This is a genomic window from Salinarimonas ramus (assembly GCF_014645695.1).
Taxonomy (GTDB): domain Bacteria; phylum Pseudomonadota; class Alphaproteobacteria; order Rhizobiales; family Beijerinckiaceae; genus Salinarimonas; species Salinarimonas ramus.
This window is the reverse complement of sequence record NZ_BMMF01000005.1, coordinates 58,476-166,699: the sequence shown is the minus strand read 5'-3', so window position 1 is coordinate 166,699 and position 108,224 is coordinate 58,476. Positions and strand designations below refer to the sequence as shown.

The following is a 108,224-nucleotide window of genomic DNA, read 5'->3' as shown; positions in this document are numbered from 1 at the left end:
AGGTCGGGCGCCCGGGCACCGGGCTCCATCCGCTGCGCGGGCAGAACAACGTCCAGGGCGCCTCCGATGCGGGGCTGATCCCCATGGTCCTGCCGGACTATGCCCGTGTGGGAGACGAGGCCGTGCGCGCCCGCTTCGAGGCGGCCTGGGGCTTCCCGGTCTCCGCCCAGCCGGGGCTCACGGTCACCGAGATCATCGACGCGATCCACGCGGGCGACATCCGCGGCCTCTACGTCATGGGCGAGAACCCGGCCATGTCGGACCCGGACGTGGTGCATGCCCGCGAGGCGCTGGCCGCGCTCGAGCACCTCGTCGTGCAGGACATCTTCCTCACCGAGACGGCGATGTACGCCGACGTGGTGCTCCCCGCCTCCGCCTGGCCGGAGAAGACGGGCACGGTGACGAACACCAACCGCCAGGTCCAGATGGGCCGCCCGGCGCTGCCGCCACCGGGAGAGGCGCGCGAGGATCTCGCCATCCTCGTCGATCTCGGCCGGCGCCTGGGCCTGCCGTGGGACTACGCGCATGCGCGCGACGTCTTCGCCGAGATGGCGCGGGTGATGCCCTCGCTCGCCAACATCACCTGGGAGCGGCTGGAGCGCGAGGACGCGGTCACCTATCCCTGCCCGGCGCCGGACGCGCCCGGCCAGGCGGTCGTCTTCGGCGACGCCTTCCCGCGCGCGGGCGGCAAGGCGCTCTTCGTGCCCGCCGGCCTGCGCGATCCCGCCGAGACGCCCGACGCCGACTTTCCGATGGTGCTCACCACCGGCCGCCAGCTGGAGCATTGGCACACCGGCGCCATGACGCGCCGGGCCGGCATCCTCGACGCGCTCGAGCCCGCACCGACGGCGAGCCTCAACCCGCGCACCCTCGCGCGGCTGGGGCTCGGCGCCGGTGAGAGCGTGCGCGTCGAGACCCGCCGCGGCGCCATCGTGCTCGACGCCCGTGCCGATGCGGCCCTGCAGGAGGACATGGTGTTCGTGCCCTTCGCCTACGTGGAGGCGGCGGCGAACGTGCTGACGAATTCCGCCATCGATCCCGACGGCAAGATCCCGGAATTCAAATATTGCGCGGCGCGGGTGGTGCGCGCCTGAGCGGCGCGCACGTCCTCAGGCGTCCGTCACGCCCGCGTCGTCCTGCGCCTTGAGGATGTCGGGGCGGGGCATCGAGACGATGTTGTAGCCGCTGTCCACGTGGTGGATCTCGCCCGTGACGCCGCCGGAGAGGTCGGACAGGAGGTAGAGGGCCGAGCCGCCGATCTCGTCGAGGGTCACCGTGCGGCGCAAGGGCGCGTTCGCGGCCTGGTGCGCGTACATGAGGCGCGCGTCGGCGATGCCGGCGCCCGCCAGCGTGCGCACCGGCCCGGGCGAGAGCGCGTTGACGCGGATGCCGTCCGGCCCGAGATCGTTGGCGAGATAGCGCACGGAGGCTTCCAGCGCCGCCTTGGCCAGCCCCATCACGTTGTAGTTGGGCATCACGCGGGTCGAGCCGCCGTAGGTGAGCGTGAGGAGCGCCCCCCCGGGGCTCATGCGCTTAGCGGCGCGCTGGGCGATCTCGGTGAAGGAGAAGGCGGAGATCACCATGGTGCGGGTGAAGTTCTCCCGCGTCGTGGCGTCGATGTAGCGCCCCTTCAGCTCGGCCTTGGCCGAGAAGCCGATGGCGTGGACGACGAAGTCGATCTTGCCGCCCCAGGCCTCGTCGAGGCGCGCGAAGGCGGCGTCCACGGAGGCGAGGTCCTCGACGTCGCAGGGGATCGAGAGGTCCGAGCCCACCGATTGCGCGAGCGGCGTCACCCGCCGGCCCAGCGCCTCGCCCTGATGGGTGAAGGCGAGCTCGGCTCCGTGCGCGGCCAGCGTGCGGGCGATGCCCCAGGCGATGGAATGGTCGTTGGCGACACCCATGATCAGGCCCCGCTTGCCCTTCATCAGCCCGGTCATGGTGTCGGTCTCCTGCTCGTCGTTCTGGTCGTTGCTCGAAGGATCGTCGGGGCGTGTGAGGGCAGCGTCGGGCTCTTCACCCACCGCCCCACAGCTCCAACACCTCTCCACGAGGGAGAGGTGTTGGAGCTGTGGGGCGTGCAGGACATGGCGCGTCGTCGACGGCGATCGCCGACGGCGCGCGACATCACGCCTCCAGCCGCTTCATCACGATGGTCGCGTTGGTGCCGCCGAAGCCGAAGGAGTTCGAGAGCACGCAGCCGAGCGAGACGCCGTCGCGGCGCTCGCGGACGATGGGCATGTCGGCGAAGGAGGGGTCGAGCTCCTCGATGTTCGCCGAGGCGCAGATGAAGTCGTTGTTCATCATCATCAGCGAGTAGATCGCCTCCTGCACGCCGGTGGCGCCGAGCGAATGGCCCGTGAGCGACTTCGTCGCGGCGATCGGCGGGCACTTCTCGCCCGCGCCGAAGACCTCGCGCAGCGCCTCGATCTCCTTCTCGTCGCCCACCGGCGTCGAGGTGGCGTGCGGGTTGACGTAGTCGACGGGCACCTTCACGCTCGACAGCGCCTGGCGCATGCAGCGCACCGCGCCCTCGCCCGAGGGCGCGACCATGTCGTAGCCGTCCGAGGTGGCGCCGTAGCCGACGATCTCGCCGTAGATCTTGGCGCCGCGCGCCTTGGCCCGCTCGTATTCCTCGAGCACGAGCACGCCCGCGCCGCCGGCGATGACGAACCCGTCGCGATTGACGTCGTAGGCGCGCGAGGCGACCGCCGGGCGGTCGTTGTACTTGGAGGACATGGCGCCCATGGCGTCGAACAGGTTCGACATCGTCCAGTCGAGATCCTCGCAGCCGCCGGCGAAGATCACGTCCTGCCGGCCCATGGCGATGGTCTCGTAGGCGTTGCCGATGCAATGGTTCGACGTCGCGCAGGCGGACGAGATCGAGTAGTTCACGCCCTTGATCTTGAACCAGGTCGCGAGCGTCGCGGAGGCCGTGGAGGACATCGCCTTGGGTACCGCGAAGGGGCCGATGCGCTTGGGCCCCTTGTCCTGGGTGATCGCCGCGGCCTCGACGATGGTGCGCGTCGAGGGGCCGCCGGAGCCCATGATGATGCCGGTGCGGTCGTTGGAGACCTCGTGCGGCTCGAGCCCGGAATCGGCGATCGCCTCGTCCATGGCGACGTGGTTCCAGCCGGTGCCGCGGGCGTGGAAGCGCATGGCGCGGCGGTCGACCTTCTCCTCGGGCACCACCCGGGGAGCGCCGTGGACATGGCAGCGAAAGTTGCGCTCGGCATAATCCTCGGCGAAGACGATGCCCGACCGGCCGAGGCGCAGGCTCTCCAGCACCTCGGCGCAATCGTCCCCGATCGAGGAGACGATACCCATCCCGGTGACGACGACGCGCCTCATTCGCTCCATCCTCCCTCGTGCGGCCCGCTCTGTCTCTCTCGCCCGCGATGTCGCGGCGAGGGCGGGCTCAACTCCCGCGATCCGGCTTGGAACAGGCCGACTCGCGAGGTCCTCAGCTTCCTGCGGCCTCGGCCTGGAACAGGCCGACCCGCAGGTCCTTGGCCTCGTAGATGCGACGTCCGTCCGCCTCCAGCCAGCCGTCGGCGATGCCGAGGACGAGCTTCGAGCGGAAGACGCGCTTGAGATCGACGCCGTAGACCACCTTGCTCACGCTCGGCAAGACCTGGTCGGAGAACTTCACCTCGCCCACGCCGAGCGCGCGGCCGCGGCCGTGAGCGCCGAGCCAGCCGAGATAGAAGCCGGTCAATTGCCAGAGCGCGTCGACGCCCAGGCAGCCGGGCATCACGGGATCGCCCTGAAAATGGCAGGAGAAGAACCAGAGGTCCGGGCGCACGTCGAGCTCGGCGCGGATGTGACCCTTGCCGTACGCCCCGCCGTCCTCGGCGACCGCCGTGATGCGGTCGAACATCAGCATGGGCGGCAGGGGGAGCTGGGCGTTGCCGGGGCCGAACAGCTCGCCGCGTCCGCAGGCGAGCAGCTCCTCGTAGGAATATTCGGGCTTCTTGGCGAGCGTCTGGCTCATGTCGTGCGGCCGGTCCTTCGGTGTGTCTCTCGACGGTTCGCCCGGCGCACGCGCGATGCTCCGGGCCACGGGAGCGTTCTGGTAGCACACGTTTCGGACGACGCGAAAGCGCGGATCGGGACGCCGCTGCCGGATCGCCGCCGAGCACGACCCTGGAGCGCCACCGCAGATTTTCGTTCCTAACGTTTCATACGCGTGCGCGTCGTGTCGTCCCGGCGCGTCGCTTCCGTGCTTCACCGGGTTGCGGCGAGGCCCCGCAACCCGTACATAGGAGAGAACGACCGCCCCTGCCGGGCGTTCCGGTGCTCATCGAACGAGGCGTCACGGCTCCGCCATGGATCACAGCGCTCCTTCCGCCCTCTCCACCGCCAGCCAGGCGGGGCGCAACGGCTGCCCGCTCTCGAACCTGCGCGACAAGCTGCGTCGGGTCGGGCTGCGGCCCACGCGCCAGCGCGTGTCCCTCGGCTGGCTCCTGTTCGGCAAGGGCGACCGCCACATCACGGCGGAGCTGCTCTACGACGAGGCCATGCGCGCCCGCGTGCCGGTCTCGCTCGCGACGGTCTACAACACGTTGCATCAGTTCACCGAGGCCGGCCTGCTGCGCCAGCTCGCGGTGGACGGTTCCAAGGCCTATTTCGACACGAACCCCACCGAGCACCACCATTTCTTCGTCGAGGGCGACGAGGAGCTGATGGACGTGCCGGCCGAGGGCGTCACCGTCTCCGACCTGCCCGAGCCGCCGGACGGCTACGAGATCGCCCGCGTCGACGTCGTCGTGCGCCTGCGGCGAAAGGATGCACGCGCCCGCGGCTGAGCGCCGGCGCGACGCGTTCCTCCCCACGATCTCGCGTGCTGCGACCCGGCTCGGTCTCGAGCCGGGTTTTTCGTGTCTGCGCCGCTCACGCGCCTCGCGCGGCGATGGCGTCGGCCAGTGCGACCGTGCGCTTCGCCATCTCGGCATGGAGCCGCTCCACCATCCGGCCGTCCAGCGAGATGGCGCCGCGCCCGGCATTCTCCGGCGCCTGGAAGGCCGCGATGATCGCCCGTGCGCGGGCGACCTCGTCCGCGTCCGGCGCGAAGAGGCGGTTGGCCGGCTCGATCTGCTTGGGGTGGATCAGCGTCTTGCCGTCGAAGCCCATGTCGCGCCCCTGCGCGCATTCCGCCTCGAAGGCGTCCGCGTCGTCGAGCCCGTTGAAGACCCCGTCGAGGATGTCGAGCCCCTCCGCCCGCGCCGCCGCCAGCGCCTGCATCAGCCAGGGGAGCATGGCCGCGCGCCCGGGCAGGAGCCGCGCGCGGGTCTCCTTGGCGAGGTCGTTCGTGCCCATGACGAAGCAGGCGAGCCGGTCGAGCGGATCGCGGGCGGCCGCCGCGATGGCGGCGATGTGGAGGAGGGCCGCCGGCGTCTCGATCATCGCCCAGACGCGGGTCGTGTGCGGGGCGCCCATGGCGTCGAGCCGCGCGCCGACGCGCCCGAGATCCTCCGGCGCGGAGACCTTGGGCACGAGCACCGCCGCGGGCCGGCAGGCGGCCGCCGCCTTCAGGTCCTCCTCGCCCCAGGGCGTGTCGAGGGCGTTGATGCGCACGACGACCTCGCGCGGGCCGAAGCCGCCGGCATGGACCGCCTCGAAGATCTGCGCCCGCGCGGTCTCCTTCGCGTCCGGCGCCACCGCGTCCTCGAGGTCGAGGAGGACGACGTCCGCGTCGAGGCTCTTCGCCTTCTCGAGCGCGCGCGCGTTCGAGCCCGGCATGTAGAGGGCGCTGCGGCGGGGGCGGATCGGAGCCATGAAGGGTCTCTCGGCTGGTGGGCGACGGGTCCGGCGGCGATCCTACCGCCAGCGCCGCCGCACGCCACCCCGCGAAAAGGATGAGCCGAGAGCCCTTCCTCGCCCGCCCGCTAGGCGGCGGCGAGGATCGCGGCCGCCTGGTAGCGCTCGACGATGGCGCCCATGTCGCTCGCGATGCGCAGGCCCGCCTGCGACTTGGACGCCCACGCGATCTCGCCGTCGACGCGGGTGCCGTCCTCCCAGGCGATGCGGGCGCGCAGGCCCGGTGCGAAGATCGGGCGCCGGCCGCCCGGATCGGGATCGAGGGAGAGCTTCAGGCCCGTCCGGCAGACGTCGACGAGATTGCCCCGGTGCTCCGCTCCGTCGACGACGAGCACGATACGGTCGCGCGCTGGGATGCGCGTCTCCCGCCGCCGGTCCTCGACGTCCTGCGCCACGCCGCCGACGAACTCCTCCACCGCCCGCGCCATCTCGGAGGCGACCTCGGCGACGCGGTCGGAGACCGCGCGCACGCGATCGGCCTCCTCGCGGGTGTCGTCGATGGCGTGGGTGACGACCTCGAGGCTCTTCGCCACGCCGGCCGAGCCCTCGCCGGCGCGTGCGAGCGCCCCGGCGATGCCGCGGGTCGATTCGTCCTGGGTCGCCACCGCGCCGGCGAGCGACTCCGCCAGCGACGAGATCTCGCCGATCGTCGTGGCGATGGTCTCGATGGCGCCCACGGTCTCCCCGGTGGCGTCCTGGATGCCGGCGATCTGGGCGGCGATCTCCTCGGTGGCGCGGGCGGTCTGCTCGGCGAGCGTCTTCACCTCCGCCGCGACGACGGCGAACCCGCGGCCCGCTTCGCCGGCGCGCGCCGCCTCGATGGTCGCGTTCAGCGCCAGCAGGTTCGTCTGCTCCGCCACGTCGCGGATGAGCGCGACCACCTCGCCGATCGTCTCGGCGCCGCGCGCGAGCGTATCGACGGTGGCGGTGGCGTGGCGGGCGTTGGCCTGGGCGTGCGCCACGCGCTCGCTCGTCGCCCGCGCCTGCCCCGCGATCTCGCGGATCGAGCCCGCCAGCGCCTCGCTGGAGGCGCCCACCGAGCGTACGCTCTCGTCCGCCTGCGAGGAGGCGATGCCCGCGGCGCGGGCCTGGTCGGCGGCGCCGGCGCTCACCTCCGTGAGGCGCGTCGCCGTCTGCGACATCGCCCCGGTTTCAGCGGCGAGCGCGCTCTCCACCCGCGCGGCGGTGTCGCGGAAGCGCTGGACGAGGCCCTCGATGCGGTCCTGGCGCATCAGCTCCTTCTCGCGATCGGTGCGCGCCTGCGTCTCGAGGCGTGCACGGTCGACGGCGTTCTCGCGGAAGACGGCGAGCGCGCGGGCCATGTCGCCGACCTCGTCGGAGCCCTTCAGCGGCTCGAGGTCGAACTCGGTGGAGCCGCCGGCGAGCACCTTCATCGCCAGCGTCGCCTGGATGATCCTTCGCACGACACGGACCTGGAAGTAGCGCACGGCGAGGCCCGTCGCGACGAGGCCCACGAGGGTGAAGGCGAGGATGACGAGAAGCTTCGTCTGCGCCGCGGCGCGCAGCTCCCGCGCCATGGCGAGGTTCGCCGAGCCGGCGGCGACGACGACGTCGACCGCCGAGCCGAGCGCCTCCGAGGAGCGGGCGAAATAGGTTTCGAAGTCGATCGAGTAGGCGCCGCTCTCCGCTGCGGCGTAGAGCTCCTCGCGCAGGGCGACGTAGTCCTCGAAATAGACGCGGCCCATACGCTCGAGCGCGGCCTCGACCTCGGGCGCCAGCGCGGTGCGCGAGGCGAGGCTCTCCGTCAGGCCCCAGGACTGGAGCACGCGCCCGTGCGATTCGAGCATCTCGGGCAGGTTGCGCGCGTCGACGGGCGTGCCGAGCGCGGTGGCGATGGCGAAATAGGTCCGCTCGCGCCCGCCGTATTCGCGGATGATCCAGGCGCGCTGGGCGAGGAGGTCGTTCGCCGCGATGGCGGCCGGCGTCTGGCTCGACGGAGGCCGCACGAGATCGCCCAGCCCGTTCATGGCCGCGATCGTCGCCTTGAGCCGGTCGATCGTGCCCACGTCGGTGTTGCGGCGCTCCTCGGCGGGGAGCGCCAGATCGGGATCGACACGCCCGCGGATCTCGTCGAGCGCGCCGCGCAGGCGATCGAGCTCGGCCACGAGCGCGGGCTCGCCCGGCAGATCGACGGCGGCGAGATGCGTGTCGAAGGCGGCGAAGAGCGCGTCCGATTTCTCGCGCTGCGCGTCGAGCATGGCGCGGAAGCGTTCGGGAAAGGGCCCGGGAAGCGCGAGGCCCACCTGCGAGAGCGAGCGTTCGAGCGAAATCTCGATGGTCGCCTTGCTCAGGTAGGACAAGGCCGTGATGGCGTCGCCCTTCTGGATCGAGGCGCTCAGGCGCCGCCATTCGGCGCTCACGGTGATCGCGGCGGCGACGACGACGGCCGCGGCGACGGCGCAGGTGAAGAGGAGGCTGGTACGACGAATGGACATGAAGCACACCGCTCGGCTGGTACGGCTCGGGGGCGGCCGATGGGCGGACGTGCGGATCTTGAATGGAGTTGCGTTACTCGCGCGTTAAGAGCACGGGCATTTCGGTCGTGAATCTGACGAAATACAGTAAAGCCGTGTCAATTCATGGCGGGCGTCGATCAACACGCAAGTCTAGTGGATTGGATCGACCGAAGAGCGGCTCCGAGGCCGTCCGCGGCGCCGATCAGAGCAGCGTGTCGATCAGCGTCGCGACGAGGGGCTCGTCGGCTGGCGGCATGGGGTAGTCGCGCAGCGCCCGCGGCGCCACCCATTTCAGCGCCGCGTGCTCGCGCGCCTGGGCGAAGCCCTGCCAGCGGCGGCAGATGTAGAGCGGCATCAGGAGGTGGAAGTCCTCGTAGGCGTGGCTCGCGAAGGTGAGCGGCGCGAGGCACGGCTCCTGGGTGACGATGCCGAGCTCCTCCTCGAGCTCGCGGATGAGCGCCGCCTCCGGCCGCTCCCCGGGCTCGAGCTTGCCGCCGGGGAATTCCCACAGGCCGGCCAGCGCCTTGCCCTCGGGGCGCTGCGCGATCAGCACGCGATTGTCCGCGTCCACGAGGGCGACGGCGACGACGAGGAGGATCTTCACGGCGGGCTCCGGCTTCATGCGCGAGAGCGTCATAGCCGAGCGGGCGCAAGCTGTCAGCGCGTGCGACACGGCGCCCCGTTGCCGCCCTGCGCGCTTTCCGCGCCTCGCCGATGCGCTAGTTCCCCGGGACGGCGCAAGATGCGCCCGCAGCGCGAACCAGACGCGCGCTCGCGACTTGCACGACGCGAGGCCGTGCCCGGCCGCCTGGCGGAAAGGAGCCCGCGTGAGCAACGCAGCCGTCGCGCACGTCAACGCCATCGGGCGGTCGAGGCCGCCGCACGAGGTCCACGACGCCTTCCTGGCCTTCGCCGAGACGACCCTTTCGGCGCCGCGCGACCGTGCGCTGATCCGGCGCATGGCGGCGCGCTCGGGGATCGGGGCGCGGTACTCGACGCTGGCGCCGGCCGAGCCCGGCGGCTCCGCCGTCGACGTCGAGGGCTTCTACGCCCGCGGCCGCTTCCCCGGCACCGGCGCGCGCATGCGCCGCTACGCCGAGGCCGCGCCGGCCCTCGCCGAGGCGGCCGTGCGCGATCTCGGGCCCGATCTCGACCCGGCCGGCGTCACGCATCTCGTGCTCGCCTCCTGCACCGGCTTCTGCGCGCCGGGCGTGGACCAGCGTCTCGTCGCGCGGCTGGGGCTCGATCCCGACATCGAGCGGATCGTGCTCGGCTTCATGGGCTGCGCCGCCGCGGTCAACGGGCTGAAGACCGCCCGGCACATCGTGCGGTCGGACCCGCGGGCGCGGGTGCTCGTCGTGTGCGTGGAATTGTGCACGCTGCATCTGCAGGAGGCGGACGACCTTTCCATGCTGCTCTCCGCCATGCTCTTCGGAGACGGCGCGGCGGCGGCGCTCGTCAGCGCCGAGCCCACGGGCTTCGCGCTCGATCGCTTCCGCGCCGTGACGATACCCGGCACGGCGGACCGCATCACCTGGGACGTCGCCGACACGGGCTTCCTCATGCATCTCTCCGGCGCCGTTCCCGCGGCCATCGAGAGCGCGCTCGCCGCGGAGCGGCATCGAAACCACGCGGACGGCGTTCTCGGCGGCATGCCGGTGGAGGAGATCGCGCTCTTCGCCGTGCATCCCGGCGGGCGCACGGTGCTCGACGCCGTCGAGACCGGGCTCGCGCTCGACGACGACGCGCTCGCCCCGTCCCGCGCGGTCCTGCGCGAGGGCGGCAACATGTCCTCGCCCTCCATCCTCTTCGTGCTCGCGGACATGCTCGATTCGCCCGGCCGCCCCGGCGAGGCGGGGATCGGCATGGCCTTCGGGCCGGGCATGGTGGCGGAGACCTTCCGCTTCGCGAGGGCGGCCGCGTGAGCGTGCGCTTCGACGCCTCGCGTCGCGCGCCGGGTCCCGAGATGATGGACGACCCCGCCGTCGATTCCGCCATCCTGCGCGCCTGCTACGAAGATCTCGCCGGCGTGACGACGCTCACGCTGGGGCGCCGCCCGGTCCTCGACTTCGTGGCGCGCGCCGCCCGCGCCGTGCCCGGCCGGCGGCTCGTCGTGCGCGATCTCGGCTGCGGCGACGGGGACATGCTGCGCGCGCTCCACGCGCACGCACGCCGCCGCGGGCTCGATCTGGCGCTCGAAGGCGTCGATCGCTCGCCCGTCGCCATCGACGCCGCGCGAGCCGCGACCCCGCCCGAGGTCGGCATCGCCTTCCATGTCGGCGACGCCCTCGCCGAGGGCGGGCCGCGGCCGGACCTGATCGTCACGTCCCTCGTCGCGCATCATCTCGCGGACGAGGAGGTCGTGGCGCTCTTGCGCGGCATGGAGAGGCGGGCGCGCCTGGGCTTCCTCGTCAACGACCTGCGCCGAAGCCGGCTCGCCTTCCACGGCTTTCGCGCGATGGCGACGCTGCTTGGCCGCCATCCCTTCGTGCGCCACGACGGCCCGCTCTCCATCGCCCGCGGCTTCGTCGAGGCCGATTGGCGGCGTTACGCGAAAGCCGCCGGGCTCGCCGACGTGCTCACGGTCGAGCGGCGTTTCCCCTTCCGCCTCGTGGTCGAGCGGCTGCGCACGGAGCTCGTGCCGTGAATGCAAGCGCGACCGGATGCGACGTCCTCGTCGTCGGCGGCGGCCTCGCCGGCGGGGCGTGCGCGCTGCGCCTCGCCGAGGCCGGCGCCGACGTGCTCCTCGTGGAGCGCGAGGCGGGCGCGCACGACAAGGTCTGCGGCGAGTTCCTCTCGGGCGAGGCGGCGTCGATGCTCGACGATCTCGGGGTCGGCGCGCTCCTCGCCGACGCCCCTCGAATCGCGCGCCTCGAGCTCGCCCACGGGCGCGCCGCCGCGCGGGCGGACCTTCCCTTCCTCGCCCGCGGGCTCTCGCGGCAGCGCCTCGACGAGGCGCTCCTCGCGCGCGCGGGCGAGCGCGGCGCGCGGATCGTCCGCGGGCTCGCGGTGCGGGCGCTGGAGCGGGAGCCGGAGGGCGGGCTCATGGCTCGGCTCTCGGACGGGTCGCGGGTGCGGGCGCGACGCGTCGTCCTCGCCACGGGCAAGCACGACCTGCGCGGTCACCGCCGCCCGCCGCCGGAGCGCGATCTCGTGGGCCTGAAGGCGCATCTCGCGCTCGCGCCCCAGGCGGCGGCGTCGCTGGCCGACCTCGTTCATCTCACGCTCTTCGCCGGCGGCTATGCCGGGCTGCAGCGCGTGGAGGGCGGGCGCGCCAATCTCTGCCTCGTCGCGCCGGCCCAGCGCGTGCGCGCGGCGGGCGGGTTCGAGACGCTGGTGGCGGAGATCGCGCGCGAGACGCCCTCCCTCTCAGCGCGGCTCGCGGGCGCGCGCCTGGCGAGCTCGGCGCCGGTGGCGATCGCGCGCATTCCCTACGGCTTCGTGCATCGGCCGGGCGACGCGGAGCATCACGACCTCCTGCGGGTGGGCGATCAGGCGGGCGTCGTCCCCTCCTTCTGCGGGGACGGCATGGCGATGGCGCTCTACGGCGGGCTTTCCGCCGCGCAGGCGCTCGCGGAAGGCGCGCCGGCGCAGGTCCATCACGCCCGCCTCGCGCAGGCGATCGGCCCGGCGATCGCGCGGGCGCGCACGCTCGAGCAGGTGGGTGCGGGCGCGCTGGGGCGAAGCCTCGTCGTCGCGGCGGCGCGCCTCGTGCCCGGCCTCGCCGCGCGGGCCGCGGCCGCGACACGCGTGCCCGAGCCCGCCTGGCGCGCGCTCGTCAGAACGCGTCCATGACCTGGATGACCGCCGGCGTCATCAAGACGGCGAAGAGGATCGGCAGGAAGAAGATGATCATCGGCACGGTGAGCTTCGGCGGCAGGGCGGCGGCCTTCTTCTCCGCCTCGTTCATACGCTGGTCGCGGCTCTCCTGCGCGAGGACGCGCAGCGCCTGGCCCACAGGCGTGCCGTAGCGTTCCGCCTGCAGGAGCGCCGTGACCACGTCCTTCACCGGCTCGAGGCCCGTGCGTCGGGCGAGGTTCTCGTAGGCGGTCCGGCGATCGTTCAGGTATGCCATCTCCGCGCTCGCCAGCGCCAGCTCCTCCGCGAGGGGGATGGAGTTCGCGCCGACCTCCATGCTCACGCGCTTGAAGGACTGCTCGATGGACATGCCGGATTCGACGCAGATCAGCATCAGGTCGAGGGCGTCGGGCCAGGCGCGGCGGATGGAGAGCTGGCGCTTGGAGCGCTGGTTGCGCAGGTAGATCTCCGGCGCCTTGATGCCGATGTAGGCCGCCGTCATCACGGCCGCGACGCGCAGCGTCGGCTGGAGACCGTGATCGTTGACGATGAAGAAGTACAGGAGCGCGAAGAGCAGGAAGGCGATCGGCGTGACGAGGCGGAAGAACAGGAACGTGTATTCCGCCCTCTGCCCACGATAGCCGGCTTGCGCGAGCTGCGCCTTCGCCGTCTCGGTGCCCAGCCAATCGGAGAGCTTGAAACGCTCGACGATGTCCTTGAGCCGCGTCTCCGGGCGCTGACGCAAGGTGGCGCGCTGGCGCTCGCTGTTCATGCGGTCGCGCTCGCGGGCGCGGATGCGGTCGCGCTCGACGGCGACGGCCTTGAGGCGCTTGTCGAGCGTGTCCGCCGGCAGGAGCGGCATCGCCAGCGAATAGACCGTCGCGGCCGCGGCGACGCCCGCCAGCAGCATGGGGAGGAGGTTGGGGTGCGACATGAGCTCCAGCATGGCCGCCTCAGACGTCGAAATTGATCATCTTGCGCATGACGAGCACGCCGATCGTCATCCACACGGCGCACACACCGAGCACGATATTTCCGATGAGCGTCGTCCAGAGCAGGGAGATGTAGTCGGGGCTGGTGAAGTAGGTGATCAGCGCCACGCCGAAGGGCAGCGCGCCGATGATCGCCGCCGAGGTCTTCGCCTCCATGCTCATGGCCTTGACCTTGTCGCCCATCTTCTTGCGTTCGCGCAGGACGCGGGAGAGGTTGCCGAGCGCCTCGGAGAGATTGCCGCCGGCCTTGGACTGGATGCCGATGACGATGGCGAAGAAGTTCGCCTCGGGCACCGCGATGCGGTGGGCGAGCTTCTGCACCGCGTCCGAGAGCGGCACGCCGATGGCCTGGCTCTCCATGACGAGCCGGAATTCGGTGCGCAGCGGCTCGCGGGCGTTGAAGGCGATCTCGCGCAGGCAGTCGCCGAGCGGCAGGCCCGAGCGGATGCCGCGCACGATGATGTCGATGGCGTTGGGCAATTCGGCCACGAAGCCGGCGATGCGCCGGCGCGAGAGATGGCCCAGCACCCAGCGCGGCAGGCCGAAGGCGCCGGCGAAGGCGGCGAGCAGCGCCACTACGAGCGAGCCGGAGAAGACCAACGCGAGGATCGCGACCACGACCCCGGCGCCCGCGCTCGCGAGCCAGAAGCGCGACGGGGTCCAGTCGAGACCCGCCTGCGCGAGGCGCTGCTCGAGCGTGAGCTTCTGCGGCTTGCCGAGGCCGCGTGCCTCGAGCTCCTTGAGGCTCTGGGCGATCTGGTCGCGCCGGTTGGCGGTATTGACGCGCTCGAGCCGGGCCTCCGGCGAGCGCGTGACGAGGTTCTGCTGGCGCTTCTCCGCGCGCCGCTCCCCCGACAGGATCGGGTAGAGGAAGACCCAGGCGACGCCGCCGACGCTCGCCGTCGCGAGCGCGGCGACCGCGAGCGTGGTCAGGTCCATGGCGCGCGCCTCCCCCTCATTCGCCGTCCTCGACCTCGAGCTTGTCCAAGGCGGCGGCCAGCGCCGGCTCGCAGCCGTAATAGCGGGCGCGCTCCCAGAATTGCGGGCGGCCGATGCCGGTGGAGCGGTGGCGCCCGATCAGGCGGCCGTTCGCGTCCTCGCCGACGATGTCGTAGAGCACGATGTCCTGCGTGATGATCACGTCGCCTTCCATGCCCACCACCTCGGTGATGTGCGTGATTCGGCGCGAGCCGTCGCGCAGGCGCGCGGCCTGTATGATCACGTCGATGGAGGACACGATCATCTCGCGGATCGTGCGCGAGGGCAGGGCGAAGCCGCCCATGGTGATCATGGATTCGATACGCGACAGGCACTCGCGCGGCGAGTTGGCGTGGAGCGTGCCCATCGAGCCGTCGTGGCCCGTGTTCATCGCCTGCAGGAGGTCGAAGGCCTCCGGTCCGCGCACCTCGCCCACGATGATGCGCTCGGGGCGCATGCGCAGGCAGTTGCGCACGAGATCGCGCATGGTGATCTGGCCCTGCCCCTCGAGGTTGGGCGGGCGCGTCTCCAGGCGCACCACGTGCGGCTGCTGGAGCTGCAGCTCCGCGGCGTCTTCGCAGGTGATGATGCGTTCGTCGTGCTCGATGTAGTTCGTCAGGCAGTTGAGCAGCGTCGTCTTGCCCGAGCCCGTGCCGCCGGAGATCACCACGTTGGCGCGCACCCGGCCGATGATCTTGAGGATGTCGGCGCCCGGCGGCGAGATCGCCCCGAACCGCGTGAGCTGGTCGAGGGTGAGCTTGTCCTTCTTGAACTTACGGATGGTGAGCGTCGGCCCTTCGAGCGAGAGCGGCGGGGCGATGACGTTGACGCGCGAGCCGTCGGGCAGGCGCGCGTCGCAGATCGGGCTCGACTCGTCGACGCGGCGGCCGACCTGGCTGACGATCCGCTGGCAGATGTTCATCAACTGCTGATTGTCACGAAAGCGGACGTTCGTCAGCTGGATCTTGCCGCTCACCTCGATGTAGGTCTTGTTCGCGCCGTTGACCATGATGTCGGCGATGTCGTCGCGGGCGAGAAGCGGCTCCAGCGGGCCGTAGCCGAGCACGTCGTTGCAGATGTCCTCGAGCAGCTCCTCCTGCTCGGCGATGGACAGGACGACGTTCTTGAGCGCGATGATCTCGTTGACGATGTCGCGGATCTCCTCGCGCGCCGATTCGGCGTCGAGGCGCGAGAGCTGGGACAGGTCGATGGCCTCGATGAGGGCCCCGAAGACCATGCTCTTCGTCTGGTAGTACTTGTCGGACTTCTGCCGCTCCTCGACGACGACGGGCTTCTCCGGCGTCGCGCGGGGCTCGAGCGAGGCCGCCGGCACGTAGGCGCCGTCGGAGAAGACCGGGACCGCGCCGATCTGGGGGGGCGCGGCGCCCGTCGGAGCCGGAGCCGGCGCCGTGTCCGGCACGGAGGACGCGGGCAGGGGAGCGGGCGCCGGCATCGCGGGGCGCGGTGCCGCCTGGCTCTGGGCTCCCGTCGTCGATCTCTTCCCGAACATGCCTGCGGTCTCTCCGGTTCGCCGCGCGTCAGGACGCCTTGCGGCGGACGAGCTTGGACAGGATCGGGTCGAGGAGGCCGCCGCGCGCGCGCCGCTCCGCGGGCCGGCCCGCGATGTCCTGCGCGAGCGCGTCGAACGCTTCCGCCGCCTTCGAGCCCGGCTGAATCTCGGCGACCATCTGCCCGTTGTTCGCCGCCGTCCCGAAGAGCTGCGCGTCGAAGGGCAGCGTCGCCGAGAGGTCGACGCCGATGGCCTTGGCGAAGTCGGCCGTGGCGATCTCGGGGCGCTTGGCCACGCTCGCCTGGTTGATGACGACCCGCGGCGGCTTGTCGTTGGGGCGGTTCTGCCGAAGCAGGTCGACGAGGTTCTTGGCGTTGCGCAGCGACGCGAGCTCCGGCCCCGCCACCACGACGACGTCGTCCGACGACACGAGGACGCGGCGCGACCAGGCCGTCCAGACGTGCGGCACGTCGAGGACGATGGCCGGCGTCGAGGCGCGCAGGATGTCGATGAGCTGGTCGAACGCCGTCTCCGTGAGGTCGCAGGTGCGATCGAGCACGGCCGGGGCGGTGAGCAGGCTCAGCTTGTCCGAGCACTTGGAGAGGAGCCGCTCGACCACGTTGGAATCCAGCCGGTCGGGGGCGAAAATCGCGTCGGCGATGCCCTGCGGCGGGTCCTGGTTGAAGTCGAGGCCCGCCGTGCCGAAGGCGATGTCGAGGTCGACGATCACGGTGGCGAGCGCCAGCTTGCGCGAGAGCGACCAGCCGAGATTGTGCGCCACCGTCGATGCGCCGACGCCGCCCTTGGCGCCGACCACCGCGACGGTGCGCCCCACCGGTGGTGCGCCCGGCGCCGCGTAGAGGCCCGAGATCGCACGCACGAGATCGATGGGCTCGACCGGGGCGATGAGGTACTCGCTGACGCCGCGACGGATCAGCTCGCGATAGAACACGACGTCGTTGACGTGGCCCACGACCACGACTTTCGTGCCCGCGTCGCAGACCTCGGAGAGCGCGTCGAGCTGCCCGAGGAAGTCCGGCAGCGAGGTGAGCCGCGTCTCGAGCAGCACGACGTTGGGCGTGGGTGCCTGCGAATAGGCGGCGACGGCGGCCGGCGCGCCGCCGGTCTGCACGCGCACGTGCGCCTTCGCCATGCGCCGATCGGCGGACGCCGCCTCCAGCGCCGCGGCGAATTCCGCCGTGTCGCAGAAGGCCTGCATCGTGATCCGCGGCACGGGCGGGATCATGTCGTCGCGCATCGGGCTCTCGGTCATGGCGTCTCGTTCCCTCTCGCGGCCACGATCAATCGTCGAAGCTCGTCGCCGGCGACTCCGCCTCGCGCACGGCCTCGATGTCGGGCGTGCGCGCGTTCACGTCGATCGACCCGCGCGTGCGACCGCGCACCAGGTCGACCGGGTCGGCGACCTGCGCCGCGACGTTGGTCTGCATGGCGCAGCCGAAATTCCAGTGCTGCTCGTTGCGGATGTTGACCGCCGCGTCGCTGACCCCGAGATCCTGCGGCCAGAGCCCGCAGCGGCTCTGCACCCGCGCCTGGAGCGAGCGGTAGGAGAGCCGGATCGCGGCGGCGACGTTGCGGTCGCCGGGCGTGTAGGTCGAGATCGAGAGGTAGGTCGCCGGCACGCCCGAATCGTGCAGCGTCGCGCGCACGGCGTCGAGGGTGCGGCGCGTGCCCACCTCGTCCCCGCCCTGGGGCACCTGCACGTGCAGCGCACCCGACGCGCCCTCGCGATAGCCGGCGGCGAAGGCGGCGACGTCCGCGCGCTGGCGCGGATCGAGGCCGACGCCGCGAACCAGCACGTCGAGAACCTCGGGGGATTGCTGGAGCGCGATGGGGTGGCGCTCGCGGTAATCGTGCGGGTAGCCGGTCGAGCCGGTCTCGACGACGCGGTCGGCGCAGGCGCCCAGCGCGGCGGCGAGCGCACCGGCGCAGGCGAGCCGCGCGAGGCGCGTCGTGCGGGCCGAGGCTCTGCCGGCCGAAGCTCTCGAGGTCGGGGCCATCTTATCGTCGTCCTCTCTGGAGGCGTCCTCTCGCGGGGCTCGGCCCCGTCAGTCCGCGATGAAGCCGAAAGTGCCCCGCAGGCCGATCGGGTCGACCGGCTCCGCGGTGCCGTAGATGCGATTGAGCCGCCCGAGCAGGACCGCCTGCGGATCGAAGGCGTCGACGAAGCCGTCGTCGGGCCGCGCCACCTCCGTCGGCTCCATGGCCTGCGCGATGAAGGGGGTGACCAGGATCATCAGCTCGGTGTCGCGCCGCTCGTAGGCCTGGGAGCGGAACAGCGTGCCGAGGATCGGCAGGTTGAGCAGGCCCGGCATGCCCGCGACGCGCCGGTCGGCGCGCGACGAGATGAGGCCCGCCGTCATGATCGTCGAGCCGGAGGCCATCTCCAGGCTCGTCGCCGATTCGCGGGTCTTGAAGCCGAAGCGCGCGCCAGAGCCCGTCTCCACCTCGACGCTCGGGTCGAGCTCCCGCACGCGGGTCGCCACGCGAAGCGAGATCCGGCCGCTCGAGAGGACGACGGGCGTGAAGGCGAGGTTCACGCCGTAGTCGAGGAGCTCCGTCCCGCAGCGTAGCTCGCCGGCGTCGTCGTTGCAGACCCGCACGGCGATCTCGCCGCCGGCGTTGAACTCGGCCGATTCGCCCGAGATCGCAACCAGCGTCGGCTCCGCGAGAACGCGCAGGAGGCCCGCGCTCTCGAAGGCCTGGAGCGTCGCCTGGACCGTGAACCCGCCGCCGCTGAGGCCGGCCGTCACCGTTCCCCCGGCGCCGGAGCTCGCGAGGCTCAGTCCCTCGGTGATGGCGGCGGGCGTCGGCGCCCAGCCGGCGGTCGTGTCGATGCCGAAGCGCTTGAGGACGGCGCGCTCGACCTCCACCACGGTGACGCGCAGCATCACCTGGTCCTCGCCGCCCAGCGTGAGCGAGTTGACGACGGCGCCGGTGGCGTCGCCGCTGGCGCCGACGAAGGCGTTGGCGATGTCGACCGCGCGCTGCGCCTCGAGCGCGGAATCGACCTCGCCCGTGAGGAGGATCGAATCGCCCGCGGCCTGCACGTCGATGCGGGCGTTGGGGATGGAGTTGCGCAGGGTCTGGCGCAGGGCGTCGAGATCGCGGCCGACGTCCACGTCGAGGGAGGCGATCTGGCGGCCTTCCGCGTCGAAGGCGAAGACCGAGGTCGCGCCGGGCTCCTGGCCGATGAGGAAGATCTTGCGCGCGGAGCGCACGACGGCGTTGGCGACGGCGGGGTTCGCGACGAACACCTCGCGGGCGTCCGCCGGCAATTCGACGATCACGGACTTGCCCACCGCCACCGCGACGCGGCGAGAGAGGGCGCCTTCGCCGGGCGCGATGCGCACGATCGGGGCCGTGGCGGGCTGGGAGGCGACGACGGCACCGCCGCCGCCGCGCCAGTCGGCGGCCTCGGTGGCGGGAGCGCCCGCCATCAGGGCGGCGGCGAGCGCGAGGGCGGAGACGAGCCCGGTGCGCGGGCGGAGCGTCGCGGGGAAGGTGGGGGCGCGGGTCATCCTGCCGATCTCCTCAGGGCACGGGGGTCGGCACGGACACGCCGAAGCGCACGATGTTGAGCGAGCCGAGCTGCTCCTCGGGCTCCTCCTCGAGCGTCGCGGGCGCCGCGTCGGCGAGGCTGCGCAGGGCGAGCGAGAGCTGCCCGGTGCGCTGGGCGAGCGTGATCGCTTCCGCCTGGCGGGGGCTGAGCTCGAGGGTGGCGTGCTCGCCGTCGACGAAGGAATTGCCCTCGTCGTCGACCTGGACGTTCTTGCCGATGGCGAGGACGCGCACGTTGCGCAGGATCGTCTCCGACACCATCACGTCGCCGGCGCCCTGAGCGGCCGCCGACTCGTCGCGGAAGGTGCGGATGATGTCGACCCGGTCCTCGGGCAGGATGAAACCGCCCGCCGAGCTCGACCCGCGCGAATCGATGGAGATGGAGACCGCCCGCATGCCCGCGGGCAGGATCGCCGACATGAAGCCGCCGTCCTCGGAGCGGATCAGCCGCTCGCGCCGGATCGGCTCGCCGGAGAGCATGCCCTGGCGGGCGATGGCGCCGGTGGCGATCTCCATGCCGTCGGCGCGGGTGATCATGCCCTGGGGGACGGCGTCGGCCGGCCAGTCCTGCCAACGCAGGTCCGATTCCGCCAGCGTCTGGCCCATGGGAATGGGCGCGGCGGCGACGAGGACCGCCGTCGTCTCGATGGCGGCGGGCGCCGTGACGATCTGCACCTCCGGGGGAGGCGGCGGGTCGCCGCTCATCAGCAGCATCGCGCCGGCGCCGGCTGCCAATGCGAGACCGAGGACTGCCAATTGTGCTCGCTTCATGGTTCGACGTCCCGAACGCACCGAGGAATCCGTTGCGTCGGATGTGACCAGTGAATCGTCAAATTATGGTTAAGGGAACTTTTCGACGGCGTCGCATCCGCGGCTCGACCTCGGTCAGGCCGGCATGACGAGGCGCCACACCTGGCTCTGCGGCAGGACGAGGAAGGCGCCGGCGGCGATGGCGATGCCGTAGGGGACGCCCACCGTCTTGTCCTGCAGCCGCGTGAGCCACAGCCAATTGCCGACCACGACCGGCACGGGCATCGAGCGCAGGGCGACGATGCCGAGCGTCAGCACGCCGCCCGCGATCGCCGTGGCGAAGAGGAAAGCGCCGACATCGGCCATCCCGAACCAGATCGCGGCCGCCGCGACGAGCTTGGCGTCGCCGCCTCCGATCCAGCGCAGCGCGAACATCGTGAACGTCACGAAGAGGACGCCGAGCCCGACGAGCAGATGGATGCCGATCGTCGCGAGGTCCAGGCCGGCGAGGAGCCCGAACGGCAGGAAGGCCGCGATCAGCCCGAGACTGAGGCGGTTGGGAATGCGCATCGTCCGCGCGTCGCTGATCGCGGCGGCGGCGAGGAGGCCGACGAAGGCGGCGAGAAGGGCGGTGGCGATGCCGGTCATGCGCGGTCTCCGTCGCGAGCCGGTCCGGTGGAGCCGGCCCTGGTCGGCACCCGATCGGCGCCGGTTGTCATTGGATCGTGGTGATGCCGTTCGTGGCGTTCAGCTGGTTCGCGATCGCCTGGAAGGCGATGCCGAACGGGTCCTCGATGAGCGCGAAAGAGGCGAGCAGCAGGATCGCCATCATCGCCGCGATCAGGCCGTACTCGATCGCGGTGGCTCCGCTATCGTCCGTGAGGAAGAGCTTTATCGTCGGGCTGAGGGACATCTGTGCTCTCCTCTGGCAAGTCGGGCGGCACCGGCCTCCGGGTGGCAGAGCCGCCCGGAAGCCGATGAGCGTCGTGGATCAGCCGCCACCGCCGCCACCGGCGCCAGTGATCGGCGTAGCGTCACCCGCTGCATTCAGCTGGTCGGCGACTCTCTGGAATGCGCGACCCATCGGTTCGTCGATGAGGCCGAACACGGCCAGCAGCAGGACGGCCATCACGGCGGCGATGAGGCCGTACTCGATCGCGGTGGCGCCCGACTCGTCCTTGACGAAGCGCTTGAAGAGGTTGGTCATGGTGTGCTCCTGTTCGACTTTGCTTCGACGCGCGCCCCCGGCTCTCTCGCTTCTGGTGCCGAGCGGCGATGTGGTCACCCTACAGCGGCACATCTTGCCAGCCGGTTAAGCGGACCAAGCATTCCCGAAGATCCGAGCTAGTTTCAGCCGATGGTTAATCTTTTCTGATCCCTGGATTTCCCAAGGAGACCGTGAGAAACACTGTATCGTTTTTGGATCGAAGCAGAATTCGATGGTGAACGACGCTTCATATTCGTGCACTGCCGACCCGGATGCTGTCGCGATCCGGATCACTTGCGAGGCGGGCTCCAGCGCGCCGTCGGTGGGACGACGGTCCTCTTCGTTTCGCGACAAGTCGAACCCGCCGAATTTAGGCATTCTTCACCATTTTCGGCTGTCCTGTGACCGAGCCGAGCCCCGGCCGCCGGTCTCGAGCCGGTGTCTCGCGACGGCAATTCGAGAAGAGACCTCGACCATGCGCATCCGCCCCGGCCGCGTCGCCGCCCCGATCATCGCCGTCACGGCGGCTCTCGGTTTCGCCTTCGCGCCCGCACCGGAGCTTCGCTCGCAGGAGGACGGCGCGGCGCCGCGGGTGGTCACGCAGGAGCCGAGCGCGCGCGTTCCGTCGCAGGCGCCGATGCCGGATCCGACGCCCGAGCCGGCGGTGGGGATCGCGGCGCCCTCGCCCCGTATCGTCGCCGTGAACAGCCCCGCGCCCGGTGGCCCCGTCGTCGATCCGGCGGCGGTCGCGGACGAACCGATGCCGGTCGCGCCCGGAGCTCCGGCCGCCGGCGGAGAGGCGCTCACGGTCTTCCTCGATCACGCCAAGGTCATCCGCCTGCCCGAGCGCACGCAGACGGTCATCGTCGGCAATCCGTTCATCGCCGACGTCACGGTGCAGCGCAACGGGATCCTGATCGTCACCGGCAAGAGCTACGGCGCGACGAACCTCATCGCGCTGGACGGCCAGGGATTGCTGCTCGCGGAGAGCATGGTCAGCGTCCAGGCGCCCGATTCAGACGGCGTCGTCGTCGTCCAGCGCGGCCTCGCCCGCGAGAGCTACGCCTGCACGCCCAATTGCCAGCCTTCGCTGCGGCTCGGCGATTCGCCGGAATATTTCGGCGCCGTCGGCAGCCAGGCGACCCAGCGCTCGGGCTTCGCCGTCTCCAACTGAGCGCGGCTCACGCCTCGCCGATGGCGGGCTCGTCGGTCATCCCGGCGAGCACCTCCGCGACATGGCGCACCTTCACCGCGCGCCCGTCGCGCTGCAGCTTGCCCGCCATGTTCATCAGGCAGCCGAGATCGCCCGCGAGCAGCGTCGGCGCGTTCGTCTCGACGATGGTCTTGGCCTTCTCCTCCACGATCTTGCCGGAGATCTCGCCGTACTTCACGGCGAACGTCCCGCCGAAGCCGCAGCACACGTCGGAATCGGTCATCTCGACGAGCTCGAGCCCCTCGACACTGGCGAGCAGCCGGCGCGGCTGGGCGCGGATGCCGAGCTCGCGCAGGCCCGCGCAGCTGTCGTGATAGGTCACCGCCCCGTCGAAGCGCGCCTCGACCTCGGTGACGCTCATGACGTCGGTGAGGAAGGAGACGAGCTCGAAGGTCTTCTGCGCCAGCGCATGTGCCTTGGGCGCCATGTTCGGGTCGTCGGCGAAGAGTTCGGGATAATGCGCCTTGATCTGCCCGGCGCAGGAGCCGGACGGCGCCACCACGTAGTCGAAGCGCGCGAACTCGCGGATCGTCTGCTCCGCCAGCGCCCGCGCCGTGGCGCGATCGCCGGAATTGAAGGCCGGCTGGCCGCAGCAGGTCTGCGAGGGCACCTCGACTACGCAGCCCGCATCCTCGAGCAGCTTCACCGCGGCGAAGCCGACGGAGGGGCGCATCAGGTCGACGAGGCAGGTGACGAACAGGCCGACGCGCGGCGCGCGCGCGGGGCGGGTGGGCTCTTGCGGCATCGTTCTTCCTTTTCGGGCGCGCGCATTGTCCCGCCCGGCGCTCCCGCGTCAAGCGAGACCCACCGCCGCGTCCGCTCAGCCCCGCTTCGCGAGCGCCGCCTCCCTGAGCCCGGTGAGCGTCGCCGTGGGCGTGATCGTCTCCGGATCGACGAGGAGGTGGAGGATGGCCGGCTTGCCCGAGGCGAGGGCGCGCTCGAGCGCCGGCGCGAAGTCCTCGGTACGCGCCACCGTCTCGCCGTGGCCGCCGAAGGCGCGGGCATAGGCCGCGAAATCCGGGTTCTTCAGGGCGGTGGCCGTCACGCGGCCGGGATATTCGCGCTCCTGATGCATGCGGATCGTGCCGTACATGCCGTTGTCGACGACGATCACGACGATCGGCAGGTCGTGCTGCACGGCGGTGGCGAATTCCTGGCCGTTCATCAGGAAGCAGCCGTCGCCGGCGAAGGCCACGACGGTCTTCTCTGGCTGGAGGCGCTTGGCGCCGATGGCGGCGGGCACGCCGTAGCCCATGGAGCCGGACGTCGGCGCGAGCTGCGTGCCGTAGGCGCCGAACCGCCAGAACCGGTGGATCCAGGTGGCGTAATTGCCGGCGCCGTTGCACATGATCGCGTCCCGCGGCAGAGCCTTCGCGAGATGCGCCATGACGGCGCCCATCTGCAGCTCGCCGGGATGGCGGATCGCCTCCGGGTCGGACCAGGCCTCGTAGGACGCGTGCGCCTCCTCCGCCGCACCGGCCCAGGAGATCGTGGTCGGCGGCTGGACGCCTTCCAGCGCCGCGGTGAAGGCGGCGGGCGCGGCGTTGATCGCGAGGTGCGGGCGGTAGACGCGGCCGAGCTCGTCGGAATCCGGGTGGACGTGGACGAGATCGACGCCCGGGTCGGGGATGCCGAACAGCTCGTAGGACTGGCTCGGGATCTCCGAGAGCCGCCCGCCCACGGCCAGGACGAGGTCCGCCTCGCGGATGCGCGCGAGGAGCTTCGGGTTGACGCCGAGCCCGAGATCGCCGGCGTAGCAGCGGTGATCGTGGGGAAACAGCATCTGCCGGCGGAAGGAGCAGGCGACCGGCAGGTCGAAGCGCTCGGCGAAGCGCACGAAGCGCTGCACCGCGGCCGGGCTCCAGCGTGCGCCGCCGAGGAGCGCGATCGGCCGCTTCGCAGCCCAGAGCAGCTTCTGCAGCTCCGCCATCTGGGTGAGGCCGGGATGCGTCTCCACCGGCACGAACGGCCGCGCGTCGGGAACGCTCGCGACCTCGGTCAGCACGTCCTCCGGCAGCGCGATCACCACGGGCCCGGGGCGCCCCGACGTCGCGATGTGGTAGGCGCGCGAGACGATCTCCGGGATGCGGGCGGGATCGTCGATCTCCGTCGCCCATTTGGCGATGGTGCCGAAGACGGCGCGGTAGTCGAGCTCCTGGAAGGCCTCGCGCTCCTTCATCTCGCGGGCGACCTGCCCGACGAAGAGGATCATCGGCGTCGAATCCTGGCGCGCGATGTGGAGGCCCGGCGAGGCGTTGGTGGCGCCGGGCCCGCGCGTGACGAAGCAGATGCCGGGCATGCCGGTGAGCTTGCCCACCGCCTCCGCCATCATCGCCGCCCCGCCCTCCTGGCGGCAGACGGTGATGGCGATCTTCGCGTCGTGCATCGCGTCGAGCGCGGCGAGGTAGCTCTCGCCGGGCACGCAGAAGACCTGGGACGTGCCGTGAAGGGCGATCTGGTCGACGAGGATCTGCCCGCCGGTGCGCGTGGGTTGGGTCATGGGACGGCTCCGAAGATTCTCGGCAGTATGAGCGGGCGCGGGCGCGAGGGGAACGGGCGGCGTGCGGATCGGGGATGGGGTGCGATGCGCCATCTCGTCCTTCCCTGCCGGGGAAGGAGACTGGTCGCGCTCTCACCCGGCCCCGCCCCAATCCGGATCGGCGAGGACGTCGTTCGTGTGGGCACCCAGCCCCGGCGAGGCGCGGTTCGCCACCTGGGGCTCGCCGTCGATGACGATGGGCGAGCGCACGGAGGGTACGGTTCCGCCGGCGACGTCCTCGGCGGGGAGGTCGAGGCGCATGGCGCGGGCGATCACCTGCGGATCGGCGAAGACGTCGGCGATCGTGTTGATCGGCCCGGCCGGCACGCCGGCGCGCTCGCAGGCTGCCAGGAGGTCGGCGCGGGTCATCCGCGCGGTCAGGCCCGACAGCAGCGCGACGAGCACGGTTCGGTTCGCCACGCGGTCGCGGTTCGTCAGGAAGCGCGGATCCTCGCCCAGCGCGGGATCGCCGAGCAGCGTGCACAGCCGCCGGTACTGCCCGTCATTGCCGGTGGCGATGATGGCGTGGCCGTCGCTCACGGGGAAGACCTGGTAGGGCACGATGTTGGGATGCGCGTTGCCCATGCGTGTCGGCGCGTTGCCCGAGACGAGGTAGTTCAGCGCCTGGTTCGCCAGCACGCTCACCTGCGTGTCGAGAAGGGCCATGTCGACGTGCCCGCCCTCGCCCGTGGTGTCGCGCCGGCGCAGGGCGGCGAGGATGCCGATCGTGGAATAGACGCCCGTGAAGATGTCGGCGAAGGCGACGCCGATCTTCTGCGGCTCGCCGTCGGGGGCGCCGGTCAGCTCCATGATCCCGCCCATGCCCTGGATCATGAAGTCGTACCCCGCCCGCGAGGCGTAGGGCCCGTCCTGGCCGAAGCCCGTGATCGAGCACACGACGAGGCGCGGGTTCGCCGCGCGCAGGCTCGTCGCGTCGAGGCCGTATTTGACGAGGCCGCCGACCTTGAAGTTCTCGATGACGACGTCCGCGTGCCGCGCGAGCCGCCGCACGGTCTCCTGTCCCTCGGGCGTCGTGAAGTCGATGGCGACGGAGCGCTTGCCTCGGTTCGCGGCGTGGAAATAGGCGGCCGCGTGCGGCGCGCCGTCCGCGCCCTCGACGAAGGGCGGGCCCCAGGCGCGCGTGTCGTCGCCCTCGCCGGGACGCTCCACCTTGACGACGTCCGCGCCGAGATCGGCGAGAAGCTGCCCCGTCCACGGCCCCGCGAGGATACGCGCGAGCTCGAGGACCTTGATGCCGGAAAGGGGTTTCATGGTGACGCTCCTCCTCGCGCGAGGAGCGTCGTGCTCACCCGGGATCGATGGTGATCGTGACCGCGCCGAAGCCGAGCGCGACGAGCAAGGTGATCGCCATGGTGAGGACCCAGGCGACCACGTTCCAAAGCACGATCGTTCGCCAGGACGTACTCGCGTGAACCGCATCGATGATGCGATCTCGTGCGGCGATGATCTCCGCCTTGCGCGTCCATTCCTCTATCTCGGGGCGCGCATGCTCGATGGCGCGCTCGCCGTAATCCTCCAGGCGCATAAGAGCATGCTCGCGGTAGCGCGCGCGAACGCTCGGCGTCAGGATGGCATGATAGCTGCTGAGCTGCTCGGCGGTCGCACGCTGCGAGATGATGAGCTCGCGCTTGTCTCGCTTGTAGAAGGCGTAGGCCAGAAGACCGACGAGATCCTCGTTCGGATGTACGCCGTCCCCTTCCACCAGCCTCTCGAACGCGGTGGAGTAGGTCGGCTCCAGTCGCTCCAGCGCTTTCATCGTGTCGCGGATGCGCGGATCGCCGCCAGGACGACATTGCGGTCGATCCGCGTGCGGACCACGCCGTCCGGCCCGAGGATCTCGCGCATGAGCGGGCGGCCTGCACGGGTGAGCGGCTGCTCCGAACGAGGCTGGCGGCGCGGAGCGTCCCGGCTCTCGACCTCGATCTTGCGATGCGCGATCCGCACGCCGTCGTCCATTGCGTCGCCTCCCTGGCTACGCAGCAGAAATTAGTATCGGTCGACGGTTGACACAAGATGTATTTTCGCGTTCTGTTCGACAACCTGCGCGCGTCCATCTCATGTGCCTCAGCGTCTCACCGCCAGCGGCATCGCCGCGAACGCCACCTGCCCGGCGAGGCCCAGCTGCGCCGGGAGGGTCGCGTAGGCGGCCCAGTGCTGTCCCGGCGTGCGGCCGAGCAGATGCACGGACAGCGTGAGCTCGGCCACCATCAGGAGCGCGAAGGCGAGGGCGCCCATGGCGGCCCGCATCCCGAGCGCCGACGGCACCGCGAGGCGCCGCACGGTCCACCGCGCCGCGAGCCAGGCGACGGCGAGGATCACCGGAAGCTCGACCAGTACCGCGCCCACGTGCCCGAGAGCGGGCGCGAGGAACAGGCTCCGCACCACGCCGAGCGCGAAGCCGGCGGCGAAGACGAGGGCGAAATAGGCGCAGCCCGCGAGAAGCGCGCGTCCCATCCCGCTCTCCCTCGCCCTCGCCCTTGCCCTCTCCTCAGAAGAACGCCTGCAGCCCCGTCTGCGCGCGCCCGAGGATGAGCGCGTGGACGTCGTGGGTGCCCTCGTAGGTGTTCACAGTCTCGAGGTTCGCGGCGTGGCGCATCACGTGGTACTCCTCCATGATGCCGTTGCCGCCGTGCATGTCGCGGGCGACGCGGGCGATGTCGAGCGCCTTGCCGCAATTGTTGCGCTTGACGAGCGAGATCATCTCCGGGGCGACGCGGCCCTCGTCGAACAGGCGCCCGACGCGCAAGCTCCCCTGGAGGCCGAGCGCGATCTCGGTCTGCATGTCGGCGAGCTTCTTCTGGACGAGCTGCGTCTGCGCCAGCGGGCGGCCGAACTGGACGCGCTCCAGCGTGTAGGAGCGGGCGCGGTGCCAGCAATCCTCGGCGGCGCCCATCACGCCCCAGGAGATGCCGTAGCGGGCGCGGTTGAGGCAGCCGAAGGGACCCTTCAGGCCCGAGACGTTGGGGAGCAGCGCGTCCTCGCCGACCTCGACGCCGTCCATGACGATCTCGCCCGTGATCGAGGCGCGCAGGCTCAGCTTGCCGCCGATCTTCGGCGCGGAGAGGCCCTTCATGCCCTTCTCGAGCACGAAGCCGCGGATCTTGCCGTCGTGCGCCTCAGACTTCGCCCAGACGACGAAGACGTCGGCGATGGGCGAGTTCGAGATCCACATCTTGGCGCCGTTGATGACGTAGCCGTTCGCGGTCTTCTTCGCGACCGTCTTCATGCCGGCGGGATCGGAGCCCGCATCCGGCTCGGTCAGGCCGAAGCAGCCGACCCACTCGCCGGAGGCGAGCTTGGGCAGGTACTTCTTGCGCTGGCTCTCGTCGCCGTAGGCGTAGATCGGATACATGACCAGCGAGGACTGCACGCTCATCATCGAGCGGTAGCCGGAATCGACCCGCTCGATCTCGCGCGCCACGAGGCCGTAGGCGACGTAGCTCGCGCCGGCGCACCCGTAATCCTCGGGAAGCGTGACGCCCAGGAGCCCGGTCTCGCCCATCTTCTCGAAGATCGCGCGGTCGGTCTTCTCCTCGCGATAGGCCTCGATCACGCGCGGGGCGAGCTCCGCCTCGGCGAAGGCGCGTGCCGCGTCGCGGATCATGCGCTCCTCGTCGGTGAGCTGCTCCTCGATGAGGAAGGGATCCTCCCAGGAGAAGGCTCCCGGGTTCGGGGCGTCCTTGGAAGCGGTGGCGGGGGAATTGGCGAGAGCGGTCATGCGTGTCGTCCTCTTCGTACTGCGCCGCGCCCGCTCCTTCCCTGTAGGGGAAGGTGGCGCCGCGCGAAGCGCGGTGACGGATGGGGCACGCCGAAGGCGTGCTCGGCGAAGCCGAGGGCGGTCGGCACGCCCACCGGAGCCCCACGGACCCCATCCCTCGCTCGCTGCGCGAGCGTTCCCCTCCCGTCAAGGATGGGATTACGCGTCGATGTCGAACTTCACGCCCTGCGCGAGCGGGAGCGTGGTGCCGAAATTCACGGTGTTGGTCGCGCGGCGCATATAGGCCTTCCAGGCGTCGGAGCCCGCCTCGCGGCCGCCGCCGGTCTCCTTCTCGCCGCCGAAGGCGCCGCCGATCTCGGCGCCCGAGGGGCCGATATTGACGTTGGCGATGCCGCAATCGGAGCCCGCGTCCGAGAGGAAGCGCTCCGCCTCGCGCATGTCGAGGGTGAAGATCGACGACGAGAGGCCGGCACCCACGCCGTTGTGGAGCGCGATCGCCTCGTCGAGATCGCGGTAGCGGGTGACATAGAGGATCGGCGCGAAGGTCTCGTGCAGCATCGGGCCGGCCTGGGACGGCATCTCGACGAGGGCCGGGCGGGCGTAGACGCCCTCGCCCGGCATCGGCGCGCGCCCGCCGCCATGGACGGTGCCGCCGGCGGCCTTCGCCTCCTCCAGCGCGCGGTCCATCATGGCGAGGGCGTCCGCGTCGACGAGCGGGCCGACCAGCGTGCCGTCCTTGCGCGGATCGCCGATCGCGACGGAGGCGTAGACCTTGGCGAGCTTCGGCACGAGGGCGTCGTAGACGCTCTCGTGGACGATGAGGCGACGCAGCGTCGTGCAGCGCTGGCCGGCGGTGCCCATGGCCGAGAAGGCGACGGCGCGAAGCGTCAGGTCGAGATCGGCGGAAGGCGCGACGATGGCCGCGTTGTTGCCGCCGAGCTCGAGGATCGCCCGCGCGAAGCGCTTTGCGAGCCGGGGGCCGACCTCGCGGCCCATCCGCGTGGAGCCCGTCGCCGAGACGATCGGCACGCGCGGATCGTCGACGAGCGCCTCGCCGACGGCGCGTCCGCCGATCAGCACGGAATGCAGGCCCTCCGGCGCGTCCTCGCCGAAGCGAGCGATGGCGCGCTTCAGGATGGCGTCCACCGCGAGCGCGGTGAGCGGGGTCTTCTCCGAGGGCTTCCACACGACGGGGTCGCCGCAGACGAAGGCGAGCGCCGCATTCCAGGACCAGACCGCGACGGGGAAGTTGAAGGCGGAGATCACGCCGCACACGCCCAGCGGATGCCAGGTCTCCGCCATGCGGTGATGCCGGCGCTCGGTGGCGATGGTGAGCCCGTAGAGCTGGCGGGAGAGGCCGACCGCGAAATCGCAGATGTCGATCATCTCCTGGACCTCGCCGAGGCCCTCCGAGACGATCTTGCCGGCTTCCAGCGTCACGAGGAGGCCGAGATCCTCCTTGGCGGCGCGCAGCTCCTCGCCGAGCAGCCGCACGAGCTCGCCGCGGCGGGGTGCGGGCACCTCGCGCCAGCGCAGGAAGGCTTCGTGCGCGCGCCCGATGATCTCGCGCGTCTCATCCGGGGTCGTCTCCGCGAGGGCGGCGATCGTCTCGCCGGTGATGGGCGAGCGCGCGGAGAGGCCGGCACCCGTCGTCGCGCCGTCGGCGAAGGCCGAATGGGCAACGCCGAGCCGCTCCAGGATCGCGAGGGCGTCGGGGCGGGCGGGCGCGAGATCCATTCCTGTCTCCTCGTCATCGAAACGGGCCGGAGGATCGGCCTTTTCGGTCGCGCGCGCAACCGATATGTTCTCACCACTTCATGAGGAGATCGCATGATCGAGGCCGCCGGAACCCGTCCCCTCCTGCCCTCGCTGGGCGCGCTCGCCGCCTTCGAGGCGGCCGCGCGGCACGGCTCCTTCACCCGTGCGGCGGAGGAGCTGGCGCTGACACAGGGTGCGGTGAGCCGACAGGTCGCAGGGCTCGAGGCGCAGATCGGGGTCAAGCTCTTCGAGCGCGTGCGTCAGCGCGTGGCGCTCACGCCCGCCGGCGCCGCCTACGCCGCGGAGGTGCGCGGGGCGCTGCGCACCCTCACCGGGGCGACGCTCAACGTCATGGCCTTCCGCGGCGCGGGCGGCGTCCTGAACCTCGCGATCCTGCCCACCTTCGGCACGCGCTGGCTGATCCCGCGCCTGCCGCGCTTCACCGAGGCGCATCCCAACGTCACGATCAACTTCGCCACCCGCGTGCGGCCCTTCGACTTCGCGCGGGAGGGGCACGACGCCGCGATCCATTTCGGCGGCCCGAGCTGGCCCGGCGCGAAGCTGCATCGGCTCATGGGCGAGGAGATCGTGCCCGTCGCCTCCCCGGCGATCGTCGCGCGCCATCGCCTGGCCGAGCCCGCGGACGTGCTCGGCGTGCCGCTCCTCCAGCAGGCGACGCGTCCGCGCGCCTGGGAGCAATGGCTGACAGAGGCGGGCCTCGACCCGGCGCGGGCGACGCCGGGGCCGCGCTTCGAGCAATTCGCCATGGTGGCGCAGGCGGCGATGGCGGGGCTCGGCCTCGCCATCGTGCCGCGCTTCCTGGTGGAGGAGGAATTGCGTTCGGGCGCGCTCGTCATGCCCTTCGACCGGCCCTCGCGCTCGGAGGAGGCCTATTGGCTCGTCTATCCCGAGGAGAAGGCGGCGCTGCCGGCGGTGAGCGCCTTTCGCGACTGGCTGCTGGCCGAGACGGCGGGGAGCGCGCTCAGCCCTCCGGCAGGAGATCCGGCCGGCGCGCCTTCGTGAGCGCCCGGGCCTGCTCGCGGCGCCAGCGCGCGATGCGCCCGTGATCGCCCGACAGCAGAACGTCGGGAATGGCGCGGCCCTCCCAGTCCCGCGGGCGGGTGTAGTGCGGGTATTCGAGGAGCCCGTTCTCGAAGCTCTCCTCCTCGCCCGAAGACGCCGCGCCCATGACGCCGGGAAGCAGCCTCACCACCGCGTCGAGCAGAACCATGGCGGCGATCTCCCCGCCGGAGAGGACGTAGTCGCCGATGGAGACCTCGCGGAGGCCACGCCCCTCGATCACCCGCTCGTCGACGCCCTCGAAACGCCCGCACACGACGATTGCGCCCGGGCCGCCTGCCAGCTCGCGGACGAGGCCCTGCGTCAGCGGCTCGCCGCGCGGGCTCATCAGGAGCCGCGGTCGGGGGTCGTCCGGCGGCGAGGCGGCGTCGATCGCCTCCGAGAGGACGTCGGCGCGGATCACCATGCCGGGGCCGCCGCCGGCGGGGGTGTCGTCGACGGCTCTGTGCCGGCCTCGGCCGAATTCGCGGATGTCGCGGGGCTCGAGCGACCAGGTGCCGCGCGCGAGCGCCTCGCCGCAGAGCGATACGCCGAGCGGACCCGGGAACATCGCGGGATGGAGCGTCAGCACGCTCGCGCGCCAGGGCGCATCGTCTGGACGGGACGCGCTCACGCGCCGTCCTCCGGATCGGCGTCGTGCGCGGGCGGCTCGTCTCCGTCGTCGGGCTCGGGCCGCGGGGGCGCGAGGAAGTCCTCCGGCGGCGCGATGGTGACGATCCCGGCGGCGACGTCCACCGCCGGCACGAACGCCTTGGTGAAGGGCAGGTAGACGCTCGTGCGCGAGCCGGGCGGGGCGATCTCGAGGAGATCGCCCGCCCCGTAATCGGGCACGGCGACGATGCGGCCGAAATCGGTGCCCGCCGCATCGCGGACGGCGAGGCCGATCAGGTCCTCGACGAGCCATTCGTCGGGGTCCACGGCCGCGCCCAGCGCCTCGCGGGGGGCGTAGAGCGCGAGACGGGTGAGCGCCTCGGCGGCGTTGCGGTCGCTCACACCCTCGATGCGGGCCACGAGCATGTCCGGCGCGGACCCGGGGGCGCGCCGGACGTCGGTGACGACGATCCGGCGCCCGTCCGCCGCGACGAGGGGGCCGAGCCGGCCGAGCGTCAGCGGGTCCTGCGTGAAGGACTTCACGCGGACCTCGCCGCGCACGCCGTGGGCGCGGCCGAACTCGCCGACGCGTACGCCGTCGGGCGTCGGCACGGCGCGCGCCGGCGGCGCGGGAACGCGACCCGGCTGTGCGTCGGATCGCGGCGGACGCGGTCCGCCGCGACGCGGCCCCTCGCTGCGACGCCCGCCGCGCACGGTCGATTACGCCTCGGTGCCGGCGGCCTCGGCCGCGTCGGCCTCGCGCTGGGCGCGCTCCGCGGCACGCTCCTGCGACTTCTTGCCGGGCTTGGCCTTTTCGGGGTTGTTGCGCTCGGGGCGCTTGGCGAGGCCGGCCTGATCGAGGAAGCGCAGCACGCGGTCGGTGGGCTGGGCGCCCTTCTCGAGCCAGGACTTCGCCTTCTCGACGTCGATCACGACGCGATCGGCGGCGTCCTTGGGCTTCATCGGGTCGTAGGAGCCGATGCGGTCGATGAAGCGGCCGTCGCGCGGCGAGCGGGCGTCGGCGACGACGATACGGTAGTAGGGGCGCTTCTTCGCGCCGCCGCGGGTGAGGCGGATCTTGAGGGCCATGGTCTTGGTCTCCGGTCTGGTTGGTCTTGGATGGTCGGTGGTTTTCTCGAGGACGGGCCGCTCAGCGGCCCGCGAGCTCTGCGGGGCCCGGGTGACGCCAGACGTCGACCATGGAGCCCCGAAGATCGATCTGCCGCCCCTCCGGCACGGCGCCGAGGCGCTCGGCGAGGCGGCGGGACGGGAGGTTGTCGGGATCGATGTAGCTGACGAGGGTCGTCAGCCCGATCGTGCGATAGGCGAAATCGCGCGCCGCACGGGCGGCCTCCGTGGCGAGGCCGCGTCCGTGGGCCGCGGGCGCGAAGGCGTAGCCGAGCTCCGGCTCCGGCCAGCCCTCGGGCCGCGAGACGCCGCACCAGCCGAGATAGGCGTCGCTCGCCTTGTCGGCGACGCAGAACTGGCCGTAGCCGCGCAGCTGCCAGGCGCCGACCTGCATGGCCATGAGCCGCCACGCGTCGTCGCGCCCGCGGGGGCCGCCGACGTAATGCGCGGCCTGCTCGTCGGCGTAGAAGGCCGCCAGCGCGTCGAGGTCGTCCTCGCGAAAGCCGCGCAGCACGAGCCGCGCGGTCTCGATCCGCGGGACGATCACGGGCGCCGCGCTCGCGAGAACGCCGTCCATCTCGGGAAGCGCGCTCACTTCTTCTTGCCCCCGAACGGGAAGCCGCCGCCGAGGCCCGGCAGGTTGCCCGGCAGGTTCCCCGGCTTGCCGAGCCCCGGCAGGCCCGGCGCGCCGGGCTTCGCGCCGGGACCGCCGAGGCCGGGGGGCATCGGCGGCAAGCCGCCACCCATGCCGCCACCCATGCCGCCCGCCTGGCCCATCTTCTTCTGCATCTCGGCGATCATCTCGGGCGTCGGCTCGGGCATGCCGCCCATGCCGCCCATCGGGCCGCCGCCGATGCCGAACATGTTGCCGAGCGCGCCGGCGATGCCGCCCTTCTTGTTCTTGCCCATCATCTTCATGACGTCCGCCATCTGGCGGTGCATCTTGAGGAGCTTGTTGACGTCCTCGACCTTGGTGCCCGAGCCCGCCGCGATGCGCTTCTTGCGCGAGGCCTTGAGGAGATCGGGGTTGCGCCGCTCGGCCTTCGTCATCGAGGAGATGATGGCGCGCTGGCGACCGATGACCTTGTCGTCGATCTTGGCGCCTTCGAGCTGCTTCTTCATGGCGCCCATGCCGGGCATCATGCCCATGAGCCCGCCGACGCCGCCGATCTTCTCCATCTGGCCGAGCTGCTCGGAGAGGTCGTCGAGATCGAACTTCCCCTTGCGCATCTTCTCGGCCATGCGCATGGCCTTGTCCTGGTCGATCGTCTCCGCCGCCTTCTCGACGAGGGAGACGATGTCGCCCATGCCGAGGATGCGGTTGGCGACCCGGCTCGGGTGGAATTCCTCGAGCGCGTCGACCTTCTCGCCGGTGCCGATGAGCTTGATCGGCTTGCCGGTGACGGCGCGCATGGAGAGCGCCGCGCCGCCGCGGGAATCACCGTCCATGCGGGTGAGCACGATGCCGGTGAGCCCCATTCGCCCGTCGAAGGCGCGGGCGGTGTTCACCGCGTCCTGGCCGGTGAGCGCGTCCGCGACGAGGAGCACCTCGTGCGCCTCCACCGCCTTGCCGACGTCGGCGGCTTCCGCCATCAGCTGCTCGTCGACGGTGACGCGGCCGGCGGTGTCGAGCATGACGACGTCGTAGCCGCCGAGCCGGGCGGCCTGCATGGCGCGCTTGGCGATCTGCACGGCGGACTGGCCGGCGACGATGGGGAGCGTGTCCACCGAGACCTGCTTGCCCAGGATGGCGAGCTGCTCCATCGCGGCGGGGCGGCGCGTGTCGAGGGAGGCCATCAGGACCTTCTTCTTCTCGCGCTCGGAGAGCCTCTTTGCGATCTTCGCCGTCGTCGTCGTCTTGCCCGAGCCCTGGAGGCCGACCATCAGGATCGGCACCGGCGGCAGCGCCCGCACGTCGATGGTCTCGGCCTCGGCGCCGAGCATCTCGACCAGCGCGTCGTTGACGATCTTGACGACCATCTGGCCCGGCGTGACCGACTTGACCACCTCGGCGCCCACCGCCCGCTCGCGCACCTTGTCGGTGAAGGAGCGCACGACCTCGAGGGCGACGTCCGCCTCGAGCAGCGCGCGGCGCACCTCGCGCAGCGCCTCGGAGACGTCCGCCTCGGTGAGCGCGCCGCGGCGGGTGAGGCCGGAGAGGATGCCGGAGAGGCGGTCGGAGAGGCCTTCGAACATGATCAGTCGAGCCCTTTGGCGATGAGGGGCGTGTCGTCCGCGTCGATCGCGGCGTCGAATTGGGCGATCGCCGCCGCGAACTCGTCGCGGCAGCCCGGATTGCAGAAGCCGACGACGCGGCCGCGATAGCGCGTGAGCGAATCCGCCGCGATCGGCTTTCCCGACCACGGGCAGGTCTCGTTCACGGCCTGCGCGATGTCGAGGGTCTCGCCCTCGCGCGTCGTCTCGCTCATGCTCGCCCCGGCTCGATATGGGGATCGTGCCCCCGCCTCGCCAACGTCCTTCGTCGCCAACGGTCTTCGTCTCAGGGCGCAACGCGGATCGCGCCCGAGGGCGCGACGCGCTGTCGGGCGTTGACCTCCGGCCTCGTGGGACCGGTCGGCGGATCGAGCGTTCGTCTGCGACGAAGTGCTGGAGCCGTGCGCGTACAGGGGGATGGGCGGTGAGTCAAGGATTTGCGGGCGGGGTGATCAGGCGCACCTGGGGGAAGTAGCGGCGGAAGGGGCCGTCAGAGCGGGTCCCCGGGAGCCCTGCCCCGCGTCAGCCGCATGATCTCGTCCGTGCTCATGCCAGGCCCCGCGTGCCCGCGCAGGCTCTCGAGCGGAACGCGCCGCGAGGCGTCCATCTTCCTGATGACGACGCTTCCGTCCTCGGTTCTCGCGAACTCCACCTCGCTCCCGGGCTCTAGCCCGAGGAGGCGACGCACGTCTTCGGGGATGGTGCCGGCGCCCTTCGCCGTGACGCGGCTCGTGACCTTGCTCATGACGTCGACCTTCTCGGCGCTGCGCTCGAGCTGGAATATGGCGTGTTCCGACGTCTTCTGCAGCCGTCGCGGCAGGCTTTCGATCGTGCCTGCCGCTATGGTCGGGCGGGATCACTCCGCCGGGGCCACCGCCGGGCGTTTCTCCCCGAGGCGCGCCCAGGCGGGGCGCTCGAACAGGAAGGAGAGCGGCGTGTGGCGCACGATCCGCTCGAGCACGAGGGGGGCGATCACGGCGCTCAGCGTCACGATCGCGGACACCGTGCCGATGTCCTCGACGATGCCGAGCCTCAGCAGGATCTCGCGGGTCGCCGCCATCGGCACGAAGAAGGCGAGATAGACCGCGATCGAGTGCTGCCCCGCATAGGCGAAGGGCCTGCCCGCGATCGTGCCCGCGACGAGGGCCGACACCGTCACGATGGCGACCGCACCGGCGATACCCAGCGCGAGGCTCACCACCGGCAGGGCGGCGAGCGTCGTCGTCTGGCCGAGGAGCGTCACCTCGTTCAAGGCGAGCGCGCCGTTCACCACGGCCCAGGCCGCGAGGAAGGCGAGCGCCGCGCCCTTGCGGGCGAGCGCCGCCTCGGCCAGGCGGAAGATCATCGGCGCGAGATGCCAGCCGGCGAGGAAGTAGACGAGGCGTCCGCAGAACTCGTCGAGCAGGAACCAGCCCGTATGGATCGGCGCGATCTCGAGGGCGGCCGCGACCGCGAGCACGAGGACCGGGTTCACCTTGCGCACGAGCTTGGCGACGATCGAGAAGACCGCCAGCATGTAGACGAACCACAGCGTCGAGAACGGCTCGACGAGCGAGAAGGCGAGGTGCTCGACGAAGCCCGCGAGCGTGCCGTCGCCGATCGAGCCCGACTTCATCACCGATTGGATGAGGAGCCAGAGCAGGTAGAAATAGACGAAGTGCAGGATGCGCTTGTCGCCGTAGGTGCGCCAGTCGCGGTCGACCACGCGGGCGAGGAAGAGCCCCGAGATCAGGAAGAAGTCCGGCATGCGGAAAGGCGCCGCGAAGGCGACCACCGTGTGCATCCAGCCCTCGCCGCCCATGTGGTTGCCCACACCCAGCGTCGAATGCATCATCACCACGAACACGATGCAGATGCCCTTGGCGGCGTCGACCCATTCGACCCGCTCGGGCACCGCCGTCGTCCCGTTCCGGTGCATGGTCATCACCATTGCCGATCTCTCCGTCGTCTCGTCCGCGCCGCGAGCGTGCCGTCGTGAGACGGGTGCGCGGCATTCGCGACGAATTGCGCAGAACTCGGGCCAGACGGCCGTCGCGATGGCGAGGTTCGCGCGCGCAGGGTTAAGGCCGGCCCTCCAAGGCACCGCCGTCCTGCGCGGATGGTTGACGTTGCGGCAACAGAATCGTCCGCCTCAGCGCGCCACGAGCACGCGTCGGCAGGCGTCGGGGAGGTCGGCGAGCGTCTTCTCCCGCCGGCCGCCACCGGAGGAGGGCGCGGGGTTCAGCACCTCGTCGGAGAACCACCAGTCGAGCGTCGCGTCGCAGCCGTCGCCGGGCGGGACGGCGGCCTGCGGCTCGCAGCCGGCCTGGCCGGGCGGGCAGGTGATGCGCACGTGCATGTGGTAATCGTGCCCCCACATGGGGCGCACCTTGGAGAGCCAGGAGCGGTCGCCCGTCGTGTCGCGGCACAGAGCGCGCTTGATCGCGGCGTTGACGAAGATGCGCTCCACCCGCGGCTCGCGCGCGGCGAGCGCCACGAGGCGGGCGTGCGCCGGCGTCCAGATTTCCGGGTCGACGTCGCGGCGATCGGGCCGCACGACGGAGGTCGCCATCATCGTCTCGCGCTCGGCGGGCGAGACGCCGCGCTCCGGCATCGGGGTCAGCCAGACGTCGGCGTCGAGCCCGATCTGATGCGAGGCGTGGCCCCAGATCATCGGGCCGCCGCGGGGCTGGGAGAGATCGCCGACGAGGAGCCCCGGCCAGCCCACCGCCTGCGGCGTCGCGGCGGCGAGGCGCTCGAGCAGGGCGACGAGATCCGGATGGCCCCAGTTGCGATTGCGCGAGAGGCGCATGACCCGCCAGCCCGGCCCGTCGACGGGAAGCGCCATCGCGCCCGCGAGGCACCCGCCCGCATACGAGCCGAGCGCCCGTGCTTCCAGCGGTGCCGGCTCGGCGGCGCGGCCGAACAGCTCCTTCGCGGGGAGCGCCGGATCGTCGGGGTTCGCCAGCGCCGGGAGCGGGCGCGGGTCGAGGCTGCCCGGCGTCTGCGCCATCGCGGCCGGGGAGGCGAGGGCGAAAGCGGTGGCGGCGGCCGCGAGGAGGCGGCGGAGGGTGCGTGCGTGTCTCATGGGGAGAGGATCGGGCCGCATGGTTGACGAAACCTTGCGGCCCGGCTCGTTCCGCTCGATCGGACGCCGAGCGGCTCAGTCGCCGACGGCCAGGCCTTCGCGGCGCGGGTCCGCCCCGCCGAGGAGCCCCGCCGGGGTGACGACGATGGCGTGGATGCCGGACGTCATCTCCGCGATGCGCGTCTCGTGGCCGCGTGCGGCGAGCGCGTCCGCCCAGGAGGCGGCCTCGGTGCCCTCCTCGAGCTCGGTGGGTCCGTTGCGCGACAGGAAGCCCGGGAAGGCCGCCGCCTCCTGCGGGTCCATGCCCCAGTCGAGGATCGCGACGAGGGACTTCGCCACGTAGCCGATGATGCGGCTGCCGCCCGGCGAGCCGGTGACGACGTAGAGGCGCCCGAAGGCGTCGAGCACGATCGTCGGCGCCATGGACGAGCGCGGCCGCTTGCCGGCCTCCACGCGGTTCGCCACGGCGCGCCCGTCGACCTCGGGGCGGAAGGAGAAGTCGGTGAGCTGATTGTTGAGGAGGAAGCCACCGGCGGTCATCAACCGTGCGCCGAAGGCGCTTTCTATTGTCGAAGTCATCGAGACGGCGTTGCCGTCCGCGTCCACGATGGAGACGTGGCTCGTGCCGGTCGACCGGTCGATGGAAGGCGCGAGGCGCCCCTCGCGCTGGAAGGGCGGCTCGCCGGGCTCGGCCTGGCCGAGCGAGCCGTCGTCCGCGATGAGCCCGGCGCGCTCGTCGAGGTAGCTCTCGTCGAGGAGGCCGCGCACCGGCACGGAGACGAAGTCCGCGTCAGCGACGAAGTGGTTGCGGTCGGCGAAGGCGAGGCGGCTCGCCTCGGAGACGACGTGCGCCGCCTCCGGGCCGGGACCCATGGCGGCGAGGTCGAAGCCCTCCAGAAGCCCCATGATCTGCCCCACCGCGATGGCGCCGGACGAGGGCGGGCCCATGCCGCAGACCTCGTAGACGCGGTAGTCGACGCAGACCGGCTCGCGGGCGATCACGCGATACTCGGCGAGATCGGCGAGCGTCATGTCGCCGGGATTGCTCGGGTGGCTCGTCACCGTGTCGACGATGTCGCGCGCCACCGCGCCCTCGTAGAAGGCCGAGACGCCGTCCGCCGCCATGGCGCGCAGGGTCTCGGCGAGCGCGGGATTGGCGAGCATGGTGCCCACGGGGACCGGCGTGCCGCCCTCCTGGTAGTAAAGGGCCCGCGCGCGCGGGTCGTCGCGCAGAGCCGGGTCCTCGTCGAGGAGCGCGTGCAGGCGCTCCGAGACCGGGAAGCCGTCCTGCGCGAGCGCGATGGGGATCGTGAACAGGCTCTCCCAGGGCAGCCGGCCGAAGCGGGCGTGCGCCTCCGCCAAGAGCGCCGGTACGCCCGGCACGCCGACCGAGAGCCCGCCGACGACGGCCTCCATGAAGGGCCGCGGCTCGCCGTCCGCGCCGAGGAAGCGCTCCGGCGTCGCGGCGGCGGGCGCGGTCTCGCGGCCTTCCAGCGTGATCATGTCGGCCCGGTCCGCGTCCCAATGGACGAGGAAGGCGCCGCCGCCGATGCCGGAGCTCTGCGGCTCGACGATGTTGAGCACGAGCTGCGTCGTGATCATGGCGTCGACCGCGCTGCCGCCCGCGCGCAGGATGGCGAGGCCGGCTTGCGCCGCGATGGGGTTCGCCGCCGCCACCATCTGCCGCTCGGCGCGCGCGAGGTCGCGCGCCTGCGTGCCGGTGCCGGCCTCCGGCGCCGGCGGGAGCTCGGTCGCGAGATCGACGGCCTGCGCCCGGGCGGCGGGGGCGAGGACGAACGCGTGGGCGCCGGCCGCGGTGGCGAAAGCCGCCAGGAACCGGACCACGAGGGGCGTGTGCCGCATGGGGGCGTCTCCTTCCGATCGGGGATGTTCTGCGATCCGGCACCCATGGTAGCAGCCGCGCCGCGCTTGCGAAGCGCCGATGCCTGCCCTTCGACGTGCCCGCCGGTTCGCGCGACGGGCGAGCGCCGACGCCGTCAGCGTTTCGTCAGTTGGAGGTCCGTATTCCTACCCATGCCGTGCGCACAGCGCGCGCAGCCGCCACGACGAGGAGATCGAACCATGCAGAACGCCGACATCCGGACCCCCGCCCTGGAGAGCACCGCCTCGAACGCCCGCGAGAGCGGCGCGCCGCGCCTCGACGCACGGACCGCGCGCGAGTGGCTGCGCCAGGAGGTGGAGGTCCGCGTGCCGCGGCTGTGGCTCGTGGCCGGCGCCGCCGTCGTCGCCGCGCTCGGGCTCGTCGCCCTCGATTGACGGGAGGCGCGCCTCAGCGCGCGTCGCTGCGCCCGGCGCCGAGGATCGCGCCGGGCTCGCCGTCGGCGCGCTTCTGAAGCAGCACGACGTGGAAGTCCCCGCGCCCGGCGAGGCCGTGGCGGAAGCTCTCCGCGTCTCCTGTCCAGTCCCCGACCTTGGTCATGGCGCGCACGACGTTGGCGTAGGTGGCGTGGCGCCCGGAATTCTCGCCGCGCCCGATGGCCACTTCCTCCTCGCGATCGATGGCGAGGAGCCAGACCTCGGCCGGCGCGTCCTCGCCGGCGGCGACGCGGATCTCCGCCTCGCCGGCGGCGACCTCCACCGAGACCGCGACGGGCAGACGCGTGCCGGAGGTGCGGTCGAGGGCGTCGGACACCTCCTCCGACTTCGAGCCGATGCAGGCGATGGTGCCGTTCACCACCATCTGCGGCGTGAACACCATGCGGTCCCCGCGCGCCTGCGCATAGCCGCGCTGGCGCGCCGTGTGGGCGGGGTTCGCCAGCGTGTCGGTCCAGCCGAGATAGTCCCAGTAATCGACGGGCAGGGTCAGCGCGAGGAGATCGGGATCCTTCGCCAGCTCGACGAGCTTGGCGTCAGCGGGCGGGCACGACGCGCAGCCCTGGCTCGTGAACAGCTCGACGACGGCCCGCGGCGTCGCGTCCGCGGCGAGGCCGCGTGCGTGGAGCGCGCTCGTCACGAGGGCGCCGATCGCGAGCGCGAGGAGGACGTTGGCGGTTCTCATGGGCCCGTTAAAGCACGAACGGTGTAAACGGCGAATTCACGTTGCCTTGAGCCCCGGGCGAGCGCCGCCGCCCCGTCTCACCGCCGTTTCGGCACCGGGCGCCAGCGGCGGTGCTGCCAGAGCCATTGCTCGGGATGCTCGCGCACCCAGCTCTCGACCACGTCGGTCATGGCCTGCATGGCGCCCTGTACGTCGATCTCGCCCTTCGCGTCCCGCGGCAGGTCGAGCGGCGGGGTCAGCTCCAGGCGAAAGCGGCCCTTGGGCAGGCGCACCACCCGCACGCCGTGGACGGGGCACTCGAAGCGCTTGGCGAACTTGGCGAGGACGGGGTTCGCCTTGGCCGGCATGCCCATGAAGGTGACGTCGACGCCGCGGGTGAAGTGCTGGTCGACGAGCATGCCGAGATGCCCGCCGCGATCGAGCACGCCCGCCATGGCGAAGGCCGCGCCCTGGCGCGCCGCCTCGAGCCCGCCCATCGTCTGCGAGCGCACCTCCATCACGGCCCGCGCCACGGCGGCCGTGTTCGGCGCGCGGAACACGGCTGTGGCGGAGAGCCCGTAGCGATGCGCGCAGATCGCCGGCAGCTCCCAATTGGCGAGATGGGCGGAGAAGATGATGCCGGGACGCCCGTCGTCGCGCAGCGCCTCGAAATAGGGGATGCCCTCCACCTCGATGCGCCCCGCGCCGGGGTTCTCGGGGTCGAAGTCGAAGATCGTGTCGAGATGCGCGTATTCCGCCGCCGTGCGCCCGAGATTGTCCCAGGCGCCGCGCACGATGGCCCGATGCTCGGCCGCCGACTTCTCCGGGAAGGCCGCGGCGACGTTCGCCATCGCCGTGCGGTGCGCCGGCACGAGCGGCCCGAGCGTGCGCGTGAGCGCGGCGCCCACGCGCCCCGCGCGATCGGGCCCGAGCGCGCGCGCGAGCGCGAAGACCGAGCGCACCGCCGCGACGCTCAGGCCTTCGAGAGCATGCCCGGCGAGCCGGGCCAGACGAAGACGGAAACCGGACACCGGGACCTTCGGGTTCAGCGAGAGCGCGCTCGTGTGACCGATCGCGGACGCGGGGTCAAGCGGGGTGGGATGGCACGGGTCTCCCAGACCGAACCGCCACCGCCGTCCGGGAGCGGTATTCGGATATAGACTGCACCCGGTCTGGCTCGGCCGCAGGACTCAGGCCGCGGTACGGCGCGTCTCGTCGAGCATCTTCCGAACGCCGGTCGGATCCCGCTCTATAATCATGAGGTACGCGCGAACGCCTCCGAGCGGACGAGAGCGCCCCTGCTCCCAATCCCTGATCTGATTGACGGTGAAGCCGAAGGTGGACGCGAAGGCATCCTGCGACAATCCGGCCTTGGCGCGGATCGCCTTCACGTCGAGAGCGGCGGGTTCGTGCACGTGCGCCGGCTCGATCTCACCGCGCACGATCGCCTTGACCTCCTGTGCGGCAGCAATCAGACGCTTACCTGCTTTGCTCATTTCCGCTTCTCCCCGATGTGTCGGCCACGTCCCATGGAGTAGGTTCGGTAATCATCGGCGATGTCGGCGAGAAGCCGTGCGAGCTCGTTTCGCTCGGCCTTCGTAAGGTCGATCTTCTCGCCTTTGGAATACATGTCCAGCAAGAATACAGGCACATCCTCTGCTGCGAAGTACGTGATGACGCGGTATCCTCCGCGCTTGCCTCGATGCGGTGGTGCATAGCGGAACTTGCGAGCACCGCCGGTGCCGGGGATCGTTGCGCCGAGCATCGGATCCTCGGAAACGAGCGTCGCAATCGCGATGCGCTCCTCCTCGGAAAGGCCGACGTCTTCGGCGGCGCGCCTGAAGGCGTTGGTCTCGACAACCGTATGCATCGTGCCGCCGATCGAACAATGAACGTAAACTACGTATCTTACGTATGCGCGTCAAGCGTCTGAACGACAGGCGCGCCTCACAACGTCACCACCACCTTCCCGAACACCTTCCTCCCCTCCAGCCGCTCCAGCCCCTGGGCGAAATCGGCGAGGGGGAAGGTCGAGTCGATCACGGGGGTCATGCCGGCCGCCATCTTCTCCAGTGATTGCGCGATGTTGCGCATGGAGCAGCCGAAGGAGCCGAAGATGCGGTATTGCTGCTGGAAGAGCTGCATCAGGTTCATCTGCGTCGTCACGCCCGAGGTCGAGCCGCAGGTGACGAGGCGCCCGCCGCGCTTGAGGCAGAGCAGCGACCCGTTCCAGGTGTCCGCGCCCACGTGCTCGAAGACGACGTCGACGCCCTTGCGCTTGGTGAGTCGGCGGACCTCGCCCTCGAAGCGCTCCTCGCGATAGTTGATGACGTGGTCGGCGCCGAGCGCGCGCGCCTTCTCGCCCTTCTCGTCGTCGCCCACCGTCGTGTAGACCGTGCAGCCGATGGCCTTGGCCATCTTGATCGCGGCGGTGCCGATCCCCGAGCCGCCGGCATGGACGAGGATCGTCTCGCCGGGCTCGAGCTTGGCGTTGTCGAAGAGCATGTGCTGGACGGTGCCGAAGCCGATCGCCGCGCAGGCGGCGTCGGTGAAGGGGACGCCGGCGGGCACCTTCACGAGCAGCCGCTCGGGGCGGTTCATCAGCTCGCGGGCCATGCCGTCGACGTGGAAGCCCATGATGCCCCGGACGTTCTCGCACAGATTGTCGCGCCCCTCCCGGCAGGCGCGGCATTCCCGGCAGGTCTCCGCGCCGTAGGGCACGACGGCGTCGCCGAGGGAAAAGCGCGTCACGCCCGGGCCGATGGCGACGACCTCCCCTGCGGCCTCCACGCCCGCCACCTGCGGCAGCTTGCGCTTGGCGAAGGCCATGCCGCGATAGCCCCACACGTCGAGGAAGTTGAGCGCGACGGCGCGCACCCGCACCTGGACTTCCCCGGCAGCGGGGGCGGGCGGATCGTCGAGGGTCTCGAGCCTGAGGTCGCGGTCGCCGTGGAGACGCAGAGCGCGCATGGGATCTCCCTTGCCGTGTGCCGTCGGACGAGCGGTCGAGACGGGCAGGTCGGCGGCTTAGCGGGTGGGGGCGGGGATGACAAGCGGGGGTCGGTGCCGGCGCAATTCTCACGCCAGCCCCTCCCGGATGTCGTCGAGCGACATCGGCGGAAGGGGCTCGCTCTGCAAGGCTCGAACTGCTCGGCTCATCGCCAGACGTTCCGCCGGCTGCATCGCGCGGCGGGTCCGGTCGGGCTCCGGCGGCATCTCCTGCGCCAGGTGCGCACGCGCGTCTATCCCGGCTTCGTTTCGCGGAACGGCGAGATCGTCGTCCATGTCGCCACAGGCCATTTGCATCGCTCCTCGGCGGGACGCGCGAGGATAGCGCATCCCGCCGAGCGCATCACGACCTCACTGCATCGTCGGGATCACGAACTCCGCGCCCTCCTTCACGCCCGAGGGCCAGCGGGCGGTGACGGTCTTGGTCTTGGTGTAGAACAGGATCGCGTGGGGGCCGTGCTGGTTCAGGTCGCCGAAGCCGGAGCGCTTCCAGCCGCCGAACGTGTGGTAGGCGAGCGGCACGGGGATCGGCACGTTGATGCCCACCATGCCCACCTGCACCTTGGCGGCGAAGTCGCGCGCCGCGTCGCCGTCGCGGGTGAAGATGGCCACCCCGTTGCCGTACTGGTGGTCGTTGGCGAGGCGCAGCCCCTCCTCGTAATCCTTGGCACGCACCACGGAGAGGACCGGGCCGAAGATCTCCTCCTTGTAGATGCGCATGTCCGGCGTCACGTCGTCGAACAGGCAGCCGCCCATGTAGAAGCCGTTCTCGTAGCCCTGGAGCGAGAAGTTCCGGCCGTCGACGACGAGCTTTGCGCCTTCCTGGACGCCGATGTCGACGTACTTCTTCACCTTCTCGAGGTGGGCGCGCGTCACCATCGGCCCGAAATCGGCGGAGGGGTCCGTGGAGGGGCCGACCTTGAGGCTCTCGACCCGCGGGACGAGCTTCTCCATCAGCCGGTCGGCGGTGCCCTTGCCCACCGGCACGGCGACGGAGACCGCCATGCAGCGCTCGCCGGCCGAGCCGTAGCCGGCACCCACCAGCGCGTCGACCGTCTGGTCCATGTCCGCGTCGGGCATGATGATCATGTGGTTCTTGGCGCCGCCGAAGCACTGGGCGCGCTTGCCCGTCGCCGCCGCGCGCGAGTAGACGTAATGCGCGATGTCGGAGGAGCCGACGAAGCCCACGGCCTTGATGTCGGGGTCCTCGAGGATGGCGTCCACCGCCTCCTTGTCGCCGTTGACGACGTTGAGGATGCCCGCCGGGAGCCCCGCTTCGATCATCAGCTCGGCGAGGCGCATGGGCACGCCCGGATCGCGCTCGGAGGGCTTGAGGATGAAGGCGTTGCCGCAGGCGATGGCGGGCGCGAACTTCCACATCGGGATCATGGCGGGGAAGTTGAAGGGCGTGATGCCGGCCACCACGCCGAGCGGCTGGCGCATCGAGTACATGTCGATGCCGGGCCCCGCGCCCTCGGTGTACTCGCCCTTCTGCAGGTGGGCGATGCCGAGCACGAACTCGCACACTTCGAGGCCGCGCTGGATGTCGCCCTTGGCGTCGGGCACGGTCTTGCCGTGCTCGCGGGCGAGAAGCTCGGCGAGGGCGTCGTAGTCGCGGTGGAGCAGCTCGATGAACTTCATGAACACGCGGGCGCGGCGCTGCGGGTTCGTCGCCGCCCAGGCGGGCTGCGCCTCGAGCGCGTTCTCGACGGCGGCACGGACCTCGTCGCGGGTGGCGAGCGCCACCTTCGCCTTCACCTCGCCCGTCATGGGCTCGTAGACGTCGCCATACCGTCCCGAGGAGCCCTCGACCTCGCGTCCGCCGATGAAATGACCGACCGTGCGCATGTTGCACGCCTCCCTTGCTCTTACGGCATACCGATAGCATTTGCGATATTTGCACAGCTATAGGAGAAATCGAAGCAACGACGTGCGGAACTGCGCGCGTGCTTACCCTGGGGAAACGCCACCTGACGAGGCCGTGCCGCTCGTCCGTGACAGATGCTTGGTGGAGTCTATCATGAGTCGCTTCGATTGGGACGACCTGCGCTTCTTTCTCGCCGTCGCGCGCGTCGGCCGCCTCACCGTCGCCGCGCGGCGGCTCGGCGCCGACCACGCCACCGTCTCGCGACGAATCACGGCGCTCGAGGACGCGCTCAAGGCGAAGCTGTTCGAGCGACGCCCGCAAGGCTACGCGCTGACGGAGCACGGCGAGCGCCTGCTCGCCAAGGCCGAGGCCATCGAGACCCAGGCGCTCGCGGTCTCCTCGGAGATCGGCGGGGCGGACCTCGCGCTCTCGGGCACCGTGCGCATCGGCGCGCCCGACGGCTTCGGCACGATGTTCCTGGCGCCGCGCACGGCGGACCTCGCCAAGCAATACCCGGATCTCGAGCTGCAGATCGTCGCCATGCCGCGGCTCCTCTCGCTCTCCAAGCGCGAGGCGGACATCGCCATATCCCTGGCGCCGCCCAAGGAAGGCAAGATCGTCGCGCGGCGCCTGACGGACTACAAGCTCGGCGTCTTCGCCACGCAGGACTATCTCGACCGGGCCAAGCCCATCGAGACGCCCGAAGACCTGCAGGACCACCCGATCATCGGCTATATCGACGACCTGATCTTCACCCCCGAGCTCGACTATCTCGACGAGGTCAACAAGGGCCTGCGGGCGAAGATCGCCTCGTCCTCCCTCGTCACCCAGATGCAGGCGACGCTGGCGGGGGCGGGCGTGTGCATCCTGCCCTATTTCGTCGCAGCCCAGGACCCGCGCCTCGTGCAGATCCTGCCGGAGAAGACGAGCTTCTCGCGCTCCTACTGGCTCATCGTCCACGCCGACCTCAAGGACATCGCCCGCATCCGCGCGACGATGGACTTCCTCGTGCGCGAGGTGAAGGCGGCGCGCGCGGACTTCATGCCCGACGACCGGCCCTGACGCGAGACGCCGTGCGCCGCGCCCGAGCGCCGTCCTCTCGGTAGCCGTCGCTCCCGCAGGTCGGTCCCGCGGCAGCCTCCGCTCGCGAACGCGCCGCGTAGCCACGTCGATCGCGACGCCCCGTCGATCGGGCTCGTCCGGCAGGACGGGGCCGCGCTGGCGCGCGCGATGGACGCCCATGCCGTCACGGTCATGCAGGCGACACCGGCGACCTGGCGCATGCTGCTCTTGTCCGGCTGGACGGGATCGCCGGGGCTGAAGGCGTTGTGCGGCGGCGATGCCCTCGATCCCGACCTCGCCCGCCGGCTCGTCGGCGCGACCGGCAGCCTCTGGAACATGTACGGCCCGACGGAGACCACGATCTGGTCGACCTGCGGACGGATCGCCGATCCCGGAGCGCCGATCCACGTCGGGCGCCCGATCCGCCGGACGACGATCAGGCTGATCGGCGACGACGGCGCGCCCGTGCGCCCGGGTGAGCTCGGGGAGCTGTACATCGGGGGAGCGGGGCTGGCGCTCGGCTATACCGACGTCGCGCGCACGCGCGAGCGTTTCGTTCCCGATCCCCTCGCCCCAGAGACCGGCGAACGCTTCTATCGAACGGGGGATCTCGCGCTCCTGCGGCCGGACGGGACGCTCGTAATGGCCGGCCGAACGGACGACCAGGTCAAGGTCCGCGGCCACCGGATCGAGCTGCAGGACGTGCAGGGCGCGCTCGCGGGGGTGCGGGGGATCGATCATGCCGCGGTCGTCTGCCGGCGCGACGCGATCGGAGAGAACGAGCTGGCCGCCTACGTGGTGCCGAAGACGGGAGCCGAGCTCGACGCGTCCACGATCCGCGAGCGGCTCGCATCCGTGCTGCCGGCCTACATGCTCCCCGCCACCGTGACGATCGTCCGGGCGCTCCCGCTCACCCCCCAACGGCAAGGTCGATCGAGCGGCTCTCGCCGCGATCGACCCGCGATCGGCCATCGCTGATATCGACGCTCCCGCCGGCTCCACGCCCCGGGAGAGCTTCCTCGATCTGCTGCGCGAGGTTCTCGGGCCCGCCGAGATCGAGGGGGGCGCCGACCTGTTCGCTCTCGGCCTGACGTCGCTCCAGGCCAATCACGTGGTAGCCGCCTTCGCTCGCCGTACCGGGGTTCGCGCGAGCGTCGCCGACCTGTTCCGCCACCCCACGGTCGACGGGTTCCTCGCACGGGTCGAGACCGACGTCTCTGCGATCGAGCGGGTCGAGCGGATGCCGGCGCCGCGCGGCCCGGCGCGCGAGCGGGCCCGCGCCAACGCGAGGAGCCGCGGATCGTGGGAGGACGAGGCCGTCGCCGTGATCGGCATGTCCGTTCGCGTCCCGGGTGCGGAGAGCCTCGAGCGCTTTCTCGAGATCATCGCCGCCGGTGCCGACACGGTGACGCGCTTCGCCGAGGCCGACGACGATCCGGTCCTCGAAGCCGAGACCCGTCAGGACCCGGGCTACGTCCGGGCGCGCGGCATGATCGGCGACCCGGCCAAGCGCCGACTTCTTCGGGCAACGCGAGCCCGCCTTCGCGCGCAACGTGAGAGCCTACCACGCGCACGTTCGCGACCGCGACCTGTGCCTCACGCACACGCTCCTCAACCCGCGCCCCAACAAGCACGTGGGGGCGGCGCGCCAGGACATCCCCGAGATGGCCGCTCACGTGGTGCGCGAGCGAGACGACGGCATCGTCCTGCGCGGCGCGCGCCTGCTCGCGACGCTCCCCATGGCCGACGAGATCGCGGTGTTCCCCGCACGCATGGTCGAGCCGGGCGAGGAGAGCGCGCGCTTCGCCTTCGGCGTGGCGATCCCGACGGCGTCGCCGGGCCTCCGGTTCGTGTGTCGCGACAGCGTCGATCACGGCTTCGATCGCCGCGATCATCCCCTCGCGTCTTGCTTTGAGGAGATGGACGCCGTCGTCCTGTTCGACGACGTGCACATGCTTTGGGAAAGGGTGTCCTGCTATCGCGACGTCGAGGCCTGCAACGGCGTGTATCCGGCGACCGGGGCGAACGCTCACATGGCCCACCAGGTGGTCTGCAAGACCATCGCGAAGACGGAATACCTGCTCGGCCTCGTCTCGCTGCTCGTCGAGGGAGCCGATCTCGGCGCGTTCCAGCACGTGCACGAGAAGCTCACGGAGATCTGGGTCAACCTCGAGGTCGTCAAGGCGCTCAAGCTCGCGGCCGAAACCGGCGCCGCGCGGAACGAGTTCGGTCTCGTCGTGCCGGCCTGGGACCCGTTGGACTCGGTCCGCAACCTCTACCCGCGCCTGTATCCGCGGATGATCGAGATCGTGCAGCAGATCGGGGCGAGCGGCCTCGTCGCCATGCCGACGCGCGCCGACCTCGACGGTCCGCTCGGGGAGGAGATCCGCTTCTACTATCAGGGCGCACGCCTGGAGGCGCAGGAGCGGATCCCCCTCTATCGGTCGGCCTGGGACACCGCCGTCTCCAGCTTCGGGAGCCGCCAGGTGCTCTACGAGAGATACCGCGTCTGCTTCGCCCTTCGCATCACCGGCGCGCTCGATCGTGAGGCCCTGTGCCGGGCGCTCGACCGCCTGCGCGCGCGTCACGAGAGCCTGAGGGCAGGTTCGTCGTCCACCTGATGGGCCGGCCGGAGGAGACGCGCCATCTCGTCGTCCGCGACGAGCAGGTCGTCATCGTCCCGAGCTGGTCCATCCATTCCGAAACGACGAGTACGGCGGCGTGTTCACGACGCCTCTTCGGCAGGCCGCGGCGAACGGTCGTCGAGGCCCGAGGCGAGGTCGTCCGTCCGGCCGCCTTCTCGAGAGCGGCGTCAGGGCTTGCGCGCGCCGTCGCGGGGCACGAGATGGCGGTCGAGCCATGTGGCGGCGCAGGCGACCAGCAGGTCCGTATGAAGCGGGTCGCTCAGGGAATGGTCGCCGCCCTCGATCCGGACGAGGTCGGCCCGTCCGCCCCAACGCTCGCGCAAGGCGAGCGTGTCGTTCATGGGCACCGTGTCGTCCTCGCTTCCCTGAAGGAGGAGGAGCGGAGCCGTGCGCGCGGTCGCCTCGGCGAAGAGATCGAGGCGCAAAGCCTCCTCGTGGAAGGCGTAGGGCGTTTCGCGCCCGCGGGAGATCAGGCCCGCGATCCGCCCTTCGCGCGCCCAGAGAGCGAGCCGCTCGGGCCCGAGCTGCCGCGCTCGAACGCTCGCATAGTCGCAGACCGGGGAGCGGAGAACGAGGGCGTCTGCCGTCCGCGAGGCGTGCGCGGCGAGGATCGCGGTGGCGCCGAAGCTCGCGCCCACGAGCCCCAGGGGACATGGCGGCAGGCGCTCGCGCATCAGCCCGACCATGGCGTCGACCGTGCGCGCTCCGAGCCCGATCGTGAGGTCGAGCGTCGAGCCGCCGCTGTCGCCGTGACCGGGAAAGTCGAAACGCAGCGTCGCCAGGCCCGCCGCGGCGAGGCGCGGCACGAGAGCGGAATGGGTCTCGCTGTCCTTCCGGCCGCCCAGCCCGTGGACGAGGACGACGCCTCCCCGGACGTCGCCGGCCGGGCGATGCAGGACGCAGGCGAGGTCGACGTCTCCCGCGCCGTGGACGATCGGCTCCTCCCCCGCCATCAGGCCGCTCCCGGATATCTTGCCGCTTCGTCGCCCCATTGCCGCGAGAGCGCCTGTGCGAGCGCCGCGTCCGCCGTCTCGAAGGCACGCGCGCGGCTTCGAGGCGAGGGCAGGTAGTGGTTGAAGTAGGTCGCGCCCTCGGTCGGCACGCCGAGCACGCTCAGCCCCGGCACGGGAAGCCCGGTCGCGTCGATCGGCTGGCCGGTCGAATCGACGCGAAGGTACCCGGTCGCGGTGCCGCCGTTCAGGGGGCACAGGCCGCTGCGATGAAGCTGGGCGCACAGCGGAGACACGACCGGGTCCGTCGGGGCCGTGTCGACACGCGCCCGCACGACGGCATCGAGCTGCACCGTCGCGGGCGCGTCGAGCGCCGTCGATCGGGCGACGACCGCGCCCGTGTCGTAGTCCCGGCTCAGCTCCGGTGCGGGACCCAGATCGACGCGCACGATCCCTGCCTCGATCAGCGCCAGCCATTCTCGCCCGCGCGACAGAGGCGGGCCGACGACGAGCCCGGATATCCGCGGGGCGACGGTGCGGAAGAAGCGTCGATGCGAGGCGGGCGCCAGCCGGTCGGGCCGGACGTGATCGCGGATGAAATCGCGCAGGACGCGGAGCATCTCCACCGCATGCTTGTAAGGGCTCGCGGCCTCGCCCTCGCGCGCCTCGGCGACATCGTAGGCAAGCCGCATGCGGAAGGCCTCGCGGAACGCCGTCGCGTGCGGATAGCGGCGCGGGCGATCTCCAACGATCAGGGCACGGGGGTCGAAGCTCTCGCCCGGTCGCAGCGCCTCCCGAGCGAGATCGACGGCATCGGCGGGCGAGAGGCGCGCGAACCGGGCGCGCAGGGCGGCCTGCGCCTCCTCGCCGAGGTCGAGCAGCGCGCGGCGCATCGCGAACGCGGCCCAGAGCTCCGCCGTCAGGAGCGGCAGGAGGTCGGCGTCGAAGTCGAGCCCATCCCCGCGTGCGATCGCCTCGCTCCGGCAGAAGATCGGCGTGTAGATCGTCGCGAGGTCGAGCGTGCTCGACGGCCGGCAGGCGAAGGGCGTTCCCGTGCGCGAGAACGCGAAGATCGTCGGCTCGAGACCGGACGGACGGTAGGACAGCGTGCCCTCCGGCGTCTCCTCGAACACCCCGCCCCGCCCTTCGGTGAGGCTCGCGACGACGTCGACGGCCACGAGCCCCATCCCCGCGACCCCGACCGCCGTTCCCGGTGCCACGGCCTCCTGCAGCCGAGCGACGGGATAGGGCGGGATCGTCGCGTCGTCGGGTTCCGCCGCGGCGCGCTCCGCGAGGCCGTGACCCGTGCAGACGAAGACGTGGTCGGCGCTCGGACGCTCGCCGTCCTCGAGGCGCAGCGCGAAGCCGCCGCCGGGCAGGGGCTCCAGGCCGATCGCCACCGATCGGTGCCGGTGCAGCCGCGTGTTGGCGGGCAGGTTGTCGCGGAGCACCTCGTGGACGAAGCGCAGATAGGCGCCGTAATGGCGTCGCGGCAGGAAGACGTTCGCGCCGATGGCCGGATCGATCTCGCGCCGCGCCCAGTCGAGGAAGGGCAGCGCCCCGCGCAGCGGCGGCTCGCCGAAATGCCGCGCGCCGAAGGCGTCGATCTGCCCGGCGACCGTGTTCAGGATGAGGTGCGGCTCCTGCTCCGGGTCGTGAAGCCCGGGGCCGGGCTCGCGCGGGTCGACGAGCACGACGTCGAAGCGCGTGGCGGGATGGGCGCGGGCCCGTGCGATCACGCGGTCGAGCACCGCGAGACCCCACGGACCGGCGCCGACGATGGCGATGGCGAGACGCGTCACGGGCTTAGCTCGTCGAGTTGAAGGCCGGCATAGGCGATGGCGCGCGATACGGCATCGTCGCGCATCAGGCGTTCGAGCCAGGCGATCACCGGGCGCGCCTCGGCGCGGCGTCGCAGGGCGGCCTCGCGCATGTAGACGACGGGAAAGTGCGCGTAGTCGGCGACGCTGGGGGTCGGGCCGCACAGAAACTCGTTGCGCGCCAGCGGCTCGAGCGCTGCGAGGAGCGCGGATATCGCCCTTTCGAAGACGAAGCGGGACGCCTCCGGCGCGAAGGCGAGGTAGCGTGCCAACGCGTTCTGGACGGCCACGTCGCTGACGGCGCAGAGCACGCTCGCGCGGCACGCCGCCCGCGCCGATGCGTCCTGCGGCCACAGGTCGGGGCGGGAGCGATCGACGAGGTGCTCCAGGATCGCGCCGGACTGGGTGAGCACGAGCGGTGCGTCGGGCGGACCCTCGACGAAGGCGGGCACGGTCCCCGCGGGATTGACGGCGAGGTAGTCCGGCCGCTTGTGCTCGCCCGCTGCGAGATCGATCTGCCGCCGGGTGACGGAGATGCCCGCGAGCTCCACCGCGATGGCGGCGCGCAGGCTGTTGCCGGAGCGCGCGTGGTAGAGGACGGCGTCAGGCATTGCCGGCCTCCCGCGGTCGAAGCCGGTCGGTGACGAGGCGGCGGAACTGCCCCGTGACCATGAAGACACCGAGGAAGATCAGCACCGTCGCCGCCGCGATCGACCAGGTGAACGGCTCGGAGAGCAGCACGATGCCGAGGAGAATGCTGAAGAGCGCGCGCAGATACGCGTTCGACGTCGTGGCCAGCGAGCCGAGCGTCTTGATCAGGCGAAAGTAGATCAGGCTCGCCAGCGCCGTCGAGAACAGCGCGAGCCCGAGCAGCGCCAGCGTCGGCGCCAGCGCGGGCTGCAGGTCGAACGGGTCGTCGAGGAGATACGCGAACGGAGCGATCAGCGCCGCAGCGAGCAGCAGCGACGTGCTCGCCGTGACGAAGACCGACTGGTCGGCGAAGCGTCGGCCGTAGATCGCCCCGCAGGCGTAGGACAGGCTCGCGCCAGTGACCGCGAGCACCGCGAGCACGCTGCTGTCGTCTGTCCCCGAGGCCGTCGCGGTGGCGATGAGGGTGACGCCACCCAGGCCCAGGACGATGCCCAGCAGCTTCTGGGCGTCGAAGGGCGCCGTTCTCAGCACGAAGACAGTGAGCAGGAACACGAACATCGGCGGCGTCGAGTTCACGATGCCCGCGACGCTCGAGGCGACGTGCTGCTGTCCCCAGCTGATCAGGAAGAAGGGCAACCCGCCCTGCAGCGTGCCCTGCACGAGCAGCTCGGCCCAGGTGCGCCCTGTTCGCGGAAAGGTCTCGCGCCTCGCGAGCGCGATGATCAGGAGCACGAGCCCGCCCAGCCCGATGCGGCACGCCACGATCGTCGCCGGGGGGAAGCTCGCGAGCGCAACCTCGATGAGCGTGAAGGAGCCGCCCCAGAGGAACGCGAGCAACAGGAGAAGAGCATACTCGCCGGGCCCGGCGGAGCTTCGTTCGTCAGTCATGGCGGCAGATCAGCCTCACGTGTCGTTCGAAGGCGTCGAAGACGCCGGCGACCTCGCTCGCGTCGTAGATGCCCGTTCGGTACTGGATCTCGACGTTCACGGCGTTGGTGAAGTCGCGCACGAGGAAGAGCAGGTCGTACTTCAGCTTGTAGCCGCGATCGGCGTGCTCGCCGTGCCGCACCGGCCCGGGCACGCCCTGAGGCATGTAGTTGAGCGAGAAGCCCGTCAGCGGGTTCCGGTCCGCCTCGAAGCGCAGGCCGATCGCGTCGATCACGCGATCGAACTGCTCCTCCTGACGCCGGGCCGCCTCTCGCACCTGCTCGCGCAGCTGCGTCGCGAGCGCCTCGGGCGTTCGCCGATCGAGGTCGTGCACCCGCAGGCACACGAGGTTGATCAGATCGCCGATCACGTCCCGCAGCCCCGGATGCTCGCGTCCTGCGAGGGGCGTGACGACGCACAGGTCCGTTCGCCCGGTGAGCGCCGCCAGGCTGCGCATGCAGCCGCCGAGCAAGAGGACGTAGGGCGTGCACCGCAGGTCGCGCGCCCTCATCCGCAGCGCCTCGACCGTATCCGCCCCGAGGCTCTTCTCGTAGGCGTGACAGCGCTGCGGGTCCGCGACCGGTCGATTCTGCGGGAGATAGGCGTGGCGGTACGGGACGGGCTGCGTCAGCAGGGTCGGAAAATAGGGGCCGAGCTCGTGCGGAGCGCGGCCGCGTGCGAAATGGACCACGTCGCGTATCGAGGGAAGCGCCGCGTTGCGGCGGCGGAACGCCGTCTTGTCCGCGAACCATTCCGCCAGCGAGCGGGCGAGGATGCCCTGGCTCGTCCCGTCGCTCACGAGGTGATGCACGTTCCACAAGAGCTTGCGGGCGCCCCCGGGCAGGAGGACGAGCGTGGCGCGGAAGCAGGCTCGATCCGAGAACACGTCGATGGGCTCCTCGCCCTCGCGCCGCTTCATCGCGGCGACGGCCTCGTCCACGGCCTCGGAGGAGAGCGACGCGAGATCCGCGGTGCTCAACGTGAAGGCGGAGGTGGGGTCGATGCGCTGGACGACGGTGCCGTTCTCGTCGAGGGCGAAGGCGAGGCGCAGGCTGTCGTGGTGCACGGCGATGTCCGCGATCGCCTGCTCCACCGCGAAGGCCTCGACGCCGTCCGGGAGATCGATCAGCGCGACCATGTTGCACCAGCTCCGGTTCCCGCTGGCGCAGAAGGTCCGGAAGTAGCGCTGCTGCTGGGGCGAGAGGGGAAACCACAGCGTGTCTGGAGCCGGGGGGATCGGCCCGGCGGCGGGTTCGGTGCGGCTCTCCAGCAGCGCCGCCAGGCCGGAGGGCGTCGGCGCGTCGAGGAAGGCGCCCGGCGACAGGGTGCGTCCGTCCTGCTCGGCGAGGAGGGCGCAAACGCCCGCCGCCGCCAACGAATCCCCGCCGAGCGCGAAGAAGTCGGCATCCGCGCCGACCCGCTCGACCCCGAGCACCGACGCGAAAGCCGCTGCGAGGAGCGCCTCGAGGCAGTCGGAGGGAGCCACGTAGGTCTCCGGCTCGGCCGGAGGGCGCACGAGCCGGGCCTTGTCCACCTTGCCGTTGGGCGTCAAGGGAAACGCGTCGCAGCGAAGGAGGTGCGCCGGCACGCCCGCGGCCGGCAGCCTGGCCGCGAGGAAGCCGCGCAGAGCCGCGGGACCCGGGTCCGTTCGCGCCGGCGCCGTGTACCAGGCGACGAGGCGCTTGCCGCCGCTCTCGTCGTCCTCCGCGATCACGACCGCCTTCTCGACCTCGGGATGGCTCTCCATCGAAGCGGCGATGCCGGCGAGCTCCAGGCGTACGCCCATGATCTTGACCTGATCGTCCCGTCGCCCGCGCAGATGGAGATGCCCGTCGGCGTCGCGAAAGCCCAGATCTCCCGTCCGGTAGCAGTCGAGGCCCTCGACGGGCGTGGTGATCGGCACCAGGGATCCGTCCGGGCGCGCATAGCCGAGGCTGCGGTGGCGCGTCGCGATGGCGACCTCCCCGAGCTCGCCCAGCGGCAACCGCGCCCCGTCGGGCCCGACGATCAGGTACGTCGTCTCCGGCAGCGGCACGCCGCAGGACTGGATCCCCTCCGGTGCGGGATCGGGAACGCGGGCGTGGAACTTCGCCAGCGTGGTCTCGGTGGGACCGTAAAGATTGTGGATCTGCGCGTGCGGGAAGCGGCGGCGCCAACGCGTGACGAGGCTCGCGTTGAGCGGTTCGCCGGCAAACAAGCTGTGGCGCAGAGCGCGCGCGGCCGGTCGATCCGGGCTGGCCGCCAGCATCGCGTGCGCGATCGAGGGGACCGTGTGCAGCACGCTGACGCCGGCCTGCGCGATCCAGTCCATCATCCCCGCGGCCGTCTCGGCCTCCCCCGGGGCGGGGATGACGGACATGGCGCCGGAGACGAGCGGAAGGAGGACGTCGCGCAGGACGACGTCGAACGAGAAGCGGGTGAGCAGGCCCACGCGATCCGACGGCTCGAGCGCGAGCAGCTGCGCCTCCCACGCGACGAAATGCGCGAGGCCGCCCCGGCGCCCGACCACGGGCTTCGGCGCGCCCGTCGACCCGGAGGTGAAGAAGACGTAGGCGGGAGCGTCCGGCTCGACCTCCGGAGCGGTGTCGCGAGCCGCCGGCGCGGTGCCCGCTGCGAGGTCGACGCGCACGAGCGCGGCCGGGGCGTCCAGCCCACCTACGGTGTCGAGCACGGCCCGCACCGGCGCGAGCTCCAGGATCTGGGCCTTGCGATGGCTCGTCAGCTGCGGATCGACGGGGACGACGACGACCCCGTCCACGAGCGCCGCGACGAGCGCGGCGAGGATCTCGGGAGCGGGAGCGCCATGCAGCGCCAAGCGCTCGCCCGCCCGGACGCCGGCCCGCGCGAGCGATGCGCGCGCGCGCTCGACCATGGCGCGGGCCTCCGGACGCGTGACCGTTCGCGATCCCTGGATCCAGAGCGGCCCGTCGTGCCGTGAGAGGCCGTCCAGGAGGAGGCGCGCCAGCGAGGCTCGATCCGTCGTCTCCGGGATCATGCCGCGCGCTCCGGCGCGGTGGGCGCCTCGGCCAGCGCCGTCGCGCGATCTGGATGATAGAGCTCCGCCATCTCGGGCGTTCCGCCGCGCAGGGCTTCGAGCACGGCTTCGGCGACGGCCGGCGCCTGGGCGAAGCCGCCGGTGTTGTGCCCCCCGGTCACGACCGCCGCGCCACCGCCGGCCGTCTCGCGGCGCACGAACACGCCGAGCCCGGAGGACGTCCACGGCCGGATGCAGGAGGCGGGCGGAACGTCGAGCATGCCGCGCCGACGCGCCTCGCGCACCTTGTCGGGGAAGAGCTCCTCCGCCGTCTCGCGGATGCAGCGCGCGAGCTCGTCGAGGTCGCAGGCGTCCGCACGAAGGGGCGTCTTGCCGACGAAGCCGTGGCCGGAGCTGCAGTAGATCACGGGCCGACCGTCCGGGCCGTGGCCCGGGATGACGTTCGCACCCTCGGCGGCCTCGCTCGCCGCGAACCCGCGGCGCCTGACCTTCAGCGGCGTGGCGAGCGGCACGTCCTCGTTCGGCAGCGTGATCCACATGCCGATCACGGAGGCGACGTCCGGAAGCGTGTCCTCGCCGCCGCCTCCGAGCCGCGCGTAGGCTCCCGGGCTGACGACGACGTGATCGGCGACGACCTCCTCCTCGCCGAAACGAAGCGAGGCGATCCTGCCCGCCGCGTCCGTGCGCATCGCGGTGAGCGCGCGTCCCCAGTGGAAGCGCACGCCGCGTGCGGCGAGCAGCCGGACGATGTTGCGCGAGAGCGTCTTGACGTTGATCGAGAAGCCCTCGACCCGCAGTGCTCCGGCGACCGCTCCCGATCGCGCCGCATCCGCGAAGCAGGGCTCCGCCGCCACGAGATCCGACGCCGACAGGATCTCGCGGCGCGCGCCCAGGATGCGCTCCGAGCGGCTGGCTGCGGCGAAGGCGGCCTGCGTCTGGTAGACGCGCAGCAGGCGGTCGACGAGATTGGCGCCCCGCAGCAGCGCCGGGAAGACGCCGAAGATCTCGTGCCAGCGTGCGAGGCTCGCGCGATTGTAGTCGAGGATGCAGCGATTGTAGACGCCCGCCAGCCAGGGCGGCACGGCTTCCAGGCGATCGATCCAGCCGCGCTCCTCGTCGTCCAGCGTGTCGAGGTCGCGCGACAGCCAGCCCGCGTCCGAGATCCGGTGCCGGAAGCGGATCTCCGAGCGCGTGGCGACCCCCCGATAGAGATGGTGGCGCGATTCGTTGTAGGAGAAGATGCGGGCATCGAGGCCGCCGAAAGTGGCGCCCACCGCGTCCGCCGGAAAATCGTCCGTCTCGAGCGGGTCCGGCATGCGGTCGAAGACGTCGACCTCGTAGCCCGCCCGGGCGAGGCGTAGCGCGGTGACGAGGTTGACCGCTCCCGCGCCGACCATGGCGACGCGCTTGCCCGGCACCCTGCCGACCGCGGGCGCCGTGGGGACGGGACGCAGCCGCCGCTCGGCTTCCGCGAACGCCGCACGCTCCGCCTGCGCCTGCGTGGCAGCGAGTGCGAGGGAAACGCCGGGGTGGTCGAGCGTGCCGGGCTCGATCGCGTCCGCCGTCGTGGCGAAGACCACGATCCGTAGATCCGGGGTGTTCCCGACGGCGTCGAGCAGAGCCTGATCCGCCGCGCAGACGATGATCAGGTCGGGCGCGATCCGCGCCACCTCCTGCCGGACGAGGACCGGATCGCGACGTCGCAGGTCGGGCCTGTAGAGCACGTTCGCCGCAAGGTATCGTTCGGTGCCGTCCTGCGTGAGGTGAGACGTTACCAGAATGCGCCGCATCATCGCTTCCGCTTCGCCCACGCGTCTCGCCGTGGTGCAGGCGTGCGGGGAAGGCGATCACTAGTAGATCAATCGAAAGCTGTCAACGATTCTTCGCCCTATCCGAAGTAATGCATTGTTTCCTCTCCGACCGTCGCACGGGGTGTTTCAGGTGCGTGGCTCGCGGCTGCAGAGATAGGCGCCCGACAGCGCGATGCCGCCTCCGAGCATGGCCAGGGTCGTCGGCAGCTCGCCGATGAGCACGAAGCCCATCGCGATGGTCACGAGCGGAAGCGCGTAGAGCGTGGCCGCGGTGCGGGAGGCGCCGAGCGCATTGATCGCATAGCTCCACAAGAGGTAGGCCACCGCCGCGGGGAAGATGCCGAGATAGACGACGACGCCGATCGCCGCCGCATCGACCACCGCTCCGGCGACCGTGAGATCGAGCAGGAACGGCGCCATGAAGACGACGGCGAAGAGGGTCGTGTAGAAGTTCAGGCCGAACGGGGTGAAACGGCTGAGCGCACGCTTCTGGTAGATGAAGTACAGGCTCTCGGAGACGATCGCCATCACGATCCAGAGCACGCCGAAGTCGATCGACAGCCCCTCGGCCTCGCCGACCAGGATCATGCCCGTCCCCGAGAGGCCGACCACGAGCCCCGTGGCGCGCACCGGCGTGAGCCGCTCGCCGAACAGGGCCGCGTTCAGCACGAGCGTGACGAGGGGGATCTGCGCGACGAGAAAGCTCGCCGTGGCCGCCGTGACGGTCTGCTCGCCGATGTTGAGGCCGACATGGTAGCCGACCACGCCGAGCAGGGCGAAGGCCGAGAACATGAGGACGTCGGCGCGGTTCGGCTTCATGCGATCGCCGAGATCGAGGAACGGCAGCAGGCACAGGAGCGACCCCGCCGCGACGACGTAGCGGAGGAGGGCGAGTCCGCCCGGCGTCCAGGTCTCCAGGGCGACGCGTATGCCCACGAAGGACGACGCCCACAAGGACAGGGTGACGACGGCGGCGGCGTAGGCGCCGAGCTCGTTCGACCGCATGCGGGATTGCTCCTTGATCGATGCCGGCACGACTAGAAGCGCGCGCGATCGGCGAGGATGGCGGCGCTCAGGATCTCGAGGAGGTCGCGCTCGGAGCGATCTTCGAGGGTGAGGCTGTCGTAGGTCTGCAGGTGCGCCGACAGACGGACCTCGCGCTCGGCCGCGCGCGAGGCGAACACCGGAAGCCAGCGCTGCCGCGACCCGCTGCGATGGGCGCTCGCGACGCGCGCCAGCTCCGTTCCGAAGGCGCGGTCCTGCCAGCCGGCGGAGCGCGACCCGAAGACGGGGACGTGGAGCGCGACGGGATCGCCGTCGTCGCCGGTGTCCGTTCGGCCCGGCCGGTGGCGAACGGCACGATGGCCCAGCGCCTCCACGAGATCGACGATCCGTTCGGCGACGTCGTCGTGCGCGTCCTCGGCGAGGATCGACACGAGGGGGATGCGCGCGGCCTCGACGCCGCGCAAGGCGCGCGTCGCGTCGCGATCTCGGCCGAAGGTCATCGCCGCCTCGAGGAGCCCCGGTGCACGGGGAGGACAGGGCTCGCACGCCAATGCGAGCTCGCCTCGGCATGCGTCGTGGACGAAGCGGGGCGGAAACTGGTCCAGCAGGGCGAGCGCGCGCGCGGGAAACGCCGCCTCGAGATCTCCGGGAGGGGTGCTCGCATCCCACTCCAGGAAGATGTCGTCGCCGGCCCAGCCGATCGCGAGCCGTGCGCCGTCCGCGCTCGTCAGCTCCGCTGCGGTGGCGCAGACGCGCAGGTGCGAGAACAATCCGCTCTGCAGCCCCAGCGCCGCGATCCGGCGCTGCGTCAGGGCGGCGTCCGGCCGCGGGACGCGGATGCCACGGGGCCTCGGCAGCGGTGCGGAATGGGGGATCACCACGACACGCCCGTCGCGGTGGACGGCGCACGCGTCGAGGACGAGCGCGGCGAGCGCCCATCCCGTTGAATGATCGTCCCGCCTCTCGCGTCCGTCCGGACCGGCGGCGTAGAGGCTGCGGATGCGGTCCTGGATCGCGGCGAGGTCGGTCGCGATCCGTCGCCCGTCCGGTGATCCGATCGCCTCCCCCACGGCGATGCGGCGGCGATTCGCCAAGCGGACGGATGGTCGGGATCTCGACGGATGCAGCTCCGTAGTGTCGTCGCCGTCCCAAAGGATCTCGGCGACGGCCACGGCCCCGCCGCTCGGCTCGACGTGGGCGACACGCGTGCCGGGCGCGTCGACGGCGAGCGTCGCGGCCCAGCCGGGATAGGACGGGTGCGCGTGCAGGACCGCGCCGTCGGGGGAAAGCGCGCGCACGCTGTCGTCGTGGCACAGCGCGAGGACGGCGCCGTGAGGTGTCGCCCGCAGGGCCGCGACCGCGCCGGCGGCCACGTAGGCGGTCTCTCCCGTGAGGCCCGAGACGATCTGTCCGTCGTCTCCGCCCGCGAGCCAGCTCTCGCCCGCGGTCGTCACGCTCCAGAGAGCGCGTGGTGCCGTGAGCAGGATCTGCGGCTCGCCGGACCCGAGTCGGTAGAGCCGACCGGAATAGGTCGAGGCGAGCAGCGCACCGTCGCCCGTCACCGCGAGGGCGAGGATCGGGCCCGAGAGGTCGCTCGTGCGCAGCACCCGACGTTCCCGCATGGAGATCTCGTGGACGCGTCCGGTCTCGCCGGCGACGGCGAAACGATCTCCTGCGTCCAGCCAGAGGTTTGCGTTCAGGAAGCGGTCGGTCACGCTCAGCGAGAGCGCGACTTCGAGATTATCGTCGTGAACGACGACCTCCGAGCTCTCGCCGCAGGCCACGAGCAGCGTGCCGTCGGGCGAGGGGCTGGTCGCGCGCGGGCAGAACGGCGCCGATGCCTGACGAACGAGACGTCCGAGCCGGTCGTAGACGACGTAGTGCCGCGATCCGGTACCCACGAGGATCCGATCGCCGCCGGGGAGGAAGGCGATGCTGGACACCCCGCTCACGCCCGTCGGAAGCGCACAGGAGGCGATCCGCTCGAGCCGCGCTCGCGCCGGCGCCTCGCTCATGCGTCGCCGCCCCAGTCGACGAACGTGGCGCTGCCGCCGTTCCGGTACCGATCCCGTCCCAGGAGGACGTTGGCGATCGTCGCGCTGCGATAGGACGTCCCGCCCAGATTGGGATCGACCCAGCCGTAGGTGTCGACGGACGCGTTCTGGGCGAAGATGCGCACGCCCTCGATGCCCGGCCGCAGGCGCAGCGTGTAGTCTCGCTCGAAGACGAGAGCGCCCTGTGCGTCGCGCTGCGCGAGCGTGTCGAGCGCGGGCTCCAGCGCGCCGAAGCCGGTCTCGTAGCCGGTGGCGAGCACGACGATGTCGGCGGTGATCCTCTCCGCCCGGCCGGTCGTCGCGTCCTCGCAGGTGATCTCCACCTCGCCCGTCCCCGCGTCGGCGAGATCCTGCATCGTGCGTCCCAGCAGGATGCGCCTCTCGGGGTGCGAGGCGCCTTCGCGGTCCAGCACGTAGAAGCGCCGGAAGATCGACAGCATCAGGTCCGCGACGATGCCGTCCGAGGAGCTCTTGTAGGTCTCGTTGAGCCGTGCGCGCACGGGGGCCGGGCTACCGAAGAAGTACCGCGCGAATTCGGGCGTATAGATGTCGTTGCACAGCACGGTCTCGTCGAACATTCGGAAGGCGAGCCCGCGCGAGAGCCAGGTCAGGCGCCGCGGCATGTCGTCGTCCGAGACGAGATCGAGGAGGATCTCCGCCGCCGACTGGCCGCCGCCGACGATGGCGATCGAGCGTCCGCGCAAGTCGCCGAGATCGCGCCTGCGCTCCCGGTAGCGGCTGGAATGGAAGACGCGCTCGTCGCTGGGGTCCAGGCTCGTTCGGGGGATACGTGGGGTGTGTCCCATCCCCAGGACGACGTCTCTCGCCGCGAGCGTTCGCCTGTCGGTGGACAGGACGAGCCGTCCGTTCTCGTAGTGGAGGCCCAGGGCGGCCTCGCCGAGCGACACGCGCTCGCCGAGCTTGAGCAAAACCCACTGGAGATAGCGATCGAAATCACGCCTCAGCGGAGTCGAATACTCGGCATGGATGTAGCGATAGAGGAGCCCGTGCTCGTGTAGGTAGCTGAAAAAGGTGAACGGGCTCCCAGGATCGCTCATGAAGACGAGATCCTTGAAGTGCGAGCTCTGCAGGCGCGCGTCCGGGAGCAGCATGCCCTCGTGCCAGCGCGGCTCGGCCCGTCGCTCCAAGAGTGCCCAGTCGAGCCCGGGATCTCCCTCCAGATGCGCGGCGAGGCTGAGGTTGGAGGGTCCCGCTCCGACGAGAGCGACGTCGCAGGTCTGCATCAGCGGCCTCCAGCGGTGCCGGTGGAAGGGGGAGGGGCTTGCCGGCGCGCTACCGGCGCCAGGTCCTCCACGGAGAGATCGTCGCCGAGCGGGCTCGGCAGGACGGCGTCGCCGCCCGGCCCGAAGCGCGCCACGATCTCCGCGGAGAGCCTCGGCAGGAGAGGCGTCGCGACGCACGCGAAGCGCGAGAGCCACCGTGCGTCCGCCTCCGACGGCTCCTCGAGGAAGGCGAGATAGTCGCTTGCGAGGCGCGCGGGGCTCGTGTCGGCGTGCTCCGGAGCGAAAGGCTCGACGTCCGCGCCGCGCGCGAGGCGCGAGAGCGCCTGCCGCAAGGCGCCGCGATGTCGGTTCACGAAGGCGACGCAGTCGCGAAGGTCGAAATCGGTCTCCTCCGAGACCGGCAGGATCGTCGCCAGGTAGAGGCGCAGCTCGTCGGGGTGGACCCGATCGAGCGTCGCCAGGTCTCGGAGCCAGACCCCGTGCACGCGGCTGGTGGAGAACTTGCGCTTCTCGAAGAGGAGGAATTTCGAGAGGCGCACCTCGTCGAAATTGCGCAGCTCCGGGACGGCATTCGCGATGTTGGCCGGCCCGATCAAGGCAGCGGCGAGATTGTCGATCCCGGCGAAGACGCACACGCGCGTCTCCGCACCGGCCGCGGTGAGCGGGTTCGGCAGGTCCCGGCGCGCCGCGAACACGGAGGCGAGATAGTGGCAATAGCCGTAGAAGGTGTTGCAGATCGTCGCGCCGTGCCCGTCGACACGGTTGGGAATGCCCCACGCGTCGGGCGCGGTGAGGCGCGTGCGCGGTGCCGCACCCTCCGCGTAGGCGAGGGCGAGCGATCGGAACTCCTCCTGCGGGACGCGGCGGGCGAGCTCCTCCGCCAGCGCCGCCGGAGAAGCGCTCGCCGTGTACCAGGATCGCTCCTCGCGCCAGTCGAGATCCGTCTCGCCGTCGCGCGAGCGCGGCTCGAGGATCTCGTCGGGCTGGTAGTGATAGCCGCAATTTTCGCACGAGTTTCCGCCGGCCGGCTCGCGGCAGCCCGGGCAGACGCCCTGCAGCCAGACGCCGTAGACCGGCGTGCCGGTGCGACGCGAGTACGGGACGCGCTCCGTGCGCAGCTCCAGCCCGCCGGCGGCGATCGCCTCGCCGAGAAGCCGGTTGTGCAGCTCCTCGTAGGGCTCGCGATCGGCGCGCGAGAGAGGGTTCGCCCAATACGCGAGATCGATGCCGAAATAGGCGAGGTCCCTGCGGATCTGAGCGGCGTTGTCCTCGCACAATTCCGCAGGGTCGACGCCGGCCTGCCGCGCCGGCAGGAGGACCCAGTTCTCGTAGACGTCCGCGCCGCACATCACCGTGACGTCCGCCCCGAGCTGGCGCAGGCGACGTGCCACGATATCGGATTGCAGGAAGGGCCCCGACATGTGTCCGAGATGCAGCGCACCGTTCGGGGTGGGCTGCATCGGCAGGAGAAGGTGGCGCTGCCCGCCCGTGATCTGCGCGCCGGCGGTCATCAGTGCTGCCCGAGGACCGTGGCGACGGGGGTGAAGTCGACCAGCACGATGTCGCGCACGCCGCGCGTGGCGCTGGGTGCGAGCCGCACGTCGGCGAGCGCGTGGCTGACCCGCAAGTCGTCGACGCCGAAGCTCTCGAGCTCGCGCTCGAGCACGAACTTGGCCAGGATCTCCTCCTGCGACAGCGTCTCGGGATCGCGACCGGCGGCATCGGCCGCGGCGATGTAGTTCTCGCCCCCGACGACGCTCTCGCGATGGACGAGATGCGCGAACGTGTAGGGCTCGCCGTCGCGGTGCAGGCAGTCGGGCGACACCGTGGCCACGGGGTGCTGCGGGTCCACGACGAGGCGGACGAGGTGAACGCCGACGCGGTATAGGGAATCGAATTCCCTTGCGAAATGCGTCCTGTGAAAATCGTTGTCGATCAGAAGCTTCAAGACAGGGTTGCGAAGTATTTCCCGCGGAATCGAGGGGAAGCGTCGCGCTTGATTTCGATGCTCTGGATTGTACTCGCCCTGATCGTAGATGACCTCGCTTCCGAGGGAAGACTTCATCCAGTCAAGCTCGTTCAGGTAGGCTTTGTAGAAACCGCACCCATAACGACGCTGCCGAAGGACACCTTGGCTCGCGTAGGGGTCGCGCGGAAGGTCGTTGAACGCGTTCTTCAGCTCGACCCATGCATCACGGTAGTTCAACATGTCCAGAGCCGGCGAAAGATCGTAGTGGCAGTAGCCGGCTTGATGAAAGTCCTGCATGACGTCCGATCCTCTGTCTGGGCGCCTGGGAGACAACCCTCGGTGACGGGAAAATAGGCAGCACTTACAACCAAGTCAACAGCTGATCACGTTACGACAACTTTCAATTTTGCAAGCATATTGCGGCTCTTTCGAGCCGGAGCAACCTGATTTTGCATTGATGCAATTTAGAGCGGTGTCGACCCGCTCCTCACCGGGCGTCCGCCCCTTACCGAGCGTTTCGCCGACGTGCGGAGAACGGCGGCGAGGACCGTCGCAGCGCTCGCCCGACGCTCACGCCTGGCCGTGGTCCTGGACGGGAGAGAGGAGGATCTTGCCCCGGCGACCGGCGCTGCCGGCCCCGCGCAAGGCGCCGATCGCGTCCTCGAGCGGATGCACCGCCTCGACGGCGCTCGCCAGCACGCCGCGCGCGATGAGCCGCCACGCCTCGCCGAGCCGCTCGGCGACGACCGCGCGCGGCTCGTCGTGGACCCATCGCCTGAGCCAGAACAGCTCGAACGAGACGTCCGGGCGGCGTCGCGGCAGGTCCGGCGGCAGCGGGCGGCCGGACAGGAGCCCGTAATGAACGAAGCGCCCGCCGGGTGCGAGAACTTCGTGGAGAGCTTCTCCGAGCGTGCCGCCGACGGCGTCGAGGACGGCGTGCGGTCGCGTGGTCCCCAGCCGGTCGCGCAGCATCCGGGCGAGCGTGACCGCGTCTGCATCGTGCGGCAGCACGAGCGCCTGCGCGACGCCGAGCCCGTCGAGCAGGGGTAGCGTGCGCGCATCACGCACGATCGCGAGCGGGTGCGCGCCGGCCTCCGTCGCGAGGCGCACGAGCATGCGCCCGATCGCCGAGCCGGCGGCGTCGATCGCGACGAGCATCCCGGCTCGCACGCCGATGCGGTCGTGCATCATCAGGAGCGCCGTGAGCGGGTTGACGTAGCTCGTCGCGGCGGAAATGTCCGGCAGTGCGTCGGGGACGCGGAAGCACCAGGAGGCGTCGACGCATCTCGCCTCCTGCCAGCAGCCGGCGCTCCCGATCGGCAGGACGCGGTCTCCCGGGCGCAGATCCGCGACCTCCGATCCGACGGCGTCGATCACGCCCACGCCCTCGAAGCCGGGCACGAAGGGCAGCGTCGTTCGCGACGGGTAGGCGCCGGCGATCGTCACGAGGTCGGACGGGTTGATCGCGGAAAGGAGCATCCGCACGCGCACCTCGTGCGCACGCGGCCGTTCCAAGGCGCGACGCTCCAGACGGACGACCTCCGCGGGAGGGCCGAAGGCATGCACGACGAGGCGGCGACGATCATCCATGGCGGCCTCTCCGCCGGACGCGGGATCAGTCGCCCGCCTTGTCCGCGAAGACGACAGTGACGCCGCGCTTGCGGAAGTAGGACTGCATCGTCTTGCGGCCGCTCCTGTTGTTCTGCGCGAGCCGCACGGGATCGAACGTCGCCTGCGTCGCGCCTTCCCGCGCCAGCGCCTGCTTGAGGCGCGCGATGTGCAGGTCGATGTCCTGGTTGTCGTTCGCGAGCGACGCGTAGATGTCGGCGGTCACCGCCTCGACGCTCTCGGCATTCATCGTGTGTCTCCCCGTGGGTGGCGTGAGGGCTGAGGTATACGCAGACGACGGGGGCGTCGAGCCCCGGCGGCCGTGCCGGCGAGGGCCTCGGGCGGCCACGATGCACCGTCCCCGAGCGGCCCGCCGCCCACCCCACCCTCCGACCCTCGGGTCGTCGTCCTCTCCTGCGGGGAGGTGGCGGCTGCATTGCGGTGACGGTTTGTATTGCGTTTCGTCCGCCGCGTTTCGAGACGAGGTTCCCCGCGTGCGACGGACCGCGTACGCAGGCGGTTCGACTGACGATGATGCAGGGTTCGATGGTGCTGCCGGAGAGGATTGAACTCTCGACCTCTCCCTTACCAAGGGAGTGCTCTACCACTGAGCTACGGCAGCCGAGGCCCTGCGCGGGCGGGCCGGCGGGCGTGGGGGGTGCATAGAGGATCGCGGGCGGGGACGCAAGGGATAATCGGCGCGCGCCGGCCCCGCCCGGCGCCCCTCATTCGGCCGCCTGCGCGCGCTCCTCGAAGGCGAGACCCAGCGCCGTCCAGACCTCGACGAGGGCGTCGCGCAGGTGCCGGATGTCGGCCTCGCCGTGGAGCGGGGTCGGCGTGATGCGCAGGCGCTCCGTGCCGCGCGGGACGGTGGGATAGTTGATCGGCTGGATGTAGATGCCGTGGCGCTCCAGCAGGCGGTCGGAGGCCGCCTTGCAGGCCTCCGGATCGCGCACCATCACCGGGACGATGTGGGTCGGCGTCGGCATGACCGGGATGCCGGCCTCGACCAGCACGGCCTTGGCGCGCGCCGCCTGGCGCTGCTGGCCCTCGCGCTCCGCGCGCGAGTGCTTGAGATGGCGCACGGAGGCCGCCGCGGCGGCGCAGATCGCCGGCGGCAGGGCGGTCGTGAAGATGAAGCCCTGCGCGTAGGAGCGCACCGCGTCGATCACCGCCGTCCGACCCGTGATGTAGCCGCCGAGCACGCCGAAGGCCTTGCCGAGCGTGCCCTCGATCACGTCGATACGGCCCATCACCCCGTCGCGCTCGGCGATGCCGGCGCCGCGGGCGCCGTACATGCCCACGGCATGCACCTCGTCGAGATAGGTCATGGCGCCGTAGCGCTCGGCGAGGTCGCAGATGCGGCCGATGGGCGCCACGTCGCCGTCCATCGAATAGACGCTCTCGAAGACGATCAGCTTCGGCCGGTCGCCGGCGGCGCGCAGCAGCTCCTCCAGGTGGGCGAGGTCGTTGTGGCGCCAGATCTGCTTCTCGCAGCCGGACTGACGCACGCCCTCGATCATGGAATTGTGGTTGAGCGCGTCCGACAGGATCAGGCAGTTCGGGATGAGCCGCGCGATCGTGGAGATGCCGGCCTGATTCGAGACGTAGCCCGAGGTGAAGACGAGGGCGGCGTCCTTGCCGTGCAGGTCGGCGAGCTCGCGCTCGAGCTCGACGATCGGGTGGCTCGTCCCCGAGATGTTGCGGGTGCCGCCCGCGCCCGTGCCGCAGCGGCGCGCGGTCTGCGCCATCGCCTCGATCACGTCGGGGTGCTGGCCCATGCCGAGATAGTCGTTGGAGCACCACACGGTGATCTCGCGCGGGCCGCCGGGCGCGCCGTGCCAGGTGGCGCGCGGGAAGCGACCGGCGATGCGCTCGAGATCCGCGAAGACGCGATAGCGCCGCTCGGACTTCAGGGCGCCCACGGCGCTCTCGAAATAATGCGTGTAGTCCATGGCCTCACCGGGGGACGAGGGTCGCGGGGGATGCGAGCCGCCGCCATCGAACCTGCATATTCGGCTTTCTGCCTTGACGTTGATCAACACGTCCAGGGCTAATATAGCCGCATTCGGGCGCCGCGCAGGGCGGGTGCGACGCCGCGCCCGGGTCTGCGACCCGCCGATCACCCCACCGCCGCGGAGAGGGCCGGGCCATGGCCGACGACGAGCGCGCCGCGCGCCTGCGCGCGGCCCTGCGCGAGAACCTCAAGCGCCGCAAGGCCCAGAGCCGCGGTCGCGCCAAGGGGGAGGCCAAGCCGGGCGACGCCGGGACACCGCCCGTCGCGACGAACGAGGACGCGCCGCCCGAGAATTGACACGGTCCTGTTACCAATCCTTCAATCATCACCCTCAGGTTCTCGCGCAAGGCGTTCGCGCAGGACGAGCCAGCCCCGTGCGCATCGGCGCACGCCAGCATCGGGAAGAGATCTCATGGACCGTATCGTCATCACGGGCGGCGCGCCCCTCTCGGGCGTCCTGCCGATCTCGGGTGCGAAGAACGCCGCTCTGCCCTTGATGATCGCGAGCCTGCTCACGGGCGACACGCTCGAGCTCGCCAACGTGCCGCGCCTCGCCGACGTCCAGCTCCTCCTGCGCATCCTCGGCAATCACGGCGTCGACCACACGGTGGTGGGGCGTCGCCCCGGCGAATCGGCCGAGACCGGCCAGACGCTGCGGCTGTGCGCGTCCACCGTCATCGACACGACGGCGCCCTACGAGCTCGTCTCGCGCATGCGCGCCTCGTTCTGGGTGATCGCGCCGCTGCTGGCGCGCTTCGGCGAGGCGCGGGTGTCGTTGCCGGGCGGCTGCGCCATCGGCACGCGTCCCGTCGACCTGCTGATCATGGCGCTCGAGCGGCTCGGCGCGCAGATCGACATCGACGCGGGCTACGTCGTCGCCAAGACGCCCAAGGGGCTCAAGGGCGCCGAGATCGACTTCCCCAAGGTGACCGTGTCCGGTACGCACGTCGCGCTGATGGCGGCGGTTCTGGCCAACGGCACGACCGTCATCGAGAACGCCGCGCGCGAGCCCGAGATCGTCGACGTCGCCGACTGCCTCGTGAAGATGGGCGCCAAGATCACGGGTGCCGGCACCGCGCGCATCGTCATCGAGGGCGTGCCGCGGCTCTCGGGCGCGCGCCACGAGGTGCTGCCCGACCGCATCGAGACCGGCACCTACGCCATGGCGGTGGCCATGGCCGGCGGCGACGTGCTGCTCGAGGGCGCCCGCGCGCCGCTCCTCCAGAGCGTGCTCGACACGCTGGTCGCGGCCGGCGTCACCGTGGAGCCGACGAACGAGGGCATCCGCGTCGCCCGCAACGGCGCCGGCATCGCGCCCGTCGACGTGACGACGGAGCCCTTCCCCGGCTTCCCGACGGATCTGCAGGCGCAGCTCATGGCGCTGATGACCCGCGCCGAGGGCGCCTCGCGCATCCGCGAGACCATCTTCGAGAACCGCTTCATGCACGTGCAGGAGCTCGCACGGCTCGGCGCGAAGATCCGGCTCGACGGCGACGTCGCCATCGTCGAGGGCGTCGAGCGCCTGCGCGGCGCACCGGTGATGGCCACCGACCTGCGCGCGTCGGTCTCCCTCGTCATCGCCGGCCTCGCCGCCGAGGGCGAGACCACGATCAACCGCGTCTACCATCTCGACCGCGGCTTCGAGGCGCTGGAAGCGAAGCTGACCCGCTGCGGCGCGCAGGTGGAGCGGGTGCGGGGGTGATTAGAGGATCGCCCCCATGCGCCCCGTCCTCCTCGGCATCGTCCTCGCGAGCGCCCTCTTCGCGCTCTTCCACTATGCCGGACCGCTGTTCTTCCTCGACACGACACGGGCCTTCCAGGCGAACTTCGTCGCCGGTGGCGTGCTGGGGCTCGCGCTCGGGCTCGTGACGCCCGCCCTCGCCGGGCGGCCGCGGGCGAAGGCGGTGCGGGCGGCGGCGCTGATGCTCGTGCCGCTGCTTCTCGTGATGGCGGCGGTGACCTCCCATTTCGCGGTGTTCTTCCCCGCGCTCGATCCGGCCCTCGACAAGGTCTTCGGCTCGTGGATGCTGTGGGTCGCCGGCTTCGCCCTCGTGGGGGCGCTGGCGGTGGAAAAGAGAACGACACGGGGAGAGACGTCATGACGAGGATCGCCTTCATCGGGCTCGGCAACATGGGGGCGCCGATGGCCGGCAATCTCGTGGCCGCGGGCCACGCCGTCACCGGGTTCGACCTCGCGCCGGCGGCGCAGGAGGCGGCGCGGGCCGCGGGCGCCACGATCGCCGCGAGCGCGGCGGAGGCGGTGGCCGACGCGCAGATCGTCGTCACCATGCTGCCGGCCGGGCGTCACGTGACGGCGGTGTGGGAGGCGATCCTGCCGGCCTGCGCCAGGGGCGCGCTGCTCATCGATTCCTCCACCATCGACGTGGAGAGCGCGCGCGCCGCCCACGCCATGGCCGAGGCGGCGGGGTGCCTGTCGCTCGACGCGCCCGTCTCCGGCGGCGTCGGCGGGGCGAGCGCGGGAACGCTCACCTTCATGGCGGGCGGCTCGGACGCCGCCTTCGCGGCGGCGAAGCCGGTGCTGGAGGCCATGGGCAAGAAGGTCGTCCATTGCGGCGGCCCGGGCGCCGGCCAGGCGGCGAAGATCTGCAACAACATGATCCTCGGCATCTCGATGATCGGCGTCGCGGAGGCCTTCGCGCTCGGCGAGAAGCTCGGCCTGTCGCACCAGGCGCTCTTCGACGTCGCCTCGACCTCCTCTGGCCAGTGCTGGTCGCTCACGACCTACTGCCCGGTACCGGGCCCGGTCCCGACCTCGCCGGCGAACAAGGGCTACGCGCCGGGCTTCGCCGCCGACCTCATGCTGAAAGACCTGCGCCTCGCCCAGGCCGCCGCCAACGCCTCCGGCGCGGCCACGCCGCTCGGCGCGGAGGCGGCGCAGCTCTACGCGCTCTTCGCGGGGCAGGGCAACGGCGGGCGCGACTTCTCCGCCATCATCGAATGGCTGCGCGGGCAGGCGCAGGCAGACGGCGGAAAGGCCGGCTGATCGCGCGCCTTGAGCGGACCGGCGGCGATGCCTAGATCGGGCCGGTCGAAAGCCTCGCCGCAGCACGCCCGGGAGCGTCACCCCCATGCCCGTCGTCCATCTCGCCGATCGCGCCGTCCTGGAGGTCTCCGGGCCGCAGGCGGCCTCGTTCCTCGACGGGCTCGTCACCTGCGACGTCGACGCCGAGGGGTGCGCGAGCCCGCTCTTCGGCGCGCTGCTGACGCCGCAGGGCAAGATCCTGTTCGACTTCCTGATCCACAGGGTCCCCAGAGGCGGCGCCGAGGGTGAGGGCGAGGACGGGCAGGCGTTCCTCCTCGACACGCCGGCGGCCTTCGCCGCCGATCTCGCCAAGCGCCTGACCTTCTACAGGCTGCGCGCCAAGGTCGCGATCGCAGACGTGTCGGCCGAGCGGGCGGTGCTCGCCGGATGGGACGCACCGCCGCCCGTGGGCGAGGCGATCGTCGCCGGCACCGACCCGCGCCTCGCGGATCTGGGATGGCGCGCGATCGTCCCGCGATCATCCGTCGCAGGTCTCGCCGATGCACAGCCGCAGGACTACCATGCGCACCGGATCGCGTGCGGCGTGCCGGAGGGCGGCAAGGACTATCTCTTCGGCGAGACCTTCCCGCACGAGGCGCTGATGGACCAGGTCGCCGGCGTCGACTTCGAGAAGGGCTGCTATGTCGGCCAGGAGGTGGTCTCGCGCATGCAGCATCGCGGCACCGCGAGAACGCGCATCCTGCCAGCGACTTACGAGGACGATCTCGCTCCGGAGACCGGCGCCGACGTCCTGGCCGGCGAGCGCACGATCGGCAAGGCCGGTTCGTCCGCGGGCGGGCGCGGGCTCGTGATGGTCCGTCTCGACCGCGTCGGGGACGCGCTCGCCGAGGGCGTGGAGATCCGCGCCGGCGGGCGAAAGCTCACGCTCTTGCGGCCGCGCTTCGTGCGCTTCGAGACGCCGGCGGGGATCGAGGCGTTAACGAAGGATTGACCGCTTTCCTTCAAGTCTCGTAGACGCTCCTCCAGTCGCGTCTCACGGAGTCCCCGACACGATGCCCGTCCGCCCGCTCGTCCTCGCCGCCGGCGCAGCTCTCGTCGTCTGTGCCGCCACGCCCTCCCACGCCTTCGACTTCCTGCGGGGAGACTGGACCGTGACCGTCGGCGCGCGCGGCGTGGCCGCTCCGGTCTTCGAGGGCTCGGACGAGATGCGCTTCCGGCCGCTGCCGATCTTCTCGGTTCGCCGCGCCGGCACCGCCGCCACCTGGAAGGCGCCCGACGACGGGCTGCGGCTTGGCCTCCTCGAGCACGATCGGCTGCGCGTCGGCATCGTCGGCGCGTTCCGCGGCGCGCGGGACGAAGACGATTCGCGCGACCTGCGTGGGCTGGGCGACGTGGATTGGGCGGGCGAGATCGGCGTGTTCGCCGAGATCTGGGCCTCCGACGTCCTGCGCCTCTCCGCCGAGGTGCGTCGCGGCTTCAACGGGCACGAGGGCATCCTCACCGATCTCGGCGTCGACTACGTCGTGCGCCCTGAGCCGACCTGGACGCTGTCGGTGGGCCCGCGCGTCCGGCTCGCCAGCGACGACTACATGGACACCTATTTCGGCGTCGACGCCGCGCAATCGGCGCGCTCGGGCCTGCCGACCTACGATCCGGATGCCGGCCTGCGCTCCATCGGCGTTCTCGCCTCGGCGCAGGTGGCGCTCACCCAGTCCTGGACCGCGCTCGGCTATGCCCGCTACGACCGCCTGATGGGCGACGTGGCGGAGGCGCCGCTCGTGCGCTTCCGCGGCTCGCGCGACCAGTTCGGCGCGGGCGTCGGCCTGTCCTATTCCTTCGACGTCTCGCCCTTCGGGCCGCGGCGGTGAACGCCGACGGCTCCCTCGTCCGTCACGCGGACGGGCGCGATCGCTGCTGGTGGCCGGGCACGGACCCGCTCTACGTCGCCTATCACGACACCGATTGGGGCGTGCCCGAGCGGGACGATCGCGCGCTGTTCGAGAAGCTGATCCTCGACGGCTTCCAGGCGGGCCTCTCCTGGATCACGATCCTGCGCAAGCGCCCGCATTTTCGCGCGGTGTTCGACGGGTTCGAGCCCGAGCGTATCGTGCGCTGGGACGAGGCGAAGATCGCGGACCTGATGGCGGACCCCGGCATCGTGCGCAATCGCGCCAAGATCGAGGCGACGATCCGCGGCGCGCGGGCCTGGCTCGCCATCCAGGAGCGCGGCTCCTTCTCGACCTTCCTGTGGGATTTCGTCGACGGCACACCCGTGCAGCCGTGCCTCCGCACGCGCGCCGAATCGCCGACGAAGACGCCCGCCGCCGAGAAGATGGCGAAGGCGCTCAAGGCCGAGGGCTTCGGCTTCTGCGGCCCCACCATCGTCTACGCCTTCATGCAGGCGACCGGCATGACCAACGACCACCTCGTGGGCTGCTTCCGCCACGCGGAATGCGCGGCCCTGGCGACGCCGCGCTGAAGGCCATGGCCCGCACGCCGTCCTCGAAGCCGCGCCGAGAGGCCGCGCCGCGCGCCTGGCAGCGCATGCTCTCGGGCCGGCGCCTCGACCTTCTCGACCCCTCGCCGCTCGACGTCGAGCTCGACGACATCGCCCACGGCCTCGCCCGCGTCGCGCGCTGGAACGGCCAGACGCGGGGGGACCGGATCTTTTCCGTCGCCCAGCATTCGCTGCTCGTCGAGGAGATCGCGCAGGCGCTCGCTCCCGAGGCGCGGCCCGACGAGCGGCTCGGCATCCTCCTGCACGACGCGCCGGAATACGTGATCGGCGACATGATCTCGCCGTTCAAGGCCGTGATCGGGGACGTCTACAAGGAGGTGGAGGCGCGCCTCCTCGCCGCCATCCGCCTGCATTTCGGCCTGCGCGCCACGCCCTCCCAGGCGCTCGTGAAGCTCACCAAGCGCGCCGACCGCACCGCCGCCTACCTCGAGGCGACGCGGCTCGCCGGCTTCGCGGACGCGGAGGCCCGCGCCTTCTTCGGCACGCCCGACGGCGCGCCGGCGGACGTGCGGGCCTGGCTCGCGCCCTGGCCGGCCGAGGTCGCGCAGGCGCGTTTCGCCGAGCGCTGCGCGGCCCTGGCGGCGGCGTGCCGAGGCGCGTGACGGGCCGCGTGACGCTTTCGTCGCAGACAGGCCCGCGCGAAGGCGCTACCGTGCCGATCATGCCGCCCGCCGAGCCGCTCCACGATCTCGATCCCGCGCTCGCCGCCTCCGGCGACGTGGCGCGGTTCTGGCGCGTGGAGCGCTATGCCGGGCTCGATTGCCTGGCGGCGCGCTTCCGCCGGCACGCCTATGCGCGCCACACGCACGAGACCTACGCCATCGCCGGCATCGTCGCGGGCTGCGAGACCTTCTGGCGACGCGGCGTGCAGAACTACGCGCCCGCGGGTTCGCTGTGCCTCGTCTCGCCGGACGAGGCGCACGACGGCGCGCCGCACGGCGGCTATTTCGTCTATCGCACGCTCTACCCCTCGGCCGCGCTGATGCGCGAGGTGGCGGAGGACGTCGCCGGGCGCACGCTGCCCCGCGCGCCGTGGTTCGCGCCCTCCGTCGTCGAGGACCCCGCCCTCGTGGCGGAGCTCGCCGCCCTGCACGACGCGCTCGGTGCGGCCGATCACGGCGCGGGCACGCTCGAGACCGACGAGCGGCTCCTCGCCTTCCTCGGACGCCTGATCGCGCGCCACGGCGATCTCGACGGCGCGCCGCGTCCCGCGACGGGCGAGCGCCGGGGCGTCGGGCGGGCCCGCGCATTCATCGACGCGCGCTTCGCCGAGGAGATCGGCCTCGACGGGCTCGCCGCCGAGGCGGGGCTCTCGCGCACGCATCTCATCCGCGCCTTCAAGGCCGAGACGGGGCTCACCCCCCACGCCTACCAGGTCGATCGCCGGGTGCGGGCCGCACGTCGCCTGCTGATCGCGGGGGAGCCACCGGCGGCGGTGGCGACGGAGGCGGGCTTCTACGACCAGAGCCACCTCAACCGCGTCTTCAAGGCGCGCATGGGCATCACGCCGGGCGCCTACGCCGCCCTCGCGGCGTGAAGTCGGCGCGGCCGGCGGCTCAGGCCTTCTTCACCCAGCGCCCGCTCTCGTCCTGCGCCCAGTACGAGGCCTGGTGGCCCGCGGACTTCACCGCGCGCCAGCGCTCGCGCGCGGCGGCCAGCGCCGCGTCGTCGTTGCCGTCGAAGATCAGGATGACGCGCTGGTAGCGCGCGGGATCGTCGGGCATCGGCGCGCCGTCGACGAGGAGCACGGCGTCGGGCGCGTTGAGATCGGCGCCGGACGCTTGGATCAGCACCGTCTCCGCGGCGGCCTGCGGGTCGGCTTCCGTGGCGTGGGGCAGGAAGCCGTCGTCCTCGAAGGTCCAGAGCAGGTCGTCGAGGGCGTCGCGCCGCTCCGGGCTCGTCGTGCGGATCGCCACGCGCCAGCCCGCGCCGCGCGCCTTCGTCACGAGGCGCGGCAGCGTCTCCTCGAGGCTCGCCCGCTGGAGATGGTAGAACCAGACGTCGCTCATGCCGCGTTATGGCAGAGCCCGGCGGCCGCGTCACCCGCGCCGCCGCCGCGCTCCTGGCCGAAGGGGCCGGGCCGCCTCAGCCCTCGTAATGGTCGCGCACGAGGCGGTCGAGCAGGCGCACGCCGTAGCCGGAGCCGAAGGTGCGCGAGATCTCGGTCTGCGCCGCGCCCATGCCCGTGCCGGCGATGTCGAGATGCGCCCACGGCGTGTCCTCGACGAAGCGCTTGAGGAACTGCGCAGCCGTGATCGAGCCGGCATTGCGCCCGCCGCCGACGTTCTTGATGTCCGCGACCTTCGACTCGATCATCTTGTCGTAGGCGGGCCCGAGCGGCATGCGCCAGACCTTCTCGCCCGTCGCGAGGCCAGCGGCGTGGAGGCGCTCGGCCAGCGTGTCGTCGTTGGAGAACAGGCCGGCGTGCTCGTTGCCGAGCGCGACGAGGATCGCGCCCGTCAGCGTCGCGAGGTCGATCATGAAGGCGGGCTCGAACCGGTCGCGGACGTAGGTGATGACGTCGGCGAGGACGAGGCGGCCCTCGGCGTCGGTGTTGATCACCTCGACCGTAATGCCCGAGAGCGTCTCGACGATGTCGCCGGGGCGCTGGGCGCGGCCGTCGGGCATGTTCTCCACGAGGCCGATGGCGCCGATCACGTTGGCCTTCGCCTTGCGCGAGGCGAGCGCATGCATGAGGCCGACGACGCAGGCCGCACCCGCCATGTCGCCCTTCATGTCCTCCATGCCGCCGGCGGGCTTGATCGAGATGCCGCCGGTGTCGAAGACGACGCCCTTGCCGATGAAGGCGATGGGCTTGTCCTTCTTGCCCCCGCCGTTCCAGCGCATGATGGCGACGCGGGCGGGACGCTCGGAGCCCTGCGCGACGCCGAGCAGCGCGCGCATGCCGATCTTGGCGAGCTGCTTCTCGTCGAGGATCTCGACCTCGACGCCCACCTTCTCGAGGGACTTCGCCATGTCGGCGAATTCCACGGGGCCGAGCACGTTGGCGGGCTCGTTGACGAGATCGCGGGCGAGCGTCACGCCCTCGGCGAGGCCTTCGCGGATCTTCGCGGCCTTCTTCGTCGCCGACGGATCGGCGCAGGCGAGAGAGAGGCGACCGCCGGTCATGTCCTCGGCGTCGTCCCCGCCCTTCTCGTCGGCCTTGCTTTCGCTCTTGCCCTCACCCTTGGACTTCTTGCCCTTCTTCGACTTGTAGCGGTCGAAGGCATAGGCCCGCAGGCGCGCGCCGAGGCTGATCTCGGCGACCTCCTCGGGGCCGGCCGCGACCTCGGGGAGATCGCAGATCACGGTCGCGGTGCGGCCCGCGGTGCGCCCCGCGACGACGCCGCCGAGCAGGGCGAAATCGAGCTCCGCGCGCTCCTTGGCGCCGCCGATCCCGACGACCACGAGCCGGTCCACCGCGAGCCCGGCGGGCTGGGCGATGGACATCACGCTCTTCCACTTGCCCTTGAACTTCTCCGACTTGGCGGCACGCGCGACGAGGGAGGCCGCCTCGCCCAGCGTCTCCGCGGCCACCGGCCCGAGCGCGAGATCGTCGCCGACGAACACGACGAGATCGCCGCTGTCGGGCAGGGCGGGGGAGATGAAGTCGATCTTCAGCGGCTCGGCCATGGAAACCTCGTGTGGGGATGCGCGCGCGAGCGGGGATCGCGCGATTCGCGACGCTTTCGCGACGCTTTCGCGACAAGTTAGCCGATGGCTCGCGCAGGACAAGTGCGCGGGGCGCCGTCTCGCCATGGCATCCGTGGGCATGGCATCCGTGGGCATGGCATCCGCGGGCATCGGCGGAGGCTCGCCCTCGCCCTCAGCGCAAGACGCCGTCGAGCGAGGGCAGAGAGACGATCGCCGCGAGCGCGATCAGCGCGTAGCAGATGCGCCGGAACAGCGTCTCGGAGGCGAGCCCGAAGAGCCGCGAGCCGAGGAACAGCCCCGCCCCGTAGAACGGCGCGATCACGAGGGCGGTGGCGAGGATCGCCGGCGTCAGGAGCCCGCCGGCGACGTAGGCGACCGCGGTGCCCAGCGCCGCGAGGACGACGAAGACGACGAGGTTCGCGCGCACCTGCGCGGCCTTCGCCTGCGAGCCCAGCCAATAGGCGATGGCCGGCGGCCCGCCCACCTGCGCCGCCGCGGAGAGGAAGCCCGAGAGGACGCCCACGCCCGCGGTGAGCGGCGGCTTCGGGCGCCCGCGATAGCGGAAGCCCGAGACGAGGAGCGCCAGCAGCGCGACGATGAGCGCGACGAGGAGCCAGCGCATGGTGATCTCCTCCACCCACACGAGCGCCGCCGCCCCCGCCGGGACGCCGAGATAGGCGCCGAGCGTCATCACCGAGACGGCGCGCCTGTCGCAGGCGCGCCAGGCCGCGGGGACGAAGGGGGCGATGAGCACCGTGTCGAGGAGGAGCAGCACCGGCGCCGCCACCTGCGGACCGAGCGTGGCGGAGGCGAGCGGCATGAAGATCAGCCCGGCGCCGAAGCCCGCGAAGCCACGCGCCGTCGCGGCGACGAAGGCGGCGACCGCCGCGAACCAGAGCGGGAAGCCGGCGAGCTGCGCCGGCACGCCGATATTGACAAGCACGTCCGACACGCGCGACTCCTTCGTTCGCGCGACGTTCCCGCGCCCCTCACCGAATCGGCCTTCCCGACGATGGACATCATCCGCATTCTCGGCATCGACCCCGGCTTGCGCAAGACGGGCTGGGGGCTCGTCGCGGTAGAGGGCACGAAGCTGTCCTACGTCGCCTCCGGCGTGATCCAGTCCGACGGCGACCTCGATCTGGCGCTGAGGCTCAAGCAGCTCCACGACGGGCTCACCGCCATCGTGCGCGACTTCACGCCCGACGAGGTCTCGGTGGAGGAGACCTTCGTCAACAAGGACGCGCAGGCGACGCTCAAGCTCGGGCACGCCCGCGCCATGGCGCTGCTCGTGCCGGCGCTCGCGGGCCTGCCCGTCGCGGAATACGGGGCGAACCAGGTGAAGAAGACGGTCGTGGGCGTCGGCCATGCGGAGAAGGCGCAGGTCGCCGCCATGGTGCGCGCGCTCCTGCCCAAGGCGAACCCGAAGAGCGCGGACGCCGCCGACGCCCTCGCCATCGCCATCGCGCATGCGCATCATCGCAAGGCGCGCACGCTGAAGGCGGCTTTGCTGGGGGCATGAGGGGATGATCGGCAAGCTCAAGGGCGTGGTGGACGCCTACGGCGAGGATTTCGTGATCCTCGACGTCCACGGCGTCGGCTACGTGGCGCATTGCTCGTCGCGCACGCTCCAGCGCCTGCCGCCGGTGGGCGAGGCGGCGGTGCTGTCCATCGAGACCGTGGTGCGCGAGGACATGATCCGCCTCTACGGCTTCCGCTCCGACCCGGAGCGCGAATGGTTCAGGCTGCTCCAGCTCGTCCAGGGGGTGGGTGCGCGGGTCGCGCTCGGCATCCTCTCCGTGCTCGAGCCCGCCGAGCTCGCGACCGCGATCGCGTCCGGCGACAAGGCGGCGGTCGCCCGTGCGCCGGGCGTCGGCCCCAAGCTCGCCCAGCGCATCGTCGCCGAGATGAAGGACAAGGCGCCCGCCTTCGCGCCCATCGACCCGGTCATGGCCGGCCTCTCGGGCGGCGACGGCGCGCCGGAGCCCGGCCCGGCGCAGGACGCGGTCTCCGCGCTCGTCAATCTCGGCTACGGGCAGTCGCAGGCCGCCGCCGCCATCGCGGCCGCGCTCAGGGCCGCAGGCGAGGCGCCGACGACGGCGCAGCTGATCCGGATGGGGTTGAAGGAGCTGGCGCGGTGAGGAAGCCGCGGCGGTTTCGAGGCCGCCTATGAGCCCGATCAGCGCGCGGCGAGGGTCGGCCGGCGCGCCGACGCATTCCGCCGGGCGGCGCGGATGGCGCGCTCGACCTCGCGCGGATCGTCCGCGCCGACGGCGTCGAGATCGACGGTGACGCGGGTCTCGTCCAGGTCGAGGACCAGGCGTCGGCGAGCGGTGTCCGCGGTGCCGGGCCGCTCGTGCCGGCGCAGCGCCTGCGCGGCGACGATCATCAGGGAGAGCACGATCGCGGGAAACGCCAGAACAGCTACGATCTCGGCCATGGGCCGTCCTTTCGTCCGATGAACGAGAGTCGCGTCTGTTTAGATTTGTTTATAGGACTATGAGCGTGCACGGTTCGCGAGTCAATGCCGATGCACGCTTCAGTTCCTTCCGCGTGCCCCGCCACGATGCCGCCATCGCGAGCGCGGAAGAGCGAGCTGGACAAGCTGCCCCACCCGCCGGAAGACTGCCGGCCGATCGCCTCCTGGAGACGCCCATGCCGACCCGTCGCGCCACCCTCGCGGGCCTCCTCTCGGGGGCCGCCCTCGGCGCGCCGCTCGCCGCCTCGTTCGCCTCGCGCGCCGACGCGCAGGAGGCCGTGGTGCCGCGCCGAATCCCCGGGGAGCTCGCCGAGCAGGCGCGCACGCGCCCCGCGCTCGTGCCCGTCGGCGACGTTTCCGGCGACGTGATCTTCGTCGAGTTCTTCGACTACAATTGCCCCTGGTGCCGCGCGTCGGCGGGGCACCTCGACGCCCTGGCCGCGATGCCGGGCGTCGGCGTCTTCCTCGCCAACTACCCGATCCTGTCGGACGCCTCGCAGGAGGCCGCCGCCATCGCGCTCGGCGTCCTGGCGCATGCGGGGCCGGACGCCTATCGCGGCTTCCACACGGCGCTCTTCGCGGCGCGCGGGCTCGTCGACGGGGCGCGCGCCCTCGCCGTCGCCGAGGAGCGCGGGCTCGACGTCGACGCGGTCGGGCGCGCGGCGGCGCTGCCGGGGATCGCGCCGGCGCTGGAGGACATCGTCGTCACCGGGCGCCTGATCGGCTTCGACGCGACGCCCTCGACCCTGGTCGGCCCATGGGCGTGGGAGGGCTATGTCGACCTTCCCGAGAAGAGCCGCATCGTCGCCGACCTGCGGGCCTGACGAGGAGAAAGGCGCCGCCGTGACCCGCACCGAGTCCGCCCGCGCCGCGACCCTCGTCGTCTCCCTCGCGACCCTCGCCTCGCGGGTGCTCGGCTTCGTGCGCGACGTGCTCGTCGCGGCGACGCTCGGGGCCGGGCCGGTGGCGGACGCGTTCCTGGTGGCCTTCCGCCTGCCGAACCTCGCGCGCCGCGCGCTCGCGGAGGGCGCGCTGACCGCGGGCTTCGCGCCGCTCTACGGCCGCGTTCTCGAGCGCGACGGCGCGCGTGCCGCGGCGCGGCTCGGCGGCGAGGCGTTGAGCGGCCTCGCGCTGCTGCTCGCGCTCGCCACCGCGCTCGCCATGATCGGCGCCGGCGCGCTCGTCCTCGCCGTCGCCGCCGGCTTCGCGGACGACGCCGCCCTCGTGGCGCGCACGACCGAGCTCGCGCGGCTCGCGCTGCCGGGGATCGTGGGCTTCGGCTGCGCGGGGCTTCTCGCCGCGATGCTCGCCGCGCGCGAGCGGGTCGCGGCGCTCGCGCTCGCGCCGCTCGCGACGAACCTCGTGCTGATCGCCTCGCTCCTGCTGCTGCCCCGCCTCACGGCGGACCCGGAGCTCCTCGCCCGCCCGCTCGCAGGGAGCGTGGCGCTGGCGGGCTTCGTTCAGCTCGCCATCGTCGCCGTCGCCGCGCGACGGATCGGGGCCGTGACCCTCGCCCTCCCGCGGCTCGGGCCGGAGCTGCGCACCGCGCTCGCGCTCGTCGGGCCGGCGCTCGTCACGGTGGCGAGCGTCGAGCTCGTCTTCCTCGCGGCGACGCAGGCCGCCTCCTTCACGCCGGGCCTCGTCGCGCGGCTCTATTATGCGGAGCGCCTGGTGCAGCTGCCGCTCGGCATCGTGGCGAGCGTGGCGACGACGGTGCTGCTGCCGCGGCTCGCGACCCGCGTGCGCGCGGGGGATTCCGGCGGCTTCGCGGCGGCGCAGAACCGGGCCCTCGAGGCGACGGCGATCCTCGCTCTGCCCGCCGCGACGGGGCTCCTCGTCCTCGCCGAGCCCATCGTGCGCGTGCTCTTCGTACGCGGCGCCTTCGGAGAGGCCGACGCGATGGCGACGGCGGCGATCCTCGCGGGCCTCGCCCTCGGCCTGCCGCTGGCGGCGGCGGCGAAGATCCTCCAGCAGGGCGCCTTCGCCCGCGAGCGCGCCCGCCCGGGCCTCGTCGCGACGATGGCGGCGATCGCCGCGACGCTCGCGGCCTGCTTCCTGCTCACGCCCGCCCTCGGCCCGCTCGGTCTCGGGCTCGGCGTCGCCGCCGGGCTCCTCGTCCAGGCCGGCGCGCTCGCCATCGTCGCCATGCGCGTCGAGGGCTGGCGGCCGGACGCGCGCCTCGTGGCCCGCCTGGGGCGTGCTGCGCTCGCCAGCGCGATCATGGCGGGCGCGCTCGTTCTCGCGGCGAGCGCAGGAATCGATCTCGGCCGGCCGCTTCCCCTCGCCCTCGCCTGCATCGGCGGCGGCGCGCTCTACGCGCTGGCGGCCGTCGCGCTGGGCGCCGTGACCCGCGCCGATCTGGCCGGCGGGCCGAGGAAATCCCCGCCCGAAGCCCCGTGACACGCACGCTCCCGCCAGGAGCAGAGCGGAACGGCGAAGCCTGCCCCCGCGTTCGTCCCGCATCTTCCCGGACGCGGCGCCCATGGGCGCGGTCCGGCCGTGAACGACACGAAAGGGTACATCATGGACCGCAAAGTCGACGACGTGAGCGCGCGCCAGGGCTGGCGCGGCCGGCCCGTCCTCGCGATCCTGGTCATATCGATGGCGCTGGCGACGCTCGCCTTCCTCGTCTTCGTGGGCTGGGTCTGGGACACGTCTCCCGACATGGACACGCCGAGCGAGACGCCGGCCGTCAACTCCCCGGCGAACGAGGTCAACCCGGCGCCCACCGCGAACCCGAACTGACGAAGGCTCAGCGCGTGCGGCGCAAGACGAGGATCATGTTGTTCGCGGGCATGTCGATGCGTTCCGCGAGCACCAGCCCCTCGGCCTGCGCCGCCGCGGCAACGTCCGCCACGTCGCGGATGCCCCAGCGCGGATCGCGCGCCTTGAGCGAGGCGTCGAACTCCGCATTCGAGGGCGCGGTGAAGCGCCCGTCGACGTTGAAGGGCCCGTAGAGCACCAGCGGCCCGCCCGGCGGCAGGAGCCGCCCCGCGCCGGCGAGGAGGCCGAGACCGGCTTCCCACGGCGCGATGTGGATCATGTTGATGGACACGACGGCGTCGGCGCGCGTCACCGGCCAGGTCGGCGATGCGGCATCGAGCGCCATCGGCTCGTCCAGATTCGAGAGCCCCGCCTCGGCGCGCCAGGCGGCGATGCTGATGCGGGCGTCCGGATCGGGGTCGCTGGGCCGCCAGACGAGGCCGGGGAGGGCGCGCGCCATGTGGATCGCGTGCTCGCCCGTGCCGCTCGCCACCTCCAGCACGACGCCCGTCTCGGGCAGGACGCGCCGCAGCACCGCGAGGATCGGGTCGCGATTGCGTGCCGCCGCCGGCGCGACGCGCGCGCCCGGTGGCGGAACGACCGCATCTCCCTCCATGCCGCGCGTCAGCTCGCGACGGCGCGGGGCGCCGTGCGCCGGCGCGGGGCGGCGAGCGCGTCCTGCCGGCGCATGAAGCCGGCGATGGCGGGCGCGACCTCGGCGCGGAAGCGCGAGCCGTTGAACACGCCGTAATGCCCGACGCGCTTCTGCAGATGGTAGAGCTTCTTCTCGTCGGGCAAGTTCGGCGCGAGCTCGAGGGCGGCGAGCGTCTGGCCGACGCCGGAAATGTCGTCGCGCTCGCCCTCGACCGCCATGATCGCGCAGCGCGTGATGGCGGTGGGGTCGACCCGCCGGCCGCGATGCAGCATCGTGCCCTTGGGCAGCGCGTGCTCGACGAACACGGTCTCGACGGTCTGGAGGTAGAATTCCGCCGTGAGGTCCATCACCGCGAGATACTCGTCGTAGAACTCGCGGTGCTTCTCGGCGGAATCGCCGTCTTCCTCGACGAGGTGGTTGAACATGTCCCAATGGGCGGTGATGTGCCGGTCGAGGTTCATCGCCATGAAGCCCGACAGCTGGTAGAAGCCGGGATAGACGTCGCGCCAGAAGCCGAGGTTCGGCGGCGGCACCTTGACGATGCAGTTGCGGCGGAACCAGTCCGTGCCGCGCTCCTGCGCGACGAGGTTCACGGCGGTGGGCGAGCGGCGCGTGTCGATCGGCCCGCCCATCAGCGTCATCGAGCGCGGCACGCAGGGCTCGTCGGCGTCCTCCATCAGCGAGATCGCGGCCAGCACCGGCACCGCCGGCTGGCACACGGCCATGACGTGCACGTCGGGGCCGAGCATGCGGCACATCGAGATGACGTAGTCGATGTAGGTGTCGAGGTCGAACGCGCCCTCGACGAGGGGCACCTCGCGGGCGTCCGCCCAGTCGGTGATGTAGACCTCGTGATTCGGCAGGAAGGCCTCGACCGTGCCGCGCAGGAGCGTGGCGTAATGGCCCGACATCGGCGCCACCATGAGCACCTTGGGGTCCTGCGCCCGCGAGTTGTCGGCGATCTTGCGGTCGAAATGCAGGAGCCGGCAGAAGGGCCGCTCCCACACGACTCGCTCGGTCACCGGCGTCTCGACACCGTCGACGATCGTCGTGTCGAGCAGGAAGGCCGGCTTGCCGTAGCGCCGCGTGACGCGCTCGAACAGCTCGCACGTCGCCGCCATGGTCTTGCCGTAGGGCGTGTGCGTCAGCGGATTGACGGGATTCTTGAAGGCGATGCGGGTCGCGTCGGTCGCGGCGCGAGCCGGCGCGAGCATCATGTGGCCGGCTTCGTACCAGAAGTAAGCGAGGTCCATCGTCTGCCCACCTTTCGCGAACGACGCCCGGCTCGGGCGGCGGCGCGCCGACGGCGCTCCGCTCTCCGGGTCTAGTGGCGAACCCGAACGGTCGCCTGCCGTTCCACAGCTTGACGGCAACGCGGCGATCGGTCGACCGGATTCCTACCTAGAACGTCTTATCACATCGTCACGGCGCACAGACACCTCGCCTTCCGTCGAAGGCGAGAGGATCGCCGTGAACCTGTTGCACGGGCGACACCGACCTCGGCGACAAACCCTCGCGACGGCGCGGCCTGTTCGGATCGGCCCGCGCACGCTATCTCAGTCGCCGTGAGGACCCCGTGAACGCCATCGAGCCCCAACGCCTGACCGGAAGCGCGCGGCGCCTGCGCCTCGACACCCTCGTGCGCCTGCGCTGGCTCGCGGTGATCGGCCAGAGCGCGGCGGTGTCGGGCGTACAGTTCGGGCTCGGCCACGATCTGCCCTTCGGCGCCTCCTTCGTGCTCATCGCCGCGTCGGCCTGGCTGAACCTGGCGCTGCGGGTGCGCTACCCGGCGAGCCATCGGCTCTCGGACGACGCGGCGACCTTCCTGCTGGCCTTCGACATCGCTCAGCTCGCGGCGCTGCTCTTCCTCACGGGCGGCCTGCAGAACCCCTTCGCGCTGCTCTTCCTGGCGCCGGTCCTGATCTCGGCGACCGCGCTCACGCCGAGGCGCACGCTCCTCCTGGGGCTCCTGGTCGTCGCCTGCGCCACGCTGCTCGGCTTCTTCCACGAGCCCCTGCCGTGGCGCGACGGGGAGGTGCTCGACCTGCCCTTTCTCTACATCCTGGGCGTCTGGGCGGCGATCCTGCTCGGGACCGGCTTCATCGGCGTCTACGCCTGGCGCGTGGCGGAGGAGGCGCGCCAGCTGGCCCAGGCGCTGGCGGCGACGGAGCTCGTCCTCGCCCGCGAGCAGCACCTCTCCCAGATCGACGGCCTCGCCGCGGCCGCGGCGCACGAGCTCGGCACGCCGCTCGCCACCATCGCCCTCGTCGCCAAGGAGCTGTCGAAGCGCCTCGCGAACGATGCCGAGGTCGCCGACGACGTGACGCTCCTGCGCGAGCAGGTGGAGCGCTGCCGCGCCATCCTCGGCCAGCTGACCTCGCGGGGCGAGGAGGCGGACGGCGAGTTCCTGGAGCGCATGACGCTGATGCATCTCGTGGAGGAGCTCGTCGACCCCATGCGCGGCATCGGCGTGGGCATCCGCATCGCCCGCGCGGGCGAGGGCACCCCGCCGCGGGGGCGGCGCAATGCCGGGCTCGTCTACGGGCTGACCAACCTCCTCGACAACGCGGTCGACTTCGCCGAGGACGAGGTCGTCGTCGAGGCCGGCTGGGACGAGCGCCAGGTCTGGATCGAGATCCGCGACGACGGGCCGGGCTTCCCCGCCGACGTGCTGCTGCGGCTCGGCGAGCCCTACGTCACCACGAGAGGCCACGACAAGCGCGGGCCCGACGAGGAGGCCGCCGGCCACGGGCTCGGCGTGTTCATCGCCAAGACGCTGATCGAGCGCACCGGCGCGCAGCTGAGCCTGACGAACGGCCCCTCCCCGGAGGTCGGCGCCATCGCCCGCGTGGCGTGGTCGCGCGCGGAATTCGAGGCCGGCGGCTGAGCCGGGCGGTCAAGCGCGATCCGATCACGAACACGTGATCGACGCGCCTGCGCTGGAATGCGCTCTCGCGCGTCCTACATCACGTGTCGACGGCAGGACGCCGCTCGGACCGGCGCGCATCCGGACTTCCCTTCGGGTGCGGGCCTCGGTCGAGGCGGCTCTCGCGGGCCGCAGCGCCCGCGCCGCCGAGCGAGGAGTACGAGCACGATGATCGAAGCGCAGAGCCCGGAGGTCACCATTCAGGCGCAGGGGGACATGTCGCTCCTGATCGTGGACGACGATCGCCCCTTCTCGACACGGCTGGCCCGCGCCATGGAGCAACGCGGCTACGCCGTGCGCGTCGCCGAGAGCGTGGCGGACGGTATCGCCGCCGTGGACGGCGCCCCGCCGGCCTTCGCCGTGATCGACATGCGCCTGGGCGACGGCAACGGCCTCGACGTGATCACGCGGCTCAAGGAGAAGCGCCCCGACGCCCGCGGCGTGGTGCTCACCGGCTACGGCAACATCGCCACCGCCGTGACGGCGGTGAAGCTCGGCGCCTTCGACTACCTGGCGAAGCCCGCCGACGCGGACGAGATCGATGCGGCCCTGCGCGCGGAGCCCGGCGCCCGCGCCGACCCGCCGGAGAACCCGATGTCCGCCGACCGGGTGCGGTGGGAGCACATCCAGCGCGTCTACGAGCTGTGCGGGCGCAACGTCTCCGAGACCGCGCGGCGCCTCAACATGCACCGGCGCACGCTCCAGCGCATCCTCGCCAAGCGCGCGCCGCGCTGACGAAGGGCGCGCAAGCGCTCGGACGCCGATCCGCCGCGCAGGGCGTGCCAACCCCGCACGAACCGTGCTAGACGCCCCGCCGGAGGCGCCAGCACGCTCATGGCCGACGAGACGACACGCAAGCCGAGAAAACGCCAGCTCCTGTCGGGGGACACCTGGCCGATCATGCGCCGCCTGTGGCGCGAGCGGATGCGCGCGCATCGGCGAACGCTCGCTCTCGTGCTCGTCCTCATCGCGGTGGGCGCCGGCGCCACGGCGCTCTACCCGCTCCTGATCCGCGAGGCCTTCGACGCCTTCGACCGGCGCGACCTCGACCTGATCTACTGGGCGCCTCTCGTCGTCATCGTCGTCACCTCGATCAAGGGCTTCGCGCTCTTCGGCCAGACGGCGCTGACGCAGCGCACCGTGGCGCGGATCGAGGCCGACATGCAGGCCGCCCTCTACGCGCGCCTGCTCTCGCTCGATCTCGCCCAGCTCGGGCGCGAGAGCCCCGCCTCCCTGACCCAGCGCTTCACGACGGACTTCACCTACATCCGCGAAGCGATGGTACGCATCTTCACGGTGTTCTTCCGCGACATCGCCACCATCGCGGCGCTCGTCGTCGCCATGCTCGTCATCGACCCGTGGATGACGCTCGTCGCCGTCCTGGTCGCGCCCTTCGTGGCGCCGCCCATCGCGCGCATCGGCAAGCGCCTGCGGCGCGTGTCGACGGCGACCCAGGAGCAGATCGGCGACATGGCGGGGCTCGTCACCGAGAGCCTCGCGGGCGTGCGCGTCGCCAAGACCTACCGGATGGAGCCCTATCTCGAAGGCCGCGCGCGGGGCGCCTTCGACCAGGTGCGCGACCTCAAGATCAAGGCGGCGACGCAGCGCGCGCGGCTCGATCCGCTGCTCGAGATCGCCGGCGGCGCGGCGGTGGCGGGCGTGCTCCTGCTCATCGGCGTGCGCATCGGGCGTGGCGAGACCACGATCGGCGACTTCACCGGCTTCGTCACGGCGCTGCTCATGGCGGCGCAGCCGATCCGGGCGCTCGGTAACCTCAACGCCATCGTGCAGGAGGCCATCGCCGCGCTCCACCGGCACTGGGCGCTCCTCGACGAGCGGCCGCTCATCGCGAGCGCTCCCGGCGCCGTGCCGCTCGCGGTGGGCGCAGGCGAGGTGCGCTTCGAGGACGTGCGCTTCCGCTACCGCGCGGACGCGCCGGCGCTGGAGGGGATCGACCTCGTCGTCCGCCCCGGCGGCACGACCGCCCTCGTCGGGCGCTCGGGGTCGGGCAAGTCCACCCTCGTCGCCCTCGTGGCGCGCCTCTACGACGCCACGCACGGCCGCGTCCTCGTCGACGGGCAGGACGTGCGCACGGTGACGCTCGAGAGCCTGCGCGACGCCATCTCCGTCGTGTCGCAGGACGCGGTGCTGTTCGACGACACGATCCGCGCCAACATCGCCTTCGGCCGTCCCGGTGCGAGCGAGGACGAGATCGTCGCGGCCGCCCGCGCGGCGGCGGCGCACGACTTCATCGTGGCGCTGCCGGAGGGCTACGACATGCGCGTGGGCCCGGCCGGCGGGCGGCTCTCTGGGGGCGAGCGCCAGCGCGTCGCCCTGGCGCGCGCCTTCCTCAAGGACGCGCCGATCCTGCTCCTCGACGAGCCGACCTCGGCCCTCGACGCCCAGTCCGAGCGCCTCGTCCAGGACGCGCTGGGGCGCCTGATGGCCGGGCGCACGACGCTCGTCGTCGCGCATCGGCTCTCGACGGTGCGCGACGCGGACGAGATCGTCGTGATGGAGGCCGGCCGGATCGTCGAGCGCGGCCGGCACGCCGAGCTCGTCGCCGCCGGCGGCGCCTATGCGCGGCTCGAGCGGCTGCAGCGCTCGGATGCGCCGGAGGCCGCCGAGGGTTGAGGCCGTCTGCAAATGTGATCGATTACAGATTGGGGATAACCGACACCCTCGGTTTCCTTGAGAGCGCGACTCACGCTATCTCGGATCAACGGGAGCGGGAGGCGCACATGCTCGATCAGCTGACCTACGAGGATTTCAAGGACGAGATCGGCAAGACCTTCGTGCTCGAAGGCGTCGGCGGTCGCGTGGAGATGGAGCTCATCGCCGCCCGGCTCTCGCCCTATCCCGGCCTGCCGGCGCGGCGCCGGGCCTTTGCGATCCTGTTCGTCACGGCGCCTACGCCGATCCTCGACAACCAGATGTACAACATTCGCCACCCCAGAAAGGGCCTGATGGAGGGCGTGTTCATCACCCCTGTCATCCCGGCGATCTCGGACATCGAGAAGCTGAACGGCAAGCGCGTCTACGAGGCCGTGTTCAACTGAGGCTGGCGTTCGAGGCCAGTGTCGCCTCAGTCGGAGGCTTCCGTGGCGGGCGCCTCGGCGACGCGCAGGCTCGCATCGGGGCGCGCGGGCGGGAGAGGCGCCGGCTGCTCTGTCGGCCCGAGCGATCCCGTGGCGTCGGCGCGCGCCCGGCGCCATTGCGCGGCGACCTCCTCGCGCAGGCTGATGCCGAGACGTTCGTCCACCTTGGCGCGCAGGGCGCCCGAGACGCCGGCGCCGTCGCGGAAGTCGACGAAGCCTCGCCCGTCGAAGACGAGGGCGCCCGCATTGGTGACGAGGACGTCCCCGCGCCGGAGCGTCGGATCGCCGGCCCGCCACAGCTCGTCGGGCGTGCGCTCGCGCGTGCAGCCGCATTCCGCCACCCGCTCGCGACGATGGCGCAGGGCGTTCTCGAGCGCCGCGTAGGGGCGCCCGCTGTCCAGCGCGCGGGCCGCGGCGAAGCCCGCATCGCGCGAGCCGACATAGAGCTCGGTCGCGGCGCCGGGGCACGCGGCGGCGCAGGCCGCGCGGTGCAGGTCCGCGTCGCCGCGCCCGCGCAGCGTGCCGAGGGGAAAGGCGTAGCCGTCGCAGGTGCGCACGCAGAAGCTCGTGCCGATCCCGGCGATCGCCGCGGGCGCGGACTCGCTCGTGGTGGCGCGGGGCGTCGCGGGAGCGGGCGCGCGCGTGGGTGCGGGGCTCGGCGCAGCACGGCGCGGGGCGGGCTCCGGGGCTAGCGCGCCGCCGCGGCCGAACAGCAGCTCGATGAAGCCGCCGCCGAGATCGGCGGTCACGATCGGCGCCTCGTGCGCGTGCGGCGCCTCTTGCGCGTGCGGCGCCGCGCGCGTTGGCACGATGCCCGCCGCCACGAGCAGCGCCAGCGCGCCGAGCGCACATCCCCATTCTCGGTACCGATCCCGGACCGTCCGTCGCATGCCTCGTCCCCGTTCCCTCGAGACCGGGGGACGATGGCGCGGGCAGTCTTGCCGACCGGTGAGTCGCGCGCCGTCGCGGGGCACGATCCGGAATCGTGCTCAACGAAGACCCAACAAGATCGGTTAACGACGCTTCGCCGCCCGCGCTTGATCTCCCTCAACGCGCCGGATGCCGCGCGCGGCCAGGATCGCGCCGACAAAAGGAGCCTCCACCCATGCTCAAGCTCGCGATCCTCGTCTTCATCCTGTGCGCGCCGACCTTCGCGGGCACGCTCGTGATCGGCGTCCTCACGGCGAACATGGCGCTCGACAGCGCGGCGCCGATCCTGATCGCGGCGGCGCTCGGCGTCCTCGCCGCGTTCCCCGCGAGCTGGTGGATCGCGCGCGCGATCCTGCGCAACCAGGAGCCGCGTCGCCACGGCGCCTGACGCTCGGGTCGCCGGGCGGCTCGCGCGCCGGTCGCTTGCACGCGGACGATCCCTGCGCCACGTTGCGGCCATGGACGCCGCCTCGCCCGCTCCCGCCTCGCCGTATCGCTTCGTGCCGCCCGCCCGGCGCGGGTCGCGGGCATGGCGCGGGTCGCGGGCTTGGCGCGGCGTGCTGGCGCGCATGGCGGAGATCGTCTACCCGCCCGCTTGCCCGGCCTGCGCCCGCGCGCTCGCCGAGCCGCTCGGCTTGTGCGCGGCGTGCTGGCGGGAGCTGACCTTCCTCGAGCGGCCCTGGTGCGCGCGCCTCGGCATCCCCTTTCCCGTGGAGATGGGGGAGGGCGTGCTCTCGGCGGAGGCGATCGCCAACCCGCCGCCCTACGATCGGGCACGTGCAGCGGTGGCCTACGAGGGCGCGGCACGGGTCCTCGTGCACAAGCTCAAATACGGCGACCGGATGGACCTCGCCGCGGTGCTCGCGCGCATGATGCTGCGCGCAGGGCGCGAGATCCTGGCCGACGCGGATCTCCTCGTGCCCGTGCCGCTCCATCGCGGGCGTCTGTGGCGGCGGCGCTTCAACCAGGCGGCGGCGCTCTCCGCCGCCCTGTCGCGGGCGAGCGGCGTGCCGGCCGACCCGCTCCTGCTGCGCCGCGTGAAGCCCACGCGCACGCAGGTGGGGCTCACCCGCCCGCAGCGCGCCTCGAACCTGTCGGGCTCGCTCCTGGTGCCCAAGCCCCTGCGCCCGCGCGTCGCCGGGCGCCGCGTCGTCCTCGTCGACGACGTGCTGACAACCGGCGCGACGGCGGACGCCTGCGCCCGGGCGCTGCGCCGCGCCGGCGCCGCGCGCATCGACGTCCTCGCCTTCGCGCGGGTCGTGCCGGAGGCGTGAGCGGACGCGCGCCCCGCGTCGGCACGGCGTGCGAGAGCCGGGGATAACCCTCCGTTCACGATAGCTAAAATCGTCCGGGTCGGCTTTACGGGCCGTTCAGCGTGGCCGGCGTCTTCTCGTTCCCGTGATCGAGCCCGCCGACGACGCGGGCTCCAGGAGCGGAGAGCCGAGATGAGAGCCGGCACGGCGCGTAGCGGGACTGGAACCGAGGCGAGCGTCCTGCGCATGCGGGGCTGCGCGGAGGCCGTGCAGGGCTACCGTTCGACGGCCCGCGCCTCGCTTACCGCGGCCGCCCTCGCCTGCGCCGGCCTGCTCGGCGGCGTGGCCATGGTGGCGCTGTCCCTGGTGTGACGGGAGCGCGGCCCTCAGGCCGCCTTCGCCATGGCCGCGTTGAGGCAGGAGATCTCCACCGGGCGCCCGGGGCGGGCGATCAGCGTGCAGCCGCGGGGCATCTCGCGCCAGCCCTCGCGCTCGGCGTCGATGGGCTCGGAGACGACGAGGAGCCCCGTGGCGCTCTCGCGCCAATAGAGCGAAGGCGGGCGGTCGTCGCAGGCCCAGCGATAGGCGACGAGGCTCTCCCCGTCGGTATAGGCGGCGGTGAAGCGCAGGGGCTCGTCCACGTCAGCCGATCGCGTCGCCGCACGCACGATGGCGAGGGTGCGCGCCATCGCCGCGAGGGGCTCCTCGGCGAGGCCGTTCGCCAAAGCGAGCAGGAAGATCGCCTCGGAATCGGTGTTGCCCTGGCGCGCCTCGAAGAGATCGTCCGGGATCAGGGCGTCGAGCTTGCGGCGGATGCGAGCGTAGCCGCCGATCTGCCCGTTGTGCATGAACAGATGCCGGCCCTGCTTGAAGGGATGGCAGTTCGCCCGCGTCGTCGCGGTGCCGGTGGAGGCGCGCACATGCGCGAAGAAGAGCCGCGAGCGCACCTGCTCGGCGAGGCTCGCGAGGTTCTCGTCCGACCAGGCCGGGCGGATCTCGCGATAGAGCCCCGGCTCCGGCCGCTCCCCGTACCAGCCGATCCCGAACCCGTCCCCGTTCGTCTCGGTCTTCGCCTCCTCGGCGTGGAGCGACTGGTGCACGAGGGAGTGCTTGGGCGCGCAGACGAGATCCGCGACATAGACCGGATCGCCCCGGTAGGCGAGAAAGCGGCACATGGCCGGCGGGCTCCTGGAGGCGCGAATCACCCCGATGGCGAGCGCGCGCGGATGAGCGGAAGAATGACGAGGACGAGATTAGCGGGACGTGAACGCCCTGTCAGCCGCCGGCCCTCATTGTTTTCCGACGCACCCGCTCACAGGATGAACCGGCTCAGGTCCGCGTTCTTCGCGAGATCCGCGACGCGCGAGCGCACGTAGTCGCCGTCGACCGTCACCGTCTCGCCGCCCTTCTCGGGTGCGGCGAAGGAGATCTCGTCGAGGACGCGCTCGATCACCGTCTGCAGGCGCCGCGCGCCGATGTTCTCGACGTTGGAATTCACCTCCACCGCGATGCGCGCGAGCGCGTCGATGCCGTCCGCCGTGAAATCGAGGGTGACGCCTTCGGTCTCCATCAGCGCCACCGACTGCTTGATGAGGCTCGCCTCGGTCTCGGTGAGGATGCGTCGGAAATCCTCCACGTCGAGGGAGGTGAGCTCGACGCGGATCGGCAGGCGGCCCTGCAGCTCGGGCAGGAGGTCGGAGGGCTTGGAGACGTGGAAGGCGCCGGACGCGATGAAGAGGATGTGGTCCGTCTTCACCGGGCCGTGCTTGGTGGCGACGGTGGTGCCCTCGATGAGGGGCAGGAGGTCGCGCTGCACGCCCTCGCGGGAGACGTCGGCGCCGGAGCGGCCCTCCCGGGCGCAGACCTTGTCGATCTCGTCGAGGAAGACGATGCCGGCGTTCTCCACCTCGCGGATGGCGTCGGCGACGAGCGCCTCCTGGTCGAGGAGCTTGTCGCTCTCCTCGGCGATGAGCGGCTCGTAGGCGTCCTTGACGGTCATCCGGCGCGGCTTGGTGCGCCCGCCGAAGGCCTTGCCGAACATGTCGCCGAGCGAGATCGCGCCCACCGAGGCGCCGGGCATGCCCGGCAGCTCGAGCATCGGCATGCCGCCGGAGCCCGCCTGCATCTCGAGTTCGATCTCCTTGTCGTCGAGGAGGCCCTCGCGCAGCTTCTTGCGGAAGGAATCGCGCGTCGCCTGGCTGGCGGCCGGGCCGACGAGCGCATCGAGCACGCGGTCCTCCGCCGCCATCTCGGCCTTGGCCTTCACCGAGCGGCGGCGCTCCTCCTTGACGAGGCCGATGCCGATCTCGACGAGGTCGCGCACGATCTGCTCGACGTCGCGCCCGACATAGCCCACCTCGGTGAACTTCGTCGCCTCGACCTTGAGGAAGGGCGCCTTGGCGAGCTTGGCGAGGCGGCGCGCGATCTCGGTCTTGCCGCAGCCGGTGGGCCCGATCATCAGGATGTTCTTGGGCATCACCTCGTCCCGGATCGGGCCGGTGAGCTGCTGGCGGCGCCAGCGATTGCGCAGCGCGATCGCGACCGCGCGCTTGGCGTCCGTCTGCCCGACGATGTAACGATCGAGCTCGGAGACGATCTCGCGGGGGGAGAAGGTGGTCATGCCGGATCCTGTCGTGATCGGTACGCTGTGAGAAGGAAGACGGGATGGCTCCCAGGCTGTGGTTGATCGCCGGGGCGAACGGCGTGGGCAAGACGACCTACGCCTTCCGGCACATCCGCGCGGTGTCCGGCTCCGCGGCCTTCGTCAACCTCGACGAGATCGCCCGCGGGCTGTCGCCGCTCGACGTGGAAGCCGGCCGGGTCGCCGCCTCGCGGATCGCCATCGCACGCATCGCGGAATTCATGCAGGCGCGCCGCTCGTTCTCCCTGGAGACGACGCTGGCCGGCCGCACGCATCTGCGCACCATCGAGGCCGCGCACGAAGCCGGCATGGAGGTGGCGATCCTCTATTTCGCCGTCTCGCGGGTCGAGATCAGCATCGAGCGGATCGCGCGGCGGGTGCGCCAGGGCGGGCACGACGTCCCGGAGGCCGACGCGCGCCGTCGCTTCGCGCGCTCGCTCGCCAATTTCGCGCTCTACGCGTCGCGGGCGGACCAGTGGAGCGTCTTCGACGCCGACGGTCAGCCGACCATCGTCGCGGAAGGGCGGCGCGGTTGCATCGCCATGCGCGGCGAGACGGCGGGCCTGCCGCGCACGCTCGTCGATGCGCTCGACGCCATGCCCGCCTGCGCGGAGGGATGACGGCTGCGCTGTCGCCGGCTCGCCCGCCATCAGACGGCGCTCTCCAGGCTCTCGATGACGAGGTTGCCGTTGGTGTAGACGCAGATGTCGGCGGCGATCTGGAGCGAGCGGCGCACGACCGTCTCCGCGTCGAGATCGGTGTCCATCAGCGCGCGGGCGGCGGCGAGCGCGTAATTGCCGCCCGAGCCGATCGCCATGACGCCGGCCTCCGGCTCGAGCACGTCGCCGGCGCCCGAGAGGAGCAGGCCCACGTCCTTGTCGGCGACGAGCATCATGGCTTCGAGCCGGCGCAGGTAGCGGTCCGTGCGCCAATCCTTGGTGAGCTCGACGCAGGCGCGCACCAGCTGCCCGGGATATTGCTCGAGCTTGCCCTCGAGCCGCTCGAACAGCGTGAAGGCATCGGCGGTGGCGCCGGCGAAGCCGCCGATCACCGAGCCCTTGGCCAGCGTGCGCACCTTGCGGGCGTTGCCCTTCACGATCGTCTGCCCGAGGCTCACCTGCCCGTCGCCGCCGACGACGAGCTTGCCGTCCTTGCGGACCATGAGGATCGTCGTGGCGTGCATGCGCGGCGCGCTGTCGTCGGTCTGGGACACGGGGCGGGGCTCCGGTGAGGTGTCTCGTCTGGAAGGTCTCGTCGGTCTCGACATGACTTAAGCTGCGGGTCGGAGATTTCCAACCGGGGCAGGAGCGGTCTCACGTCTCGCGTCTGGCCATCCGGCCCGGCGCTTGCTAAAACGCGGCCCCAACCAGCGAACGGGACGACATGCCATGCGCGCCGCGCGCGTCGAACGCCGGACCTCCGAGACCGAGATCGCCCTCGCGCTCACCCTCGACGGCGAGGGCAAGGCCGCGATCCAGACCGGTGTCGGCTTCCTCGACCACATGCTCGATCTCCTGGCGCGCCACGCGCTGATCGATCTCGAGGTCTCGGCGAAGGGCGACACGCATGTCGACGACCACCACACGACGGAGGACGTCGCCATCGCGCTCGGCCAGGCGTTTCGCGAGGCGCTGGGCGACAAGCGCGGCATCGCGCGCTACGCCACCGTGCATCTGCCCATGGACGAGGCGCTGACGCGGGTCTCCCTCGACGTCTCGGGTCGTGCCTTCCTCGTCTTCCGCACGACGTTCCCGAGCCAGAAGATCGGCACGTTCGACACCGAGCTCGTGCGCGAGTGGTTCCAGGCCTTCGCGTCGAACGCGGGCGTGACCCTGCACGTGGAGACGCTCTACGGCGACAACAGCCACCACATCGCCGAGAGCTGCTTCAAGGGGCTCGCGCGGGCGCTGCGCGCCGCCATCGCCGTCGACCCGCGGGAGGCGGACCGCATCCCCTCGACCAAGGGAGCGCTGTGAGCATGCGCACCTACACGGTCCATCTGCCGGGCGACGCCCGCGTCGGCGATCCCGCCGCATACGAGCGCGCCGTGCTCGTGCGCGACGGCTTCGTCTGGCCCGCCTTCTTCTTCTCGGTGCTCTGGATGCTCTGGCACCGGCTCTGGCTCGCGGCGATCGCGAGCGTCGTGGCGCTCGCGGCCTTCTCGTGGGCGCTCGGCGCGCTCGGCGTCGATCCCGGCGCCGCCGTCCTGGCGAACCTGCTGGTCTCGGTGCTGATCGGCCTCGAGGCCTCCTCGCTGCGGCGCTGGACCTATGCGCGCCGCGGCTGGCGGATCGTCGACGTGGTCTCGGCGCCGGGCTACGACGAGGCCGACGCGCTCGCCTGCGCACGCTGGATGGCGCTGGCCGCGCGTCCCGCTCCCGCTCCCGCCCTAGTGGCGCCGGGCAGGGACGAGACGCCGCGCGAGATCGTGCCCTTCGGCTTCGCCGGCGCGGAGGGCGCACGATGAGCGTCGCCATCGTCGATTACGGCTCGGGCAACCTGCACTCCGCCCACAAGGCCTTCGAGCGCGCCGCCCGCGAGGCCGGCATCGCCATCGCCGTCAACGTCACGAGCGATCCCGCCGATGTCCTCGACGCCGAGCGGGTCGTGCTTCCCGGCGTCGGCGCCTTCGCCGATTGCCGGCGCGGGCTCGACGCCGTGCCCGGCATGGTCGAGGCGCTGACGGAGACGGTGAAGGGCCGCGGACGGCCCTTCCTCGGCATCTGCGTGGGCATGCAGCTCCTCGCCTCGCGCGGGCTCGAGCACGAGACGAGCACGGGCCTCGGCTGGATTCCCGGCGACGTCGCCGCGATCCGCCCCGCCGACCCGGCGTTGAAGATCCCCCACATGGGCTGGAACGTGCTCGCGCCGCGGCGCGCCCACGCGCTCCTCGACGGGATCCCCACCGGCGAGGACGGGCTGCACGCCTATTTCGTCCATTCGTACGCGCTGACGCCACGAGACCCCGACGACGTCGTCGCGACGACCGACTACGGCGGTCCCGTCACCGCGATCGTCGGCCGCGACAACGTCGCCGGCGTCCAGTTCCATCCCGAGAAGAGCCAGGCGCTCGGGCTCGCCCTCATCGCCAACTTCCTGAGGTGGCACCCGTGATCCTCTTCCCCGCCATCGACCTCAAGGACGGTCGCTGCGTGCGCCTGATACAGGGCGACATGGAGCAGGCGACCGTCTTCAACGACGATCCCGCCGCGCAGGGCCGCGCGTTCCAGGACCAGGGCTTCTCCTGGTTGCACGTGGTGGATCTCGACGGCGCCTTCGCCGGCAAGCCGATGAACGCGGCCGCCGTCGACGGCATCCTCGCCGACGTCACGATCCCGGTGCAGCTCGGCGGCGGCATTCGCGACATGCGCACCGTCGAGGGCTGGCTCGCCAAGGGCGTCGCTCGCGTCGTCATCGGCACGGCGGCGGTCCGTGACCCGGCCTTCGTGCGCGAGGCGGCGCGGCTCCATCCGGGCCGCATCGCGGTGGGCATCGACGCCAAGGACGGCTACGTCGCCGTGGAGGGCTGGGCACAGACCTCGACCCTGACGGCCGAGGATCTCGGCCGGCGCTTCGAGGACGCGGGCGTCGCGGCGATCGTCTACACCGACATCGCCCGCGACGGCGTCCTCAAGGGGCTCAACATCGAGATGACGCTCGCGCTCGCCAACGCCGTCTCGATCCCGGTCATCGCGTCGGGCGGCCTCGCCTCCATCGACGACGTCGCCCGGCTGCTCGAGCCCGATTGCGCCGCCCTCGCCGGCGCGATCTCCGGCCGGGCGCTCTACGACGGGCGCATCGACCCGGCCGAGGCGCTGGCGATGATCGCCGCCGCCCGCGCCGAGCGCGCGTCGGCGTCCTGATCGTCGGCCGGCGTCCCGCGCATGATCGTCGCGTCCGCTTTCGCCGCCCTCCGTCAGGTCCTCTCCCCCGGCCTGCGCGGCATCCTGTGGAAGTCGATCGGCCTCACGATCCTGCTGCTCGCCGTGCTCTGGGCGGCGGCGACGCGGGGCGTGGACTGGCTGCTGGCGCAAGAGACCTACACCGACGCCTATCCGTGGATCGACACGCTGGGCGTCGTCCTCGCCGGCGCGGGGCTGCTGGTGGGCGCGCTCTACCTGATCCCGGCGGTCTCGGCGCTCGTCGCGTCCGTCTTCGCCGACGACGCCGCGGCGGTCGTCGAGCGCACGGACTTTCCCGGCGACGAGCCGGGGCGGGAGGTGGCGCTCCTGCCGTCCATCCTCTACGGCCTGCGCTTCTTCGCGCTGACGCTCGCGGTCAACCTCGTGGCGCTGGCGCTCCTGCTGGTGCCGGTCGTCAACATCGCCGCCTTCTTCGTGGCGAACGCCTACCTGCTCTCGCGCGAATATTTCGAGCTCGCCGCGAACCGCCACCTGCCGCGGGCGGAGGCGACGGCGATGAGGAAGCGCAACGCGGGCCGCGTCTTCCTCGCCGGCGCCATCGTCGCGGCCTTTCTCCTGATCCCGATCGTCAATTTGGCGACGCCGCTCTTCGGCGTCGCGCTGATGACGCATCTCTACAAGCGGATCGAGCGGGCGGAGGGCGCGCGCGGGCGCACGATCGCCGCGCGCTGAGACGTCACTCGTCCTCGCCGAAGCGGTTGGCGAGGAGCGCGTCGAGCGCGTCGATCACCTCGGCCGCCTGGGCTCCGGTGGCGGCGACGTGGATCGTCGTGCCCTTGGCGGCGGCCAGCGTCAGGAGCCCCATGATCGAGCGCCCGCCCACCGTCTCGCCGCAGCGGGTGACGGTCACCGCGGCGTCGAAGCGCTCCACGGTCTGCACGAACTTCGCGGAGGCGCGGGCGTGCAGGCCCTTGCGGTTGACGATGGGAAGGACACGCGCGATCGCCCCGTCCGGCACCGTTTCGGGCCCGTTGGGCTCGGGACAGTCGTCCGGGTCGACCTCCACGGGATCCACGGCTTTCATGTCATTTCCCCGCGAGAACGTGGGAGGCCACGTTGATGTACTTGCGCCCCGCCTCCTGCGCGTGGAGCACGGCCTCGGCCAGGGGCTCGAGGTCGCGCACGCTCGCGAGCTTGATGAGCATGGGCAGGTTGATGCCGGCGACGACCTCGACCATGCGGCCGTTCATGCACGACAAGGCGAGGTTCGACGGCGTGCCGCCGAACATGTCGGTGAGCACGACGACGCCCGCGCCGCTCTCGACGCGGCGCACGGCGTCGAGGATGTCGCCGCGGCGCGCCTCCATGTCGTCCTCCGGGCCGATCGTGATCGTCTCGATCTGCTCCTGGGGGCCGACCACGTGCTCGAGGGCTGCACGGAACTCCGTCGCCAGCTGGCCGTGGGTGACGAGCACCATTCCGATCATGTGGACCTGCATCCGTCGCTCGGCTGAGCGGAGCCGCTATCTTGTGCACTGCGAAGCCGAACGCAAGGGCAAACGCCACATCGCTCGGCGGTCACGTCACAGGCGTGACAGATAATCCTTCTAGACTGTCCATGGCAATCGTCGCGATTCGGCCGTCCGCTGCGGCGGGAAGGCGCGGAAGCCGCACGCCGAGGATCGTCGTCTCGAAGGCGGAGGGCTCCGGCAGGCGTTCGGGCGGCGTCTCGGACAGGTCGACGACGAGCCGCACGATCGCCGCCGGCAGGTGCGGGCGGGCGAGGAGGCCGATCCCGCGCGCTTCCACGAGACCGGCGATGGAAGGATGCGGACGCGCCACGAGGCGCCCGCCGGAGGCCTGGAGCCTGAGGCGATCGTCCCCCACGAGGCGCGCGAAGCGCCCACGCGCGCGGGCGACCTCGACGAGATCGAGCGCGAGCCGCGACTTGCCCGCCCCCGACGCCCCCCGGATCAGCACCCCCGCCTCGCCCACGACGACGCAGGTGGCGTGGATCGTGTCCTGGGTCGCCTCGTGGCGGGTCACGTCACCCGCGCTCCTTCGCGGCGGGCAGGGTCACCACGAAGCGGGCGCCGAGGCGGCGGGGCTCTCCGTCGGGGCCGAGCGCGCCGAGCCGGTTCTCCGCGCGGATCGTGCCACGATGGGCCTGCACGATCTGCCGGGAGATGGAGAGGCCGAGGCCGGAATTCTGGCCGAAGCCCTGCTCCGGCCGGTCGGTGTAGAAGCGCTCGAAGATGCGCTCCAGCGCGTGGTCGGGGATGCCCGGCCCCTCGTCCTCGACGACGAGGCGCACGATCTCGCCCTCGCGCTCCACCGCCGCGCGCACCCGCGCGCCGGGCGGGGAGAACGAGCGGGCATTGTCGAGAAGGTTTCGCACGACCTGACCGAGACGGCTGTCGTGGCCGATCACGACGAAGGTGCGCGCGTCCCGCTCCGCCGCCTCGCGCGCCGGCTGGCCGGTCGCGGGCTGGGCGGACGCGCTCTTGCCTTGCGCGGACGCGCCCTTGGCCAGCGCAGCCGCGCTCTTTCCTTGCGCCGCTGCGTTCTTGGCCTGCGCCGTCGGACCCTTGCCGGCGGGGCGGCGGATCTCGAGATCGATGGGTGCGTCGTCGGGCCGGCGCACGTCGTTGGCGATCGAGACCACCGCCTCCATCAGGCGGGACATGTCGACGGGCCGCGCCTCCGAGCGGGCGAGCTCGGCGTCGAGGCGCGAGGCGTCCGAGATGTCGGAGATCAGCCGATCGAGGCGGCGCACGTCGTGCTGGATGATGTCGAGGAGGCGCGCGCGGCTGTCGTCGGAGCGCGCCAGCGGCAGGGTCTCGACGGCGCTGCGCAGGGAGGTGAGCGGGTTCTTGAGCTCGTGGGCGACGTCGGCGGCGAAGCTCTCGATCGCCTCGATGCGGTCGTAGAGCGCCTCCGTCATCTCGCGCAGCGCCCCCGAGAGGTGGCCGATCTCGTCGGAGCGGCCGGTGAAGTCGGGGATCTCCTGGCGGGACTTGATGCCTCGGCGTACCCGCTCCGCCGCCTCCGCGAGGCGCGAGACGGGGCCGGCGATGGCGTTGGCGAGGATCAGCGAGAGCACGATCATCACGCCCGCGGCCACCATGAACACCTGCAGCAGCGCGAAGCGCTCGGAGGCGATGATGGCGTCGATGTCCCCGCCCTGCGTCGAGAGCAGGAGGACGCCGCGCACGGCGCGCTGGCGCTGGATCGGCACGGCGACCGAGACGATGGTCTCGCCGGCGGGGTTGAGGCGCACCACGCTCGAGCGCTCGCCGGCCAGCGCCTGGCGCACCTCGGGGAAGACGCGCCCGTCGGTGGGACCGATCGTCTCCAGCGAGGGCGCGCTCGACGGCACGAACACGTCGCGCAGCGCGTCGACGGCGCGCTCGAAGAAGCCCGGCGGCGCCGTCTCGATGGGCGGCAGGTCGAGACGCAGGATGTCGCCGCGCGAATAGAGCGCACGGGTGTCGAGCAGCAGGATCGATTCGCGGTCGTAGACCCGCGCGCGGGTCCGCGTCGGCGTCACGAGGCGCCGCAGCAGCGGGGCGACCTGCTCGGGATTGATGGAGAATTCGAGCGGGGAGAACAATTCGTCGGTCAGCACCGAGCTCTCGCCGGTCTGCATCTGCAGCAGGCGGTCGGGGTCGATGAGGATCGTGTCGGAATCGACCGTGGCCGAGGCGGCGATGGCGCCGGCGATGATCTCGCCCTGGGTGAGCAGGCTCTGCACCCGCGCCTCGATCAGCCCCTCGCGGAACTGGTTGAGGTAGAGAAAGCCGAAGAAGAGCGCGACGAGCCCCGCGAGGTTGAGCACCACGATGCGGCGCACCAGGCTCGACGAGGCGCGCCCCGCCATCGCCCGCCACAGGCCGCGAAGCCGCACGAGGAGGCCGAGCCGCACGCGTCGGCTGGTCCCGGCCTTGGCGAGCGCCACGACCGCGGCGGGCGAGGCGAGGCCGCGGGGCTGGCTCGGAACGGCGTCCGCGGACGACCCCGCCTCCGCGGCGCCGCCCTCCCGGCTCGCCTCGTTCGCGTCGGATCGTCCGTAGCCCTCCCGGCGTGCGTCCACGAAGGCTCCCTCAGGTTTCCTTGAAGCGATAGCCGACGCCGTAGAGCGTCTCGATCATCTCGAAGGACGTGTCGACCGCCTTGAACTTCTTGCGCAGCCGCTTGATGTGGCTGTCGATGGTACGGTCGTCGACATAGACCTGGTCGTCGTAGGCGGCGTCCATGAGCGCGTTGCGGCTCTTCACGACGCCGGGGCGCTGCGCGAGCGATTGCAGGATCAGGAATTCCGTGACCGTGAGCGTCACCGGCTCGCCCTTCCAGGTGCAGGTGTGGCGCTCGGGATCCATGACGAGCTGGCCGCGCTCCAGCGCCTTCGTGTCCGGCTCGCGGGGCGCGGTGACGTCCTTGGGGGCGAAGCGGCGCAACACGGCCTTCACGCGCTCCACCAGGAGGCGCTGCGAGAACGGCTTCCGGATGAAGTCGTCTGCGCCCATCTTCAGCCCGAACAGCTCGTCGATCTCCTCGTCCTTCGAGGTGAGGAAGATCACCGGCAGGTCGGATTTCTGCCGCAGGCGGCGCAGCAGCTCCATCCCGTCCATGCGCGGCATCTTGATGTCGAAGATCGCGAGGTCGGGGGGCGTCTGGCGCAGGCCGTCCAGCGCCGAGGCGCCGTCGGTGTAGGTCTGGATGCGGTAGCCCTCCGCCTCGAGCGCGATGGACACCGAGGTGAGGATGTTGCGATCGTCGTCGACGAGGGCGATGGTGGGCATCTAAGCTCCCGATGGTCTCTTGCGGCCGCTGCTCCGGACGGCCGATGATCCGGGTCCCGAGGCGGCGATACGCGGGAACGCGCGAGGCCGGCGCGGGATGCGCCGGACGAGCCGCCCACCGCCCAGGCCTCGGAATTCGGACGAATTCATGACGGTTTACCACGTCTTGCCGCATGTGGGCAAAGCGTGCCGCGAACGGAAGGGGACGAGTGCATGACGCAAGGGACGCGAGGCGGGCCCAATCCGGGCGAGAGCGGGATCTCGGAGGAGGCGAAGGCGATCCTCGAGCGGGTGGGGCCCGACCCCTCCTACGACGGCATCGCGGTCGCCAAGGACCTCCTGCGCCGCATCCGCGCCGGCGCGCTCGCCACGATCGACCGCGTGGCGGGCTTCCCCTCCGCGACCCTGGTGACGGTCGCCACCGACCAGGACGGCGCGCCGCTCTTCCTGATGTCGCGGCTGTCCGGCCACACGGCGAACCTCGCCGCCGACCCGCGTGCCTCCGTCCTGCTCGCCGAGCGCGGCAAGGGCGATCCGCTGGCCCATCCGCGGCTGACCGTCATCGGCCGCATCGCGCCCACCGACGCGCCGCGCGCCCGCGCCCGCTTCCTCGCGCGCCACCCCAAGGCCGACCTCTATGCCGGCTTCGGCGATTTCGCGGTCTTCCGCATGGAGGTGGAGGGCGCCCACCTCAACGGCGGCTTCGCCCGCGCCATGGCGGTCTCGCGCGCGGACCTCCTCACCCGCGTGGACGACGCGGAGAGCCTGCTCGCGCTGGAGGAGAGCGCCGTCGCCCACATGAACGAGGACCATCGCGACGCGCTCGCCCTCTACGCCACGCGCCTCGCCAAGGCGCCGCAGGCCGAGTGGCGCGCCACCGGGCTCGACCCCGACGGCATCGACCTCGCCGCCGGCGACCTCGCGGCGCGCGTCGCCTTCCCCGAGCGGGTGAGCGAGGGCGGGCGCCTCAGGCGCGTGCTGAAGGAGATGGCGGACCGCGCGCGGGGGACGGAGGGGTGAGCCCGACGCTGCGCATCCGCCCCGCGACGCCCGCCGATGCCGAGGCGGTCTCCGCCGTGCTCGCGGCGTCCTACGGGCGCCTGTTCGCGGGCTGGTACGCGCCCGACACCCTCGCCGCTGCGCTGCCGCTGATGACCCGCGCCAATCCCGCGCTCCTCGAAAGCGGCACCTATCATGTCGCGCAGGGCGAGGACGGCCGCATCGTCGCCTGCGGCGGCTGGACGCAGAGCGCCCCCGGCGGTGCCGAGAGCCCGCCCGGCACGGGCCACGTCCGCCACGTGGCGACGCATCCCGACGCGCTGCGAAGGGGCGCGGCCCGCCTCCTCGTCGAGACCGCCCTCGCCGAGGCGCGCGCCCGGGGCCTCGAGCGCATGGAATGCCTCTCGACGCTGCCTGCGGAGGCGTTCTACGCGCGCATGGGTTTCCGGGCTCTCGCGCACGTCACCGTGCCGATCGGGCCTCTCGGCTTCGCGTCGGTGCGGATGACGCGCGATCTCGCGGCCGGCTGACGCGGGTCGCCGCCACCACCGGCCCCCAGAGGCGCGCCACGCGACCCTGCCAGAGCGCCAGGGCCGGGGTGACCACGAGCTCCATGGCGAGCGCGGCCGTCATCGGTATGTCGGCGGGGCCGTCGATCACGATTCCGAGCAGACGAGCCAGGCCGCCCGCGACGACGATGCCGGCGAGGAGCCGCACGCGCCGGCCGTGCGCCTCGATCCGCGGGACCGCCGCCCAGAAGGCAAGGCCGATGCCGAGGAGGAGGCCGGAGAGGTAGCGCACGTGGCTCTCCACCGGCACGCTCGCGCTCGCGCTCGCGCCGATGCCTCCGCCGCCGCGGCCGATGAACTCCGTTCCCGTCACCACTCCGGCGAGCCCCGCCAGCACCGGCACGCAGCCGGCGACGAGGATCGCCCCTTGGAGCAGGCGCCGCTCCGTCGAAATTTCGATCACACGCGTCTCCGTCTCTTTCACGAGCGGGAGATACGTGGCTGAGGGGGGAAGCGTTTCAGGGCAGATCCCTTTGCTCATCGCACGAGTTCGATCACTTCCAGGCTGCCTTTGACGATCAGGAATGCGCCAACCAAGAAGAGGCCGGTAGCGCTGAACAGGCTGTGGCGGACAGACGAAAACAAGCGCGATCTTGCGATCGTCAGGCCCAGAATTGCATAGAGCATGATCGACAAAGCGTCCAAGACAATAAACACGATTCCATAAACGAAGGATTGAAGAGGGATATTGTAACTAGGGTCGATAAATCCCGGGAAAAGAGCAATAAAAAATATGACTGCCTTTGGATTGCTCAGGCATGTAACAAAACCTATGAAAAAAGCTTGCTGATCATCCGGGTTCGCGGCAGTATTGTTTTGATCTCGCGTATCTCTCCAGCTTTTAATACCCAGATATGCGACATAGATTCCACCGATGATTTGAACGAAGGGTAAAACAAACCCAGCGATACCGATGAGGATCTGCAAGCCGAGCGTAGCAATTATGATGTGTACCGTAGACCCTAGCGCATCGCCAGCGACCGTCAGCGCCGCCGCTCGTGGGCCGTGGCGGATAGCTTGACTGGCAGCAAGCGCGCATGACGGGCCGGGTGCACTCAGCAGCAGGGCCGTCGCCGCGAGAAAGCCGAAGAACAAGGTTTCGTTCAACCCACCCTCCCAACTGTCAATATCTTTGCACGAGGCTCCTCTTCAGCCACCTATCACGGCCATTGTATGCTGCATTAAAATGACTTCGAGAATGGACGACACGTTTATTGTCAATAATGATCAACTGGCCATGATTTAGCTTGATCGAAGTGCGTACTGCAACCAAGGCTCTCAGAAGATTATCAAATGCTCGATCTGCTCTACTTCCAGTACGCTTATATAAGTCCACATCATATCGCATGAGGCGCATAGCGACCAGATCGACGATTGATCGATCAATCACCGATGTATCAAGATTCTCCGTGACGTTTATATCTGTCCCGAAGCAAAATTGATCTTTACTCAGCTCAATCATATCCTCACAGCCAATAGTGTTAAATGCGTCAAAGGCATCAAAGAGATACGTCTCAGCTTCCGCGTTCGGGTCCTGACGCACGCAGAATAATAGTACGTAGTCTGGGGGGTCGTCGACGAACGCCAGTTCGGTATGCATTTCAAGCGTGACGCTTGAGCTTGCTGAGGACTGTTGGTCATGCTGTGAGGCAATAGGCATGATGTCGTGAAAGAGGCGCCCATTATTCTGGTGAGGAAGGCTTTGAACTTTCCCCAACATAGATCCAACAAGCCCAAGAATTGCTTCTCCAAAATAAGGTCCTGGGTAAAATGCGTCAGACGTATTGGGAGTAGGAGGCGCAAAATTGACGATGTCAGTTGAAATGATGGCATAACCTCTATTATTTAACTCTGCTCGCAAGCGTAATGATAAGGGGTATACGTCGCGTGGCCAGGATACGCTCTTGGCGAACAAATGTGCTAATTCACTATCGACGCACTGTGGATTTAGTGCGCTTCCGTAATTACCACGGTAGAGGAACTCACATAGGTTCAAGCATAACATATCAATCTCTCCATTGATTCCGTGTTATCGAATGGTAACACTTCGAGTAGGCGTCCTTAGCGTCGCTCGATACAAAAATTCTTTGCCAAACACCACCTTGGGGGCGTTTTCCAAGCCAATCTCCTCGTATAGAAAAGTGACATCATCCGGTGAAGGGTGCTCGATTGTAAAATCATCAAGAATAATGCTCTGGTCGTCCAAGCTCACCGCGGTCGGGACGGCATTCTGGACGTCGATGATGGAGGGTAGGACGCCGCCAAGCGGAAGCTTGCCTTCGTCCGGAACCGAGAAGTAGAAATGCCCGTCGAGCCACCGCTTCGTGCCGAGAAGGTGTCCATGGGTCGCCAGCACAGCATCGATTTGGTTGGTCCTCGCCACCCAGCCCCTCAGGCGCCTGCCCTGCGACCATGCAGCACGGACGTCCTCGATTTGATCTAATCCGAACCAGCGAGCCTGCGCAGGAGCGTTGGCTTGTGGGTCCGGCGCAATTACCTCGAGATAACAGTCTACGCCGAGCTTGATGCGGCGGTTATGTGTCGCCATGTCGACGTGCTTGGCGCCGTTCACGAGCTCGATTCCCACCATGTCTTCCAAGTACGAGATGCCTTCTTCCAATGAAGGTGCGACCATCGTCATATGATCAAATATTGGCATTTAAGCCTCCATTCGGCTGCTTAGGCTACATTCGCAATCTGAATCTGCTGGGCATCGAGCGACAATTAAGCCGCGGACAGGTACGTGCGTATATGTTGAGCGCCGGCTTGATCGCCGAATGCGTACCAAAGTACGTCAGGGCCGATGCCGTATCCAAGTTCGAGTTCATCATAGATGCGTCTTGCGCGATCCCGGTAGAATTCCTCAAGCGTACGGGTCGGCATCTCGCACGAATCAGAGCCAACTTCGTACCAAGTCGCAATGCTATGCTGCGCATATTCCTCGATAGATTCGTCCACGGTCCTTGTGACGATTGCGGAGCGCGTCGGCTTGACGATTGCC

The 108,224-nt window shown here is 71.2% G+C and carries 115 protein-coding genes, 1 tRNA gene and 2 pseudogenes (2 of these 118 cut by a window edge); 42 read left to right on the top strand and 76 right to left on the bottom strand.

Annotation, left to right across the window (positions count from 1 at the left end):
• Positions 1-1,094: the 3' portion of a formate dehydrogenase subunit alpha gene (gene fdhF / locus IEX89_RS09770; RefSeq protein ID WP_188912221.1), read on the top strand. The gene continues 1,651 nt to the left of window position 1, outside the view; only the last 1,094 of its 2,745 coding nucleotides appear in the window; its start codon lies beyond the left edge, outside the window; it ends in the stop codon at positions 1,092-1,094.
• A 15-nt stretch (positions 1,095-1,109) separates the two neighbouring features.
• Here fdhF and fabI read toward each other — a convergent pair whose 3' ends face one another.
• The 3 genes from fabI to fabA form a co-directional block, all read right to left on the bottom strand.
• Complete coding sequence (gene fabI / locus IEX89_RS09765; RefSeq protein WP_188912219.1) at positions 1,110-1,937, bottom strand: enoyl-ACP reductase FabI; 828 nt, start codon at positions 1,935-1,937, stop codon at positions 1,110-1,112.
• A gap of 187 nt (positions 1,938-2,124) precedes the next feature.
• Entirely contained in the window at positions 2,125-3,348 is a 1,224-nt protein-coding gene (gene fabB / locus IEX89_RS09760; protein WP_188912217.1) for a beta-ketoacyl-ACP synthase I, read from the bottom strand.
• Positions 3,349-3,460: 112 nt separating this feature from the next.
• Positions 3,461-3,991, bottom strand: a complete 531-nt coding sequence (gene fabA, locus IEX89_RS09755; RefSeq protein WP_188912214.1) for a 3-hydroxyacyl-[acyl-carrier-protein] dehydratase FabA — start codon at positions 3,989-3,991, stop codon at positions 3,461-3,463.
• Positions 3,992-4,325: 334 nt separating this feature from the next.
• On the opposite strand from fabA, the gene irrA reads away from it, so the two are divergent.
• Positions 4,326-4,805 carry an iron response transcriptional regulator IrrA gene (gene irrA, locus IEX89_RS09750; RefSeq protein ID WP_188912212.1) on the top strand — a complete coding sequence of 160 codons (480 nt, stop codon included), beginning with the start codon at positions 4,326-4,328 and terminating at the stop codon, positions 4,803-4,805.
• Positions 4,806-4,890: 85 nt separating this feature from the next.
• Here irrA and IEX89_RS09745 read toward each other — a convergent pair whose 3' ends face one another.
• The 3 genes from IEX89_RS09745 to IEX89_RS09735 all read right to left on the bottom strand — a co-directional run bounded on the left by IEX89_RS09745 (position 4,891) and on the right by IEX89_RS09735 (position 8,916).
• Complete coding sequence (locus IEX89_RS09745; RefSeq protein ID WP_188912210.1) at positions 4,891-5,775, bottom strand: HpcH/HpaI aldolase/citrate lyase family protein; 885 nt, start codon at positions 5,773-5,775, stop codon at positions 4,891-4,893.
• A 110-nt stretch (positions 5,776-5,885) separates the two neighbouring features.
• Positions 5,886-8,273: a methyl-accepting chemotaxis protein gene (locus tag IEX89_RS09740; RefSeq protein WP_188912209.1), complete on the bottom strand. Its 2,388-nt coding sequence runs from the start codon at positions 8,271-8,273 to the stop codon at positions 5,886-5,888.
• A 223-nt stretch (positions 8,274-8,496) separates the two neighbouring features.
• Positions 8,497-8,916, bottom strand: coding sequence for a (deoxy)nucleoside triphosphate pyrophosphohydrolase (locus IEX89_RS09735; RefSeq protein WP_188912207.1), 420 nt, complete (start codon positions 8,914-8,916; stop codon positions 8,497-8,499).
• Between the two features lie 205 nt (positions 8,917-9,121).
• Between IEX89_RS09735 and IEX89_RS09730 the strand changes: the two genes are divergently transcribed.
• From IEX89_RS09730 to IEX89_RS09720, 3 genes are read left to right on the top strand one after another with little or no spacing between them, the layout of a single operon-like run.
• Positions 9,122-10,219 carry a type III polyketide synthase gene (locus IEX89_RS09730; RefSeq protein ID WP_244645248.1) on the top strand — a complete coding sequence of 366 codons (1,098 nt, stop codon included), beginning with the start codon at positions 9,122-9,124 and terminating at the stop codon, positions 10,217-10,219.
• The gene (locus tag IEX89_RS09725; RefSeq protein WP_188912203.1) at positions 10,216-10,941 is read left to right on the top strand and encodes a methyltransferase domain-containing protein; all 726 of its coding nucleotides are present in this window, start codon (positions 10,216-10,218) and stop codon (positions 10,939-10,941) included. The genes IEX89_RS09730 and IEX89_RS09725 overlap by 4 nt, the downstream gene beginning before the upstream one ends.
• Positions 10,938-12,089 carry an NAD(P)/FAD-dependent oxidoreductase gene (locus IEX89_RS09720; RefSeq protein ID WP_188912201.1) on the top strand — a complete coding sequence of 384 codons (1,152 nt, stop codon included), beginning with the start codon at positions 10,938-10,940 and terminating at the stop codon, positions 12,087-12,089. The genes IEX89_RS09725 and IEX89_RS09720 overlap by 4 nt, the downstream gene beginning before the upstream one ends.
• Here IEX89_RS09720 and IEX89_RS09715 read toward each other — a convergent pair.
• From IEX89_RS09715 to IEX89_RS09670, 10 genes are all read right to left on the bottom strand, one after another.
• Positions 12,073-13,038 (bottom strand): type II secretion system F family protein, encoded by a 966-nt coding sequence (locus IEX89_RS09715; RefSeq protein ID WP_188912199.1) that lies wholly within the window; start codon positions 13,036-13,038, stop codon positions 12,073-12,075. The two genes, IEX89_RS09720 and IEX89_RS09715, sit on opposite strands and share 17 nt — an antisense overlap.
• A gap of 7 nt (positions 13,039-13,045) precedes the next feature.
• Entirely contained in the window at positions 13,046-14,023 is a 978-nt protein-coding gene (locus IEX89_RS09710) for a type II secretion system F family protein (RefSeq protein ID WP_188912197.1), read from the bottom strand.
• Between the two features lie 16 nt (positions 14,024-14,039).
• Positions 14,040-15,572, bottom strand: a complete 1,533-nt coding sequence (locus IEX89_RS09705) for a TadA family conjugal transfer-associated ATPase (RefSeq protein ID WP_188912195.1) — start codon at positions 15,570-15,572, stop codon at positions 14,040-14,042.
• A 28-nt stretch (positions 15,573-15,600) separates the two neighbouring features.
• Entirely contained in the window at positions 15,601-16,845 is a 1,245-nt protein-coding gene (locus tag IEX89_RS09700; protein WP_188912193.1) for a CpaE/TadZ family protein, read from the bottom strand.
• A gap of 28 nt (positions 16,846-16,873) precedes the next feature.
• Complete coding sequence (locus tag IEX89_RS09695; protein WP_188912191.1) at positions 16,874-17,590, bottom strand: CpaD family pilus assembly protein; 717 nt, start codon at positions 17,588-17,590, stop codon at positions 16,874-16,876.
• Between the two features lie 48 nt (positions 17,591-17,638).
• On the bottom strand, positions 17,639-19,111 hold the full coding sequence (locus IEX89_RS09690) for a type II and III secretion system protein family protein (protein ID WP_188912188.1): 1,473 nt from the start codon (positions 19,109-19,111) through the stop codon (positions 17,639-17,641).
• Between the two features lie 13 nt (positions 19,112-19,124).
• The gene (cpaB, locus tag IEX89_RS09685; RefSeq protein ID WP_188912186.1) at positions 19,125-19,922 is read right to left on the bottom strand and encodes a Flp pilus assembly protein CpaB; all 798 of its coding nucleotides are present in this window, start codon (positions 19,920-19,922) and stop codon (positions 19,125-19,127) included.
• A 114-nt stretch (positions 19,923-20,036) separates the two neighbouring features.
• Positions 20,037-20,549: an A24 family peptidase gene (locus tag IEX89_RS09680; RefSeq protein WP_188912184.1), complete on the bottom strand. Its 513-nt coding sequence runs from the start codon at positions 20,547-20,549 to the stop codon at positions 20,037-20,039.
• 67 nt (positions 20,550-20,616) lie between these two features.
• A complete protein-coding gene (locus IEX89_RS09675; RefSeq protein WP_188912182.1) occupies positions 20,617-20,814 on the bottom strand; it encodes a Flp family type IVb pilin in 198 nt (65 codons plus the stop codon).
• Positions 20,815-20,892: 78 nt separating this feature from the next.
• Positions 20,893-21,108 (bottom strand): Flp family type IVb pilin, encoded by a 216-nt coding sequence (locus tag IEX89_RS09670; RefSeq protein WP_188912180.1) that lies wholly within the window; start codon positions 21,106-21,108, stop codon positions 20,893-20,895.
• Positions 21,109-21,583: 475 nt separating this feature from the next.
• On the opposite strand from IEX89_RS09670, the gene IEX89_RS24765 reads away from it, so the two are divergent.
• Entirely contained in the window at positions 21,584-22,282 is a 699-nt protein-coding gene (locus IEX89_RS24765) for a pilus assembly protein N-terminal domain-containing protein (protein WP_373290566.1), read from the top strand.
• 7 nt (positions 22,283-22,289) lie between these two features.
• Here the strand turns inward: IEX89_RS24765 and IEX89_RS09660 are convergent, their stop codons facing one another.
• From IEX89_RS09660 to amaB, 8 genes are all read right to left on the bottom strand, one after another.
• Positions 22,290-23,066, bottom strand: a complete 777-nt coding sequence (locus IEX89_RS09660) for a (Fe-S)-binding protein (protein ID WP_188912178.1) — start codon at positions 23,064-23,066, stop codon at positions 22,290-22,292.
• A 75-nt stretch (positions 23,067-23,141) separates the two neighbouring features.
• Positions 23,142-24,821: a thiamine pyrophosphate-binding protein gene (locus IEX89_RS09655; protein WP_188912176.1), complete on the bottom strand. Its 1,680-nt coding sequence runs from the start codon at positions 24,819-24,821 to the stop codon at positions 23,142-23,144.
• 132 nt (positions 24,822-24,953) lie between these two features.
• Positions 24,954-26,132 carry a CaiB/BaiF CoA transferase family protein gene (locus IEX89_RS09650; RefSeq protein ID WP_188912174.1) on the bottom strand — a complete coding sequence of 393 codons (1,179 nt, stop codon included), beginning with the start codon at positions 26,130-26,132 and terminating at the stop codon, positions 24,954-24,956.
• A 34-nt stretch (positions 26,133-26,166) separates the two neighbouring features.
• A complete protein-coding gene (locus tag IEX89_RS09645) occupies positions 26,167-26,637 on the bottom strand; it encodes a hypothetical protein (protein WP_188912172.1) in 471 nt (156 codons plus the stop codon).
• Positions 26,634-26,837, bottom strand: coding sequence for a hypothetical protein (locus tag IEX89_RS09640; protein ID WP_188912170.1), 204 nt, complete (start codon positions 26,835-26,837; stop codon positions 26,634-26,636). The genes IEX89_RS09645 and IEX89_RS09640 overlap by 4 nt, the downstream gene beginning before the upstream one ends.
• A 108-nt stretch (positions 26,838-26,945) precedes the next feature.
• Positions 26,946-27,335, bottom strand: coding sequence for a hypothetical protein (locus IEX89_RS09635; protein ID WP_188912168.1), 390 nt, complete (start codon positions 27,333-27,335; stop codon positions 26,946-26,948).
• A gap of 34 nt (positions 27,336-27,369) precedes the next feature.
• Entirely contained in the window at positions 27,370-28,599 is a 1,230-nt protein-coding gene (locus tag IEX89_RS09630) for an acyl-CoA dehydrogenase (RefSeq protein ID WP_188912166.1), read from the bottom strand.
• Positions 28,600-28,797: 198 nt separating this feature from the next.
• Positions 28,798-30,336 carry an L-piperidine-6-carboxylate dehydrogenase gene (gene amaB / locus IEX89_RS09625; protein WP_188912164.1) on the bottom strand — a complete coding sequence of 513 codons (1,539 nt, stop codon included), beginning with the start codon at positions 30,334-30,336 and terminating at the stop codon, positions 28,798-28,800.
• A 93-nt stretch (positions 30,337-30,429) separates the two neighbouring features.
• On the opposite strand from amaB, the gene IEX89_RS09620 reads away from it, so the two are divergent.
• Positions 30,430-31,380: a LysR family transcriptional regulator gene (locus IEX89_RS09620; RefSeq protein ID WP_188912162.1), complete on the top strand. Its 951-nt coding sequence runs from the start codon at positions 30,430-30,432 to the stop codon at positions 31,378-31,380.
• On the opposite strand, the gene trmD is transcribed toward IEX89_RS09620, so the two are convergent.
• The 10 genes from trmD to ggt form a co-directional block, all read right to left on the bottom strand.
• Entirely contained in the window at positions 31,340-31,987 is a 648-nt protein-coding gene (gene trmD / locus IEX89_RS09615; RefSeq protein ID WP_188912735.1) for a tRNA (guanosine(37)-N1)-methyltransferase TrmD, read from the bottom strand. The two genes, IEX89_RS09620 and trmD, sit on opposite strands and share 41 nt — an antisense overlap.
• A gap of 59 nt (positions 31,988-32,046) precedes the next feature.
• Positions 32,047-32,742 (bottom strand): ribosome maturation factor RimM, encoded by a 696-nt coding sequence (gene rimM / locus IEX89_RS09610; RefSeq protein ID WP_373290565.1) that lies wholly within the window; start codon positions 32,740-32,742, stop codon positions 32,047-32,049.
• A gap of 6 nt (positions 32,743-32,748) precedes the next feature.
• Complete coding sequence (gene rpsP / locus IEX89_RS09605; protein ID WP_188912158.1) at positions 32,749-33,117, bottom strand: 30S ribosomal protein S16; 369 nt, start codon at positions 33,115-33,117, stop codon at positions 32,749-32,751.
• Between the two features lie 61 nt (positions 33,118-33,178).
• A complete protein-coding gene (locus tag IEX89_RS09600) occupies positions 33,179-33,751 on the bottom strand; it encodes a GNAT family N-acetyltransferase (protein ID WP_244645245.1) in 573 nt (190 codons plus the stop codon).
• Entirely contained in the window at positions 33,748-35,352 is a 1,605-nt protein-coding gene (gene ffh / locus IEX89_RS09595) for a signal recognition particle protein (RefSeq protein WP_188912156.1), read from the bottom strand. The genes IEX89_RS09600 and ffh overlap by 4 nt, the downstream gene beginning before the upstream one ends.
• 2 nt (positions 35,353-35,354) lie before the next feature.
• Positions 35,355-35,585 carry a glutathione S-transferase gene (locus IEX89_RS09590; RefSeq protein ID WP_188912155.1) on the bottom strand — a complete coding sequence of 77 codons (231 nt, stop codon included), beginning with the start codon at positions 35,583-35,585 and terminating at the stop codon, positions 35,355-35,357.
• A 275-nt stretch (positions 35,586-35,860) separates the two neighbouring features.
• On the bottom strand, positions 35,861-36,115 hold the full coding sequence (locus IEX89_RS09585) for an AbrB/MazE/SpoVT family DNA-binding domain-containing protein (RefSeq protein ID WP_188912153.1): 255 nt from the start codon (positions 36,113-36,115) through the stop codon (positions 35,861-35,863).
• Between the two features lie 111 nt (positions 36,116-36,226).
• On the bottom strand, positions 36,227-37,294 hold the full coding sequence (locus tag IEX89_RS09580) for an acyltransferase family protein (RefSeq protein ID WP_308423826.1): 1,068 nt from the start codon (positions 37,292-37,294) through the stop codon (positions 36,227-36,229).
• Between the two features lie 207 nt (positions 37,295-37,501).
• The gene (gene mepA, locus IEX89_RS09575; protein ID WP_188912151.1) at positions 37,502-38,437 is read right to left on the bottom strand and encodes a penicillin-insensitive murein endopeptidase; all 936 of its coding nucleotides are present in this window, start codon (positions 38,435-38,437) and stop codon (positions 37,502-37,504) included.
• A 75-nt stretch (positions 38,438-38,512) separates the two neighbouring features.
• A complete protein-coding gene (ggt, locus tag IEX89_RS09570) occupies positions 38,513-40,300 on the bottom strand; it encodes a gamma-glutamyltransferase (RefSeq protein ID WP_188912149.1) in 1,788 nt (595 codons plus the stop codon).
• Positions 40,301-40,519: 219 nt separating this feature from the next.
• Between ggt and IEX89_RS09565 the strand changes: the two genes are divergently transcribed.
• Positions 40,520-40,714: a hypothetical protein gene (locus IEX89_RS09565; protein ID WP_188912795.1), complete on the top strand. Its 195-nt coding sequence runs from the start codon at positions 40,520-40,522 to the stop codon at positions 40,712-40,714.
• 13 nt (positions 40,715-40,727) lie between these two features.
• On the opposite strand, the gene IEX89_RS09560 is transcribed toward IEX89_RS09565, so the two are convergent.
• The 7 genes from IEX89_RS09560 to IEX89_RS09530 form a co-directional block, all read right to left on the bottom strand.
• Positions 40,728-41,456, bottom strand: coding sequence for a DUF1223 domain-containing protein (locus IEX89_RS09560; protein ID WP_188912147.1), 729 nt, complete (start codon positions 41,454-41,456; stop codon positions 40,728-40,730).
• Between the two features lie 77 nt (positions 41,457-41,533).
• A complete protein-coding gene (locus IEX89_RS09555) occupies positions 41,534-42,466 on the bottom strand; it encodes a lipid A biosynthesis lauroyl acyltransferase (RefSeq protein WP_188912145.1) in 933 nt (310 codons plus the stop codon).
• Positions 42,467-42,625: 159 nt separating this feature from the next.
• Positions 42,626-42,931 carry a helix-turn-helix domain-containing protein gene (locus tag IEX89_RS09550; protein WP_188912143.1) on the bottom strand — a complete coding sequence of 102 codons (306 nt, stop codon included), beginning with the start codon at positions 42,929-42,931 and terminating at the stop codon, positions 42,626-42,628.
• A complete protein-coding gene (locus IEX89_RS09545; protein ID WP_188912140.1) occupies positions 42,928-43,305 on the bottom strand; it encodes a type II toxin-antitoxin system RelE/ParE family toxin in 378 nt (125 codons plus the stop codon). The genes IEX89_RS09550 and IEX89_RS09545 overlap by 4 nt, the downstream gene beginning before the upstream one ends.
• A 77-nt stretch (positions 43,306-43,382) precedes the next feature.
• Positions 43,383-44,405 (bottom strand): zinc-binding dehydrogenase, encoded by a 1,023-nt coding sequence (locus tag IEX89_RS09540; RefSeq protein WP_188912138.1) that lies wholly within the window; start codon positions 44,403-44,405, stop codon positions 43,383-43,385.
• Positions 44,406-44,513: 108 nt separating this feature from the next.
• Entirely contained in the window at positions 44,514-44,735 is a 222-nt protein-coding gene (locus IEX89_RS09535; RefSeq protein ID WP_188912136.1) for a hypothetical protein, read from the bottom strand.
• A gap of 60 nt (positions 44,736-44,795) precedes the next feature.
• Entirely contained in the window at positions 44,796-46,292 is a 1,497-nt protein-coding gene (locus IEX89_RS09530; RefSeq protein WP_188912134.1) for a CoA-acylating methylmalonate-semialdehyde dehydrogenase, read from the bottom strand.
• Positions 46,293-46,464: 172 nt separating this feature from the next.
• On the opposite strand from IEX89_RS09530, the gene IEX89_RS09525 reads away from it, so the two are divergent.
• The 5 genes and pseudogenes from IEX89_RS09525 to IEX89_RS24415 all read left to right on the top strand — a co-directional run.
• On the top strand, positions 46,465-47,373 hold the full coding sequence (locus tag IEX89_RS09525) for a LysR family transcriptional regulator (protein ID WP_188912132.1): 909 nt from the start codon (positions 46,465-46,467) through the stop codon (positions 47,371-47,373).
• A 126-nt stretch (positions 47,374-47,499) separates the two neighbouring features.
• Positions 47,500-48,351 carry an AMP-binding protein gene (locus tag IEX89_RS09520; RefSeq protein ID WP_308423830.1) on the top strand — a complete coding sequence of 284 codons (852 nt, stop codon included), beginning with the start codon at positions 47,500-47,502 and terminating at the stop codon, positions 48,349-48,351.
• A pseudogene (locus IEX89_RS24760) lies at positions 48,326-48,793 on the top strand (acyl carrier protein); the annotation flags it as partial. The gene IEX89_RS09520 and the pseudogene IEX89_RS24760, both read left to right, overlap by 26 nt.
• A 133-nt stretch (positions 48,794-48,926) precedes the next feature.
• A complete protein-coding gene (locus IEX89_RS09510; RefSeq protein ID WP_188912128.1) occupies positions 48,927-49,994 on the top strand; it encodes a 4-hydroxyphenylacetate 3-hydroxylase C-terminal domain-containing protein in 1,068 nt (355 codons plus the stop codon).
• Positions 49,967-50,074 (top strand): annotated as a pseudogene (locus tag IEX89_RS24415) (5-dehydro-4-deoxy-D-glucuronate isomerase); the annotation flags it as partial. The gene IEX89_RS09510 and the pseudogene IEX89_RS24415, both read left to right, overlap by 28 nt.
• Positions 50,075-50,185: 111 nt before the next feature.
• On the opposite strand, the gene IEX89_RS09500 reads toward IEX89_RS24415, so the two are convergent.
• From IEX89_RS09500 to hemA, 15 genes are all read right to left on the bottom strand, one after another.
• Positions 50,186-50,971 carry an alpha/beta hydrolase family protein gene (locus IEX89_RS09500; RefSeq protein WP_188912126.1) on the bottom strand — a complete coding sequence of 262 codons (786 nt, stop codon included), beginning with the start codon at positions 50,969-50,971 and terminating at the stop codon, positions 50,186-50,188.
• Positions 50,971-52,770, bottom strand: a complete 1,800-nt coding sequence (locus tag IEX89_RS09495; RefSeq protein WP_188912124.1) for an FAD/NAD(P)-binding protein — start codon at positions 52,768-52,770, stop codon at positions 50,971-50,973. Before IEX89_RS09495 ends, IEX89_RS09500 begins: the two co-directional genes overlap by 1 nt.
• The gene (locus tag IEX89_RS09490; protein WP_188912122.1) at positions 52,767-53,399 is read right to left on the bottom strand and encodes a glutathione S-transferase family protein; all 633 of its coding nucleotides are present in this window, start codon (positions 53,397-53,399) and stop codon (positions 52,767-52,769) included. Before IEX89_RS09490 ends, IEX89_RS09495 begins: the two co-directional genes overlap by 4 nt.
• A complete protein-coding gene (locus tag IEX89_RS09485; RefSeq protein ID WP_188912119.1) occupies positions 53,392-54,327 on the bottom strand; it encodes a DMT family transporter in 936 nt (311 codons plus the stop codon). The genes IEX89_RS09490 and IEX89_RS09485 overlap by 8 nt, the downstream gene beginning before the upstream one ends.
• Positions 54,320-57,361 carry an AMP-binding protein gene (locus tag IEX89_RS09480; RefSeq protein ID WP_188912117.1) on the bottom strand — a complete coding sequence of 1,014 codons (3,042 nt, stop codon included), beginning with the start codon at positions 57,359-57,361 and terminating at the stop codon, positions 54,320-54,322. Before IEX89_RS09480 ends, IEX89_RS09485 begins: the two co-directional genes overlap by 8 nt.
• Positions 57,358-59,085, bottom strand: coding sequence for an NAD(P)/FAD-dependent oxidoreductase (locus tag IEX89_RS09475; RefSeq protein ID WP_188912115.1), 1,728 nt, complete (start codon positions 59,083-59,085; stop codon positions 57,358-57,360). The genes IEX89_RS09480 and IEX89_RS09475 overlap by 4 nt, the downstream gene beginning before the upstream one ends.
• A 213-nt stretch (positions 59,086-59,298) precedes the next feature.
• The gene (locus tag IEX89_RS09470; protein ID WP_188912112.1) at positions 59,299-60,177 is read right to left on the bottom strand and encodes a DMT family transporter; all 879 of its coding nucleotides are present in this window, start codon (positions 60,175-60,177) and stop codon (positions 59,299-59,301) included.
• A gap of 32 nt (positions 60,178-60,209) precedes the next feature.
• On the bottom strand, positions 60,210-62,192 hold the full coding sequence (locus IEX89_RS09465; protein WP_188912110.1) for a WD40 repeat domain-containing protein: 1,983 nt from the start codon (positions 62,190-62,192) through the stop codon (positions 60,210-60,212).
• Positions 62,189-63,475 (bottom strand): SidA/IucD/PvdA family monooxygenase, encoded by a 1,287-nt coding sequence (locus IEX89_RS09460; protein WP_188912108.1) that lies wholly within the window; start codon positions 63,473-63,475, stop codon positions 62,189-62,191. The genes IEX89_RS09465 and IEX89_RS09460 overlap by 4 nt, the downstream gene beginning before the upstream one ends.
• Positions 63,475-64,986 carry a class I tRNA ligase family protein gene (locus tag IEX89_RS09455; protein ID WP_188912106.1) on the bottom strand — a complete coding sequence of 504 codons (1,512 nt, stop codon included), beginning with the start codon at positions 64,984-64,986 and terminating at the stop codon, positions 63,475-63,477. The genes IEX89_RS09460 and IEX89_RS09455 overlap by 1 nt, the downstream gene beginning before the upstream one ends.
• The gene (locus IEX89_RS09450) at positions 64,986-65,741 is read right to left on the bottom strand and encodes a 2OG-Fe dioxygenase family protein (protein ID WP_188912105.1); all 756 of its coding nucleotides are present in this window, start codon (positions 65,739-65,741) and stop codon (positions 64,986-64,988) included. Before IEX89_RS09450 ends, IEX89_RS09455 begins: the two co-directional genes overlap by 1 nt.
• A 273-nt stretch (positions 65,742-66,014) precedes the next feature.
• Positions 66,015-67,034 (bottom strand): zinc-dependent alcohol dehydrogenase family protein, encoded by a 1,020-nt coding sequence (locus IEX89_RS09445; RefSeq protein ID WP_188912103.1) that lies wholly within the window; start codon positions 67,032-67,034, stop codon positions 66,015-66,017.
• Positions 67,035-67,059: 25 nt separating this feature from the next.
• Positions 67,060-67,302 (bottom strand): hypothetical protein, encoded by a 243-nt coding sequence (locus tag IEX89_RS09440; RefSeq protein WP_188912101.1) that lies wholly within the window; start codon positions 67,300-67,302, stop codon positions 67,060-67,062.
• 297 nt (positions 67,303-67,599) lie between these two features.
• Positions 67,600-67,674, bottom strand: a tRNA-Thr gene (locus tag IEX89_RS09435).
• A gap of 103 nt (positions 67,675-67,777) precedes the next feature.
• Positions 67,778-69,007, bottom strand: a complete 1,230-nt coding sequence (gene hemA / locus IEX89_RS09430; RefSeq protein WP_188912099.1) for a 5-aminolevulinate synthase — start codon at positions 69,005-69,007, stop codon at positions 67,778-67,780.
• A gap of 197 nt (positions 69,008-69,204) precedes the next feature.
• On the opposite strand from hemA, the gene IEX89_RS09425 reads away from it, so the two are divergent.
• From IEX89_RS09425 to IEX89_RS09385, 9 genes are all read left to right on the top strand, one after another.
• Positions 69,205-69,366, top strand: coding sequence for a hypothetical protein (locus tag IEX89_RS09425; RefSeq protein WP_188912097.1), 162 nt, complete (start codon positions 69,205-69,207; stop codon positions 69,364-69,366).
• Between the two features lie 115 nt (positions 69,367-69,481).
• Positions 69,482-70,771: a UDP-N-acetylglucosamine 1-carboxyvinyltransferase gene (murA, locus tag IEX89_RS09420; protein ID WP_188912095.1), complete on the top strand. Its 1,290-nt coding sequence runs from the start codon at positions 69,482-69,484 to the stop codon at positions 70,769-70,771.
• A 16-nt stretch (positions 70,772-70,787) separates the two neighbouring features.
• On the top strand, positions 70,788-71,171 hold the full coding sequence (locus IEX89_RS09415; RefSeq protein ID WP_188912093.1) for a DUF5367 family protein: 384 nt from the start codon (positions 70,788-70,790) through the stop codon (positions 71,169-71,171).
• Positions 71,168-72,073 (top strand): 3-hydroxyisobutyrate dehydrogenase, encoded by a 906-nt coding sequence (gene mmsB / locus IEX89_RS09410; protein ID WP_188912091.1) that lies wholly within the window; start codon positions 71,168-71,170, stop codon positions 72,071-72,073. The genes IEX89_RS09415 and mmsB overlap by 4 nt, the downstream gene beginning before the upstream one ends.
• Positions 72,074-72,158: 85 nt before the next feature.
• A complete protein-coding gene (gene ygfZ, locus IEX89_RS09405) occupies positions 72,159-73,064 on the top strand; it encodes a CAF17-like 4Fe-4S cluster assembly/insertion protein YgfZ (protein WP_188912089.1) in 906 nt (301 codons plus the stop codon).
• Between the two features lie 61 nt (positions 73,065-73,125).
• Positions 73,126-73,941, top strand: a complete 816-nt coding sequence (locus tag IEX89_RS09400) for a MipA/OmpV family protein (protein ID WP_188912087.1) — start codon at positions 73,126-73,128, stop codon at positions 73,939-73,941.
• Complete coding sequence (locus IEX89_RS09395) at positions 73,938-74,552, top strand: DNA-3-methyladenine glycosylase I (protein ID WP_188912085.1); 615 nt, start codon at positions 73,938-73,940, stop codon at positions 74,550-74,552. Before IEX89_RS09400 ends, IEX89_RS09395 begins: the two co-directional genes overlap by 4 nt.
• 5 nt (positions 74,553-74,557) lie before the next feature.
• Positions 74,558-75,193, top strand: coding sequence for an HD domain-containing protein (locus tag IEX89_RS09390; RefSeq protein ID WP_188912083.1), 636 nt, complete (start codon positions 74,558-74,560; stop codon positions 75,191-75,193).
• 59 nt (positions 75,194-75,252) lie between these two features.
• Positions 75,253-76,128, top strand: coding sequence for an AraC family transcriptional regulator (locus IEX89_RS09385; RefSeq protein WP_244645281.1), 876 nt, complete (start codon positions 75,253-75,255; stop codon positions 76,126-76,128).
• A 19-nt stretch (positions 76,129-76,147) separates the two neighbouring features.
• On the opposite strand, the gene IEX89_RS09380 is transcribed toward IEX89_RS09385, so the two are convergent.
• From IEX89_RS09380 to IEX89_RS09370, 3 genes are all read right to left on the bottom strand, one after another.
• The gene (locus IEX89_RS09380; RefSeq protein ID WP_188912079.1) at positions 76,148-76,600 is read right to left on the bottom strand and encodes a DNA polymerase III subunit chi; all 453 of its coding nucleotides are present in this window, start codon (positions 76,598-76,600) and stop codon (positions 76,148-76,150) included.
• Positions 76,601-76,676: 76 nt separating this feature from the next.
• Entirely contained in the window at positions 76,677-78,224 is a 1,548-nt protein-coding gene (locus IEX89_RS09375) for a leucyl aminopeptidase (protein ID WP_188912077.1), read from the bottom strand.
• Positions 78,225-78,417: 193 nt separating this feature from the next.
• A complete protein-coding gene (locus tag IEX89_RS09370; RefSeq protein ID WP_244645242.1) occupies positions 78,418-79,197 on the bottom strand; it encodes a sulfite exporter TauE/SafE family protein in 780 nt (259 codons plus the stop codon).
• Between the two features lie 60 nt (positions 79,198-79,257).
• Here IEX89_RS09370 and ruvC point away from each other — a divergent pair, with 60 nt between their 5' ends.
• Together ruvC and ruvA are read left to right on the top strand one after the other, a co-directional pair.
• Positions 79,258-79,767, top strand: coding sequence for a crossover junction endodeoxyribonuclease RuvC (ruvC, locus tag IEX89_RS09365; protein ID WP_188912076.1), 510 nt, complete (start codon positions 79,258-79,260; stop codon positions 79,765-79,767).
• 4 nt (positions 79,768-79,771) lie between these two features.
• Positions 79,772-80,386 (top strand): Holliday junction branch migration protein RuvA, encoded by a 615-nt coding sequence (gene ruvA / locus IEX89_RS09360; RefSeq protein ID WP_188912075.1) that lies wholly within the window; start codon positions 79,772-79,774, stop codon positions 80,384-80,386.
• A gap of 38 nt (positions 80,387-80,424) precedes the next feature.
• Here ruvA and IEX89_RS09355 read toward each other — a convergent pair whose 3' ends face one another.
• Positions 80,425-80,685, bottom strand: a complete 261-nt coding sequence (locus IEX89_RS09355) for a hypothetical protein (RefSeq protein WP_188912073.1) — start codon at positions 80,683-80,685, stop codon at positions 80,425-80,427.
• Between the two features lie 215 nt (positions 80,686-80,900).
• Here IEX89_RS09355 and IEX89_RS09350 point away from each other — a divergent pair, with 215 nt between their 5' ends.
• The 3 genes from IEX89_RS09350 to IEX89_RS09340 all read left to right on the top strand — a co-directional run bounded on the left by IEX89_RS09350 (position 80,901) and on the right by IEX89_RS09340 (position 83,469).
• Positions 80,901-81,548, top strand: coding sequence for a DsbA family protein (locus IEX89_RS09350; RefSeq protein ID WP_188912071.1), 648 nt, complete (start codon positions 80,901-80,903; stop codon positions 81,546-81,548).
• 19 nt (positions 81,549-81,567) lie between these two features.
• Positions 81,568-83,124 (top strand): murein biosynthesis integral membrane protein MurJ, encoded by a 1,557-nt coding sequence (gene murJ, locus IEX89_RS09345; RefSeq protein ID WP_188912069.1) that lies wholly within the window; start codon positions 81,568-81,570, stop codon positions 83,122-83,124.
• 123 nt (positions 83,125-83,247) lie between these two features.
• On the top strand, positions 83,248-83,469 hold the full coding sequence (locus IEX89_RS09340; RefSeq protein WP_188912067.1) for a hypothetical protein: 222 nt from the start codon (positions 83,248-83,250) through the stop codon (positions 83,467-83,469).
• A gap of 7 nt (positions 83,470-83,476) precedes the next feature.
• Here the strand turns inward: IEX89_RS09340 and IEX89_RS09335 are convergent, their stop codons facing one another.
• Complete coding sequence (locus IEX89_RS09335) at positions 83,477-84,103, bottom strand: DUF938 domain-containing protein (protein WP_188912065.1); 627 nt, start codon at positions 84,101-84,103, stop codon at positions 83,477-83,479.
• An 8-nt stretch (positions 84,104-84,111) separates the two neighbouring features.
• Positions 84,112-85,395: a polyhydroxyalkanoate depolymerase gene (locus tag IEX89_RS09330; protein WP_188912063.1), complete on the bottom strand. Its 1,284-nt coding sequence runs from the start codon at positions 85,393-85,395 to the stop codon at positions 84,112-84,114.
• A gap of 323 nt (positions 85,396-85,718) precedes the next feature.
• On the opposite strand from IEX89_RS09330, the gene IEX89_RS09325 reads away from it, so the two are divergent.
• From IEX89_RS09325 to IEX89_RS09310, 4 genes are all read left to right on the top strand, one after another.
• Positions 85,719-87,029 carry an ActS/PrrB/RegB family redox-sensitive histidine kinase gene (locus IEX89_RS09325; RefSeq protein WP_188912061.1) on the top strand — a complete coding sequence of 437 codons (1,311 nt, stop codon included), beginning with the start codon at positions 85,719-85,721 and terminating at the stop codon, positions 87,027-87,029.
• 207 nt (positions 87,030-87,236) lie between these two features.
• On the top strand, positions 87,237-87,803 hold the full coding sequence (locus IEX89_RS09320; RefSeq protein WP_188912053.1) for an ActR/PrrA/RegA family redox response regulator transcription factor: 567 nt from the start codon (positions 87,237-87,239) through the stop codon (positions 87,801-87,803).
• Between the two features lie 99 nt (positions 87,804-87,902).
• Positions 87,903-89,702 (top strand): ABC transporter ATP-binding protein, encoded by a 1,800-nt coding sequence (locus IEX89_RS09315; RefSeq protein ID WP_188912046.1) that lies wholly within the window; start codon positions 87,903-87,905, stop codon positions 89,700-89,702.
• 107 nt (positions 89,703-89,809) lie between these two features.
• Entirely contained in the window at positions 89,810-90,127 is a 318-nt protein-coding gene (locus IEX89_RS09310; protein WP_188912045.1) for a DUF6916 family protein, read from the top strand.
• A 26-nt stretch (positions 90,128-90,153) separates the two neighbouring features.
• Here the strand turns inward: IEX89_RS09310 and IEX89_RS09305 are convergent, their stop codons facing one another.
• Entirely contained in the window at positions 90,154-90,915 is a 762-nt protein-coding gene (locus IEX89_RS09305; protein ID WP_188912043.1) for a DUF2865 domain-containing protein, read from the bottom strand.
• 356 nt (positions 90,916-91,271) lie between these two features.
• On the opposite strand from IEX89_RS09305, the gene IEX89_RS09300 reads away from it, so the two are divergent.
• The 3 genes from IEX89_RS09300 to IEX89_RS09290 all read left to right on the top strand — a co-directional run bounded on the left by IEX89_RS09300 (position 91,272) and on the right by IEX89_RS09290 (position 92,721).
• Positions 91,272-91,484 carry a CTP synthetase gene (locus IEX89_RS09300; protein ID WP_188912041.1) on the top strand — a complete coding sequence of 71 codons (213 nt, stop codon included), beginning with the start codon at positions 91,272-91,274 and terminating at the stop codon, positions 91,482-91,484.
• Between the two features lie 70 nt (positions 91,485-91,554).
• Positions 91,555-92,370 (top strand): ComF family protein, encoded by an 816-nt coding sequence (locus IEX89_RS09295; RefSeq protein WP_188912039.1) that lies wholly within the window; start codon positions 91,555-91,557, stop codon positions 92,368-92,370.
• 171 nt (positions 92,371-92,541) lie between these two features.
• Positions 92,542-92,721, top strand: a complete 180-nt coding sequence (locus IEX89_RS09290; RefSeq protein ID WP_188912037.1) for a hypothetical protein — start codon at positions 92,542-92,544, stop codon at positions 92,719-92,721.
• 14 nt (positions 92,722-92,735) lie between these two features.
• On the opposite strand, the gene IEX89_RS09285 is transcribed toward IEX89_RS09290, so the two are convergent.
• A complete protein-coding gene (locus IEX89_RS09285; protein WP_188912035.1) occupies positions 92,736-93,524 on the bottom strand; it encodes a class II glutamine amidotransferase in 789 nt (262 codons plus the stop codon).
• A 137-nt stretch (positions 93,525-93,661) separates the two neighbouring features.
• Positions 93,662-94,969, bottom strand: coding sequence for an ATP-dependent protease ATPase subunit HslU (gene hslU, locus IEX89_RS09280; RefSeq protein WP_188912034.1), 1,308 nt, complete (start codon positions 94,967-94,969; stop codon positions 93,662-93,664).
• A gap of 44 nt (positions 94,970-95,013) precedes the next feature.
• Here hslU and IEX89_RS09275 point away from each other — a divergent pair, with 44 nt between their 5' ends.
• On the top strand, positions 95,014-95,610 hold the full coding sequence (locus IEX89_RS09275; protein WP_188912032.1) for an ATPase: 597 nt from the start codon (positions 95,014-95,016) through the stop codon (positions 95,608-95,610).
• A gap of 29 nt (positions 95,611-95,639) precedes the next feature.
• Here IEX89_RS09275 and hslV read toward each other — a convergent pair whose 3' ends face one another.
• Positions 95,640-96,203, bottom strand: a complete 564-nt coding sequence (hslV, locus tag IEX89_RS09270) for an ATP-dependent protease subunit HslV (protein ID WP_188912030.1) — start codon at positions 96,201-96,203, stop codon at positions 95,640-95,642.
• Between the two features lie 175 nt (positions 96,204-96,378).
• Between hslV and hisB the strand changes: the two genes are divergently transcribed.
• From hisB to IEX89_RS09245, 5 genes are read left to right on the top strand one after another with little or no spacing between them, the layout of a single operon-like run.
• Positions 96,379-96,966, top strand: a complete 588-nt coding sequence (hisB, locus tag IEX89_RS09265; RefSeq protein ID WP_188912028.1) for an imidazoleglycerol-phosphate dehydratase HisB — start codon at positions 96,379-96,381, stop codon at positions 96,964-96,966.
• A 2-nt stretch (positions 96,967-96,968) separates the two neighbouring features.
• Positions 96,969-97,457 carry a DUF2628 domain-containing protein gene (locus IEX89_RS09260; RefSeq protein ID WP_188912026.1) on the top strand — a complete coding sequence of 163 codons (489 nt, stop codon included), beginning with the start codon at positions 96,969-96,971 and terminating at the stop codon, positions 97,455-97,457.
• Positions 97,454-98,104: an imidazole glycerol phosphate synthase subunit HisH gene (hisH, locus tag IEX89_RS09255; RefSeq protein ID WP_188912024.1), complete on the top strand. Its 651-nt coding sequence runs from the start codon at positions 97,454-97,456 to the stop codon at positions 98,102-98,104. Before IEX89_RS09260 ends, hisH begins: the two co-directional genes overlap by 4 nt.
• Entirely contained in the window at positions 98,092-98,853 is a 762-nt protein-coding gene (hisA, locus tag IEX89_RS09250; RefSeq protein WP_188912023.1) for a 1-(5-phosphoribosyl)-5-[(5-phosphoribosylamino)methylideneamino]imidazole-4-carboxamide isomerase, read from the top strand. Before hisH ends, hisA begins: the two co-directional genes overlap by 13 nt.
• A gap of 21 nt (positions 98,854-98,874) precedes the next feature.
• Complete coding sequence (locus IEX89_RS09245) at positions 98,875-99,585, top strand: sulfate transporter family protein (protein ID WP_188912020.1); 711 nt, start codon at positions 98,875-98,877, stop codon at positions 99,583-99,585.
• 4 nt (positions 99,586-99,589) lie between these two features.
• Here IEX89_RS09245 and IEX89_RS09240 read toward each other — a convergent pair whose 3' ends face one another.
• The 5 genes from IEX89_RS09240 to IEX89_RS09220 form a co-directional block, all read right to left on the bottom strand.
• On the bottom strand, positions 99,590-99,937 hold the full coding sequence (locus IEX89_RS09240) for an HPr family phosphocarrier protein (protein WP_188912018.1): 348 nt from the start codon (positions 99,935-99,937) through the stop codon (positions 99,590-99,592).
• Between the two features lies 1 nt (position 99,938).
• Positions 99,939-100,340: a PTS sugar transporter subunit IIA gene (locus tag IEX89_RS09235; RefSeq protein ID WP_188912016.1), complete on the bottom strand. Its 402-nt coding sequence runs from the start codon at positions 100,338-100,340 to the stop codon at positions 99,939-99,941.
• Positions 100,341-100,431: 91 nt separating this feature from the next.
• Positions 100,432-100,899 (bottom strand): HPr kinase/phosphorylase, encoded by a 468-nt coding sequence (locus IEX89_RS09230; RefSeq protein WP_188912014.1) that lies wholly within the window; start codon positions 100,897-100,899, stop codon positions 100,432-100,434.
• A gap of 1 nt (position 100,900) precedes the next feature.
• On the bottom strand, positions 100,901-102,733 hold the full coding sequence (locus tag IEX89_RS09225) for a sensor histidine kinase (RefSeq protein WP_188912727.1): 1,833 nt from the start codon (positions 102,731-102,733) through the stop codon (positions 100,901-100,903).
• A gap of 223 nt (positions 102,734-102,956) precedes the next feature.
• A complete protein-coding gene (locus IEX89_RS09220; protein WP_188912012.1) occupies positions 102,957-103,655 on the bottom strand; it encodes a response regulator transcription factor in 699 nt (232 codons plus the stop codon).
• A gap of 213 nt (positions 103,656-103,868) precedes the next feature.
• Between IEX89_RS09220 and IEX89_RS09215 the strand changes: the two genes are divergently transcribed.
• Positions 103,869-104,675: a HugZ family pyridoxamine 5'-phosphate oxidase gene (locus tag IEX89_RS09215; protein WP_188912010.1), complete on the top strand. Its 807-nt coding sequence runs from the start codon at positions 103,869-103,871 to the stop codon at positions 104,673-104,675.
• Positions 104,672-105,184, top strand: a complete 513-nt coding sequence (locus IEX89_RS09210) for a GNAT family N-acetyltransferase (RefSeq protein WP_188912008.1) — start codon at positions 104,672-104,674, stop codon at positions 105,182-105,184. The genes IEX89_RS09215 and IEX89_RS09210 overlap by 4 nt, the downstream gene beginning before the upstream one ends.
• On the opposite strand, the gene IEX89_RS09205 is transcribed toward IEX89_RS09210, so the two are convergent.
• From IEX89_RS09205 to IEX89_RS09185, 5 genes are all read right to left on the bottom strand, one after another.
• On the bottom strand, positions 105,117-105,626 hold the full coding sequence (locus tag IEX89_RS09205; protein WP_308423825.1) for a DUF4345 domain-containing protein: 510 nt from the start codon (positions 105,624-105,626) through the stop codon (positions 105,117-105,119). The two genes, IEX89_RS09210 and IEX89_RS09205, sit on opposite strands and share 68 nt — an antisense overlap.
• 74 nt (positions 105,627-105,700) lie before the next feature.
• On the bottom strand, positions 105,701-106,330 hold the full coding sequence (locus IEX89_RS09200) for a LysE family translocator (RefSeq protein ID WP_188912007.1): 630 nt from the start codon (positions 106,328-106,330) through the stop codon (positions 105,701-105,703).
• 16 nt (positions 106,331-106,346) lie between these two features.
• Positions 106,347-107,228 carry a TauD/TfdA family dioxygenase gene (locus IEX89_RS09195; protein ID WP_188912005.1) on the bottom strand — a complete coding sequence of 294 codons (882 nt, stop codon included), beginning with the start codon at positions 107,226-107,228 and terminating at the stop codon, positions 106,347-106,349.
• A gap of 24 nt (positions 107,229-107,252) precedes the next feature.
• Positions 107,253-107,864 carry a VOC family protein gene (locus IEX89_RS09190; RefSeq protein ID WP_210317608.1) on the bottom strand — a complete coding sequence of 204 codons (612 nt, stop codon included), beginning with the start codon at positions 107,862-107,864 and terminating at the stop codon, positions 107,253-107,255.
• Between the two features lie 83 nt (positions 107,865-107,947).
• Positions 107,948-108,224, bottom strand: the 3' portion of a protein-coding gene (locus IEX89_RS09185; protein WP_188912001.1) for an NAD(P)/FAD-dependent oxidoreductase. 1,172 nt of this gene lie beyond the right edge of the window; the window shows 277 of its 1,449 coding nt (coding positions 1,173-1,449); the start codon falls outside the window, past its right edge — the gene reads right to left on this strand; its stop codon occupies positions 107,948-107,950.

What these genes read in the sequence shown, in the direction of transcription:
- IEX89_RS09195 (WP_188912005.1), bottom strand. Translation starts at nt 107,228, where the DNA reads ATGTTATGCTTGAACCTATGTGAGTTCCTCTACCGTGGTAATTACGGA.
- IEX89_RS09315 (WP_188912046.1), top strand. Translation starts at nt 87,903, where the DNA reads ATGGCCGACGAGACGACACGCAAGCCGAGAAAACGCCAGCTCCTGTCG.
- IEX89_RS09470 (WP_188912112.1), bottom strand. Translation starts at nt 60,177, where the DNA reads ATGCGGTCGAACGAGCTCGGCGCCTACGCCGCCGCCGTCGTCACCCTG.
- IEX89_RS09225 (WP_188912727.1), bottom strand. Translation starts at nt 102,733, where the DNA reads ATGGCGGGGCGCGCCTCGTCGAGCCTGGTGCGCCGCATCGTGGTGCTC.
- fabA (WP_188912214.1), bottom strand. Translation starts at nt 3,991, where the DNA reads ATGAGCCAGACGCTCGCCAAGAAGCCCGAATATTCCTACGAGGAGCTG.
- ggt (WP_188912149.1), bottom strand. Translation starts at nt 40,300, where the DNA reads ATGCGGCACACGCCCCTCGTGGTCCGGTTCCTGGCGGCTTTCGCCACC.
- IEX89_RS09355 (WP_188912073.1), bottom strand. Translation starts at nt 80,685, where the DNA reads ATGGCCGAGATCGTAGCTGTTCTGGCGTTTCCCGCGATCGTGCTCTCC.
- IEX89_RS09670 (WP_188912180.1), bottom strand. Translation starts at nt 21,108, where the DNA reads ATGACCAACCTCTTCAAGCGCTTCGTCAAGGACGAGTCGGGCGCCACC.
- IEX89_RS09630 (WP_188912166.1), bottom strand. Translation starts at nt 28,599, where the DNA reads ATGACCGCTCTCGCCAATTCCCCCGCCACCGCTTCCAAGGACGCCCCG.
- IEX89_RS09260 (WP_188912026.1), top strand. Translation starts at nt 96,969, where the DNA reads ATGCGCACCTACACGGTCCATCTGCCGGGCGACGCCCGCGTCGGCGAT.
- IEX89_RS09535 (WP_188912136.1), bottom strand. Translation starts at nt 44,735, where the DNA reads ATGGCCTGTGGCGACATGGACGACGATCTCGCCGTTCCGCGAAACGAA.
- IEX89_RS09620 (WP_188912162.1), top strand. Translation starts at nt 30,430, where the DNA reads ATGATCGAGGCCGCCGGAACCCGTCCCCTCCTGCCCTCGCTGGGCGCG.
- IEX89_RS09190 (WP_210317608.1), bottom strand. Translation starts at nt 107,864, where the DNA reads ATGACGATGGTCGCACCTTCATTGGAAGAAGGCATCTCGTACTTGGAA.
- IEX89_RS09350 (WP_188912071.1), top strand. Translation starts at nt 80,901, where the DNA reads ATGCCGACCCGTCGCGCCACCCTCGCGGGCCTCCTCTCGGGGGCCGCC.
- IEX89_RS09655 (WP_188912176.1), bottom strand. Translation starts at nt 24,821, where the DNA reads ATGACCCAACCCACGCGCACCGGCGGGCAGATCCTCGTCGACCAGATC.
- IEX89_RS09735 (WP_188912207.1), bottom strand. Translation starts at nt 8,916, where the DNA reads ATGAAGCCGGAGCCCGCCGTGAAGATCCTCCTCGTCGTCGCCGTCGCC.
- IEX89_RS09440 (WP_188912101.1), bottom strand. Translation starts at nt 67,302, where the DNA reads ATGAATGCCGAGAGCGTCGAGGCGGTGACCGCCGACATCTACGCGTCG.
- IEX89_RS09240 (WP_188912018.1), bottom strand. Translation starts at nt 99,937, where the DNA reads ATGAAAGCCGTGGATCCCGTGGAGGTCGACCCGGACGACTGTCCCGAG.
- IEX89_RS09220 (WP_188912012.1), bottom strand. Translation starts at nt 103,655, where the DNA reads ATGCCCACCATCGCCCTCGTCGACGACGATCGCAACATCCTCACCTCG.
- IEX89_RS09705 (WP_188912195.1), bottom strand. Translation starts at nt 15,572, where the DNA reads ATGTTCGGGAAGAGATCGACGACGGGAGCCCAGAGCCAGGCGGCACCG.
- IEX89_RS09295 (WP_188912039.1), top strand. Translation starts at nt 91,555, where the DNA reads ATGGACGCCGCCTCGCCCGCTCCCGCCTCGCCGTATCGCTTCGTGCCG.
- murA (WP_188912095.1), top strand. Translation starts at nt 69,482, where the DNA reads ATGGACCGTATCGTCATCACGGGCGGCGCGCCCCTCTCGGGCGTCCTG.
- hisH (WP_188912024.1), top strand. Translation starts at nt 97,454, where the DNA reads ATGAGCGTCGCCATCGTCGATTACGGCTCGGGCAACCTGCACTCCGCC.
- IEX89_RS09565 (WP_188912795.1), top strand. Translation starts at nt 40,520, where the DNA reads ATGCAGAACGCCGACATCCGGACCCCCGCCCTGGAGAGCACCGCCTCG.
- hisB (WP_188912028.1), top strand. Translation starts at nt 96,379, where the DNA reads ATGCGCGCCGCGCGCGTCGAACGCCGGACCTCCGAGACCGAGATCGCC.
- IEX89_RS09375 (WP_188912077.1), bottom strand. Translation starts at nt 78,224, where the DNA reads ATGGCCGAGCCGCTGAAGATCGACTTCATCTCCCCCGCCCTGCCCGAC.
- IEX89_RS09540 (WP_188912138.1), bottom strand. Translation starts at nt 44,405, where the DNA reads ATGCGCGCTCTGCGTCTCCACGGCGACCGCGACCTCAGGCTCGAGACC.
- IEX89_RS09710 (WP_188912197.1), bottom strand. Translation starts at nt 14,023, where the DNA reads ATGGACCTGACCACGCTCGCGGTCGCCGCGCTCGCGACGGCGAGCGTC.
- IEX89_RS09245 (WP_188912020.1), top strand. Translation starts at nt 98,875, where the DNA reads ATGATCGTCGCGTCCGCTTTCGCCGCCCTCCGTCAGGTCCTCTCCCCC.
- IEX89_RS09480 (WP_188912117.1), bottom strand. Translation starts at nt 57,361, where the DNA reads ATGATCCCGGAGACGACGGATCGAGCCTCGCTGGCGCGCCTCCTCCTG.
- IEX89_RS09525 (WP_188912132.1), top strand. Translation starts at nt 46,465, where the DNA reads ATGAGTCGCTTCGATTGGGACGACCTGCGCTTCTTTCTCGCCGTCGCG.
- rpsP (WP_188912158.1), bottom strand. Translation starts at nt 33,117, where the DNA reads ATGGCCCTCAAGATCCGCCTCACCCGCGGCGGCGCGAAGAAGCGCCCC.
- amaB (WP_188912164.1), bottom strand. Translation starts at nt 30,336, where the DNA reads ATGGATCTCGCGCCCGCCCGCCCCGACGCCCTCGCGATCCTGGAGCGG.
- IEX89_RS09660 (WP_188912178.1), bottom strand. Translation starts at nt 23,066, where the DNA reads ATGCCGCAAGAGCCCACCCGCCCCGCGCGCGCGCCGCGCGTCGGCCTG.
- IEX89_RS09330 (WP_188912063.1), bottom strand. Translation starts at nt 85,395, where the DNA reads ATGGACCTCGCTTACTTCTGGTACGAAGCCGGCCACATGATGCTCGCG.
- IEX89_RS09640 (WP_188912170.1), bottom strand. Translation starts at nt 26,837, where the DNA reads ATGGACGACGGCGTGCGGATCGCGCATCGCAAGATCGAGGTCGAGAGC.
- IEX89_RS09215 (WP_188912010.1), top strand. Translation starts at nt 103,869, where the DNA reads ATGACGCAAGGGACGCGAGGCGGGCCCAATCCGGGCGAGAGCGGGATC.
- IEX89_RS09490 (WP_188912122.1), bottom strand. Translation starts at nt 53,399, where the DNA reads ATGCCTGACGCCGTCCTCTACCACGCGCGCTCCGGCAACAGCCTGCGC.
- ruvA (WP_188912075.1), top strand. Translation starts at nt 79,772, where the DNA reads ATGATCGGCAAGCTCAAGGGCGTGGTGGACGCCTACGGCGAGGATTTC.
- IEX89_RS09635 (WP_188912168.1), bottom strand. Translation starts at nt 27,335, where the DNA reads ATGGGACGCGCGCTTCTCGCGGGCTGCGCCTATTTCGCCCTCGTCTTC.
- IEX89_RS09380 (WP_188912079.1), bottom strand. Translation starts at nt 76,600, where the DNA reads ATGAGCGACGTCTGGTTCTACCATCTCCAGCGGGCGAGCCTCGAGGAG.
- irrA (WP_188912212.1), top strand. Translation starts at nt 4,326, where the DNA reads ATGGATCACAGCGCTCCTTCCGCCCTCTCCACCGCCAGCCAGGCGGGG.
- mepA (WP_188912151.1), bottom strand. Translation starts at nt 38,437, where the DNA reads ATGAGACACGCACGCACCCTCCGCCGCCTCCTCGCGGCCGCCGCCACC.
- IEX89_RS09450 (WP_188912105.1), bottom strand. Translation starts at nt 65,741, where the DNA reads ATGCAGGACTTTCATCAAGCCGGCTACTGCCACTACGATCTTTCGCCG.
- IEX89_RS09580 (WP_308423826.1), bottom strand. Translation starts at nt 37,294, where the DNA reads ATGACCATGCACCGGAACGGGACGACGGCGGTGCCCGAGCGGGTCGAA.
- IEX89_RS09275 (WP_188912032.1), top strand. Translation starts at nt 95,014, where the DNA reads ATGGCTCCCAGGCTGTGGTTGATCGCCGGGGCGAACGGCGTGGGCAAG.
- IEX89_RS09700 (WP_188912193.1), bottom strand. Translation starts at nt 16,845, where the DNA reads ATGACCGAGAGCCCGATGCGCGACGACATGATCCCGCCCGTGCCGCGG.
- IEX89_RS09300 (WP_188912041.1), top strand. Translation starts at nt 91,272, where the DNA reads ATGCTCAAGCTCGCGATCCTCGTCTTCATCCTGTGCGCGCCGACCTTC.
- IEX89_RS09530 (WP_188912134.1), bottom strand. Translation starts at nt 46,292, where the DNA reads ATGCGCACGGTCGGTCATTTCATCGGCGGACGCGAGGTCGAGGGCTCC.
- IEX89_RS09745 (WP_188912210.1), bottom strand. Translation starts at nt 5,775, where the DNA reads ATGGCTCCGATCCGCCCCCGCCGCAGCGCCCTCTACATGCCGGGCTCG.
- IEX89_RS09390 (WP_188912083.1), top strand. Translation starts at nt 74,558, where the DNA reads ATGGCCCGCACGCCGTCCTCGAAGCCGCGCCGAGAGGCCGCGCCGCGC.
- IEX89_RS09650 (WP_188912174.1), bottom strand. Translation starts at nt 26,132, where the DNA reads ATGAAACCCCTTTCCGGCATCAAGGTCCTCGAGCTCGCGCGTATCCTC.
- IEX89_RS09545 (WP_188912140.1), bottom strand. Translation starts at nt 43,305, where the DNA reads ATGCATACGGTTGTCGAGACCAACGCCTTCAGGCGCGCCGCCGAAGAC.
- IEX89_RS09465 (WP_188912110.1), bottom strand. Translation starts at nt 62,192, where the DNA reads ATGAGCGAGGCGCCGGCGCGAGCGCGGCTCGAGCGGATCGCCTCCTGT.
- IEX89_RS09425 (WP_188912097.1), top strand. Translation starts at nt 69,205, where the DNA reads ATGGCCGACGACGAGCGCGCCGCGCGCCTGCGCGCGGCCCTGCGCGAG.
- IEX89_RS09400 (WP_188912087.1), top strand. Translation starts at nt 73,126, where the DNA reads ATGCCCGTCCGCCCGCTCGTCCTCGCCGCCGGCGCAGCTCTCGTCGTC.
- IEX89_RS09590 (WP_188912155.1), bottom strand. Translation starts at nt 35,585, where the DNA reads ATGAGCGAGACGACGCGCGAGGGCGAGACCCTCGACATCGCGCAGGCC.
- IEX89_RS09585 (WP_188912153.1), bottom strand. Translation starts at nt 36,115, where the DNA reads ATGAGCAAGGTCACGAGCCGCGTCACGGCGAAGGGCGCCGGCACCATC.
- IEX89_RS09285 (WP_188912035.1), bottom strand. Translation starts at nt 93,524, where the DNA reads ATGTGCCGCTTTCTCGCCTACCGGGGCGATCCGGTCTATGTCGCGGAT.
- ygfZ (WP_188912089.1), top strand. Translation starts at nt 72,159, where the DNA reads ATGCCCGTCGTCCATCTCGCCGATCGCGCCGTCCTGGAGGTCTCCGGG.
- fabI (WP_188912219.1), bottom strand. Translation starts at nt 1,937, where the DNA reads ATGACCGGGCTGATGAAGGGCAAGCGGGGCCTGATCATGGGTGTCGCC.
- IEX89_RS09645 (WP_188912172.1), bottom strand. Translation starts at nt 26,637, where the DNA reads ATGAAAGCGCTGGAGCGACTGGAGCCGACCTACTCCACCGCGTTCGAG.
- cpaB (WP_188912186.1), bottom strand. Translation starts at nt 19,922, where the DNA reads ATGAAGCGAGCACAATTGGCAGTCCTCGGTCTCGCATTGGCAGCCGGC.
- IEX89_RS09340 (WP_188912067.1), top strand. Translation starts at nt 83,248, where the DNA reads ATGGACCGCAAAGTCGACGACGTGAGCGCGCGCCAGGGCTGGCGCGGC.
- IEX89_RS09500 (WP_188912126.1), bottom strand. Translation starts at nt 50,971, where the DNA reads ATGGCGGGGGAGGAGCCGATCGTCCACGGCGCGGGAGACGTCGACCTC.
- fabB (WP_188912217.1), bottom strand. Translation starts at nt 3,348, where the DNA reads ATGAGGCGCGTCGTCGTCACCGGGATGGGTATCGTCTCCTCGATCGGG.
- ruvC (WP_188912076.1), top strand. Translation starts at nt 79,258, where the DNA reads ATGGACATCATCCGCATTCTCGGCATCGACCCCGGCTTGCGCAAGACG.
- IEX89_RS09320 (WP_188912053.1), top strand. Translation starts at nt 87,237, where the DNA reads ATGATCGAAGCGCAGAGCCCGGAGGTCACCATTCAGGCGCAGGGGGAC.
- trmD (WP_188912735.1), bottom strand. Translation starts at nt 31,987, where the DNA reads ATGTTCCCGGGTCCGCTCGGCGTATCGCTCTGCGGCGAGGCGCTCGCG.
- IEX89_RS09455 (WP_188912106.1), bottom strand. Translation starts at nt 64,986, where the DNA reads ATGACCGCCGGCGCGCAGATCACGGGCGGGCAGCGCCACCTTCTCCTG.
- hslU (WP_188912034.1), bottom strand. Translation starts at nt 94,969, where the DNA reads ATGACCACCTTCTCCCCCCGCGAGATCGTCTCCGAGCTCGATCGTTAC.
- IEX89_RS09415 (WP_188912093.1), top strand. Translation starts at nt 70,788, where the DNA reads ATGCGCCCCGTCCTCCTCGGCATCGTCCTCGCGAGCGCCCTCTTCGCG.
- IEX89_RS09740 (WP_188912209.1), bottom strand. Translation starts at nt 8,273, where the DNA reads ATGTCCATTCGTCGTACCAGCCTCCTCTTCACCTGCGCCGTCGCCGCG.
- IEX89_RS09675 (WP_188912182.1), bottom strand. Translation starts at nt 20,814, where the DNA reads ATGTCCCTCAGCCCGACGATAAAGCTCTTCCTCACGGACGATAGCGGA.
- IEX89_RS09550 (WP_188912143.1), bottom strand. Translation starts at nt 42,931, where the DNA reads ATGAGCAAAGCAGGTAAGCGTCTGATTGCTGCCGCACAGGAGGTCAAG.
- IEX89_RS09485 (WP_188912119.1), bottom strand. Translation starts at nt 54,327, where the DNA reads ATGACTGACGAACGAAGCTCCGCCGGGCCCGGCGAGTATGCTCTTCTC.
- IEX89_RS09235 (WP_188912016.1), bottom strand. Translation starts at nt 100,340, where the DNA reads ATGATCGGAATGGTGCTCGTCACCCACGGCCAGCTGGCGACGGAGTTC.
- IEX89_RS09385 (WP_244645281.1), top strand. Translation starts at nt 75,253, where the DNA reads ATGCCGCCCGCCGAGCCGCTCCACGATCTCGATCCCGCGCTCGCCGCC.
- IEX89_RS09335 (WP_188912065.1), bottom strand. Translation starts at nt 84,103, where the DNA reads ATGGAGGGAGATGCGGTCGTTCCGCCACCGGGCGCGCGCGTCGCGCCG.
- IEX89_RS09445 (WP_188912103.1), bottom strand. Translation starts at nt 67,034, where the DNA reads ATGGATGATCGTCGCCGCCTCGTCGTGCATGCCTTCGGCCCTCCCGCG.
- mmsB (WP_188912091.1), top strand. Translation starts at nt 71,168, where the DNA reads ATGACGAGGATCGCCTTCATCGGGCTCGGCAACATGGGGGCGCCGATG.
- ffh (WP_188912156.1), bottom strand. Translation starts at nt 35,352, where the DNA reads ATGTTCGAAGGCCTCTCCGACCGCCTCTCCGGCATCCTCTCCGGCCTC.
- IEX89_RS09290 (WP_188912037.1), top strand. Translation starts at nt 92,542, where the DNA reads ATGAGAGCCGGCACGGCGCGTAGCGGGACTGGAACCGAGGCGAGCGTC.
- IEX89_RS09680 (WP_188912184.1), bottom strand. Translation starts at nt 20,549, where the DNA reads ATGACCGGCATCGCCACCGCCCTTCTCGCCGCCTTCGTCGGCCTCCTC.
- IEX89_RS09310 (WP_188912045.1), top strand. Translation starts at nt 89,810, where the DNA reads ATGCTCGATCAGCTGACCTACGAGGATTTCAAGGACGAGATCGGCAAG.
- IEX89_RS24765 (WP_373290566.1), top strand. Translation starts at nt 21,584, where the DNA reads ATGCGCATCCGCCCCGGCCGCGTCGCCGCCCCGATCATCGCCGTCACG.
- IEX89_RS09715 (WP_188912199.1), bottom strand. Translation starts at nt 13,038, where the DNA reads ATGCTGGAGCTCATGTCGCACCCCAACCTCCTCCCCATGCTGCTGGCG.
- hemA (WP_188912099.1), bottom strand. Translation starts at nt 69,007, where the DNA reads ATGGACTACACGCATTATTTCGAGAGCGCCGTGGGCGCCCTGAAGTCC.
- IEX89_RS09560 (WP_188912147.1), bottom strand. Translation starts at nt 41,456, where the DNA reads ATGAGAACCGCCAACGTCCTCCTCGCGCTCGCGATCGGCGCCCTCGTG.
- IEX89_RS09695 (WP_188912191.1), bottom strand. Translation starts at nt 17,590, where the DNA reads ATGGCCCCGACCTCGAGAGCTTCGGCCGGCAGAGCCTCGGCCCGCACG.
- IEX89_RS09690 (WP_188912188.1), bottom strand. Translation starts at nt 19,111, where the DNA reads ATGACCCGCGCCCCCACCTTCCCCGCGACGCTCCGCCCGCGCACCGGG.
- IEX89_RS09460 (WP_188912108.1), bottom strand. Translation starts at nt 63,475, where the DNA reads ATGCAGACCTGCGACGTCGCTCTCGTCGGAGCGGGACCCTCCAACCTC.